The following is a 114,257-nucleotide window of genomic DNA, read 5'->3' as shown; positions in this document are numbered from 1 at the left end:
GAGCGTCGCGCCAAGGAGCAGGCCGCCGCCGCCGCCGCCCGCGAGAGCGCCCTGGTGGTCAGCTCGCTGGCTGAGGGCCTGGAGCGTCTGGCCCAGGGCGACCTGACCTTCCGCGTCACCGCCAACTTCCCGGGCGAGTACGCCAAGCTGAAGGACGACTTCAACGGCGCCATCGCCCAGCTGCAGGACACCGTGAAGGTCATCACGGCCTCGACCGACGGCCTGCGCACCGGCGCCGACGAAATCGCCCACGCCTCCGACGACCTGTCGCGCCGCACCGAGCAGCAGGCCGCCAGCCTGGAAGAGACCGCCGCCGCCCTCGACGAGCTGACCGCAACCGTGCGCCGCACGGCCTCGGGCGCCCGCCAGGCCTCGGACGTCGTCTCCACCACCCGTGGCGAAGCGACGCATTCCGGCCAGGTCGTCCATCAGGCAGTGTCCGCGATGGGCGAAATCGAAAATTCCTCCAAGCAGATCAGCCAGATCATCGGCGTGATCGACGAGATCGCCTTCCAGACCAACCTCCTGGCGCTCAACGCCGGGGTGGAGGCCGCCCGGGCGGGCGAAGCGGGACGTGGTTTCGCGGTGGTCGCCCAGGAAGTCCGCGCGCTCGCCCAGCGCTCGGCCGAGGCCGCCAAGGAGATCAAGACCCTGATCTCGTCGTCGACCCAGCAGGTCTCGGCGGGCGTGTCGCTGGTCGGCCAGACCGGCGAGGCCCTGCAGCGGATCGTGGCGAAGGTCGGCGAGATCGACGCCCTGGTCACCGAGATCGCCGCCTCGGCGGCCGAGCAGGCGACCGGCCTCAACGAAGTCAACACCGCCGTCAACCAGATGGATCAGGTGACCCAACAGAACGCCGCCATGGTCGAGCAATCGACCGCCGCGACGCACTCGCTGAAGGGCGAGACCGCGGAGCTGGTGCGCCTGATCGGTCGCTTCCGTGTGGGCGAGGGTTCGGCCCAACGCTTTGAACGCCCGCGCGAAGCCGACGCCCATGTCGACTCGCCGGCCCGCAACCCCGTCGCCGAGCAACGCGCCCGGCTCGGCGCCTTCGCCCGGCCCGGCCGTGGTGGAGCCGCCGCAGCGGCCGCCCCGGTCAGCGACGGCTGGGAGGAGTTTTGATGACTGTGCTTTCGCTGCCCGAAACGCTTGATCTGAAGGCGTCGGGTCCCCTCAAGGCGGCGTTCCTGGAACGTCGCGGCGATGCGGTCGAGGTCGACGCCGGCAACGTCCGTCGCCTCGGCGGCCTGTGCCTGCAAGTGCTCCTGGCGGCCAAGACCGCCTGGGCGGCGGACGGCAAGTCCTTTTCTATCCGGGCCCCTTCGGAGGCCTTTGTCGAAACCACCCGTCTGTTCGGCGCCGAAGGGGCGCTTCTTTCGGCGGATATCCATGGAGTTCAATCGTGACGCGGACGGTCCTCACGGTCGATGATTCCCGAACGATGCGGGACATGCTGCGCATGGCCCTCGCCGGCGCCGGGTTCAACGTCGTCGAAGCGGTCGACGGCGAGCACGGGCTCGAAGTTCTTTCGGCCCATCGCCCCGACGTGATCATCACTGACATCAACATGCCCAAGCTGGACGGCTTCGGCTTCATCGAGGCGGTGCGGGTCGACGACGACTATCGCGCCATCCCGATCCTGGTGCTGACCACGGAAAGCGACCCGGCCAAGAAGGACCGCGCGCGCCGCGCCGGCGCCACGGGCTGGATCGTCAAGCCGTTCAACCCGGAAAAGCTGGTCGACGCCATCCGCCGCGTCGCGGCCTGACGTCGTTTCCCCCTGCCCGGGGGCACTGAAGACTCTCTCGTTTTAGGAACGTTGGAATGGACGAGTTAGAGGCCATCAAGGTCACCTTCTTCCAGGAATGCGAGGAACTGCTCGCCGACCTCGAAGGCGGGCTCCTGGCCATGCAGGACGGCAACGACGACGGCGACACCGTCAACGCCGTGTTCCGCGCCGTCCACTCGATCAAGGGCGGCGCCGGCGCCTTCGGCCTCGAGCCGCTGGTGCGCTTCGCCCACGTGTTCGAGACCCTGCTCGACGCCGTTCGTTCCAACGAGGTGCCTGCGACTCCGGACCTGGTGGTGACCCTGCTGCGCGCCTCGGACGTGCTGGCCGACCACGTCAGCTCGGCCCGCGGCCTGGGCGTCGTGGACGAGGCCGTCTCGGCGGCCATGGCCGCCGAGCTGAAGGCCTGCACCGACCCGAACGCCGCGCCGGCTCCCGTCGCCGCGCCTGTGGTCGAGGCGGTCGCCTTCGAAGCCGCGCCCGTCGCCGCCGCCCCGGCCGAAACGCTGATCGGGGCCGACGACGCCCTGGACGACGACGACCTCGGCTTCGACTTCCAGCCGATGACGATCACCATCGACGAGCAGGCGGCCGACGTCGCAGCCGCCGCGGGCAACGTCTGGACGGTGTCGATCCGTCCGAAGTCGGACCTCTACCGCAAGGCCAACGAGACCGCCCTGTTGCTGCGCGAACTGGCGCGCCTGGGCCCGATCGAGGCCACCCTGGACGCCAGCGCCATCCCGCCGCTGGACATGCTGGACGCCGAAGCCGCCTACGCCACCTGGACGGTGCGCCTGGAGACCGAGGAAGACGAGACCGCCATCCGCGAGGTCTTCGAATTCGTCGACGGCGACTGCGACCTGGAAATCACCCGCGGCGAGGGCCTGGCCCCCGACGCCGCCCTGGCCGCCCTGCTGGCCGGCGAGGCCCCGGCGCCCGTCGCCGCCCCGGCCGCGCCCGAGCCGGTGATCGTCGCCGAGGCTCCGGCCCCGGTGGTGATCGAGGCCGCCCCCGAACCCGTCGCGGTCGCGCCGGTGGTCGAAGCCGCTCCGGCTCCGGTCGCTGCGCCGGTCGCCCCGGCCGCTCCCGTCGCCGCCGCCCCCGCCGCCGCCAAGACCCAGCAGATCGACGTCCCGGGCCCGGGCCAGTCGGTGATCCGCGTCGATCCCGAGCGCATCGACCGCCTGATCGACCTGGTCGGCGAGCTGGTCATCAACCAGGCCATGCTGGCGCAGCGCGTCGGCGAATACGGCATCGCCCCCTCCTCCAACCTGGCCATGGGCCTCGACGAGCTGGAACAGCTGACGCGCGAGATCCAGGACAGCGTCATGGCCATCCGCGCCCAGCCGGTGAAGTCGGTGTTCCAGCGCATGCCGCGCCTGGTCCGCGAAGTCGCCAGCATGACGGGCAAGCAGGCCCGCCTGGTGATGGACGGCGAGAACACCGAGGTCGACAAGACGGTCATCGAGCGGCTGTCCGATCCGATCACCCACATGCTGCGCAACGCCATCGACCACGGGCTGGAAAGCCCCGAGGAGCGCAAGGCGGCCGGCAAGAACCCGGAAGGCGTCGTGAAGCTGGCCGCCCTGCACCGCAGCGGCCGGATCGTCATCGAGGTCTCCGACGACGGCAAGGGCATCAACCGCGAGCGCGTCCACTCGATCGCGATCAAGAAGGGCCTGATCTCGCCGGAGCTGCAGCTGACCGACGAGGAGATCGACAACCTGATCTTCCTCCCGGGCTTCTCGACCGCCGACAAGATCTCGGACGTCTCGGGCCGCGGCGTCGGCATGGACGTGGTCAAGCGCTCGGTGCAGGCCCTGGGCGGCCGCATCTCGATCACCTCGCGTCCGGGCCAGGGCTCGACCTTCACGCTGAGCCTGCCGCTGACCCTGGCCGTCCTCGACGGCATGGTGGTCGACGTCGCCGGCGAAACCCTGGTGGTGCCGCTGGCCGCCATCGTCGAGAGCCTGCGTCCCAAGCCCGAAGAAGTTCGCCCGCTGGGCCCGGTCGGCTCGGTGCTGGCCGTCCGCGACAGCTTCGTGCCGCTGATCGACGTCGGCCTGACGCTCGGTTACCGCGACAGCTCGCCGCCGCCGACCGAAGGCGTGGTGCTGCTGGTCGAGGGCGAGGACGGCTCGCGCGCCGCCCTGGTGGCCGACGCCATCCACGGCCAGCGCCAGGTGGTCATCAAGTCGCTGGAGCAGAACTACCAGCAGGTCGACGGCGTAGCCGCCGCGACGATCCTGGGCGACGGCCGCGTGGCCCTGATCCTCGACGTCGACGCGGTGATCAGCCTGCGTCGCCGCGAACCGCCCCGCCCCGCCGAACCCACCCTGATCGCCGCGGAATAAGCCGATGACCGAAGAAATCACCGTCACGGGCGAACGCCGCGAACTGATCTCGTTCCGCGTGGGCGAGCAGGAATACTGCGTGGACATCATGGCCGTCCGCGAGATCCGCGGCTGGAGCCCGGCCACGACGCTTCCGCAGTCGCCCGGCTACATGCGCGGCGTCATCAACCTGCGCGGCGCGGTGCTGCCGATCATGGACCTGGCCTGCCGTCTGGGCATGCCGGTGATCGAGCCGACCGTCCGCAGCGTGTTCATCGTGGTCAAGGCGGGCGACCGCATGATCGGCATGCTGGTCGACGCGGTGTCGGACATCCTGTCGATCACCGACGACCTCGTTCAGCCGACCCCGGACCTGGCCTGCGACGCCGTTCGCAGCTTCATCCGCGGCATCATTTCCATCGACGGCCGGATGATCAGCGAGATCTCGCTCGATCGCCTGCTGCCCGAGCGCGAGGCCCTGGCCGCCTGATGACCTTCGCTCCCTCCTCCACCGATCGGCGCGAGGCTCTGGTCGACGGCGAGTTCGCCTTCACCACCCAGGACTTCAAGCGTATCGCCGAGATCCTCTACGGCATGGCCGGCATCAGCCTGCCGGACACCAAGGCCACGCTGGTCTATTCGCGCCTGGCCAAGCGCCTGCGCGCCCTGGGCCTGCGCTCGTTCAAGGAATACTGCGCCTTCGTGACCAGCGAGCAGGGCCTCGACGAGAGCCAGGAGATGCTGCGGGCCCTGACGACCAACGTCACCCGCTTCTTCCGCGAGCCGCACCACTTCGACGACCTGCGCGCCAACATCCTGGAGCCGATCGCCGATCAGGTGCGCGCCGGCCGCCGCCTGCGTCTGTGGTCCGCCGCCAGTTCGTCGGGCCAGGAGCCTTACTCGATGGCCTTCACGGTGCTGTCTGTCTGGCCGAATGCGGCCGAACTGGACATCCGCATCCTGGGCACCGACATCGACACCAACGTCCTGGCCACCGGCCGGGCCGCCGTCTATGACGAGCACCTGCTGGAAGGCGTGTCGCAATCGATGCGCGGCCAGTTCTTCGAGCGTGATCCGAGCGACCGCCGCGCCTGGCGGGTCTGCGAGGCCGCACGCAGCCTCGTCGCCTTCCGCGAGCTGAACCTCAACGGCCCGTCGTGGCCGATGAAGGGTCCGTTCGACGCCATTTTCTGCCGGAATGTCGTGATCTATTTCGATGAACCGACCCAGGAGCGGGTCTGGAGCCGTTTTGCGCCGCTGCTGGCGCCGGGCGGCAAGCTCTATGTCGGCCACTCCGAACGCGTCGGCGCCAATGTGCGCGGCTTCGAGAGCTGCGGCCTGACCGCCTATCGCAAGACGGGGGTCTGAGCATGGCCAAGATTCGCACCCTCGTCGTCGACGACTCGGCGACAATGCGCGGCCTGATCACGGCCGCCCTCAACCGCGATCCCGAGATCGAGGTGGTCGGCGCCGCCGGCGACCCGTTCGAGGCCCGCGGCATGATCAAGGCCCTGAACCCCGACGTCGTGACCCTCGACATCGAGATGCCGAACATGAACGGCATCGAGTTCCTCGAGAAGATCATGCGCCTGCGGCCGATGCCGGTGGTCATGGTCTCCAGCCTGACCCAGGCCGGGGCCGAGATGACCCTGCGCGCGCTGGAACTGGGCGCGGTCGACTGCGTGGGCAAGCCCACCACCGCCACCGGCACCGCCGAGGCGCTGGCGGAAGTCGCCGAGAAGGTGAAGACCGCGGCCCGCGCCTCGGTCCGCACCAAGGCCGACGCTCCGGCGACTCCGGCCCGTCGCGGCGGCGCCTACCTGCCCTCGGGCGACGTGGTGGCCATCGGCTCGTCGACCGGCGGGGTGGAAGCCCTGCTGACGATCCTGTCGCAGTTCCCCGAGACCTGCCCGCCGACCGTCATCACCCAGCACATGCCCGCGACCTTCACCGCCAGCTTCGCCGCGCGCCTCGACCGCGCCAGCGGGGCCAAGGTGCAGGAAGCCGTCGACGGCGCGCCGCTGGAAGTCGGCAAGGTCTATGTCGCCCCCGGCGGCGCCACGCACCTGGAAGTCGTCCGCTCGGCCGGCCTGCGCTGTCGCCTGGTGGCCGGCGACCCGGTCAGCGGCCACCGTCCCTCGGTCGACGTGCTGTTCCGCTCGGTGGCCCAGGCCGTCGGCGACAAGGCCGTCGGCGCGATCCTGACCGGCATGGGCCGCGACGGCGCGCAGGGCCTGCTGCAGATGCGCCAGGCCGGCGCCCGCACGGTGGGCCAGGACGAAGCCAGCTGCGTCGTCTACGGCATGCCGCGCGCCGCCCAAGAAATCGGGGCCGTGGAGAAGCAGGTTTCCCTGTCCTCCATCGGCCAATCCATCCTCGATCTGGCCTCCGCGAGGCGATAGTCCCATGCCCCAAGCAAGCTCCATTTCCGTTCTCGTCGTCGATGATCAGCTGACCATGCGCGCGCTGATCCGCAACGCGCTGCAGCAGATCGGCTTCAAGGACATCCGCGAGGCGCCCGACGGCGAAGAGGCTCTGAAGAACCTGCTGGCCAAGCCGGCCAACCTGGTGATCTCGGACTTCAACATGCCGAAGATGGACGGCCTGGCCCTGTTGCGCGCCGTGCGCTCGCACCCGCCGATCCGCCAGACCGCCTTCGTCATGCTGACCGGCCGCGCCGACCGCGAGCTGGTGCAGCGCGCCGTGCAGTTCGGCGTCAACAACTACTGCGTCAAGCCGTTCACCGTGCAGGGCCTGCGCGACAAGATCGAGCAAGTGTTCGGACAGCTGACATGATCGGCCGGGATTATTCTCACGACGACGAGCTGCGCGCGACCAAGGTCCACGTGACCCAGGGCGAGAGCCATGTCTCGACCGATCCCAACGTGGTGATGACCACGGTGCTGGGCTCGTGCATCGCCGCCTGCATCCGCGACCCGCAGGCCGGCGTCGGCGGCATGAACCACTTCCTGCTGCCCGACGCCGGCGACGGCCGGGGCGGCAATGGCGGCGACGCAGTGCGCTACGGCGCCTATGCCATGGAACTGCTGATCAACGGCCTGCTGAAGAAAGGCGCCCGCCGCGAGCGGCTGGAAGCCAAGATCTTCGGCGGCGGCAAGCTGTTCGACAGCCTGTCGGACGTCGGCGCCAGCAACGCGGCCTTCGCCGAGCGTTTCCTGCGCGACGAAGGCATTCCGATCGTCTCGTCCAGCGTCGGCGGCGTCTCGGCCCGCCGGGTCGAATTCTGGCCGGTCACCGGCCGGGTGCGCCAGCGCCTCGTGGCCGTCGACAACGCGCCGCAGGAAGTGCGTCGTCCCGCCCCCATTCCCCAGCCCGCGTCCAACGCCGGCGACCTGGAGCTGTTCTAGTCCTCATGACCGCCCCGTCGACCGCCGCCGCCGATATCGTCGTCTCGCCGGATCACCAGCTTCCGGTGGGCGAGCTGTCGCGCCGGCTGGCGGCCGAACTGGCGGCCGCGGCGACGATCTGCCGCGAGTGCGAGCACGTGGCGGGCGAACTGGCCACCGGCGGCGCGGCGCTCGAGAACATCACCCGGCTTCAGGCCCTGGACGAGCTGAGCCAGCGCCTGCACGGCCTGTCGGATGTTCTGGCGCGCATCAGCCAGCACGCGTCCGGGGAATGGAGCCTGTCGGTCGACCCGCTGCTCGAAGGCCTGGGCCTGGCCGACCTCGTCGTGCGCCTGCGTTCCGACCAGGAGCATTCCGGCTGGGGCGCCGAGGCCGGCGAACTCGATTTCTTCTGAGGCTCCGATGCCCGAGCCGCTCAATCCATCGACGCGGATCAATCTCGAACGGGCCACCGTGCTGGTGCTCGACGACAATGGCGCGTCCCTGGACATCCTGTCGGGCGTCGTCTCCGGCTTCGGCGTGCGCACCCTGCACCGCGCGGAGTCGGTGAAGGACGCCCAGGCCCTGGTGAAGATCCACACCTTCGACCTGATCATCAGCGACGTGCAGATGCCCGAGGTCGACGGCTACGAGTTCATCCAGTGGCTGCGGCGCGAGGCGCCCGAGCAGAACCGCTATGTCCCGGTGATCCTGGTCACTGGCCACACCCGCATCTCGCAGGTGTTCAAGAACCGGGACGCGGGATCCAACTTCACCGTCGCCAAGCCGATCACGCCCAAGATTCTGTTGGAGCGGATCTTCTGGGTGGCGCGCGAGGAGCGAGCCTTCATCGAGTGCGATACGTACATCGGGCCCGATCGACGGTTCAAGCACGAGGGGCCGCCGCCGGGGACGGACGGCCGACGCAAGGACGACCTTCAGGGGGAGGTTGGGAATGCCCAGGAGCCCAACATGTCCCAAGAGGAAATCAACAATCTGATGAAGGTCGCGAAGGTGCAGATATGACCGTTCGCAAGTTCCGCCCCCCCAACCGCCTGGCCTCGATGATCAAGGACCGCGGCGGCATCCTGGCCAAGGACGCGCTCGCCGCCGCCGAGGCCAATGTCGAGACCCTGCGCGAGAGCTCGCTGGCGGCCCTGGACGCGGCGCTGGACGCCATCGAGGCCCGCTTCGGCCCCGCCGCCCCCGACCGTGCGAGCGAGGAGTTCGAGACCCTCTACACCATGACCCTGAAGGTCGTGGACGTGTCGGGCTTCGCGGCAGACGCCGGGGTCGACGAGGCGGCGGTGTCGCTGTGCGCCCTGGTCGACGCCTGCGCGGAAGCCCAGGCCTGGCGCTGGGACGCCGTCGACGTCCACCTGTCGGCCCTGCGCCTGCTGCGCAACGTCGGCGCCAGCCTGCCGGCGGAGCATCGCCGGGGCATGCTCGACGGCCTGCACAAGGTCGTTCAGCGCTGAATCCCGCACTTTCGTAGCGCCGGCGCCACGTTCGCGCCGGTCGTTACAACTGTTACCGGTCCCATCACTTGATGCGCCCTCCGGTGTTTGTTACGCGTTCGTTGCTACCGGTGTCAGAGAACTCCAACAAGGAGTGACACCGGTTTCCAGAATGACGGCCGAGAACGGTCGCGCGGGAAGGACGCGGGACTGTTTCGAAGCCACGGCGGGGTCTCTCCAAGGCCGCGCCGCAACGAAACGAACGGGAGGAGGAACAATGTCCTACGGACATGCTGCGCGCCTGCGCGCTCTGAAGATCAGCGTCTCGGCCGGCGCCGTCGCCATGGCCCTGGCGGCCGCGGGTTCGGCCATGGCCCAGGAAGCCCAGGCCACCACCGAGGACGACGCCGTCGAGGCCGTCGTGGTCACCGGCTTCCGCAACAGCCTGGCCAAGGCCCTCAACGTCAAGCGCGAGGAAGCCGGGGCCGTCGACTCGATCCTGGCCGAGGACATCGGCAAGTTCCCCGACCTCAACCTGTCGGAATCCATCCAGCGCATCCCGGGCGTCGCCCTGGCCCGCGACGGCGGCGAAGGCCGCCAGATCTCGGTGCGCGGCCTGGGCCCCCAGTTCACCCGCGTGCGCATCAACGGCATGGAAGCCCTGACCACGGCGGGCAGCGCCGACTCGTCGGGCGGCACCAACCGCGGCCGCTCGTTCGACTTCAACATCTTCGCCTCGGACCTGTTCAACTCGATCACGGTGCGCAAGACCGCCGAGGCGACGACGGAAGAAGGCTCGCTGGGCGCCACGGTCGACCTGCGCACCGCCCGTCCGTTCGACTACAACGGCTTTGCGATGTCGGCCTCGGCCCAGGCCGGCTTCAACGACCTGTCGGAGAAGACGACGCCGCGCGGCGCGTTCATGATCTCCAACACCTGGGCCGACGGTAAGCTCGGGGCCCTGTTCTCGATCGCCTACACCAAGCGCAAGACCGTCGAGGAAGGCCACAGCACCGTGCGCTGGGCCACCGGCAACGCCTTCTCGCCGGGCTTCGACGCCCTGCCCCAGACCAGCGGCGCCAACGCCGGCACGCCGGGCCTGGCCAACGGCTCGGCCTCGGCCGTGGCCAACAACGCCGCCCTGCACCCGCGCTTCCCGCGCGTCGACCGCTTCCAGAACGACCAGGAACGCCTGGGCGCCACCCTGGCCCTGCAGTTCCAGCCGTTCGAAGGCACGACGATCTCGTTCGACGCCCTCTATGCCGACCTGAAGGGCACGCGCGAGGAATCCTACCTCGAGGCCCCGTCCTTCAGCACCGGCGGCGCCTGCACGGCCGCCAACGCCGCCACCAGCTGCGGCATCGCCGACACCAACGTGGTCTCCTCGACCATCCAGGACGGCGTGATGGTCAAGGGCGTGTTCGACGACGTCGACCTGGCCGTCGAGAACCGCTTCGACAAGCTGCGCACCAAGTTCACGCAGTTCTCGCTGACCGGCGAACACCAGATCAACGACAAGTTCACGATCAACGGCTTCGTCGGCCACTCGGAGTCGGACCACACCAACCCGATCCAGACGACGCTGCGCTTCGACTACTTCAACGTCGACGGCTACGGCTACGACTACACCGACAGCCGCAATCCGAAGTTCAACTACGGCAACGCCGCCCTGACCGACCCGACCAAGTGGCGCCTGACCCAGATCCGCCTGCGCCCGCAGACGGCCCTGAACACCTATGACGCCGCCCAGGCCTGGGGCGTCTACAAGCTGAACGACACCTGGACCCTCAACGCCGGCCTGAACTTCAAGCAGTACGACTTCGAGACCACCGAGATGCGCCGGACGGTGGGCACGACCACCAACCAGGAAACGGTGATCCCCGCGGCCATCGCGGCCATGTCGCTGGCCAACTTCTCCACCCTGGCCACCCTGGGCGGCACGCAGACCATCATCCCGAGCATCGCCAAGGCCGTCTCGGCGCTCAGCCTCTACGACCAGACCGCCTATGGCGGCGCCTTCCGCCTGGGCTCCGAGCCCTCGCTGGGCAACAACCGCAGCGTCGCCGAAGAGAACCGCGGCGGCTACGCCCAGGCCGACTTCCGCACCGAAGTGGGCGACTGGGGCCTGCGCGGCAACTTCGGCGTCCGCTACGTGAAGACCAAGCAATACGCCACCGGCTACACCTATGTCGGCGGCGCGCCCGTCGCGATCTCGTCGGGTCGCGAGTACGACGACACCCTGCCGTCGATGAACCTGGTGCTGGAGCCGACCGACAGCTTCCTGATCCGCTTCGGCGCGGCCAAGGTGATGTCGCGTCCGGACCTGGGCAGCCTGACCCCGGGCTCGACGGTCAGCGTCTCGGGCACCGCCCGCAGCGTCACCGCCGGCAACCCGAACCTGGATCCGTTCCGCGCCAAGACCTTCGACCTGGCCTTCGAATGGTACTTCCAGAGCCAGGCCCTGCTGTCGCTGGCGCTGTTCCAGAAGGACATCGACAGCCTGGTGCAGACGGTCACCACCTCGACCACCTTCACCGGCAACCCGTTTGGCATCCCCGACAGCGTCGCCATCGCCGCCTGCGGCACGACGGTCGGCTGCAGCCCCTCGGCGCAATGGAACTTCTCGACGCCGGTCAACACCGACGGCGGCAAGGTCAAGGGCTTCGAGGTCAATTACCAGCAGCCGTTCAAGTTCCTGCCGGGCTTCCTGGCCAACACCGGCGTGCTGCTGAACTACACCTACGTGAAGTCGGACGTGAAGTACGTGAACTCGGCCGGCGCCGTCGTGGCCTCGACCGACCTCACGGGCCTGTCGCGCAACGGCTACAACGCCACGTTCTACTATGAAGACGCCAAGTGGAGCGCCCGCGTCTCGGCCTCGTACCGCGACCGCTACCTGACCCGCGTGCTGGGCCAGGAGAACACCACGGCCGCGCCGATCCCCTACGATGGCACCAACGAGACCTTCAACGTCGACGCCTCGGTGCAGTACACGCTGAACGACCAGTTCAAGATCACCCTGGAAGGCGTGAACCTGACCGACGAATACCAGGACCAGTTCACCGGCACCCAGAACATGCCGGTGGTCTACCACCACACGGGTCGCGAGATCCTGCTGGGCCTGCGCTACAAGTTCTGATCAGGACTTAAGAAGCGCCCCGCCTTCGGGGGGAGGCGGCGGAAAGGGCGTCGGCGAAAGCCGGCGCCCTTTTTTCGTTGGAACCTCCCCCTGTGGGGAGGCGATCGCGCCAGCGATCGGTGGGGGGCGAGTGCGAAATCGGCCGTCCCCTCGAAAGCTGAAAACGTCCCCGCTCCGGCCCTACGGGCCACCTCCCCCAGAGGGGGAGGATCTAGCGCGATCAGATGCTCCCCCTCCGGGGGAGCTGTCGCGGAGCGACTGAGGGGGCCTTCCCCTCAGTCCGGCCAGAGGTCCTGGATGTCGCCCTTGCGGTTGAGCATGTGGGTGGCGCGCTTGATCAGCATCAGCAGGCGCTCGCGGCGGCCTTCGCCGTCATAGGTCAGGGTGGTGCGGGCCAGGCCTTCCAGCATAAAGCGGGCAAGGTCGCGGCTGGCCTGGAAGCGCGGGCCGGCGCCGGCGTGCAGGATCTTCAGGAAGTGGTCGCCGGCCTGGGCGCGGTCGAACTCGGCCTGGGCGGGGGCCAGCAGGGCCTGGATGGCCGGGTCGGTGCGGCCGGCGGCCTCCAGCTCGGCGAAGGCCAGGAACGGCTCGCTCTGCAGGAGGTCCCAATAGCTGTCGATGGCGTGCTCGGTGACGTCGGCGCCGGCCGGGATGCTGTCGGCGGCGGCGCGGAACAGGGCCGAGCGGGCGGCCTGGACGTGGGCCACCCCGGCCTCGACCAGGGCCTCGCGGGTCGGGAAATGGTAGAGCATCGCCCCGCGCGTCAGGCCCGCGGCGTCGGCGATCACCGGGTTGGTGGCCGCGTGATAGCCGATCTCGGCGAACAGACGCATGGCGCAGTCGAGGATGCGCGCGCGCGTCTTCAGCGACTTCGGTGTGTCCTTGGCGAGGCGGGCGGCGTCCATCGGGGTCATCTAGTGCGGACGATGCTGCGCTGCAACAGTCGTTTTCCCAATCAATGCAAGGGATCGCGGCGGTTTCAAGTCGTCAGCTGAGCGCCTGCCACAACGGCGCCCGCTGATCGAAAGAAGAGCTTCCGTAACGGCGCCTGGCAAGGCCCCTCCCCGCCGTTCCGCGACTCGCCGCCGCAATCGGCGCCGAACCCGGACGGTTTCATTAAAGCGACATGCAATCAGCTTATCCGCCATCCTGTTTCTCGCTTGGGATGGCGGTCGTCGCGGGGGCGGCCCGCCGCAGCGCTGGGGAAGCCTTCATGGCCGCCGACACCGAGATCCGCCGCTATCGCAGCATCTTCATCAGCGACATCCATCTGGGCACGCGCGGCTGCCAGGCCGAGCTGCTGCTGGATTTCATCCGCCACGTGGAATGCGACAAGCTTTACCTCGTCGGCGACATCGTCGACGGCTGGAAGCTGCGCAGCGGCTGGTACTGGCCCCAGAGCCACAACGACGTGGTGCAGAAGATCCTGCGCCTGGCCCGCAAGGGGGTCGAGGTGATCTACGTCCCCGGCAACCACGACGACCGCGTGCGCGACTTCTGCGGCACCCACTTCGGCGGCGTGGTCGTGGCCCGCGACGTGATCCACGAGGCCGCCGACGGCAAGCGCTACCTGGTGGTCCACGGCGACGAGTTCGACGGCGTCGTGCAGCACGCCAAGTGGCTCGCCTTCCTGGGGGATTGGTCCTATAGAACCATCCTCATGCTGAACACCTTGCTCAACCGCGCGCGGCGTAGGATGGGGTTCGGCTACTGGAGTCTCTCGGCCTATCTGAAGGTCAAGGTGAAGAACGCATTGCAGTTCATCGAGAACTTCGAAGCCGCCGTCGCCGACGAAGCCCGTCGCCGCGGCGTCGACGGCGTCATCTGCGGCCATATCCACAAGGCCGAGATGCGGGAGATCGACGGTATTCTTTACGTCAACGACGGTGACTGGGTTGAAAGCTGCACCGCTCTGGTGGAGCATATGGACGGCCAGCTCGAAATCCTCGAATGGTCCAAGATGAGGTCCTGGTCGGTGATCGACCGGGCCCGGGCGCTCGCCGTCGAGCCCCCGTTGCCGGAGCCTGCCGCCGCCTGATGCGGATACTTCTCGCCACCGACGCATGGGAACCGCAGGTCAACGGCGTGGTTCGGACCCTCACCAAGGTGATGGCCGAGCTTCGCGCCATGGGCCATGAGGTGGACGTGGTCAGCCCTGACCAGTTCCCGACCTTCCCGCTGCCCACCTATCCCGAGATCAAGCTCGCGATCGGCGCCTACGAGCCGGTGCAGGAGCGCTTCAAGTCGTTCGAGCCCGAGGCGATCCACATCGCCACCGAGGGCCCCATCGGCCTGGCCGCGCGCCGCATCTGCCTGGAATGGAAGCTGCCGTTCACGACCAGCTACCACACGCGCTTCCCCGAGTACGTCTCGGCCCGCCTGCCGCTGCCGCTGGCCGCCGGCTACACCTACATGCGCTGGTTCCACAAGCCGTCGGGCCGCCTGATGGTGGCCACGCCGACCATGCGCGACGAGCTGGTGCGCCACGGTTTCCGCAACATCTCGCCTTGGTCGCGCGGCGTCGACACCGACGTCTTCAAGCCGCGCCAGCCGGACGAGCCGGACCTGTTCGAGGGCCTGGCCCGACCGATCTTCCTCAATGTCGGCCGCGTGGCCGTCGAGAAGAACATCGAGGCCTTCGCCAGCCTCGACCTGCCGGGCACCAAGGTCGTCATCGGCGACGGTCCCCAGCGCGAGGAGCTGGCCGAGAAATATCCCGAGGTGAAGTTCCTGGGCGCCAAGTTCGGCGACGAGCTGGCCCGCCATTTCGCCTGCGCCGACGTCTTCTGCTTCCCGTCCCTGACCGACACCTTCGGCCTGGTGATCCTGGAGGCCATGGCCGCCGGCGTGCCGGTGGCGGCGTTCTCGGCCCCCGGCCCCATCGACATCATCCCGGGCTCGGGCGCCGGCGTGCTGGCCCCCGGCCAGACCGACGGCCTGCGCGAGGCCTGCTTGGCGTGCCTGGACATCGACCACGCCGCGGTGCGCAAGTTCGCCGAGGGCTTCTCGTGGCGCGCCTGCGCCGAGGAGTTCTTCAAGAATCTCCAGCCCTACCCCGAACCGGAAAAGACCCGCTTCTGGCGCCGGCTTCGGCGCCTGGCGCGGATCCGCCGCAAGACCGCGGCCTAGGGCCAAGACCCTCCCCCTTCGGGGGGAGGGTCCAAAAGCCCCCTACTCCCGCCACCTCAGAATCAGCTGACCGCCGCGGACCTCGTAGGAGTCCAGGGTGTTGAGGAAACTCATGCCCAGCAGCGAGGCGCTCATCGGGGCCTGGTTGACGTCCATCGGGAAACGGTCGCGGCGGATCGGGCCGATCTCGAGGCGCTCGGCGGTCCACTGGGCGCCGTAGCCCAGGCCATTGGCGGTCTCGCTGGTCTGGTCGAAGCGCAACGACGCCATGTCGACGCCGATCCGCTGGGCGTCGGCGGGGCTCAGCACGGTGTTGGTGGCGCCGGTGTCGACCAGGAACAGAACCCGCTGGCCATTGACCTGGCCGACGATGACGAAGGCCCCGCTGGCGTCCTGGGCCACGCGCAGCTCGCGCTCGCCCGTGGCCACCGGCTCGCCGATGTTCAGGGCCATGCGCAGGCGCTGGGGCGCCTCGGACAGTTCGGCCCGATAGAGATAGCCGACCGCCAGCACCAGCACGATCCCGGCCCAGATCGCCGCATAGCCCAGGCCGTGCAGCGCCTGGCGGCGGGTCGCCCGCAACAGGCCGGTCGACAGGGCCGCGGCCAGCAGGCCGCCCCAGGCGAGGTAGAACCAGTCGTTGGTCTCGCGCAGCGCCCAGGGCGAGGCGCGCAGCAGCAGGCCCAGCACCGCCAGGCCCGCCGAGACCACGACGAACCAGACCAACCAGCGCCGCCATGAGGCGCGCGGCGGCGGCGCCTCCTGCGGCTCGGGCGGCGGCTCGCCGCCCCAGGGCCCCGGATGGCTCATGCCGGGCCCCGCGTCAGCCCTCGTCGCCCTCGCGGCCCTTGCCGGCCTTGAGGATGACCTTGTCGATGCGCGAGCCGTCCATGTCGACGATCTCGACGTCGAAGGCGCCCAGGTGCAGGATCTCGCCCTCGGCCGGGATGCGGCCCAGGCGATCGAGGATCAGGCCGGCGACGGTGTGGTAGCCGCCTTCCGCTTCGAAGTTCTCGCCCAGGGCGTCGTTGAGCTCCTGGATGTCGAGGCGGGCGTCGACCAGCCAGCTGCCGTCCTCGCGGCGCAGGATGCGGCGCTCGCCTTCGTCGTGGTCCTCGGGGAAGTCGCCGGCGATCATTTCCAGCAGGTCGATCGGGGTGATGACGCCCTGCACCGAGCCGAACTCGTCGACCACCAGGGCCACGTGCAGCGAGGTCTGCTTGAAGACGGCCATGGCGCGCAGCAGCGACATGGTCTCGGGGATGGCGATCGGCTGCTGGATGTGGGCGCGCAGGTCCAGCGGCTCGCCGCCGAGGCAGGCGTCCAGCAGGTCCTTCTTCAGCACCACGCCGATCTCGCCGTCGAGGTCGCCTTCCATGGCCACGACGATGCGCGAATAGGGGCACTCGCGCACTTCGGCCAGGACGGCCTCGGGCTCGTCCGACAGCGAGATCCAGTAGAGGTCGCGGCGCGGGGTCATGGCCACGCGGACCGGACGGTCGCCCAGGCGCAGCACCTCCTGGATCATCGAGCGCTCTTCAGGCTCGATGAGGCCGGCGTCGGCGCCTTCGGCCAGGACGGTCTCGACCTCTTCGGAGGTGATGCCGCTGTTGCGCTCGTCGCGCACGCCCATCAGCTTGAGGATGGCGGCGGTCGACACCGTCAGCAGGGTCACGAACGGGCGCAGCACGGTGGCCACCAGGGCCAGGAACGGCGCCATGGCGCGGGCGATGGTGTCGGGGAAGATCAGGGCCAGGCGCTTGGGCACCAGCTCGCCGAGGATCACCGACACATAGGTCAGGCCGACGACGACGATGGTGGTGGCGATGATTTCCGAATGCGGGCCGATCACCGGCTGCGGCTCGAGCCACTTGTCCAGCGCGCCGGCGATGGTGGCCTGGCCGTAGGCGCCGGCCAGGATGCCGATCAGGGTGATACCCACCTGCACGGCCGACAGGAATCGGGTCGGGTGCTCGGCCAGGGAGAGGGCGATCTTGGCCCCGCGGTCTCCCCTGTCGGCCTGGCTCTGTAGTCTGGCCCGCCGCGCGGAGACCACCGCGAGTTCGGACATGGCGAAGACCCCGTTCAACAGAACGAGGAACAGAACGACGGCGAGCGCGAGGAGTATCATTGTCCCTAGGGGCAAGTGACGCGGCGCCGGACGGCTGCCACGGCCCAGACTTTCATTACGCGGCGCGGGCGGACCGGAGGGCACTATACAAAAGAAAACGCCGCGGCCCATAGGACCGCGACGCAATCTTCGGTCGCGAGGCGAAAACCGCCCCGAAATGCGCCCTTTTTTACGAGGCCGGACGGGCCATCGCGGTCTTCTTGGCCACCACGTCCTTCTGGGCCTGATGCTGACCGGGCGGCAGCGGGATCAGGCCGCGGCCCTGCAGGTAGCCGCCGCGACCGGTGGCCGCGTCGGAGGTGAACTCCTTGAGGAAGTCCTCCAGGCCCGGGGTGACGCCGATGTTGCTCTTCTTGACGTAGATGAACAGCGAGCGCGACAGCGGATAGGAACCGTCGGCGATGGTCTGGGCCGAGGGCCGCACGCCGTTGATCGAGGCGCCCTTGATCTTGTCCATGTTCTCTTCGAGGTAGGACCAGCCGAACACGCCCAGCGAGCCGGGGGTCTTGGTCAGGGTGCCGACCACGGCGTTGTCGTTCTCGCCGGCGTCGACCCAGCCGTCGCCCCGCAGCGGGTCGACCTTGGCCTTGAACAGCTTTTCGTTGTCCGAGCGGATCGCTTCGATCGACGGGAACTTGCGGGCTCCGGCCTCGATGGCCAGCTCGACGAAGGCGTCGCGGGTGCCCGAGGTCGGGGGCGGGCCGTAGACCAGGATCTTGTTGCCCGGCAGGCCGCCGCCGACGTCGTCCCAGCTGTTGGTGGTGTTCTTCACCCACTGGCCGCCCTTGTAGACGTTGGCGGCCAGGCCCAGGAACAGCTGCTCGGTCTTGAAGTTGTAGTCGGCGCCGTCCTTGTCGGTGGCGACCACGATGCCGTCGAAGCCGATCTTGATCTGGATGATGTCCTTCACGCCCTTGGCGGCGCACTGGTCGAACTCGCTGCGCTTCATCGGGCGCGAGGCGTTGGCGATGTCGGGGAAGCCCTCGCCAGCACCGCCGCAGAACAGCTTGATGCCGCCGCCAGTGCCCAGGCTCTCGACCTTCGGGGCCTTCTTGCCGGACTTCTTGGCGAAGTTCTCGGCGGTGCGGGTGGCGAACGGGAACACGGTCGAGGAGCCGGCGGCCCAGACATAGTCGCGGGCGGCATGGGCGGGGACGGCGGCCAGGCCCGACAGGGCGAGCGCGGCGGCCGCGCAGGACAGAAGCTTCTTCATCGTGGATTTCCTGGACAGGAAGGGTTGGCCAGGCGGCCGCGCCGCCCGGCGGAACGGGGCGGTCCTAGAAGTCCAGCTGCGCGCGCAGCTGGAACTGCTTGATGCTGTAGTCCTGGTTGGCGCCGAAGTTGTCGACGTCGCCGTCGGTGTAGTTGGCCTGGAAGCGGACGTATGACGTCGGATAGTAGTTCACGCCCAGCGTCACGGCCTTGTATTCGCCGGCCTGCGAGGCGGCCGGCTTGGTCTTCAGGGTCTCGTAGGCCTCGGTGGTGTCGGCGATGTCGTAGCGCAGGGCCAGCTCGACCCCGCCCCAGCCGCCGGCGGTCACCGGGTTGAGGATCTTGGGCCGTTTGAACTCGCCGGCCATGGCGTCGTAGTTGCGCATCTCGCCGGTCGGCCAGAAGGTCACGTAGGCGTAGCCGACCTTGATCTTCGGGTCGCCGCCGACGGCCGCGCCGCCCAGGCGGGTGACGTCGATCGAGGCGTACTCGCCCTGCACCGAGAACGGCCCGTGCACGTAGGCGCCTTCGAAGGCCAGGGTCTTGTCGCGATTGCCGATGCCGCCCGAGGTGTAGAAGGTGGCGTTGCTGTAGGCGGTGTTGGTGCGACCGCTGTAGACGAAGGCGCCCTCGTCGCCGCGGTTGCGATAGCGGTAGGACAGCGCTAGGTGCAGCTTGTCGAGGTCGCCGTTGACCGGCGCCCAGTGGGCGCGGGTGGTCAGGGTGATCCGCTCCTTGGAGTCTGCGTTGGCGTTGGCCAGGTCGGCGGTGTTGATCGGCGCGCCCTGCACCGCCCCCGTCAGGCTGTAGTTCAGGCCCTGGTACTTCGCCACCACGCCCAGCAGGTAGGAGTCGACGCCGAAATCGCCGTACGGACCGCGGTCCATGAAGGTGATGAAGCGGGTCGAGGTCAGGTTCTCGAGGCCGGCGGCCTTGATGTTGCCGAACATCAGCGAGACCGGCTCATTGGGCTTGTACTCGATGAGCACGTCGTCCCAGGCCCAGGCGCCGCCGTTCACGGCGCCGCCTTCGGCCTTGTAGGCGAAGTAGTTGTTCAGTTTGCCCTCGATGCCGAGGAAGACCTGCCGGCCCCGCACGTTGCGGGTGTCGAAGTCGCCGCCCGGGCCGTCGCGCTCGACGTCCTGGAACACGGCGTCCAGCAGGATCCGACCACGGACCTTGAAGGCCACGTCGTCATTGGAGAATTGCGGAGAACCGCTCCATTTCACGCCCAGGTCCTGGGCCTGGGCGGCGGCGGCGAGACCCAGGGCGAGCGAAAAGCCCAGCGCCGAGCGGGAAAGCAAAGAGGCACTGACACTCATTACGAGACACCCCCCTTTTAGGTTTGCGCCTGTTTTCCACGGCCCATGACGGGCGGGATAACGACGTTCTGGGGCTTTAACGGGGGCTCGTGACGGTTCGGATACCGATTTACGACAAGTCGGCGACAACTGTTTTTGCGTTCGCTGAACAGTGATTTTTCCATGACAGAGGCGCTGGCGGCGACGCGTCGGGAGATCCGCCCACAGACGAACAGCCCCGCCCGAAAGGCGCCGCCGCCCGAACCGCAAAAGCAGAAGGGCGGCCCATCGCTGGACCGCCCTTCGCCATTTTCGAAGCCTTGCTCCGGCGCCGGACAACCCGGAACCGGAAGATCCGGGCCTAGTACTTCACGCGCAGTTCCAGCCCGTAGGTGCGGGGCGGGTTGAAGTTGGCGTAGTCGCCGATCGTGCCGCGGTTGGCGGCCGAGATGCGGTAGATGTGCTCTTCGTTGAGCAGGTTGCGCGACCACAGCGACAGGCTGGCCGAGGCGGCGCCGTCAGCCATGCTGATGTCTGCCAGGGTCAGGTTGCCGTTGACGATGAAGCTGCTGTCGGTCTTGGCCGCCACGTATTCGGTCCGCGAACCGGTCGCCGAGGTGTCGGCGAATTCGGTCTGGAACGAGTACTGGGCGTCGGCGTAGTTGGCGTCCAGGTGGGCGCGGAAGGTCATCGAACCGACCGGCTTCTTGTAGTCGATATAGGCCGAGGCGGCGTTCGGCGGCGTGTAGACCACGTTGACCGGGAACGGCGTGCCCTGCGGGACAACCGAGTTGCCGGTGAACGGGAACGGCGCGTCCGGCACCTTCACGTCGGTGTAGGCGTACGAGAAGCCCACCACGATGTCGTCGGTGACCTTGGCCGTGATGTCGGCCTCGAAACCCCGGATCTTCGAGGTGCCCGGCGCATTGCGGGTTTCCTCGGTGTGCGCGCCCTGGGTCGGGCTGCCGGGGGTGGTGTCGACGCTGTCGAAGTCGATCTGAGTGCCGGTGCGGTCCATGGCGTAGGCGGCCAGGTTCACGCGCAGACGGTTCTCGAGCAGGTCCATCTTGGCGCCGACTTCGTAGGACTTGACCTTTTCCGGGTCGAAGGCCTGGAAGTTCTGCGAACGGGCGTTGGCCCCGCCGGCGCGGTAGCCGGTCGAGAACTTGGCGTAGAGGTTGATGTTCTCGGCGGCGTCATAGGCCACGTTGATCATCGGGTCGAAGCGACCCTTGTCATAGTCGAACTTGAAGTTCGTGGCCTTGCCGTTGACGACGTAGAGCGTGCCCTCGCGGCTGTCCTTGGTGTAGCGGCCGCCGAGCGTCAGGTGCAGGGCGTCCATCGACGGCGGGGTGTAGGTGCCCTGGCCGTAGACCGCGTAGCTCTCGGCGTCGGCTTCCGAGGCGCGGGTGATGAAGCGGGTGCCGCGCTGCCAGCCGGCCGTGCCCGCCGCGTTCTTCGAGGTGCCGTAGGCCGAGCGGATCGTGTAGGCGGTGCCGTCGGCGTTCCACTGGTTGGTGAACGGCGTGGCGGCCGATTCCTTCACGTGTTCCTTGAAGTAGTAGAGACCGCCGACATAGGTGAAGTTGTCACCGAAGTCGCCGACCAGCTGGAACTCCTGGCTGAACTGGCGCTGATAGAGGTCCGACAGGCTGTAGCGGCCGAAGTTGGCGTTCGGCGCGAAGACGTTGCGCGACGCGATGCCCGAGTTGTCCCACTGGTTGGTGGCCACGGCGCGGGCGGCGGTGATCGAGCGCAGCTCGAGGTTCGGCGCGAAGCGGTACTTCAGGTTGGCCATCAGGCCGCCGGTCTCGTCGACGCTGGGCTGCTGGATGGTGCCGATGTCCGAGACCGACTGGCGGTCGGTGTGAACCTTGATCAGCGGCGAGAGCGGGTTGATCGTGCCCGCCGGGGCGCTGGCGGCGGTCAGCAGCTCGGCCTGGGTGCGCACCCGCTTGCCGTAGGGGTTGTAGCTGACCAGCTGGCTGAAGAACGGGGTGTTCTCGTCCTTGGCGTAGTCGAAGGCGACCAGGGCGCTGAACTTGTCGTTCGGCTGGTACAGGCCGCTGATGCGGCCGCCCTTGCGGTCGTACTGGTTCCAGCCGGCCTGGCCTTCCAGCGGGTTCTTGGTGGTCGGATCCTGGTGTTGAAGCAGGGCGTCGACCTTGACCGACAGGTTGGCGAACTCCTGGAAGTCCTGGTGCAGTTCGGCGGTGTAGGCGCCGTAGTTGCCGACGCCGGCGGTGATGCGGCCCCCGAACTCGCCCGTCGGGGCCTTGGTGACGATGCTGAGGGCGCCGCCTTCGGTGTTGCGGCCAAACAGCGTGCCTTGCGGGCCGCGCAGGACCTCGATGCGCTCCAGGTCGAGCAGGGCGGCGTTCAGGCCCTGCTGGCGGCCCAGATACACGCCGTCGATATAGACGCCGACGCCCTGGTCGCGGGCGGTCTGGTTGGCGTCGAACGGCACGATGCCGCGGATGCCGATGGTCAGGGCCGACTGGCGGGCTTCGAAGGTGGCGACGCGCAGCGACGGGATAGCGCCGTCCTGCAGGCTGATCAGGCTTTCGGCGTGGCGGTCGGCCATGGCCGTCGCGCTCAGCACCGAGATGGCGATCGGCGTGTTTTGCAGATTGGTTTCACGCTTGGTGGCGGTGACGACGACGTTGTCCAGCGCGGTGGCGTCATCGGCAGGCGCGGCGGGCGCGACATCGGCGGCGTACGCAACTTGCGCCGTGGCGAGCATGAGGGCGGCGATGGCCGCGCCTTCGAAATACTTACGCATGAATGTGTACCCCTTCTTGGTGGGGCGGGGGATAAAACGCCAGCGATGACGCTTCGGCGACATCAATATGTATGTTTCAAGACGTGATAAATTTGCGCCACAGCCGACATCCGGCGCCGCTCCCGCGCATAAAACGCAGATAACAACGTTCGTTTTTGGCGCCGTAAGTCAAAATTGAAACTATTGGTTTTGCGACAAGATTTCAGCGTGGGCCGCAAGGCGCCTTCACCGACTTAGAAATCCCGGCATGAACAGCGATATACATAATCGCATCCGCAACCATGCTTGCGAGTTCTGTAGCATGGATCGAGCTTGGCCTTTCCGCGCCAGGCGAGAGCGCGGCCGGACACCGGACCGTCCTGGCGCGACACAAAACCGTCGCTGAAAATTTGAACCCGACGCCGCCGGCGAACGCCAGAAACCGCGACCTACAGCAGCCGCGAGCGGATCGCCTGGGACAGCAGGTCGATCATCGACACCGCCACAACGATGACCAGGACGATGCAGCCGGTCTGGTCGAACTGGAAGGCGTTGATCGAGTCGATGAGGATCTGGCCGATGCCGCCGGCGCCGATCAGCCCCAGCACCGTGGCGGCGCGGGCGCTGCTTTCGAAGCGATAGAGGGCGTAGCTGGTCCACAGCGGGGCCACCTGCGGGATCACGCCCCAGATGATCTCCTGCAGCTTGACCGCGCCGGTGGCGCGCACGCCCTCGACCGGCCCCTTGTCGATCGACTCCACGGCCTCGGCGAACAGCTTGGCCAGCACGCCGCCGGTGTTGAACATGATGGCCATGACGCCGGCGAAGGGGCCCAGGCCCACGGCGGTGATGAAGATCAGCGCCACCACCAGGTCGGGGATCGAACGGATCAGGTCGAGCAGGCGGCGCACCGGCTGCTGGATCCACCAGGGCGTGATGTTGCGCGCGCCGAGGATGCCCAGCGGCACCGCCACGAGCACGGCCAGCGCCGTGCCCCACAGCGCCATCTGGATCGTCTCCCACATCTTGGCGACGAACAGCGACCAGTCCACCGCCATGAAGGCGTCCAGATCGGTGAAGGCCGAGAAGAAGCCGCGCGCGAAGTCGCGCATGCGCTCCGACCCCGCGAATAGCTCGGGGAACTTGTCGATCTCGGCCGGCTTGAAGCTGACCACCAGCAGGACGGCCACGCCGCCCCACAGCAGCAGGTCGAAGCCGATGGCCGAAGCCGAGCGCTTCGGCGGGGCCGGGATCGGGGTCTCGCTCATCGTCAGTTGGCGGGCAGGCCGGCCTTGGCCTCGGCGGCCAGGCGTTCGGCGCGCACGCCGTCGAGCTTCTTCTGGGCGTCGGCGATCTTGGCCGCGTCGCCGCCTTCCTTGGCCAGGCCGAAGTTCTCCAGCGCCTCCATCTCGCGGACGGTCAGCAGGTGGCTGTCATCGGCCGGCTTGAAGCCGCCGATCGACAGGCGCTCGAGATTGGCGCGCTGCCTGGCGGCCTCGGGGGTGTCGCCCTGGGCGTAGGTCAGGAAGAACTGGCGCAGCTTTTCCTTCACGACCGGATCGAGATCCTTGCGCCAGATGATCGGATCCTCGGGCAGGGTCGGCGACTCCCAGATCACCTTGACCCTGTCGGCCTGGCCGTCCTTGCGGGCCGCGTTCAGGCGCAGGCTGGTGGAGTTGTTGGTGGCGGCGTCCAGCTTGCCGTTGGCCACGGCGAACAGGTTGGCCTGGTGGTTGCCGGTCAGCACGGTCTTGAAGCAGGTCTCGGGCTTCTTGCCGGCCGGGATGAACAGGTAGGTCATCGGCGCCAGGGTGCCCGAGGTCGACTTCTTGTCGCCGATGCCGAAGTTCAGCGACTTGTCGCACTTGAGCAAGCCTTCGAGGGTCAGCTTGCTGTCCTTCGGCACGATCACGACCGACTTGTAGCCGTCGACGCCCGAGGGGTCGAAGGTGCGGGCGAAGACCTCGCCGTTCGAGCGGCGCACCGCCTCCAGGCCCGACTGGTTGGAGAACCAGCCCAGGTCCGTCTGCTTGGCGCCCATGGCCACGATCAGCGACGAGTAGTTGGACGAGAAGAACGGCTTCACCTTCAGGCCGGTCTGCTTTTCCATGTCCTCCAGGATGGGCTTCCAGTAGCTCTCCATGTTCTGGGCGGACTCGGTGGACAGGATCGAGAAGGTCACCGTGTCCTTCGACGCGGGGGCCTCGGACGGGCCCGAGCAGGCGGCGAGCGCCAGGCCGGAAAGCATCAGGCCGGCGATCAGGCTGCGGCGGATCATTGCGGGGCTCCTTCCCAGAACACGTCCTCGAATTCCGGGCCGTAGATTTCGATGAGCTTGTCACGGTCCAGCGCGTCGGCGGGGCCGTCATAGACCTTCTGCCCCGCCTTCAGGGCCACGACCCGGTCGCAGTAGCGCAGGGCGTAGTCCACCTGGTGCAGGGTGACGATGACGGTCAGGCCGTCGCTGGCGTTCAGGTCGCGGAGGATCTCCATGACCTTGCGCGCCGACACCGGGTCGAGCGAGGCGACCGGTTCGTCGGCGAGGATGATCTTGGCCTTCTGGACCAGGGCGCGGGCGATGGCGCCGCGCTGCTGCTGGCCGCCCGAAAGCGTGTTGGCGCGCTGGCCGGCGTAGTCGGAGATGCCGACGCGGTGCAGGGCAGCCATGGCCGCCTCGCGGGTCTCTTTCGGCCAGGCGCCGAAGAGGCCGCGCACCAGCGGGATGCGGCCCAGCGACCCCAGCGCCACGTTGCTGAACAGCGACAGGCGGCCGACGAGGTTGAACTGCTGGGCGATGAAGCCGATGCGGATGCGCGCCTTGCGCACCTGGTCGGAAACGCGACCCCTGGCCTGGACGGGACCGCCGAAGGCGCTGATCGCGCCATTACCGTCGTCGATGGTCTGCAGGCCGTCGATCGAGCGCAGCAGGGTCGACTTGCCCGAGCCCGAAGGACCGATGAGCGCGATCATCTCGCCCCGCGCCACGTCGAGCGAAACAGCGTTCAGGGCCTTCCGCGACCCGAAGGTCTTGGATACGGCGCGGATCGAGAGAACAGGGTCCGACGTCATGGTCGGGACGAATCCTTAACGTGGTTTCCGGCGCGGGCAAATCCGTTCCCTGGTTTGCGGCGCACGCGCAACGGATTTGTGACGGCCGGTGGATCAATTCGCCTCGCCCGCCACGATCAAAAGGGACTTTACATCCTTCGCCTATGCCCCTATCTCGCACGGCTCCGGCGGACCCGAAGTCCTCTAAAGCGCTGCTAACGCCGGCCTGGGTTTAACTTCCAACAGGGGGTTACGTGCATTGTCCACGTACCACACGCCCCTGGACCTGGTCCGTGAGCGGTCACCGGAACGTCCTGTCGCACTCGTGCGACCGGACGCGGTGTCGGTAGCGGCGCGCTGGTTCCAGTCTGAATTCAAAGGCGACGTTTTCTACGCGGTGAAGGCCAATCCTTCGCCGTGGGTGATCCGCGAGCTGGTCGACGCCGGCGTGCGGTCGTTCGACGTCGCGTCCGTGGCCGAGATCGAGCTCGTGGCCGAGCACGCTCCTGGCTCGCGCATGGCCTTCATGCACCCGGTCAAGAGCCGGCGCGCCATCTCGGCCGCCTATTTCGACCACGGGGTTCGCACCTTCTCGTTCGACACGCACGAGGAGCTGGCCAAGATCATCGACAGCACCGGCCAGGCCAAGGACCTGAACCTGATCGTCCGCATGGGCGTGCAGGCCGAAGGCGCGGCCTATTCGCTGTCGGGCAAGTTCGGCGTCGATCTGCACAACGCCCCGTCCCTGCTGCTGGCGGCCCGCCGCTCGACGCAGGACCTGATGGGCGTGTCGTTCCACGTCGGCAGCCAGTGCATGCGCCCCACCGCCTACCAGGCGGCGATGGCCCAGGCCTCGCGGGCGCTGGTTCGCGCCGGCGTGCTGGCCGACGTCGTCGACGTCGGCGGCGGCTTCCCGTCGATCTATCCGGGCATGGTCCCGCCGGACCTGTCGGAATATCTGGCGGCCATCGACCGCGGCTTCGCCGAGATGATGGTCCACGAGACCACGCAGCTGTGGTGCGAGCCGGGCCGCGCCCTGTGCGCCGAGGCCTCGTCGCTGCTGGTCAAGGTCGAGCTGAAGAAAGGCGACGCGCTCTATCTGAACGACGGGTCGTACGGCTCGCTGTTCGACGCGGCGCACATGAAGTGGCCCTTCCCGGTGAAGCTGTACCGCAAGAACGGCGAAGTGGTTGAAGAGGGCCTCAAGCCCTTCCGCTTCTACGGCCCGACCTGCGACAGCGTCGACCACATGCCCGGCCCGTTCTGGCTGCCGGAAAGCGTGGACGAAGGCGACTACATCGAGATCGGCATGCTGGGCGCCTATGGCGTGGCGATGTCGACCCGCTTCAACGGCTTTGGCGAGACCGACACCGTCGAGGTGCAGGACGCGCCGATGGCTTCGATGTACGGCCTGGCCAAGCGCTCGATCCCGATGGTCCGCACCGAGGCCGAGGAACGCAAGGTCGTGCGCTTCTCTCGTCCGAAGGGCGCCGCCGGCAAGCGCAAGCGTCGTCGCTAAACGGACGTGTTTCGTCAGTAGACCGTTTCTGAGTTAAACCGCGCGCCGCGCCCGATGTTAGACAACGTCGGGTGCGGTTCGCATTTGCAGCCTCCGTCGGTCGCTCCGTCCCGGCGAAGGCTTCGTTCCAACGACGGGCGTCCAAAGTCAGGGAAACCGAAGCGATGAACGCTCCCGTTCCGAACACCAAGGCCGAGCTGCTCCAGACCGTGGTCGAGCACGTCGACATCAAGTCGTACGACGCCCGTCCGATCATCGACTCGATGCGCAAGATGTCGTTCAGCTCGCGCGACACCGCCCGCGCCGCCGACATCTTCAACATGGCCCTGGCCGACAAGGGCTGCTCGACCTGGCTGATCCTGGCCGGTTCGACCTCGGCCGGCGGCTGCATGCACGTCTACCGCGACATGGTGAAGAACGGCATGATCGACGCCGTGGTCGCCACCGGCGCCAGCATCGTCGACATGGACTTCTTCGAAGCCCTGGGCTTCAAGCACTATCAGGCCGCCGGCCCGGTCGACGACAACGTCCTGCGCGACAACTACATCGACCGCATCTACGACACCTATATCGACGAAGAAGAACTGCAGGCCTGCGACCACACGATCCTCGAGATCTGCAATCGCCTGGAGCCGCGCGGCTATTCCTCGCGCGAGTTCATCTGGGAGATGGGCAAGTGGCTGTCGGAAGGCAACGCCAAGAAGGAAGGCAGCCTGATCCAGACCGCCTACGAAGAAGGCGTGCCGATCTTCTGCCCGGCCTTCGTCGACAGCTCGGCCGGTTTCGGCCTGGTCAAGCACCAGAAGGAAAAGATCGCCGAGAAGGCGCCCTACCTGATGATCGACGCCGTGGCCGACTTCCGTGAACTGACGGACGTCAAGATCGCGGCCGGCACCACCGGCCTGTTCATGGTCGGCGGCGGCGTGCCCAAGAACTTCGCCCAGGACACCGTCGTCTGCGCCGAGATCCTCGGCGTCGAGGCCGACATGCACAAGTACGCCATCCAGATCACGGTGGCCGACGTGCGCGACGGCGCCTGCTCGTCGTCGACCCTCAAGGAAGCCGCCTCGTGGGGCAAGGTCTCGACCACCTACGAACAGATGGTCTTCGCCGAAGCCACCACCGTGGTGCCGCTGATCGCCAGCGACGCCTACCACCGCAAGGCCTGGGAAGGCCGCGAGAAGCCGCGCTGGAACAAGCTGTTCGGCAAGTAGGCTTGATCGGCGAAGGCCAAGATTGCAGGGTCCCGGGAAGCAGTTTCCGGGACCCTTTTTCTATGCGCCTGCCCACCGTCGCCGTCGCCGCGCTCGCCCTGGCGAGCTGCTCCGCCCTGCCCGGCGACGACGACGATCGCTACCTGCACCCGCGCGCCTTCGACGCCCGCGACCACCTGCCCCCGCCGCCTAAGGAGGGGACAGCCGCCGAGCGGCGCGACCGCGAGATCTTCCGCGCCACCCGCCCGCTGAAGGACGGTCCCCGCTGGTCGCTGGCCCAGGCCGACGCCGACAAGAGCCGGATCCTCGAAGGCTATGCCTGCGCCCTGGGGGCCAGCATCACGCCGCAGACCAATCCGAAGCTCCTGGCGATGATGGAGAAGATGCGCGGCGACGTGCGCGCCGCCGTGGCCGGCCCCAAGTTCAAGCACCTTCGTCCCCGCCCCTACCTGTTCGAGGACGCGCCGATCTGCCTGCCCAAGACGGTGGGCCTGGCGGTGTCGCCCGACTATCCCTCCGGCCACTCGACCTGGGGCTGGACCGTGGGCCTGCTGCTGGCCGAGGCCGCCCCCGACCGCGCCCCGGCGATCCTGGCCAGGGCGCAAGGGTTCGGCGAGAGCCGGGTGGTCTGCGGCGTGCACAACATGAGCTCGGTCGAGGCCGGCCGCCGCAACGCCCGCAACCTGCACAAGGCGCTGAAGAGCTCGCGCGCCTTCAAGGCCGACCTGGCGGCGGTGCGGGCCGAAATGACCGCGGTGCGCCAGACCGCACCGGCGCCCGACAAGCTGCGGTGCGAGGCCGAGACCGCCCTGGTGGCCAAGCCGCTGCTGTAGCTTGCGCGGGACCGTCCGGCCCTCTACCTGTGGCCCATGGCCCACATTGCGTGCGATCACGACCACCACCACCACGGCGTCGCCGGGGATGCGCTCACCGCCGAACTGGCGGCGGCCGAGACCCGCTGCGCAGCGGCCGAACAGCGCCTGACCGCCCCGCGTCGCCGGGTGCTGGAACTGCTGCTGCAAGCCGGCCAGCCTGTGAAGGCCTACGACCTGATCTCGACCTTCGCCGTCGATGGGCCGCCGGCCAAGCCGCCGACCGTCTATCGCGCGCTGGAGTTCCTCGAGAAGCAGGGCTTCGCCCACCGCATCGAGAGCCTCAACGCCTATGTCGCCTGCCGGCGCGAGGCCGACGGCCACGCCGCCGCGTTCCTGATCTGCGACTGCTGCGGCGCCACTCGCGAGTTCGAGCCGGCGGCCACCGCCGATATCATCGCCGCGGGCCAGGCGGCCGGCTACGCCCTGACCGGCGTGACCATCGAGGCCCACGGTCGCTGCGCCGACTGCAAGGAGTAGGCGCGGGCGCCTGCGCGATTGCGGTGGCGCGGAGAAGCCGTCTAGGCTGGCTTCGACAGAGGGCTCGCCCTCGTCCTTCGACAAGCTCAGGATGAGGGCTATTGCCGGCCGCGCAGTAGAAATCCTCTTCCTGAGCCTGTCGAAGGACGAGGATTTCGGCCCCGCCATTCCAGGGATCGACCATGACCAACGCCCCAGCCTCTCTTGGCCAGGAGACTTGGCCCGGCGTCGAGATCTGGCGGGGCGGGGTCAACACCTGGGACTGCGACGAGATGGGGCACATGAACGTGCGCTTCTACGTCGTCCGGGCGATGGAGGGGCTTGTGGGCCTGGCGGCCGAAATGGGCCTGCCCCACGCTTTCGCCCCGCACGCCAACGCCACCCTGGTGGTCCGCGAGCACCACATCCGGTTCCTCAAGGAAGCCCATGCCGGCGCGCCGCTGCACATGCTGGGCGGAGTGATCGAGATCGGCGACAGCGAGGCGAAACTCCTGCAATTGCTGGTCCATTCTGCCACCGGCGAGCTGGCCGCCACCTTCCAGACCACGGTGGCCCACGTGACGCCCCGCGAGGGCGAGGCCTTCCCCTGGCCGACGATCGTCCGTGAACGGGCCAAGGGCCTGATGGTCGAGATCCCCGAGCGCGCCCAGGCCCGCAGCGTCGACCTGTCGCCGGCCGTCCCGCAGGCCAGCCTGGACCGCGCCGAGGCGCTGGGCCTCACGCGTATCAGCCTGGGCGCCCTGGGCGCGGGCGAAAGCGACGCCTTTGGGCGCATGCGGGCGGAACAGTTCATCGGCCGGGTCTCCGACGGCATCGGCGCCTTCATCGCCCCCTTGCGCGACATCGTGGCCGAAGCGGCCGACCCCGCGCCCGGCCGGGTCGGCGGGGCCGTGCTGGAATACCGGATCGTCTACCTGGCCTGGCCGCGCCTGGGCGATCGGCTGGAGGTGCGCTCGGGCCTGATCGGCAGCGAGGGCCGGGTCATGCGCTGCGCCCACTGGCTGCTGAACCCCGATACTGGACAGGCGTGGGGAACCTCGACCGTCAGCGCCATCACCTTCGACCTCGACGCCCGCAAGGCCGTGGCCATCAGCCCGGCGGCGGCGACGAAGCTGGCGGAACGGTCGGTGGAGGGCCTGGGGCTGTAGCAGACCCCGCATATTGACTCAGTCAACACGCGAGAATATTGACTCCGTCAACATCGGAGTCGCCATGACCAGCCAGCACGACCACGACGTCGCCACCCTGCGGGCCTTCAACCGGACCTATACGCGCCGGCTGGGCCTGCTGGACGCCAACTATGACAGCAGCCCCTTCACGCTGAGCGAAGCCCGCGTGCTGTACGAACTGGCGACGCGCGTCGACCCCGTGGCCGCCGAGATCGTCCGCGCCCTGGGCCTGGACCCGGCCCAGGTCAGCCGCACGCTCAAGCGCTTCACCGAGCGCGGCCTGGTCACGACGCGCGAGAGCCCGGCCCACGGCCGCCACCAGCTGCTGTCGCTGACCAATGAGGGTCGAGCGGCGTACGCTGCCCTGGAGACCAACACCAAGGCCAGCGTCGGCGTCCTGATAGAGCGCCTGCACCCGCTGCGCCGGACCCGGCTGCTGGACGCCGCTCGCGACATCAATGCGGTGTTCAAAGACGACGTCCCGCCCGCCGCGACGCTGCGCGGCCTGGAGCCCGGCGATCTTGGCATGGTCGCCGCCCGCCAGGGCGTGATCTACGCCGCCGAGTACGGCTGGGGTCGCGACCACGAGGCCCTGGTGGCCGAGATCGTCGCGGGTTTCCACCGCAATTTCGATCCGACCCGGGACGACGCCTGGATCGCCCAGGCCGACGGCCGGATGGTCGGCTCGATCTTCCTCGTCCAGGGCGAGACGCCCGGCGCGGCCAAGCTGCGGCTGCTCTATGTGGAACCCGACGCGCGCGGCATGGGCGTGGGCCAGATGCTGGTCGAGGCCTGCGTCGCCCGCGCTCGGGCCCTGGGCTACCAGCGGCTGGACCTGTGGACCGTCACGGTCCTGAGCGCCGCGCGGAAACTTTATCAGCGGGCGGGCTTCCAGGTGATCGAGGAGACGCCCTGCCGGCGGTTCGGCCAGGACCTGGTCGACCAGATCTGGTCGCTGGACTTAAGCGCGTAACCGTCCCCCTCCGCGTCATCCCGGCCGGAGCGCGTGGGGCGGAGAGCCGGGACCCAGGGGCCGTTCGCAACCGCTGGGGGGAGGGTGAACCTCGGCATCGCGCCCACCCGCCTGGGTCCCGGGTCTGCGGTCCGCTGCGCGGACCTCCGCCCGGGATGACGAACTGATTTGCAGGCGCGGAAACGCCAACGGCCACGCTCAAACGCACGTTCGTCTTTTTTGATACTTTTGTCAAAAATGAAAGCCAGAGCCCAGATACACCAAGACCCGCTGCGGGGGATAAACGCAGCGGGTCTGGCTATTTCTCGATCATTCGATCTAGGCGGGCGTTTCCTCCCCGAAACGCCGAAGAGAGGGGGTTCTCTGTGGACCCGTTTCTCTCTTGCCCAGTCAGAAAACGGCAAAACCGAGATCGTGTCAACGGCAACGATCTAGATTCCATAAGGGGTTCGACGTTTTTTTGACATCAGCCCCGTAGTTTGGACGCTTTAGTCAAACTAAGCACCGTTCGGTTCAGTAATTTTTGACATACTTGTCAAATATCGGCCGTTCAACCGCCCCTTGAGCGCCTCCAGCACCGCCGAGCGGGATTCGAACACGTAGTCTGGACGCGACACTGTGACCGGTTCGACGCCTGCCTGGGCCAGGGCCGCGGCGGCGGCGAACAGGTCGCCGGTCGCCAGCAGGGCGCCGTTGGCCCGGCGCGAGCCTCCGGCCTCGACGAACGGAGCGACGGCGGCCTGGCCGGCGGCGTCCTGCTCGGCGGGCCAGACCAGAGTAGCCAGGGTGCGGGCGCGGCCCTTGGCCTCGACCACCGACAGCAGGCGCGCCAGGCTGTCGAGCTGCCCCTCGGTCCACGGCGTGACCAGCGAGGCGGTCAGCTGGGCCTGGCTCTTCAGGATCACGCCGTCGGACAGCACCTTCAGCCCGTTGGCGGCCAGGGTGGCGCCGGTGGTGGTGATATCGACCACCAGCTCGGCCGCACCGGCGGCCGGAGCCCCCTCGGTGGCGCCGCTGCTCTCGACGATGCGGTAGTCGGCGACGCCGTGGCGAGCGAAGAAGGCCCGCGTCTGGGTGACGTACTTGGTGGCCACCCGCAGGCGACGGCCGGTCTTGGCCAGATGCAGGTGCCCGACCTCGTCGATGTCGGCCATGGTGTCGACGTCGAGCCAACTCTTGGGCGCGGTCACCACCAGGTCGGCGCGGCCAAAGCCCAGGGCGCGCAGCAGCATCACCCGGCTGTCCATGTCGTCGCCGCGCTCGCGCAGCAGGTCTTCACCAGTAACGCCCAGGTGCAGGTCGCCGCTGTCGAGGCCGGCGGCGATGTCGCCCGCCGACAGCAGGCGCACCGAGACGCCGGGCAGGCCCGACAGCTCGGCCGAATAGCCGCGCGCGCCGCCGGTCATCTCGACCCGGAAGCCGCATTCGGCCAGCCAGGCCTCGACCTGTTCCTTCAGGCGGCCCTTGGAGGGAATGGCGAAGATCATCGGGGTGTCGGTGGTCATTCGCCGCCTCCGGCATAGGCGCGGGCCGGGCGCACCATGCAGCCGACGGCCCCGGTTTTCGTTTCGGCCCCGAGCCGCGCGGGCAGGCCGTCGTAGCGGCCGCCGGCGGCGACCGGGCGTTCCTCGCCGAGGGCGGCGCTGCGCACCTCGAACAGGTAGCCGTCGTAATAGCCGAAGGCCCGCCCGAAGGCGGCGTTCAGACGGATGCGGTCGATCGGCACGCCGCCGGCGACCATGCCGGCCAGGCGCTTGCGCCAACCCTCGATGGCCGCATCGAGAGGGCTGCGGTTAGGACCGGCCAGGGCGGCGATGGCGTCCAGCGCGGCGTCCGGCGCATCGCTGACCGCCAGGAAGGCGCGGACCTTGTCGGCTTGCTGCGGCGACAGGCGGCCGGCCTTCACGACCTCGGCCTTCTCGACCAGGCGATGGGCGATCTCGGCGGGACGGCGACCGCCGACCGGCTCGATGCCGGCCAGGGACCACAGCTCTTGCAAGACCGCGGCGGCCTCGGCTTCCGGCAGGCCGGCCAGCAGGGCGGCGATGCGGCTGCGCTCGGTCGCGGCGACCGGGGCGCCCTCGCCCTCGAGCTCGGCCTTCAGCTGGCGCGGACGCGAGAAGGTGCGCTTCAGCCGCGCGCCCAGCGGCGGGGTCAGGTCCAGGCTGTCGACGAAGGCGGCGAACAAACCAACGTCGCCCAGCAGCAGGGTCAGGTCGTCGCGACCGCCGGCCGCGGCGCCGGCCCAGGCCAGGGCGGCGATCTCCGCGTCGGCGGCCACCGGATCGGCGGCCTCCAAGGCCTCGACGCCGATCTGCAGGAACTCTTCGGCCCGGTCGCTGCCGCGCGGGGCCACGCGGAAGGCCTTGCCTTCATAGAGATAGCGGCCCGCCTCGACGCCCGACGACAGGTGCTGGCGCGCCACGGCGACGGTGAAGTCCGGGCGCAGGCAGGCCTCGTCGCCGCCGTCGCCGGAGACGACGAACAGCCGCGAGCGCATGGCCTCGCCAGCGAGGTCCAGCAGCAGGCCCAGGGGCTGCAACACCGGGGCGTCGGTCGGGACAGCCCCGGCCGACAGGAACGGAGCGCGGATGGCGTCGAGCGCCTCCGCCGGGATGGAACGCTCTAGCCTCAACGGATCAGCCCCCGATGATCTTACGGACGGCGGCGATCAGATCGCCCCGCGGAATGGTCTGCTGGCCGGGACGCTCGGCCTTCCAGGCGGCGTTGTCGGCGACGCCCGAGGCCAGCTCGCGGCCCAAATCGAGGTCCTTGATCGTCACCGTGCCGGCGGCGATCTCGTCGCCGCCCAGCATGATGGCGGCCGGCGACAGGCGGCGGTCGGCGTACTTCATCTGCGGACGCATGCCCGAGGTCCCCAGATAGACCTCGGCCGGGATGCCCGCCGCGCGCAGTTGGCCGGCGACGGCGAAATATTCGCCCATGTGCGCCTGGTCGAAATTGATGATCACGACGGGACCGCGCGCGGCCGAAGCCGGCTCTCGGCCGGCCGCCCGCAGGGCCGCCGCCAGGCGCGAAACGCCGAACGAGAAGCCCGTGGCCGGCACCGGCTGGCCGGTGAAGCGGGCCACCAGGTCGTCATAGCGACCGCCGCCGCCGATCGAGCCGAAGGTGACCTTGTTTCCCTTCTCGTCGGTGGTGCTGAGCAGCAGCTCGGCCTCGAACACCGCGCCGGTGTAGTATTCCAGGCCGCGCACGATCGACGGGTCGATGATCGCCTGGTCGTCGGCGACGCCCAGGCTGGTCAGGGCCGCGTCGATCTTGGCCAGCTCTTCCAGGCCCTCGTCGCCCTCGGCCGAGCCGGCGACGACCTTGGCGATATTGTTCAGCGTCGCGCTGCGACCGCCGACACCGGCCTGGACGAAGTCGAGCACGGAATCGATGGCCTTGCCGGCCAGGCCCGCGCCCTTGGTGAAGTCGCCGCTGTCGTCCAGGCGACCTTCGCCCAGCAGCAGGCGCACGCCGTCGACGCCCAGGCGGTCCAGCTTGTCGACCGCGCGCAGCACGGCCAGCTTCTGGCCTTCGCTGGTCGCGCCGGCCTGGGTGAGCAGGCCGTTGAGGAGCTTGCGGTTGTTGATCTTCAGCACCGCCGCGCCGCGCGGCAGGCCCGCGGCCTCCAGCCCCTCGACGGCCATGGCGATGATCTCGGCGTCGGCCTCCGGGCGGGCCGAGCCGACGGTGTCGGCGTCGCACTGGATGAACTGGCGGAAACGGCCGGGGCCGGGTTTCTCGTTGCGCCACACCGGACCGAAGGCGTAGCGGCGGAACGGCTTGGGCAGGGTTTCCCAGTTCTGGGCGGCGAAGCGAGCCAGCGGCGCGGTCAGGTCGTAGCGCAGGGCCATCCACTGGTCGTCGTCGTCCTGCAAGGCGAAGACGCCTTCATTGGGACGGTCGCTGTCGGGCAGGAACTTGCCCAGGGCGTCGGCATATTCGAAGGCCCCGGTGTCCAGCGCCTCGAAGCCGTAGCGTTCGTAGACGGCCGAGACCGCCTCGAGGATCGACTTCTCGGCGCGCAGGTCGCGGGCGCGCTTGTCGGCGAAGCCGCGCGGGGCGCGGGCTTCGGGGCGGAAGTCTTCGGTCTTGGGTGCGGTTTCGTCGGTCATCGTCGGTCCTTAGAGATCTCTAGGCTTCGACGGATGGCGCTTGCGCTTAAGCCCCATCCGCTAGGCGGGGCTCTGGCTGGGTCGCTCGGCTTTTAGAGCGTGCGGACCCGGCCGATCCCGCGAGGCGAGGTCGGATGGTGGTGGCAGCCATGGTGGTGCGGCGTGCGGGTCATCGGGGCGGCGTATAGCGCAGGCGCGGGCACGGCGCCACCCACAACCCGCATCGACTTGACAGCAGACAGCGGTCAAGCCACATCTCCCGCCAACAACAAATTGGCCTGACCAATATGAGGGAGAGGTCCATGCGACGTTCGTTGACGCTTCTGGGCGCCGCCAGCCTGCTGGCACTGGCCGCCGGCCCGGCTCTTACCGCCGAGTTCCCGTTCAACGCCGGCTGGCGCATGGCCACCGGCGACCTGGCGGGCGCCGAAGCCCTCGCCTTCGACGACGCCGCCTGGAAGCCGGTCACCCTGCCGCGCGCCTTCAACGAGGACGAGGCCTTCTCGCGCGACATCCACGAGCATTCGACGGGCATCACCTGGTACCGCAAGCGCTTCGTGCTGCCGGCCGATCAGGGCCCGGCCGTGGGCGGCCGCGCCATCCTCGACTTCGAGGGCGTGCGCCAGGCCGGCGACGTCTATGTCAACGGCGTGCGGGCCGGCGGCCACGAGAACGGAGCCACCGCCTTCGGGGTGGATGCGACCAAGCTTCTGAAGCCCGCCCCGTTCATCAACGTCATCGCCGTGCGGGTCGACAACGACTGGAAGTACAAGGAGCGCGCCACCGGCAGCGGCTTCCAGTGGAACAACAACAACTTCAATGTGAACTACGGCGGCATCCACCGCGCGGTGCGGCTGCGCCTGACCGGCGACCTGCATCAGACCTTGCCGCTCTATACGAGCCTGGGCACCACCGGCGTCTATGTCTGGGCCGACCAGTTCGACATCAAGGGCCGCAAGGCCACGATCCACGCCGAAAGCCAGGTTAGGAACGACGGCGCGAAAGCCCGTACCTTCGCCTATCGCGTCACGCTGAAGGATGTCGACGGCAAGCCGGCCGGCCAGTTCACCGCCCCGGCCGTGACCATCGCGCCCGGCGAGACCAAGACGGTTTCGGCCAGCCAGCGGCTGTCGGACCTGCACTTCTGGAGCTGGGGCTACGGCTATCTCTATGCGGTGACGACCGAACTGGTGGAGGACGGCAAGGTCGTCGACAGCGCCCTGACCCGCACCGGCTTCCGCAAGACCGAGTTCAGGAACGGGACCGTCTTCCTCAACGACCGCGCCATCCAGGTGCACGGCTACGCCCAACGCACCAGCAACGAGTGGCCGGCCCTGGGGACCAACATCCCGCCGTGGATCAGCGACTTCTCCAACGGCCTGATGGTGGAAAGCGGCGGCAACCTGGTGCGCTGGATGCACATCGCCCCGGCCCGCCAAGACGTCGAGAGCGCCGACCGTGTGGGCCTGATGCAGGCCATGCCGGCCGGCGACGCCGAGAGCGACGTCTCCGGCCGTCGCTGGGACCAGCGGGTCGAGGCCATGGCCGACGCCATCGTCGCCTTCCGCAACAACCCGTCGATCATCTTCTACGAGGGCGGCAACGAGAACATCAGCGAGGCGCACATGGCCGAACTGAAAGCCGTGCGCGACCGGCTGGACCCGCACGGCGGCCGCGCCATCGGCTCGCGCGAGATGCTCGACAGCAAGGTCGCCGAATACGGCGGCGAGATGCTCTACATCAACAAGAGCGCCGGCAAGCCGATGTGGGCGATGGAGTATTCCCGCGACGAGTCCGCGCGGAAGTTCCAGGACGCATTCACCGCCCCGTTCCACGCCGACAGCCCCAGCTACAACCGCAACCAGGACAGCATGGTCGTCGAGACCGTGCAGCGCTGGAACGACTACTGGGTCGAGCGCCCGGGCGGCGGCGACCGCGTCAGCGCCGGCGGCGTCAACATCATCTTCTCCGACAGCAACACCCACTTCCGCGGCGACAACAACTATCGCCGCAGCGGCGAGGTGGACGCCATGCGCATCAAGAAGGAGGGCTTCTTCGCCCACCAGGTGATGTGGGACGGCTGGGTCGACGTCGAAAAGCCCCGCTCGCACATCGTCGGCCACTGGAACTACGCCGCCGGCACGGCGAAGGACGTGCTGGTGGTCTCCAGCGCCGACAGCGTCGAGCTGGTCCTGAACGGCAAGTCGCTGGGCAAGGGCGCAAAGTCGGACGGCTTCCTCTTCACCTTCAAGGACGTCGCCTACGCCCCCGGAACCCTGACGGCCATCGCCCGCGACGCCAAGGGCAAGGAGGTCGCCCGCGACGAACGGGTCACGACGGGTCCGGCGGTCGCCCTGAAGCTGACCCCGCGCACCGGCCCCGGCGGCTGGAAGGCCGACGCGGCCGATATCGCCCTGGTGGACGTCGAGGCGGTGGATGCGGCCGGCCGGCGCGTGCCGACGGCGCTGGATATGGTCAGCTTCGACGTGGCCGGTCCGGCCGAATGGCGCGGCGGCATCGCCCAGGGCGACTCCAGAAGCGAGACCAAACCGACCGACACCCCGGTCTCGGCCTCGGGCGAACCGGTGACCAAGGGCCCGGCCGGCGTTGACGCGGTCACCCAGTACGCGGGCTCCAACCGCAAGGACGACAACTACATCCTGGCCAAGACCCTGCCGGTCGAGGGCGGGATCAACCGCGTGGCGCTGCGCTCGACCCTGGCGGCCGGCAAGGTGACCATCGTGGCGAAAGCCGAGGGCCTGAAGCCCGCGACCCTGACCCTGGACGCCGAGGCCGCCCCTGCCGAGGCGCCGCTGCTCCCCGTCAGCCTAGCGCGCGGCCCCACGCCCTCGACCCCGGCCTTCAAGATCCGGCGCGACGCCATCAAGGCCGTGGAGATCACCGCCGGCTCGAACGCCGACAAGGTTTCCGCCAGCGTCGACGACGACGAGGCCACCCACTGGGCCAGCGATGGCCAGCTGGAGAACGCCTGGATCGAGTACCGCCTGCCCAAGGCCCAACAGGTCGACGAGATCTCGCTGAAGCTGATCGGCTGGCGCATCCGCTCCTATCCGCTGCGGATCACCATGGACGGCAAGGTGGTGTACGAGGGCGAGGCGCCAAAAAACCTGGGCTACGTGACCCTGCCGCTGAAGGCCGCCAAGGGCTCGCGCCTGCGCATCGCCCTGACCGGGGCCACGGCCGACCGCGACGCCTTCGGCAAGATTGTCGAAGTCACCGGCGCCAAGGGCGGCTTCGACACCGGCGCCGAGAAGGTCAAGACCGGCGGCGCGCTGAGCATCGTCGAGGCGGAGTTCTACAAGAAGCGGTAGTGCCCGCGCCTCAGGTCAGGACGAAGACGCCGTGGCGCCGCGCCGCGGCCGCCGCCGTCTCGCGGACGGCTTCCGACGCCGGCAGGATGGCGTCCGTTCGATTCCATCCGCCGATCACGCGCACCGGCGTCGCCACGAAATAGATGTCCATGCTCCTGCGCTCGCGCAGGCTGTCCCGAATGATCCGGGACAGCCGGCCGCTCGAAGCAGGCATGAACCGAAAGCCGCGACGTTCGCCTTGCCAGACGTAGGCGCCTTCGCGCGCGAGCTCGGCGTAGTATGCCTCCAAGCCCCGCTCACCTTCCAGGTAATCGGCCAGCGCGCCATGATGCACCGCGCCGGGGAAGTTCACGAATAGCGCCGCGACGTACTCCTCCTGGGACAGCCGATGATCGAAGGCGGAAACCCAGAACGGCAGATCGCCCCACTCGTGGAGCGGCGGCGGCTCCTTCGGCGGCTGGCCGGGCAGGCTGTCGTCGACATGGATCTTCTTGGCCATCAGCGAGGCGAGTTCGGGCGTCATGCATACTCCGGCGGCGCGCCTGCCGGACACAGCGCCGCCAAGTCGCAATGACCCATATTTCGCGGGGATATTCCGGGGCGAGAGATTAAATCAAGACGCTTTACGCAACATCCAACATGAACACCCCGTAATGATGTCGTATATTTAATCCACCTTTCAGGCGTTTAATTTGAGAACGCCGGTCTAGCGCGGCAAGACCTTCCCCGGGATTGAGGGGAAAGTTGATGTCGAAGACCGTCTTGTTCGCCACCGCGGCCGCAGCCCTGCTCGCCGCCGGCGCGGCCCATGCCGCAGACAGCGCCCAGGCCGCCCAGGCGCCGGTTCCGACCGGCCCGGTCAGCGAGGCGCCGCTGGACGACGCGACCCAGAAGGGCGTGCTGATCTTCGTGCCGGACTTCTTCACCAGCCTGCGCCCCAACACCGCGCTGGACATGGTAGGCCGCCTGCCCGGCTTCGTGCTCAACGACGGCGCCGGCACCCGCGGCTTCGAGGGCGCGGTCGGCAATGTGCTGATCAACAACAACCGCCCCGCCTCCAAGGCCGAGACCGGCTCGAACGTGCTCTCGCGCACCCCCGCCGCCCAGGTCGAGCGCATCGAGCTGATCCGCGGCGGCGCGCCGGGCATCGACATGCAGGGCTATGGCGTCGTCGCCAACGTGGTCCTGAAAAAGGGCGCTGTCCGCCAGTCGATCCTGACCCTGAACAGCCAGATCTTCGACGGCGGCCACGACGTCTGGGGCGGCTCCTATCAGTTCACCGCCCGCGACGGCGACAAGAGCTGGGGCGTCACCCTGTCGGACGGCACCAGCAGCAGCGACTCCAACGGCGTGGGCCGCTCGGTGCGTCGCGACGGCGCGGGCAATGTGCTGCGCGACGAGGCCTTCGTGAACGACGGCTACGGCGGCGGCCGCTCGATCCGCGGCAACTACGCCGGGCCCTTCGCCGGCGGCAAGATCGACGCCACCGCCCGCTACGGCGTCAACGACTGGCAGGACTGGCAGGAACTGACCTCGGCCACCTCCAAGCGCCGCACCGCCTATGAAGAAGACAGCCGCTCGGGCGAGCTTGGCCTGACCTACACCCGCCCCCTGGCCCCGCGCTGGAACCTCGAGACCCGGGTGATGCACGAGTTCGAAAAGTTCGACAGCGAGGCCACCAGCGACGCCACGCTCAGCGGCGTGGTCAACCCGCAGGAGCTGTTCGGGGCCGAGGGCGACTCTTCGGAATCCATCCTGCGCGCCACCATCCGCCACGAGCGCAAGCCGGGCCTGACCTTCGAGTTCGGCGGCGAGGTGGCCTACAACATGCTCGACGTGAAGCAGGCCTATTCGGTGGGCGGAACGGCCGTTCCCCTGCCCTCGGCCTCGGTCAAGGTCGAGGAGACGCGCGGCGAGGCCTTCCTGAAGACCACCTGGCGCGTGAACCCCAAGCTGACCCTGGAAGGCGGGGTGCGCCTGGAGAGCTCGACCATCAGCCAGTCGGGCGACGCCGACCAGGAAAAGAGCTTCTTCTACGCCAAGCCCCGCTTCCAGGCGACCTGGACGCCCAAGGCTGACCACCAGCTGCGCTTCCGCTTCGAGCGCGAGCTGGGCCAGCTCGATTTCGGCGACTTCGCCGCCTCGGCCGAGTTCGGCGACGGCACGGTCTATGGCGGCAATGTCGACCTGGAGCCCGAGCAGCGCTGGATCAGCGAACTGACCTACGAGCGCCGCTTCTGGGGCGAGGGCGTGGTGTCGATCGGCTGGCGCCACGACGAGATCATCGGCGTCATCGACCGCCTGCCCCTGCCCGGCGGCCTGTCGGCGACCGGCAACATCGGCGACGGCACGCTGGACAAGCTGTCGCTGAACATCGTCGTGCCCACCGACAAGCTGGGCGTGAAGGGCGGCCGCCTGACCTTCAAGAACGACTGGAACGAGACCCACGTCACCGATCCGACCGACCATAAGGACCGGCCGATCTCGCAGGTGCGCCCGACCCAGGCCAATATCGGCTTCTCGCAGGACCTGATGCGCGGCCAGGTGCAATGGGGGATCAACTGGCTGCCGCTGCTGGGCCAGGGCACCTACGACCCCGACCAGACCAACAAGTGGCGCGGCGCGGCCTATTACGAGGCCTTCGCCGAATACAAGCCGACCAACACCCTGGCCATCCGCGTCCAGCTGAACGTCTGGGACGACTTCGTCGTCACCCGCACGGTCTATGCCGATCGCGTCACCCGGCCGGTGCGCTACCAGGAGGTCCGCGACATCGATCCGCGGACGTTCGTCAGCCTGCGGGTGCGCAAGACGTTCTAAGAACGAGACCCTCCCCCAAGGGGAGGTGGCCCGGAGGGACGGAGGGGGAAGTTCCTTCAGAGTTCGAAGAAGCCGCCGGAGGGAGCAATCGCATCTCCCTCCGCCGGCTTCGCCGACACCTCCCTTCAGGGGGAGGGTTTTTACTTCTTCAACCGCTCGATCAGCGCGCTGGTCGACGGATCGTGCTCACCGACCGCGCCGGCTTCCAGTTCCGGCAGAATGCGGCCGGCCATCACCTTGCCCAGCTCCACGCCCCACTGGTCGAAACTGTTGATCCCCCAGATCACGCCCTCGACGAAGGTCTTGTGCTCATAGAGGGCGATCAGGGCGCCGAAGGTCTGCGGCGTCAGGCGATCTAGCAGAACCAGGGTCGAGGGGCGGTTGCCGGCGAAGGTGCGTTGGGGGGCAAGCGTGGCGATCTCGGCTTCCGAGACACCCTTGGCGGTCAGCTCGGCGACCACGTCCTCGGTGCCGCGGCCGACCATGAAGGCCTCGGCCTGGGCCAGCAGGTTCGACAGCAGCTTCTCGTGCATGCCGGCCGGGCCTTCATCCGACCTGGCCAGGCCGATCAGCTCCATCGGGGTGATGTCGGTCCCCTGGTGCATGCACTGGAAATAGGCGTGCTGGACGTTGGTGCCCTCGTCGCCGAACACCACCGTGGCCGTGCCGCGCTGGGCGGGCTTGCCGTCCGGGCCGACCGACTTGCCGTTGCTCTCCATCTCCAGCTGCTGGAGGAACGAGGCCAGGCGGCGCAGGCGGTGCGAGTACGGAACGACCGAGCGGGCGCGGCGATCAAGACCATTGCGGTTGAAGATCTGGGCCAGGGCGACCAGCACCGGGGCGTTCTTTTCCAGCGGCGCGGTGGCGAAGTGGGCGTCCATCTCGGCCGCGCCGTCCAGGAAGCCCTGGAACACGTCCCAGCCGGCGGCGACGGCCACCGACAGGCTGACCGCCGACCACAGCGAATAGCGGCCGCCGACCCAGTCCCAGAAGCCGAACACCCGCTCGTCCGCCACCCCGAAGGCCGAGGTCTTGTCCAGCGCGGTGGACACGGCGGCCAGGTGGGCGTTGGCGCCCTCCTCGCCCAGGGCCGCGACCAGCCAGGCGCGGGCGGCGGCGGCGTTGGACATGGTCTCCTGGGTGGTGAAGGTCTTGGAGACCACCACGACCAGGGTTTCCTCCGGATCGAGATCGGCCGTGGTCAGCAGGAACTCGGCGCCGTCGACATTGGCCACAAAGCGCAAGTCGATTTCCGGCTTCACCGGACGCAGGGCGTCCCACAGCAGGCGGGGGCCAAGGTCGCTGCCGCCGATGCCGATGTGCAGGATCGCCTTGAACGGCTTGCCGGTGGCGCCCTTGATCGCGCCCGAGCGGACGGCCTCGGCGAAGGCCTTCATCCGCTCACGGACGGCCTCGACCTCGGCCATCACCGGCACGCCCTGCGCCTTGATGTCGGCGTCGGCCTTGGCGCGCAGCGCCACGTGCAGCACGGCGCGGCCTTCTGAGCTGTTGATCGCCTCGCCGCCCAGCATGCGGGCGCGGGCGGCCTCGACGCCGGCGGCGTGGGCCAGATCGAGCGCGGCTTCCAGGCCGGGCTCGTCCCAAGCCTGCTTGGAGAGGTCCAGGTGCAGGCCGGCGACGTCGAGGGTCAGGGTTTCGAGACGCTGGGGCTCGGTGTCGAAGAACTCGACGATGCGCTTCTCCCCGGCGGCCTTGGCGGCGGTTTCCAGGCGGATCCAGGCGGCGTCGAGATCGGACAAGGTCGTCTCCATGTCTTGTTGGGCGCGTGGCGGCCGCCGAAACCGGCGTCCACTTTCGGCTGCCACGCTTGTGGTAAAACGGCGTTTACGAGGGCGGGCTTACCAAAGGTCAGTCTCGGCGTCATGAAGACCAATGACGTTTTTCGACCGGAGTAGCCGATGTCCTGCGACGCGATCGCTTTTTCCGCCATGCTGTGGCTGGCGTCGACTGGTTTGGCGGCGCCGGTGAACCAGGCCCCGGCCGTGGTTCAACAGGGCCAGGCCCCGCCGTCGGTGGCCGGCGAGCCGCTGTTCATCGACATCGTCAAGCGCGCCGGCGCCCTGAAGACCCGCGTCGAAGGCTATCGCGAGGCCCTGCCCAAGGATCCCGCCGCCCCGGCCCTGGTCCTGCCGGGCTTTGCCGCCTTCAAGGCCGAGATCGAGGCGCTGTCGGCGCTGGACATGAAGGGCCACGTCACCCTGAAGGAGCGCGGCGCGGTCGACGACCTCAAATGTATCCTGCGCGGCATCAGCCAGGACCTGCCGGAAAAGCTGACGGCCATGGCCGAGGCCAAGACCGTCAAGACCCAGGACCAGGCCCTACGCGACATGGTCTATCTGCTGAACGACAACGTCGAGGTCATCACCGCCCCGCCGCAGCCGGCGGCGTAGCTCCCCTCTCCCCATGGGAGAGGTTTCCGGTTTAAGCGTCCTTGTATTTCACCGCGCAGCCGTAGGGCTGGCTGGCGGGGACCGCCACCTTGCGGCCGGCCTTGAGGTCGGAAAGCGCGGCGGCGACGTAGTTCTTGGCCGTGGCGATGTCCTCGACCTTGTTGGACGGCTTGTCGTCGATGGCGCCCTGGTAGACCAGCTGGCCGGCCGGATCGATGACGTACATGTGCGGGGTGGTCTTGGCCTTGTAGGCCGTGGCGACCACGCCCTCGGGGTCGAGCAGCAGGGTGGTCGGCTTGGCGCCCTTGGCGCTCATCCAGGTCCTGGCCTGGGCGCCGTCGGCGAAATAGCCCTGCTTGCCGGGGGCCGAGGAGGCGACGCTGAGCCAGACCACGCCGTCGGCGGTGGCGGCCTGCTGAAGGCCCTGCATGTTGCCCGAATAGTGCTTCTTCACATAGGGGCAGCCCTCGTTGACCCATTCGAGCACGACGGTCTTGCCCTTGAACTCGGCCAGCGAGCGGGTCTTGCCGTCGATGTCCCTGGCGGTGAAGGCCGGCGCGGCCGCGGCGAGGGCCAGGCTGGGCGCGAGCACGACCAGCGGGGCGCTGGCGATCAGGCGACGGGTGATCATGGGAACCTCCGAAAGCGGGATGGCCGGTGTTGCGAGACACTCTCACGGATCGCCCTGCGGTGGAACAGCGCACGCGGCGCGCAATCCTTTGTCTTGCGGCCGAAAGCTTGGCCATGAAGGCTTGATCCGCCGCATTTCGGCCGCCAGAAGACGGCATCGCTTCGCCGTTTTCCTCCCGCCCCGCACGATCATGACGCTTCGCTCCAAGCTTTCGCTCGCCCCATTCGTCGCTATGGGCATCGCCCTGGGCCTGGCCGTCGCCGGCTGCACGACGACCAAAGAGACGACCGTCTTCGTGCCGGTGGTGGCCCCGACCCCGCCCAGTTCGCTGACCCCGCAGCCGGTGATGCTGTTCAACCAGTCCAAGGAGGGGCGCAAGCTCTTCACCCTGGAGGCGGAGTTCCCCTATTGCGACGTCGAGACCGGCAAGGTGATCGTCGTGCCGCGCTGGTACGTCACCGACTTCGCCAGCGTGCCGTGGTACGGCCAGGGTTTCGTCGACCCGCAGGGCCCGACGGCCCGCGCCGCCATCGTCCACGACTGGCTCTACGCCATCGGCGAGAAGGACAAGCGGGCCGAGGCCGACGCCATCTTCCTGCGCGCCATGCTGAAGTACGGGGTCAAGCCCTTCCAGGCCAACATCGCCTACCAGGCCGTGAAGACCGGCGGCGAGAAGGGCTATGGCCTGCCGGGCGACTGGCGGTTCATCGATCCGCGCCGCCAAAGCATCGCCCAGCCGCCGCCCTTCGCCAGGCCGAGGACCGGCGCGGTCAGGATCATGCCGCGCTGCCAGGGCTTCGAGGCCCTGATCCAGACCGGCTGGCGGGCCTATCCCCTGCCCAAGCCCGTCGTCGTCGCCCCGCCGCCGGTGACCACCACCCGCACGCCGATGGACGGGGTCAAGGAACGCCTGCCCTGGGGCGGCAAGAAGAAGTGATACGGCCCTCGCGGCGAACCGCGAGGGCCTGATCCGCTATTTCGGTGACAGGACCGTCCAGGTGCCGTCGCTGCCGTTGTTGTTCAGCAGGCTGTTGCTGTTCGAGAAGATCTGGCCGCCCGAGACTTCGTGGAACCCCGTGGTGTTGCCCACGACGGTCGAACCGGCGACCGTGATCAACGCCTGCGGCGAACCATTCGACGCTGCGCCGTAATTGTTGTTCGACATGATCGACTGGTTGACCGCCAGGATCGACGAGCCGCCGCCGGCGGTGTCGAACGCGGCGGCGCCGGCCACCACGTTGTTCGACATCTCGCTGCGTCCCACCGAAACGACGGCGTTGCCCGAACTGGCGCTGGCGTCCGACCGCACGCCGGCCTGGTTGTTGTTCATGAAGCTGTTGGAGATCGAGGCGACCGCCGTGGCCGAACCGGTCGGGGCCACGTGGACGCCGATGCCGACATTGTCCGAAATCGTCGAGTTGTCGATCGCCAGCTTCGCGACACCCGAACTCGGCGCGAAGAAGACGCCGGGTCCGCCCTGGGCGCGGACGATCACGCTGTCGAGGGTCAGGGAGCCGCCGGCGATGAACCGCACGCCATAGGTCCCGGTCTTGGACCCCATGATCTCGATGCCGCGGATATAGACCGCGTCGTTGACGCCGGCGTTGACGATGATGCCGCTGGTGCCGCTGTTGGTGATCCCCGCGGTGCCTTCAGGGGCGATGATCGCGATCGCCTTGGTGATCGTCACCGAGCCGTACCCGCCCGGATCCAGCACGTTGATCTGGCCGCCAGCGGCGGTCTTGCTGATGGCGCCGGCGAAAGTCTTGCATGGCGCGGTTCGAGAGCATGGATTGGCGTCGTCTCCGACACCCGAGACCCAGGTCCGGGTCGCTTGCGCCGCGGCCAGTTGCGGCATAGCTCCGATGGCGACAGCCATCACGACGAAATTCAAAAGCGATTTCATTTGTCTCTGCCTCATGTTTTCACGGACAGCGGACGCTCGAGCTACTTCGCTTTGAGTTGGTTAACCTATTTCAACTTGTAGTTAAAGGCGTCAAAATCGGCATCGTAGATTTTGTTGACGATCTCGATGGTCTCGGGCGGCAAGGCCGGCCGTTTCCGCTCGGAATTCTCCACGTGGTGACCGAAGGGGTCGGCGATCCCCGTGGCCTGGCGCACGATCTCCATGTCGGCGGCGAGGGTCTCGAACCGCGCGACGAAATCGAGCTCCTCGTCGAGAATGTTGCCGTAGACGGACCCTGGCCGATGCCGCGGCGAAAGCAGCTGCGCACGGTCGAAGAAGCGATGGTCGTGCTCGAGCACCACCGCCTCGCCGAACCGGGCGTGGTAGGTCGAGAAGTCGACCTGGCCGTCCTCCCCCTGCACCAGCCCGAAGTGCTCGGCGTACTTGAGGCACGAGATGACGCGGTCGTAGGGGTTCCGGACGATCGAGAACTTGAAGTAGTCGTCCCAGAACTCGGCATAGGCGGCCTTGGCCTGGCTGGCGAGCAGATGCTTGCTGCCAGCGTCTATCGTCCACCAGTCCCCCCCGGAGATCCAGGTCTCGATGCTGGTTCCGGCGCATCGCGGGATGTGTACGAAGATGCAGCGATACTGGTGGGATATCATCGAGGCCTCTAGGCTAGCCGGCGCCAGCCGCCCCCTTTTCCCCAAACCGCGTGCATACGCAACAGCAGACGTCCCTCACTCGAGGACGGCGGGCGGCCTCAGCCCCTGGCCGCCTTTTCCACCGCCTCGATCACCAGGCCCTCGGTCAAGAGCTGGGGCAGGATGACCGGCGCGCTGGCGCCCTTGGGATAGACGAGATAGAGCGGCACGCCCGCGCGGCCGTGCTCAGCCAGCGCCGCGGCGATGGTCGCGTCGCGCTTGGTCCAGTCGGCCTTCAGGAGGACGGCGTTCTGGGCCTTGAAGGCGTCGGCCAGGCGCGGCCCGGCCAGGGCCGTCTTCTCGTTGACCTTGCAGGTCACGCACCAGTCGGCGGTGAAGTCGACCATCACCACCTTGCCCTCGGCCTGGAGGGCGGCGACGCGCTCGGGGCTCCAGGGTTCGGCGACGAGGCCGGGGCCGGCCGCCTGCGTGACTTGCGGACCAGCGGCGGGGACCGGGGCCTTCAGGGCGCCGATGGTCAGAAGAACGCCGCCGGCCAGGCCCACGAGGGCGAAGCCGAAGGCGACCAGCGGGGTCTTGCCGGCGAACCGGCGCGTCTCGCCCAGGCCGTAGGCCCAGGCGGCGAAGGCCACGAGGACCGCCGCCGCCAACAGCAGGGCCAGGGCGACGCCGCCGGCCTGCTGGCTGAACACCCAGACCAGCCATGCGGCCGCGCCGTACATCGGAAAGGCCAGGGCGTGCTTGAGCACGTCCATCCAGGCGCCGGGCCTAGGCAGCTTCTTCAGCAGGCCCGGCGCGAAGGCCAGGATCACGAACGGCGCGGCGAAGCCGATCGCCAGGGCCAGGAACACCAGCAGGGCGAAGGCCGGCGGCTGAGTCAGGGCGAAGCCGAGCGCGCCAGCCATGAACGGCGCGGTGCAGGGGGCGGCAACGATCACCGCCAGGGCGCCGGTCAGGAAGGCGCCGGCCATGCCAGAGCCGGCCGAGACCCCGCCCGCCGCGCCCTGGACGGCCGCGCCGACCTCGAACACGCCCGACAGGTTCAGCGCCACCAGCAGCATCAGCAGCGACAGCACGGCGACCACCGCCGGTGATTGCAGCTGGAAGCCCCAGCCGACGGCCTCGCCGCCGGCGCGCACGGCGATCAGCAGGCCGGCGAGCGCCAGGAAGGTGGCCACGACGCCGACCAGGAACGCCAGGCCCTGGGCGCGGGTCTTGCCAGCGTCATGGGCGTGGGCGGCCAGGCTGGCGGCCTTCATCGACAGCACCGGGAAGACGCACGGCATCAGGTTGAGGATCAGGCCGCCGAGAAAGGCGAACAGCAGGGCCACCGGCAGGCCGCCGACGCCCGCAACGTCAGCAGCGCCGCCGCCGGCCGCTTGCGAGCCGCCGGTCGAACCGGCGCCGGCCGCGGGAAGCGAGCCTAGCCCTACAGACCCCGCAGGGGTCTCGCCGGCGGTGGCGGTGATCTCGTAGGAGCCGCCCTTCAGCGCCAGCACGCCCGACAGCTCGGTCGGCGCCTCGGTCGCTTCGGGACCGAAGTCGAAGCCGGCGGTCAGCGACAGGGTCAGGCCCTCGGCCCCGCGCTCGATCGCCTGGGGCGCGGCGTGGTCGATGGCCTTGCCCGAATAGGGGAAGAAATAAGCCTCGGCGAAGTCGGCGCCCTTCAGGGCCGCGCCGGTGACCGACAGCTTGATGGTCTCGCCGTCCTTCTTCCAGGTGGCCTTCAGGCCGGCGGGCTTGGGGGCGGCGGCCAGCACCTTCCCGACCGTCTCGCCCCATTTGGGATCGGGCTTGGCCGGGCCGGCGACGACCGGCAGCGGCAGGGTCACCACCGCGTCCTCGGGCACGCAGATCTCCTCGCAGACCAGGAAGGCGGCCGCCGCCTGCAGGGTCACGGTCTGGCCCGGCTTGGCCGAGGCCGGCACGGTGATCGGCACGGGCAGCAGCACTTCGCCGCTATAGGCGTAGTCCCGCAGCGGCCCCACGCGCACGCGCTCGGGCGTCGGCCAGACGATGCCGCCGGCGGTCCAGCCCGTGGGCAGGGTCCAGACGATCTTGGTCGCGTCGCCGGCGTCGCCGGGATTGCGCCAATAGGTGTGCCAGTGCGGCTGGATCTTCTGGCGCAGGGCCACGAACACGGTCGAGCCGGGCACGGCGGCGGCTTCCTGCGAAACCAGCTCCACCTCGATATGCCCGGTCTTGACGACCTCGGCGCGCGCCGGCGAAGCGGCGGCGAGAAGGGCCAGCGGGGCCAGGACGGCGGCGAACAACCTGCGCAACAGCATCGGCGACCTTGCAAAGAAACTTCGCGATGACACATGGCCCGTGCGCGCGCTCTCGACAACCTTCAAGGCGCCGTGGTCAGGTCGCTCGTCCGCTTCGACGGGCGCTTCGACAGGAGAACACGCGTGCCGGCTTCCTTCGACGACATCCAGATCGGTCAGGTGGTGACCCTGGGCGCGACGGTGGTGGACGAGAAGGCGCTGGACGTCTTCATCGCCGCCTTTCAGCCCGGCTGGGACCCGTCGATGGGCGCGCCCGACGCCATGGTCTTCGCGATCTGGACCCGCCTCGACAGCGAGGCCAGCGCCGACTGGCCCCAGACCAAGCGCGTGGGCGTCGACGCCCTGCGCTGGCTGCGCAACCCGCCGGCCGGCGAGCTGCTGCGCGGCCGAATGACCGTGATGGGCAAGGACCCGGTCGGCGAGGGCAAGGGCATCGTCATCGCCCAGCAGGACCTGCTCGACGAGGCAGGGCGGCTGGTCTTCTCGTGCCTGACGCGGAGCATCTTCGCCCGCTGAGGCGGCCTTCGCCCCCACAAGTAGGAGCGTACCCATGATCAAGACGCTGATCGCCGGCGGACTGGCCCTTGCCTTGACCTGCGCCGCCCCCGCCCTGGCCCAGGACGACGAGATCGATCCCAAGGCCGTGGACCTGGCCAAGCTGATCGCCTGCGAGACCTATGACGTGCCGACCTACAACACGGTCGCCTTCTGGCTCGCGGGGACCGAGGGGGCCGACGCCCGCAAGCACTTCGGCCTGACCGAGGTGAAGTCGCCCAACTTCATGCTCAAGCAGTATCGCCTGGCCCGGCCGATCGCGGTGTTTGGACGGACGACCAGCCTGATCGCCTTCAACAGTTCGGGACCGATGGCGGTGCTCGACGAAGCCGACCCGCATCCGCTGGCCAAGCAGCTCAAGATCGAGCCGGCGATCGATGTCCCGGCCAAGTTCATGGGCGAGCGGATGATCACCGAGAAGACCGAGTCCGCCGACGGCCTGACCACGCAGACGCGCATCACGCTGAACGTCTCGACCGTGACCACGCACCCGGGCAAGACATTGGCCGGGTGCAGCTACAAGATCGAGGTGATGTAAGGCCTCAGGCCGCCGTCGGGGTCGCGGTCTCGCGGGCCAGCAGCACGTGCACGGCGTCGGCCGAGCGGGCCTGGCGCAGCTGCTCGCGCAGTTCGGGCTGGCGCAGCATGCGCGAGACGCGGGCCAGGGCCCGCAGGTGCTGGGTGTTGGCCTCAGGCGGGGCGAACAGGGCCAGGAACAGGTCGACCGGCTTGTCGTCCAGCGCGTCGAAGGCGACGGGGGTCTCCAGGCGCACGAACACCGCCCGCACGCGATCCAGGCCCGGCACGCGGGCGTGCGGCAGGGCGACGCCCTGGCCGACGCCGGTCGAACCGGCCGCCTCGCGCTCGATCAGGCCGTCGAGGGCGATGTCGGAATCGAAGCCGAGCACGCGGCCGGCAAAATCGGCGATGACGCCGAGAACCTGGCGCTTGTCCTTGGCGCTGACGCGCAGGGTCACCGCCCCGTGGTCCAGAAGATCGCCGATAGTCATGGACTTCAACTAGCTCGCTCTATACCGGCCGCCGAAAGCTCGGCCGCCGCGGTCCCGAAACGCGCCGGGACCGCTTAGGCTCCAGCTAGCTCAAGGTCGAGCCGTTTCCGTTCAGCGGCTTGGTGCGCTCGGGGTCGATCCAGCCGATATTTCCGTCCGGCCGGCGGTAGACCACCGACAATCCGCCGTGGGCGGCGTTCCTAAACACGATTGCCTGGGACTCGGTCAAGTCCAGTTCCATGACAGCCATGGAAACGGTCATCGTCTTCAGCGAGGCCTGGGTCTCGGCGATCACCATGGCCGACGGGGCGCCGGCGGGGTGGTCCTCCTCGATCGACCAGTCCTCGTCCTCGTGCTCGTCCTCGGGGGCTCGCAGCACGTAGAAGGCCGCGTTCTCGGCCTGCTTGGCGGTGGCCGCCTCGGTATGGCTCTTGAGACGGCGCTTGTAGCGCCTTATGCGCGTCTCGATCTTGGCCAGGGCCTGGTCGAACGCCATGTGGGCGTCGCCGCCAGAGCCGTGGCTCATGAGCTGCTGGCCCGAAGCCAGCTTTACCGAACAATCGACACGGAAGGCGTAGCCCTCCTTGCTGATCACGACGTCGGCGTCACCGCCTCGGTCGAAATACTTGCCGATGCTCAGGGCGATTTCGTCGGCGACTCGCGCTCGCAGAGCCTCACCAACGTCGACATGCTTGCCGGATATTTGGACTTGCATGCCCTATCAACGCGCCGGTCCGGGGGCGGTGTCAAGCGGGAGGAAAACGGCCTCAGAAGAGTCCCGAAAAGACCCCGATCAGCCTCTTGACGGCGGCGGTCACGACACCAGCGCTGAGGAACAGGAGGGCGGCGCTGGCGGTCGCCATCAGGTAGCCGAGCAGGGCCAGCAGGCCGTCGCGCTGCAGCAGGGCCAGGGCCAGGACGGCCACGGTCGCGCCAGGGGCCAGGTTTCCAAGGGGAATCGGCAGCACCAGCACCAGGGCCAGCAGCGTGCAGATCACCCCGATGAAGCGCTCGCCGCCGGCCGCGAACATGAAGCCGAGCCTGGGCCGCGTCACCACCTCCAGGCGGCGCAGAACCGGCGTGATGCGCCGGAAAAGGCCCCTTAGGTCGTCGCGCTTAAGGGGTTTTTCCAGCACCCCGCGCGGCAGCCATGGCGCATTGGCGCCCCAGGCGATCTGCGGCGCCAGCAGGAGAATCGGCAAGGACAGCAGGGTCGAGGAGCCGGGCGGCAGCGGCAGGCAGTTGAGCAGGCCGAACACCAGCAGCGTGGCCCCGAAGGCGCGGCTGTCGAAGGCCTCGAGCATCTGGGCGACGGTCAGCACCGGCCGCGGGTCCTCGCCGAACCCCTCGATCACGTCTGACAGCTTCTCGTCGCTCATTCCCGGCCCTGTTTCGCAAGGCAGGTATAACGCAGGACGCGCGCAAATCGCTTGCGCGAAAACGTCGCTATTCGGCGCAGCGCGGGAGGGGCTACACGCTTTCCTTGATCAGGCGGCGACGTTCGACCGACGAGGGAATGCGCATGGCCTCGCGGTACTTGGCCACCGTGCGGCGGGCGATGTCGACGCCGGCCGCCTTCAGGATCTCGACGATGCGGTCGTCGGAGTGGACGTCGGCCTCGGTCTTCTCGGCGTCGACCAGGCCCTTGATCTTGTGGCGGACGCTGGCGGCCGAATGGGCCTCGCCGCCTTCCGACGACTGGATGGCCGAGGTGAAGAAGAACTTCAGCTCGAACACACCGCGCGGGGTGGCCACGTACTTGTTGGAGGTGACCCGGCTGACCGTGCTCTCGTGCATGCCGATGGCGTCGGCGACGGTCTTGAGGTTCAGCGGCCGCAGGTGCTCGACGCCGTAGGCCAGGAAGCCGTCCTGCTGGCGCACGATCTCGCTGGCCACCTTGAGGATGGTCTTGGCGCGCTGGTCGAGGCTTTTGACCAGCCAGTTGGCGGTGGCGAAGCTGTCGGAGACGAAGGTCTTTTCCTGGTCGCTGCGCGCGCCCTTGGAGACGCGGGCGTGGTAGCGCTGGTCGACCAGCACGCGCGGCAGGGTGTCGGTGTTCAGCTCCACGTGCCACATGCCGCCCAGGCCTTCGCGCACGTGGACGTCGGGCACCAGGGTCTGGGGCGGATCGCTGTGGAAGGCCGCGCCTGGACGCGGCGTCAGGCCGCGGACCTCGGCGATCATCTCGCGCAGGTCCTCGTCGTCGACGCCGCAGATCCTGCGCAGGGCGGCCAGGTCGCGGCGCGCCAGGAGGTCGAGGTTGTCGAGCAGGGCGGCGATGGCCGGGTCGTAGCGGTTGACGTCGCGCAGTTGCAGTTCCAGGCACTCGCGCACGTCCCGGGCGGCCACGCCGCAGGGCTCGAAGCCCTGGACGACCTTCAGCACGCGCTCGACGCGGTCGAACCCGCAGCCGAGCCGCTCGGCGATCTCCCAGAGATCGGCGCGCAGGTAGCCGGCGGCGTCGACGGCGTCGATCAGGATGGCGGCGATGGCCTCGTCGGACGGCGACAGGCCGGCCAGCAACAGTTGGGCGTTCAGATGTTCGGAGAGCGTCTCGGGACGGTTCAGGGCGCCTTCGAAATTGTCGTCGCCCTCGAAGCTGCCGCCGCCGCCGGCGCGCGACCAGTCGATCTGGCCGCCGGCGTGCTCGGCGCCGAAACCCTCGCCGTCGCCGGTGGCGCGCTCGCCGGGCGAGACGTCGTCGCCGGGCGTGTCCATCTCGCGATTGGCCGAGGCGTCCGAGACGCTTTCCATGCCCAGGTTCTCGACGGCGCGCTCGGCCTCGCCCTCGCGTTCGACCTCGCGGTCGCTGTCGTCGCGCTGCAGCAGCGGGTTACGTTCGAGCTCGGCCTCGACAAAGGCTTCCAGCTCGATGTTCGACAGCTGCAGAAGCTTGATCGCCTGCTGCAGTTGCGGAGTGATGACAAGGCCCTGGCCCTGCCGGATATCGAGTCTGGGGCTGAGCGCCAACGCGCCCTCCTGGCAAATCGAACGGAAGTTACGATCGCCATTGAAAGGCCGGTCTGGTTAACGGGGCGCGAACGCCTGCAAATATCGGGCCGGTGCGACCATCCGTCCGCGAAAAAAGAAAAAGGCCTTGTGGGACAAGGCCTTTTTCGAGCTCGACGCGGTCAGGCGCCGCGCCGCAATCTGGTCCGAACCGTTTAAGCGCGGTCGGCGAAGCTGTCGCCCAGGTAAACCCGGCGCACTTCGGGGTTGTCGACGATCTCCTTCGGAGACCCTTCGAACAGCACCTCGCCGGCGGCGATGATCGAGGCCCGATCGACCATGTCCAGCGTCTCGCGGACGTTGTGGTCGGTGATCAGGATGCCGATGCCGCGGTTCTTGAGGTAGTTCACGACCTCGCGGATGTCGGAGATGGCCAGTGGGTCGATGCCGGCGAACGGCTCGTCGAGCAGCATGAACGACGGCTCGCTGGCCAGGGCGCGGGCAATTTCCACGCGGCGGCGCTCACCGCCCGACAGGGCCACGGCCGGCGACTTGCGGATGTGGGTGATCCGCAGCTCTTCCAGGATGTTGGTCACCGTCTCGCGCGCCACGCGCTGGTTCTTCTGGCGCATCTCGACCACGGCCATGACGTTCTGCTCGACCGTCATGCCGCGGAAGATCGAGGCTTCCTGCGGCAGGTAGCCGACGCCCAGGCGGGCGCGCTGGAACATCGGCTGGGCCGTGATGTCCTCGCCGTCGAGATAGATCGAGCCGTAGTCGGCGGCGATCAGGCCCGTGACCATGTAGAAGGTGGTGGTCTTGCCGGCGCCGTTGGGGCCCAGGAGACCGACCACCTCGCCGCGCTTGAGGCGCAGCGAGACGTTCTTGACGACCGGCCGGTCGCCGAAGGTCTTGCCGACGCCGTCGACATAGAGACCGTCCTCGGTCGAGGCGCCGCCCAGGGAGTTGAACTGCATCACGGCTCTCAGGGCTTGGGCTTGTTGGCGTCGTCCGCGGTGCTGGGATAGACCACGGCGCGCACGCGGTTCTTCTTGCCCGCGCCCTTGGTGGTCGATTCCATCCGCACGTCGTTGGTCTTGGTGTTGACCACCATGCGGTCGCCGCGGGCGACGTCCTGGCCCTGGATGGCGATGACGTTGCCGGTCACGACGATGGTGTTGGAGGCGTAGTCGTAGGTCGCCCGGTCGCCGCGCACGGTCTGCTTGGGCGTGACGTAGAACACCTCGCCCTCGGCCTCGACCCGGTCAACGTTGCCGCAACCGTTGCCGTCGCCGCTCTTGGCCTTCTTCTGATTGTAGAGGGTCATCTTGGCGGCGCGCAGGCGCGAAGTCTCCTGCAGCACCTCGACGGCGCCGCGGAAGATCGTCTTGCACTGGCTGGAGATGGTCTCCTGCTCGTCGGCCGAGATGTCGACCGGCGCGCTGGAGCTGTTCTGCGCCAGGGCCGGAGCGGCCGAAAGCCCGCCAAGCAGGCTCGCGGCGATAGCGGCCGCCATTGCTCGTTTCATCGACCTCGCCCTCATCTGTCGCATCGTCCTCTAGTTCCCGTCGCCGTCGACGCGGTCCAGGCGCGTTTTCACGCCGCCTCGGAAAACGATGCGGTCGCCCTTGTCATATACGGAATAAGCGTTGGATTTCACCTGTCCTGTGGGGCCTTCGCCCTGCAACAGGGTTTCGCCGGTGATCACGCCGGTCTTGGTGTCGACGAAAGCCTCGTCCGACGCGAAGCGATAGCCGCCCCCGTCGTCCATGCGCACGTCGCCGCGCAGCACCAGCTTGAGGGTGTCTTCGCGATAGACGCCGTTCTTCGAGGTGACCCGCGTCGGCTTGGGCTCGTCGGTGCCCAGCGTCAGGGTCGGATCGTCCAGCAGCACGCGCTTGAGGTCGGCGTCGTCGCGAACCGCCGAGCGGGCGGTGATCAGGAAGGCCCGGCCTTCGCTGGACTGGCCGTAGAAGCGCGGGTTGAGCATGCGGATCTGGGCCTGGGGCCTTTCCGGCGCGCGCTCGGCGGCGGTCACCGTGCGCCAGATCACCTGCCCCACGGACGCGCCGACCAGGGCGAGGATGGCGACCGGCAGCAGCAGGCGCGCGCCGCGCACCAGGCGCGAACGACGGCGCCAGCGCCGCAGATCGCGCTTGAAGCCCCCCCTCATCGCCACGTCCACCACGGCTCGTCTCCCTTAAGCGTGCGCGAAGATGTCGACGTCTTCCCAGCCGGCCAGGTCGAGCGCGGCGCGGTGGGGCAGATAGTCGAAGGCGGCCTGGGCCAGGGCCATGCGGCCCTCGCGCACCAGCATGGCGTTCAAACGCTCGCGCAGGCCATGCAGATGCAGCACGTCCGAGGCGGCGTAGGCCACCTGCTCGGGGCTCAGCGAATCAGCGCCCCAGTCGGAGCTCTGCTGGGCCTTGGACAGCTCCACGCCCATCAGCTCGCGCGTCACGTCCTTGAGGCCGTGGCGGTCGGTATAGGTGCGGGCGAGCTTGGAGGCGATCTTCGTGCAGTACACAGGCGCGGTCATGACGCCCAGATGCAGCAGGAACATGGCGATGTCGAAGCGGCCGAAGTGGAAAAGCTTCAGCACGGCCGGATCGGCCAGCAGCTTCTTCAGGTTCGGCGCGTGATAGGTCGAGCGGTCCAGGCGCACCACGTGGGCGTCGCCGTCGCCGGACGACAGCTGCACGACGCAAAGCGGATCGCGCCCGAGGCGCAGGCCCATGGTTTCCGAATCGATGGCGATCGCGGTCGCCCCGGCGAACACGCCGTCGGGCAGATCGCCTTCATGAACAAAGCTGGCCAAGTGTCTTTCGTCTCCACGCGTCGGCGTCGTCGCGACCGGCGCCGCTCCGACGTCTTATAGTGGAGCGTCGGCGATGCACGCCAGATGAACGGAGTATCTATTGTAAGGAAAGCTTGGCGCCACCGCCTCGTCGCATGCTTGCGAGAGGGGTGGTGCCCAGGAGAGGACTCGAACCTCCACGACCTTTCGGTCACTGGCACCTGAAGCCAGCGCGTCTACCAATTCCGCCACCTGGGCCCGCGGCGCAACCCGTTGGGCCGCTGCGAGGGCCGGACGTTTATGCAATGGTTCTGGCGGCGTCAATCGCATTTCTCACTTTTCTTGCGAACATCCCCAGGCTCGTCTAATCCCCCCATCATCGCAGCGACTGAGGAATGGAAGATGCAGGGTCTGGTCACGGTGTTTGGCGGCTCGGGCTTCGTTGGAAGCCAGGTGGTGCGCGCCCTCGCCAAGTCGGGCTATCGCGTACGCGTGGCCGTGCGTCAGCCCAATCTGGCCTATCGCATGCGCATGCTGGGCGATGTCGGCCAGATCGAGGTGATCCAGGCCAATGTCCGCAACGCGCCCTCGGTGGCCCGCGCGCTCGAAGGCGCCGAAGCGGCCGTCAACCTGGTGGGCGTGCTGTGGGAAAGCGGTCGCCAGCAGTTCCAGAGCCTGCACGCCATGGGCGCCAAGACCGTGGCCGAGCAGGCCGCCGCCGCGGGCGTAAAGCGCCTGGTGCAGGTCTCGGCCATCGGCGCGAACGCCGATTCGGCCGCCAAGTACGCCCGCACCAAGGCCGAGGGCGAAGCCGCCGTCCGCGCCGCCTTCCCGACCGCCACCATCGTGCGCCCGTCGGTGGTGTTCGGCCAGGACGACAAGTTCTTCAACAAGTTCGGCCAGATGGCCGCCAGCGCCCCGGCCCTGCCGCTGGTCGGCGGCGGCGCCACCAAGTTCCAGCCGGTGTTCGTCGGAGACGTGGCCGCGGCCATCGCCAAGATCATCGCCACCCCGGGCGCGCAGGGCCAGACCTACGAACTGGGCGGCCCGGCCGTCTATTCGTTCAAGGAACTGCTCGAGCTCGTCCTGACCGAGACCGGCCGCGCCCGCGCCCTGGCGCCCCTGCCCTGGCCGATCGCCGGCCTGGTGGGCAAGCTGGGCGACATCCAGGCCTCGATCCTGCCGCTGGCCCCGCCGCTGACCACCGACCAGGTCGCCCTGCTGAAGGCCGGCGACAATGTCGTCGCGCCGGGCGCCAAGGGCCTGTCGGACCTCGGGATCGTCCCGACCGCCGTCGAGGCCGTCGTGCCCTCCTACCTCTACCGCTACCGCAAGGGCGGCCAGTACGCCCCGACCCCGGCCGGCGCGTTCTGATCCGATGGCGTCGCGACGGACCTGGATCCTCCTGTCCGTCGCGACCGCCGTCCTCGCGCTCCCCGCCTTGTGGGTCGCGCACTCCAGCCAGGTAAGCCGCGCCCAGGCGTCCGCGCTGAGCGCCGCAGGCTACGGTGAGTTCACCACGCGCGGGACCCGGGCCTCGCCCTGCCGCCCCGGCGAGACGGCCGGCACCTTCCTGGCCCAGGGCCGCCACCGCCCCGAGGCTCGCGGCTATCTCTGCACCCCGCTCCTTGGCGCTACGCGCATCCGCCTGGACCCATCGGCCCCGATCGACTGGGACTGAGCCGCCAGACAAAGAAAAACCCCGCGCCGGTCGCCCGGCGCGGGGTTTTCTCTGGCTGGAGCCCGCGCCTCAGCGCGGGATGTACAGCAGCGCCAGGCCGACGACGCCGACGGCGATGCGCCAGTAGGCGAACGGCGCAAAACCGTGGCGGGTGATGAAGTTCAGCACCGTCTTGACCACGAACACCCCCGAGATCAGCGCCGCCACGAAGCCCAGGCCGATCATGCCCATGTCCTTGGTGCTGAGCTGGTCGATGTTCTTGTAGAGGTCGTAGGCGAAGGCGCCGGCCATGGTCGGCATCGCCAGGAAGAAGCTGAACTCGGCGGCCGAGCGCTTGTCGCACTTCAGGAGCAGGGCGCCGGCGATGGTCGCCCCCGAGCGCGAGACGCCGGGCACCAGGGCCAGGCACTGGAAGAGGCCGATGATGAAGGCCGTCTTCAGCGGATAGTCGGCCACGTCGGTGTGCTTGGGCTCGAACTTCATCCGATCCAGGCCCAGCAGGATGAAACCGCCGACGATCAGGGTGGTGCAGACCAGGGTCGGGCTCTCGTAAAGCACGGTCTTGATGAAGTCGTGGGCCAGCACGCCGACGAACACCGCCGGCAGGAAGGCCAGCAGGATGCCGATCACGAACCGGCGCGAGCCCGGATTGGTCGGCAGGGTGGTCAGCAGCCCCCACAACCGCCCGAAATAGACGCTGACGATCGCCAGGATCGCGCCCAGCTGGATCAACACCTGGAAGGTGTTGCCCGGGCTGTGGAAGCCCAGGAAGTGGCCGACCAGCAGCAGGTGCCCGGTCGACGAGACGGGAATGAACTCGGTCAGGCCCTCGATCAGGCCCAGCACGATCGCGATCAGCCAATCCGGCATGTCATTCCCTTGTGTAACAGGCCCTTACGAGCGGAAACGGGCGTGCGCCCGACACGGTAAAGAAAGAGTTTATCCAAAAAGTGGACTAATTTAGGGCATATCTGCGAGTCGATCGCAATGACCATGGCGGCATCACGGATATATTCGTCCAATAATTTTACCACCGCATTCTTATTGCCCTGAAGAGTCCGTATGAGGCCCTCGCAAGCAAATTTTTCCCCGGTAACGGGGTCGAGGGAAGGCGCATGGCCGAGCGCATGTTGAAATTCACGACCGTCGCGCGTCGCACGCCTGAAAAGCGGGCGGCCGAAGAGCGTAACGGCGACTTTCACGAGATCTACGCCGACTTCATCGACGCGAAAGCCAACGAGCAGGCCTCGCGCTGCTCGCAATGCGGCGTGCCCTACTGCCAGACCCACTGCCCGCTGCACAACAACATCCCCGACTGGCTGCGGATGACCGCCGAAGGCCGGCTGGAGGAAGCCTACGCCCTGTCGCAGGCCACCAACTCGATGCCGGAAGTCTGCGGCCGCATCTGCCCGCAGGACCGCCTCTGCGAAGGCAACTGCGTCATAGAGCAGTCGGGTCACGGCACCGTGACGATCGGCTCGGTCGAACGCTACCTGACCGACAAGGCCTGGGAGATGGGCTGGGTGAAGCCGCTCGTCGCCGGCCCCGACCGCGGCCAGTCGGTGGGCGTCGTCGGCGCCGGCCCGGCCGGCCTGGCCGCCGCCGAGAAGCTGCGCGAGCAGGGCTACGCCGTCACCGTCTACGACCGCCACGATCGCGCCGGCGGCCTGCTGATCTACGGCATCCCCGGCTTCAAGCTGGAGAAGGACGTCGTCGAGCGCCGCACCCAGCGCCTGGCCGACGGCGGCGTCACGTTCAAGCTCGGCTTCGAGGTCGGCAAGGACGCCACCCTGGAAGAGCTGCGCGCCCAGCACGACGCGGTGCTGATCGCCGTCGGCGTCTACGCCGCCCGCGACCTGACCGTGCCCGGCGGCGGCGACAAGGGCGTGGTGCCCGCGCTCGACTACCTGATCGCCTCCAACAAGAAGACCCTAGGCGACGACGTCCCGGCCTATGACAGCGGCGAACTGAACGCCCAGGGCAAGGACGTGGTCGTGGTCGGCGGCGGCGACACCGCCATGGACTGCGTGCGCACGGCCATCCGCCAGGGCGCGACCTCGGTCACCTGCCTCTATCGCCGCGACAAGGCCAACATGCCCGGCTCGCTGCGCGAAGTGGCCAACGCCGAGGAAGAAGGCGTCACCTTCGAATGGCTGGCCGCCCCGCGCGCCCTGTCGGGCGACGCCAACGCCGTCACCGGCGTGAAGGCCATCCGCATGCGCCTGGGCGCCCCGGACGCCTCGGGCCGCCGCAGCCCCGAGGAGATCCCCGGCGGCGACTTCGACCGTCCGGCCCAGCTGGTGGTCAAGGCCCTGGGCTTCGAGCCCGAGAACCTGCCGCAGGCCTGGTCGGCTCCCGAGCTGAAGACCACCCGCTGGGGCACGGTCAAGGCCGACGTCCGCAACCAGATGACCAATCTCGACGGCGTGTTCGCCGCCGGCGACATCGTCCGCGGCGCCTCGCTGGTGGTGTGGGCGATCAAGGACGGCCGCGACGCCGCCGACGCCATGCACCGCTACCTGAAGGCCAAGGCCGGCGCTCCCGCGCTGATCGCGGCGGAATAAGAGAAGAGAGATCAGACCCATGAGCCAGATCGACCTCTATCTGAAGAACCGCCAGGCCCTGATCGACGGCCACGCCTACGATCCGACCACCGAGCGCGACGCCTGCGGCGTCGGCCTGGTCTGCGCCATCGACGGCCAGCCGCGCCGCGAAGTCGTCGAGCTGGCGATCAAGGCTCTGAAGGCCCTGTGGCACCGCGGCGCGGTTGACGCCGACGGCAAGACCGGCGACGGCGCCGGCGTGCTCGTCTCGGTCCCGCAAGACTTCTTCATCGACCAGGTGCGCCGCACCGGCCACGCCCTGCGCCAGGGCCCGATCGCCGTCGGCCAGATCTTCCTGCCGCGCACCGACCTGGGCGCCCAGGAGACCTGCCGCACGATCGTCGAGGCCGAAGCCCTGCGCTTTGGCTTCTACATCTACGGCTGGCGCCAGGTGCCCGTCGACACCTCGGTGATCGGCGAGAAGGCCAACGCCACGCGTCCGGAAATCGAGCAGATCATGCTGGCCGGTCCGGCCGGCCTGGAGGGCGAGGCGCTGGAACGCGCCCTGTTCCTGTGCCGCAAGCGCATCGAAAAGCGCGTGCACGCCCAGAACATCAGCGACTTCTACATCTGCTCGTTCTCGGCCCGCTCGCTGATCTACAAGGGCATGTTCCTGGCCGAGTCGATCGACGAGTTCTATCCGGACCTGAAGGACGAGCGCTTCGCCGCCGCCGTGGCGATCTTCCACCAGCGCTACTCGACCAACACCTTCCCGCAGTGGCGCCTGGCCCAGCCCTTCCGGATGCTCGCCCACAACGGCGAGATCAACACGATCAAGGGCAACATCAACTGGATGAAGTCCCACGAGATCAAGATGGCGGCCGACGCCTTCGGTGAGTTCGGGGACGACGTGAAGCCGGTGATCCAGCCGGGCGGTTCGGACAGCGCAAGCCTGGACAACACCTTCGAGGTGCTGGTCCGCGCCGGCCGCGACGCGCCGATGGCCAAGGCCCTCCTCGTGCCGGAAGCCAGCAACCCCAACATGAGCGACGAGCACAAGGCGCTCTATTCCTACTGCAACGCCGTGATGGAGCCGTGGGACGGTCCGGCCGCCCTGTGCGCCACCGACGGCCGCTGGGTCGTGGCCGGCAAGGACCGCTCGGGCCTACGCCCGCTGCGCGTGGCCTATACCGACGACGGCCTGGTCATCATGGGCTCGGAAGCCGGCATGTGCGGCGTCGAGGAAAGCCGCATCACCCGCAAGCTGGCCATCGCGCCGGGCCGGATGATCGCCATCGACCTGGGCGAGGGCAAGCTCTACGGCGAAGACGAGATCGTCGACGAACTGGCCGGCCGCCACCCCTACACCGAGTGGCTGGGCAACATGGTCGATCTCGAAAAGGAGATCGCGCCCGGTCCCGAGCCCCGCAGCTACGGCCGCGAGGAACTGACCCGCCGCCAGGCCGCCGCCGGCTACAGCCTCGAAGACCTCGAGATGATCCTCGCCCCGATGGTCGAGGACGGCAAGGAAGCCGTCGGCTCGATGGGCGACGACACGCCGCTGGCGGTGCTGTCGGAGAAGTACCGCCCGCTGTCGCACTATTTCCGCCAGAACTTCAGCCAGGTGACCAACCCGCCGATCGACCCCCTGCGGGAGACCGGCGTCATGAGCCTGAAGACCCGCTTCAAGAACCTGGGCAACATCCTGGCCCAGGACGCGGCGCAGGCGGACGTCTACGTGCTGGAAAGCCCCGTGCTGACCACCGGCATGTACATCCGCATCCGCGAACTGCTGGGCGAGAAGAACGTCGCGGTCATCGACTGCACCATGCCGCTGCCGGCCGCCGAGGCCCGCGCCGGCGACGCCCTGCGCGCCAACCTCGACCGCATCCGCGCCGAGGCCGAGGACGCGGTGCTGCGCGGCTGCGGCGCCATCGTCCTGACCGACGAGGCCAGCGACGAAGGCCGCGTCGGCCTGCCGATGATCCTGGCCACCGGCGGCGTGCACGCCCACCTCGTGGCCAAGGGCCTGCGCTCCTACGTCTCGCTGGTCGTCCGCTCGGCCGAGTGCCTGGACACGCACTATTTCGCGGTGCTGGTCGGCGTCGGCGCCACGGCGGTCAACGCCTACCTGGCGCAGGAGAGCTTCCAGGACCGCCTGGAGCGGGGCCTGGCCGGCGACAAGTCGCTGCGCGACGTGTGCCTGAACTTCAAGGGCGCCATCGAGGGCGGCCTGCTGAAGATCATCTCCAAGATGGGCATCAGCGTCATCAGCTCGTACCGCGGCGGCTACAACTTCGAAGCCGTCGGCCTGTCGCGCGCCCTGGCCGCCGAGTTCTTCCCCGGCATGCCCTCGCGCATCTCGGGCATCGGCCTGGCCGGTATCGAGACCAAGACCGTCGAACTGCACCGCAAGGCCTGGGAGCTGTCGGCGGTGACCCTGCCGGTCGGCGGCCTCTACAAGTCGCGTCGCTCGGGCGAGGCCCACGCCTTCGAAGCCCGGCTCATGCACACCCTGCAGAGCGCCTGCGACACCGGCGACTACGAGCTCTATCGCCGCTGGTCCTCGGGCCTGCGCACGCAGAAGCCGATCCAGCTGCGCGACCTGCTCGACTGGCGCTCGGACCGCAACCCGATCTCGACCGACGACGTCGAGAGCGTCAACGAGATCCGCAAGCGCTTCGTCACGCCGGGCATGAGCCTGGGCGCCCTGTCGCCCGAGGCCCACGGCGCGCTGAACATCGCCATGAACCGCATCGGCGCCCGCTCAGTCTCGGGCGAAGGCGGCGAGGACAGCGCGCGTTACAAGCCGCTGCCGAACGGCGACAACCCCAACAGCGCCATCAAGCAGGTCGCTTCGGGCCGCTTCGGCGTCACCGCCGAGTACCTGAACCAGTGCGTCGAGCTGGAGATCAAGGTCGCCCAGGGCGCCAAGCCCGGTGAAGGCGGTCAACTTCCTGGCTTTAAAGTCACGGAGATGATTGCACGTCTGCGTCACTCGACGCCGGGCGTGATGCTGATCAGCCCGCCGCCGCACCACGACATCTATTCGATCGAGGACCTGGCCCAGCTCATCTACGACCTGAAGCAGATCAATCCGATCGCCCGGGTCACGGTGAAGCTGGTCGCGGCCACCGGCATCGGCGCCATCGCCGCCGGTGTCGCCAAGGCCAAGGCCGACGTGATCCTGGTCGCCGGCGGCGTCGGCGGCACGGGCGCCTCGCCCCAGACCTCGGTGAAGTACGCCGGCGGTCCGTGGGAGATGGGCCTGTCGGAAGCCAACCAGGTGCTGACGCTGAACAACCTGCGCCACTCGGTGGTCCTGCGGGCCGACGGCGGCATGCGCACGGGTCGCGACGTGGTCATCGCCGCGATGATGGGCGCCGAGGAGTTCGGCATCGGCACCGCCTCGCTGGTGGCGATGGGTTGCATCATGGTGCGCCAGTGCCACTCCAACACCTGCCCCGTGGGCGTCTGCACCCAGGACGAGGCGCTGCGCGCCAAGTTCACCGGCACGCCGGACAAGGTCGTCAACCTCTTCACCTTCGTGGCCGAGGAAGTGCGCGAGATCCTGGCGGGCCTGGGCTTCAAGTCCTTGCAGGAAATCGTCGGCCGCACCGACCTGCTGGCGCAGGTTTCGCGCGGCGGCGAGCACCTCGACGACCTCGACCTGAACCCGCTGCTGGTTCGCGCCGATCCGGGCTCGAACAAGCCGTACAACACGGTGGTGGGCCGCAACGCGGTGCCGGATACGCTGGACGCCCAGATCGTCCGCGACGCCGCCCCGCTGCTGGAGCGCGGCGAGAAGATGCAGCTGACCTACACGGTCCGCAGTACGGCGCGCACCATCGGCACCCGCACCTCGAGCCACATCGTCCGCAAGTTCGGCATGAAGGGCCTGCCGGCCGGTCACCTGACCGTCCAGCTCAAGGGTTCGGCCGGCCAGAGCCTGGGCGCCTTCGCGGTGCAGGGCCTGCGCATCGAGCTGACCGGCGAGGCCAACGACTATGTCGGCAAGGGCCTGTCGGGCGCGACGATCACCATCAAGCCGCCGCGCGGCCTGGCGGCGCCGGAGACCAACACCCTGATCGGCAACACCGTGCTGTTCGGGGCCACCTCGGGCCGCCTGTTCGCGGCCGGCCAGGCCGGCGAGCGCTTCGCCGTCCGCAACTCGGGCGCCACCACGGTGGTCGAGGGCTGCGGGACCAACGGCTGCGAATACATGACCGGCGGCCAGGTGGTGATCCTGGGCCCGACGGGCGGCAACTTCGGCGCGGGCATGACCGGGGGCATGGCCTTCGTGCTCGACCAGCACGACCGCTTCTCGGCCAACTACAATCCCGAGAGCATCGTCGTACAGCGCCTGGCCTCGCCCTACTGGGAAGGCGTGCTGCGCTCGCTGATCGCCGAGCACGCCCGCGAGACGGACTCGGCCTTCGCCGAGAGCCTGCTGCGCGACTGGGACCGCGTCCGAGACCTCTTCTGGCAGGTCTGCCCGAAGGAGATGATCAGCCGCCTGCCCCAGCCGCTGGCGGCCGAGGAAGCGGTTCACGAGCGGGCCTAAGGGCCCGCCGGCAACGAGATCCGTCGCCTTCTTCCGGGGCGACGGCCGCGCGGCGCGCCTCCCAGCCCGCCGCACGACGAGGGGAGCGCTCCGGCCCGAGCGCTCCCCTTTGTTGTTTCAGGACGCTTGCCCGTTACGTCGCGGAGATGCTGATCCGCCGCCGTCGATTTCCAGCGTCGGGGATGTTCCCGTGAGATTCGAGACCAAGACTGCCGCCGCCCTGTCGCGGCGCTGACTGATGATCAGCCACGCCGAACTCGAGGCCGGCCTGAAGCCCTCGGGCGGCCTGGGGACCTACCTGCTCGAACAGCTGGAGCGCGTGGTCTCGACGCCAAAGATCAGCCTGGGCGAGACCTACATCCTCGGCGACAGCCCGCTGGTGACGCTGACGGCGTTGCAGTCGTCGTTCGAGCCCGACAGCGCGTCGAGCGCCTATGTGGTGCGCCCCACGCCGCGCGTGATCGCGCGGGCCCAGTACGAGGCCAATCCGAACGGCCGGCCGATGCGGGTCTACACCAGCATCGACACCCGCCTGACCTTCGCCGACATGTTCGCCAAGTTCGCCGCGGCGGGGTGGTAGGACGGCAGCTCCGTGCGTGGCCCCCGCCCTTCGACAAGCTCAGGGTGAGGACCATGGACAGGCCAGGCAGCAGAAAAACCTCATCCTGAGCTTGTCGAAGGACGAGGTTTTCGCCCCAACGCAGCCCTACCCCTCCGGCCCCACATAGCGCGCCCTCGGACGGATCAGCCGGCCCGTCTTTCCCTGCTCCAGGGCATGGGCCAGCCAGCCCGCCGTCCGCCCGACCGCGAACAGGGCGAAGGGGGCGTCGTCGGGCAGCTTCAGGGTCCGCGCCAGGGCGACCAGGGCGAAGTCGATATTGGCCGCCTGGCCGGTGGCGGCGACCACCGCCGCGTGCAGGGCGGCCATGTCCGGCGCGGGATCGAAAGCCGCCAACAAGGCCGCCGCGCGCGGATCGCCGTCGGGATAGAGCGGATGGCCAAAGCCCGGCAGCGGCGCGCCCTGGTCCAGGCGGACCGCGACGGCCGCCTCGGCCCCTTCCCGCCTGGCTTCGCGGGCCAGGGCCTCGACCCGGGCGGCCATGCCGCCGTGCAGCGGTCCCGACAGGGCAGAAAGGCCGGCCAGGGCCGACGCCGCCAGCGACGCCCCGGTCGAGGCCGCCACCCTTGCTGCAAAGGTCGAGGCGTTGAGCTCGTGGTCGGCCAGCAGGACGAGCGCGCGGCGCACCAGGTCGCCGCCGAGCGCGTCGAGGCCCCAGGCGGCGGCCAAGCGCTGGTGGATCAGCCCCTCGCCCGTCCGGCCGGCCCCGGCGTCGGCGACCAGGTCGAGCAGGCCCGCCGCCTCCTGGGCCAGCATCAGGGGCGCGCGCCCCCGGGCGGGGCGATCCTCGCCCGCCCGGGCGGCCAGATCGGCGAACAGCCGGGCGCGGATGGTCGGCGCGGCGCTCGGCGCATGGGTGGCGACGGCGGCCTCGGCCGCATCGTCGCGCAGCAGCCGGCCGACGGCCTCGAAGCTTTCGGCGCCCGCCAGCTCCACGGCGTCGTGGCCGCGATAGAGGAGCCGGCCGCCACGCACGGTGGTGATGGCCGAGGCCAGGACCGGCTCGCCCCAGGCGATGGCCGCGGCGGCGACGTCGGCGGCCTTGCGGCCCCTGGCTTTGCGCTTGGCCAGAGCCGCCACATCGGAGGCGCGATAGAGGCTGCGGCGGGGATCGTCCGGATGGGCGTGGGCCTCGATCCGGCCCCGGCTGACATAGGCGTAAAGCGTCTGGGCCCGCACGCCGAGCCGCGCCATCGCCTGGTCCGCATCGAGCCAATCGTCCGCCATGGATATTGATTATATTGATCAAGATTGACGATCAAGCCGTCGAAGCGATCATCACCGGCGAAAGGAGACCTCAGTCATGGTCCAAGTTTCCGCCGGCCTCGAAGGCGTGATCGCCGCCGCCACCGTGCTCTCCGACGTCGACGGCCAGGCCGGCCGCCTGACCATCCGCGGCTGGGCGGTGGAAGAGCTGGCCGGCCGCGCCCGCTTCGAGGACGCCGTCCACCTGCTGCTGGACGGTTTCTTCGACGACCTGCCGGCCGACCTGGCCCCGGCCCTGGGCCAGGCGCGCGTCCGGGCCTTCGCCGAGGTCGCCGCGCTGGACGGCGCCCTGGCCGCCCGCGAGCCTTATGACGCCATGCGCGCCCTCCTGGCCCGCCTGCCCGACGGCGACAGCCTGCGCGACGCCCTCACGCTGATCGCCGCGCCGGCCGTGTTCACCGCCGCCGCCTTACGCCGTCGCCAGGGGCAGGAGGCCATCGCCCCCGATCCCGCCCTGTCCCACGCCGCCGATTTCCTGCGGATGATCCGGGGGACGACGTCCACCGAGGGCGAGGCGCGAGCGCTGGACGCCTATCTGGTCACGGTCTGCGACCACGGCCTCAACGCCTCGACCTTCGCCGCGCGGGTGGCGGCCTCGACGCGGGCGGGCCTGGCCTCGGCGGTGCTGGCGGGGTTGTCGACGCTGAAGGGCCCTCTGCACGGCGGCGCGCCGGGACCGGTGATCGACACGCTCGACGCCATCGGCGCGGCTGACAACGCCGTCCCCTGGCTGGAGGCCGCGCTCGACGCCGGCGAGCGGCTGATGGGCTTCGGCCACCGCATCTATCGCGTTCGCGATCCGCGCGCCGACGCCCTGAAGGCGGCCCTGTCGCGGCTGTCGAAGAGCGCCGGCGCCCTGCCCGGCCGCCTCGCTCTCGCCGAGGCCGTGGAGCGCGCGGCCCTCGATATCCTGCGCCGTCGCAAGCCCGACCGGCCGCTGGAGACCAATGTCGAGTTCTACACCGCTCTCCTGCTGGAGGCGCTGGGCCTGCCGCCCCAGGCCTTCACCTGCGTGTTCGCGGCGGGGCGGACGGCCGGCTGGATCGCCCACGCCCGCGAGCAGCAGGCCAGCGGCAAGCTCATTCGTCCGCAGTCGGTCTATGTCGGGCCCCGCCCCAGGGCGGCGGCCTGACGGCCGCTGCTTCCCCGTTGCGCAAGATTGTTGCGAAAGACACACATGAGAGTGAAAGCACATATCGAAGTTCGCCGAACTTGACACATTTTTGACCGCCGATTCACCTTCAGCGCGAGCGAATCCGTAGTTCAACCTTGACCATACGGGTATCGCAGCAAGAGGGACGGCATGAACCGCATCGGCCAAGGACTCCTTTCGCTCTTTCTGACCACCGTCGCGGCCGCGCCGTTGGCGGCCCACGCGCAGACCCCCGCGGACACCGACGTCGAGGGCGTCGTGGTCACCGGCTCGCGCATCCGCGTCAGCCCGCTCGACAAGACCCAGACCGTCTTCCAGATCGACCAGGAAGCGATCGCCAAGACCGGCCTGACCTCGATCGTCGACGTGCTGCAGCGCGTGCCGGCCGCCGGCGGCGGCCTCAATTCCAAGTTCAACAACTCCGGCAACTTCGGCAATCCGCCCGACGGCGGCGGCGTGGGCGCCGGCTCGGCCGAGATCGACCTGCGCTACCTGGGCTCGCGCCGGGCCCTGGTGCTGGTCGACGGCCAGCGATGGGTCAGCGGGGCCTCGGCCTCGGGCGTGCCGGGGGCCGTGGATCTCAACACCATCCCCAGCGCCATGATCCGCAATGTCGAGATCCTGCAGGAAGGCGCCTCTCCGATCTATGGCTCGGACGCCATCGCCGGGGTCATCAACATCATCACCCGCGACCGCCAGCAGGGCCTGGAGCTGTCGGCGCAGGTAGGCGGCTACGGCGAGGGCGACGGCTCCTCGCAGGACTACAACGTCTCGTGGGGGGCCTCTGAGGGCAAGACCAGCATCGTCGTCGGCGGCGGCTACTTCAAGCAGAAGAGCGTGCTGTCGGCCGATCGCGACATCTCGCTATATCCCAGCCCCTACGGGACCTCGTGCCTGTCGGGCGGCTGCTCGTCGGGCACGCCGCTGGGCCGGTTCATCGTCAGCGACCCCAACACCGGCCGCGACATGGACCTGACCCTGAAGGCGGCCCTGGCCGCCGGGGTGCGACCCACCTACACGCCGCTGGATCCGACCGGCGCGGGCAGCAGCTTCCGCAACTTCGCCGGCGACGCCGACCGCTTCAACTTCCAGCCCTACAACTACATCGTCACCCCGTCGGAACGGGTCAGCCTGTTCGGCGCGGTGACCCACGACTTCACCGACAGCATCAAGCTGAAGGTGCGCGGCAGCTACGTGCAGCGCAAATCGGCCAACCAGGCAGCCCCGATCCCGCTGTTCGTCGGTCCCGACGCCGGCAACGGCAACCTGCTCGACACCATCTCGATCGACGCCACCAACCCCTACAACCCGTTCGGCTTCACCCTGACCAGCGGCACCTACGCCTTCGTCGGGCGGCGGATGATCGAGGCCGGGCCGCGCCACTACGCCCAGACCGTCGACACCTGGAACGTCAACGCCACCCTGTCGGGCGACTGGGCCGTGGGCTCGCGCCGCTGGTACTGGGACGTCGGCTACACCGCCTCGCGCAACCACGCCGAACAGAGCTTCACCGGCAACATCAACGCCCAGCGCGTACAGCAGGCCCTGGGCCCGATCTCGGGCTGCACCGGCTCGTGCGTGCCGCTGAACATCTTCGGCGGCGTCGGCTCGATCACCCCGGCGATGCTGGACTTCATCGGTTTCACCCAGCAGGACGTCTCGCAGCAGGAACTGCACGACTTCACCGCCAACCTGACCGGCGACCTCTTCGAACTGCCGGCCGGCCCGCTGGCCTTCGCCGCCGGCTACGAGCACCGGCAGACCAAGGGCTACTTCCAGCCCGACGCCATCGTCGCCGCCGGCCTGTCGTCGGACATTCCCGCCCAGCCGGCCAGGGGCGAGATCAAGGTCGACGAGGCCTATCTGGAACTGCGCGCCCCGCTGCTGGCCGACCTGCCGCTGATCCACCGGCTGGAGATCTCAGGCGCCGGGCGCTGGTTCGACTATTCCACCTCGGGCTCTGACTCGATCTACAAGGCCGGCCTCAACTGGCGGCCGACCGAAGACGTGCTGGTGCGCGCCTCCTGGGGCCAGGGCTTCCGGGCCCCGTCGATCGGCGAGCTCTACGGCGCGGCCTCGCGCTTCGACCAGGAGATCACCGATCCCTGCTCGGACATGCTGGGCCTGTCGGGCGGAACCCCGGCCAGCGCCACCGTCCGCGCCAACTGCATCGCCGCCGGCGTGCCGGCCAGCGGCGCCTACGTGCAGCTCAATCCGCAACTGTCGGTGATCACCAGCGGCAATGACACGCTCAAGCCCGAGACCAGCGAGAGCAAGAACTTCAGCGTCGTCTGGGAGCCCAAGGCGCTGAAGGAGGCCAGCTGGGCCAGCGGCGGCTCGATCGAGCTGGCCTATTCCGACATCGAGCTGGACTCGGCGATCCAGGCGCTGTCGGGGGAAAGCCTGCTGTCGCGCTGCGCCGAACTGGCCGACGCCCTGGCCTGCTCGACCATCATCCGCACGGCCTCGGGCCAGGTGGCGGCGATCACCAACCCGCTGATCAACATCGGCGGCATCCAGACCCGGGCCATCGACCTGAACCTGCTGTGGACCTCGCCCGACTACAGCTTCGGGCGCCTGGCGGTGCGGTCGTACTCGACCTTCCTGCTGGAGTTCACCGAGATCGTGCCGACGGCCACCGGCTTCACCGAGATCCCGCGCGAAGGGACCGAGCGCGGCAGTCCCGACCAGGCCTATCCGAAGACCAAGTCGACCTTCACCGTCGACTGGGACTGGAAGAACTGGGGCGCCAGCGCCTCGGCCCGCTACCTGTCGTCGATCAAGGAAACGCAGGCCGCCGACGCCAAGCTGGCCTCGCGCACCTATGTCGACGCCCAACTGCGCTGGAAGCCCGACTTCCTGGGCGAGACCACCGCGGTGGCCTTCGGGGTCAACAACCTGTTCGACAAGGACCCGCCGGGCTGCATCAGCTGCGGCCTCAACAACTTCGACCCCAACGCCTATGACGCGCCGGGGCGCTACTTCTACTTCCGCCTGACCTACCGGCAGTAGACGCGTCCGGCGGCGAAGGCGAAACCGCCATCTCGCCGCCGGACCACGCCGCTAGAGCGCGTTGGGCGTGCAAACCGCGTGCGCCTGACCCGCCCCGCGCGCTCTAAGCGTCTGAAACCATGGCCTGCTGATCAGGTCTGGATGTTCCGTGCAGGCTTGGCAGGCTCTAGTGGCGAGCATATCCGAACCACTCGAACTGCGATGCGTAGACCTCATTGGCCTGAGCCAGGGTGTCGGCGTCGTAGTAGTCGAGGTACGGCTCGTCACGGAGCCGGCTTTCGCCCTTGTAGCGCCCCAGGCGCTCAGGCTCGAACGGCACGCCGGTCGCCTCGCACACCGCCTCGAGATCCTCCAGCAGGGCCTCGTAGCGGATGACCATGTCGACCACAGGCCGGCCCTGGATCTCGTAGACGGCCCGGTCGTCGACGATGTGGCAGACCGTCATCCAGCGCGCGAACCTTGCGCGAACCTCGTCGAAAGAGACTGAGGCCAGGGCCTGGCGTTCTTCCGGGCCGATCAGCATCCAGAACGCCGAAACCAGCCGGTCATAAGGGTTCCGCACGCAACAGAACTTGAGATACGCGTCCCAGGCTTCACCCAGCCGCGCCTGCACCTCGGCGGCGGGCATGTGATTGTACCAGGAATCGACGATCCGCGAGCCGCGCTGGCCGATCACCCCGGCCGACGTCTCCACGGTGGGGCGGAGGTGCGCCTCTTCGTATGCGTGGCCTTCGGGCAGGCAGGCAGGCTCGAAATAGATCTCCACCGAGGTGCCTGCCGTCTTCTTGGTCTTCAGATAGATGAACCTGCGACGATGACTCACGAGCATTGAACCGAACTCACTCTTACTGCACACCGACACGCCCACCGGGCGGCGCCGTCTTGCCTCTATAGACTGTGCGCCTTGACCACGCCCAGATGCCCCGCCATCCGCCCTCTGGGCGAAGGCGCCGAGCCCCGGCTATAAGGGCGGAGCATGACCGCGCCCGCCGCCTCCGCCGCCGAGCATCAGGCTCTCACCCGCAAGATCACCACGCTGTCGGTGGGGACGGCCGCCATCCTGATCGTCATCAAGGGCGCGGCATGGATCGCCAGCGGCTCGCTGGCCATGCTGGCCTCGTTGGCGGACTCGGGGCTGGACCTGGTGGCGTCGCTGATCACCTTCTTCGCCGTGCGCTACGCGGCCGAGCCGCCGGACGCCGAGCACCGCTTTGGCCACGGCAAGGCCGAGGCCTTCTCCAGCCTGATCCAGGCGGGTCTGGTGTTCGCCTCGGCCGCGCTGATCGGGCGCGAGGCGATCGACGGCCTGCTGCATCCCAAACCGGTCGAGCACGGCATCTGGGGCGTCGGCGTGATGGTCGTCTCGATCGCCCTGACCCTCGCCCTGATCCGCGCCCAGGCCGCGGTGATGGCCAGGACCCGCTCGGTGGCGGTGGCCGGCGACCATGCCCACTACGCCGCCGACCTGGCCTCCAACGCCGTCACCCTGATCGGCCTTGCCGCCGTCGCCCTGCTGGGCTGGACCTGGGTGGACGCCGCCGCCGGTCTCGTGGTCGCCGCCTGGCTGCTGTGGGGCGCGGTCGGGGTGCTGCGCCAGGCCGCCGACCAGTTGATGGACCACGAACTGCCGGTCGAGGAGCGCGAGCAGATCCTGGCCCTGCTGGTCGATGACGCCCGCGTCGGCGGGGTGCACCAGCTGCGCACCCGCGCGGCCGGCCCGCACATCCACGTCCAGGGTCACATGGACCTCGCCGCCGGCCAGAGCCTGGCGGAGGCCCACGCGATCATGACCGCCGCCGAGGCCCGGGTGAAGGCGGCCTTCCCGACGGCCGACGTGCTGCTGCACCCCGATCCGAGGCACTGATCCCCCCCTCTGGGGGAGGTGTCGGCGCAGCCGACGGAGAGGGGTGTGGCTGATGAGAAGGCCACCACTTCGGAAGCTGAAAACGCCCCCCCTCCGGCCCTTCGGGCCACCTCCCCCAAAAGGGGGAGGATCTTCGCCGCCCTCTTGCTCTCCGGCCGCGATGCGCCCAATTAGCGGCCTTCCCCTGACCGACGAGCCCTCTTCCATGGACGACACCCTGGCCCGCCTGCCCGACGCCTTTTCCGGCAAGACCGTGCTGGTGCTGGGCGACGTCATGCTCGACCGGTTCGTCTATGGCGCGGTCGACCGCATCTCGCCCGAGGCACCGGTGGCGGTGATCGCCATCGAGCGCGAGACCACGATGCTGGGCGGGGCCGGCAATGTGGCCCGCAACGTCGCGGCCCTGGGCGGCAAGGCGGTGCTGGCCGGGCTGATCGGCGACGACGACGCCGGCCGCGCCGTGGCCGCCCTGGTCGCGCGCGAGCCGGGCCTGGACAGCGCCCTGGCCGTCGATCCCGCCCGCCGCACCACCGAAAAGACCCGCTATGTCGCCGCCTCGCACCAGATGCTGCGCGCCGACCGCGAGGATCGCCATCCGGCCGACACGGCCCTGGTGCTGGAAACCTTCGAGAAGGCCCTGGCCGCCGCCGACGTCGTAGTGCTGTCCGACTACGCCAAGGGAGTGCTGACGCCGGAGGTCCTGGCGGCCGCCATCGCCGCCGCCCGCGCCGTCGGCAAGCCAGTGATCGTCGACCCCAAGAGCCGCGACCTTGCCCGCTACGACGGCGCGACGGTGATCAAGCCCAACCGGCGCGAGGCCGCCGAGGCCACCGGCGTGGCCGGCGCCGGCGACGAAGCCGCCGAGGCCGCCGGCGAGGCGATCCTGGCCGCCGCCCCCAACCTTTCCGCCGCCCTGGTCACCCGCGGCGCGGCCGGCATGACCCTGTCGCAGCGCGGCGCGGCCCACGTGCACCTGCCGGCAAGCGCCCTGGAAGTGTTCGACGTCTCGGGCGCGGGCGACACCGTGGCCGCCACCCTGGCCCTGTCGCTGGCCGCCGGCGCCGACCTGGCCGCCGCCGCGCGCCTGGCCAACGCCGCCGCCGGCCTGGTCGTGGCCAAGCTGGGCACCGACGTGGTCACCGCCGGCGAACTGAAGGCGGTGCTGGCCGGCGCCCACGGCGATCCCGGCCAGGAAAAGATCGCCGCCCGCGAGCGGATGCTCGAGATCGTCGCCGGCTGGCGGGCGCGCGGCCTGAAGGTCGGCTTCACCAACGGCTGCTTCGACCTGCTGCATCCCGGCCACGTCTCGCTGCTGGCCCAGGCGAAGGCCGCCTGCGACCGCCTGGTGCTGGGCCTCAACACCGACGCCTCGGTCCAGCGCCTGAAGGGCCCGACCCGGCCGGTGCAGAAGGAGGACGCCCGCGCCGCCGTGCTGGCCTCGCTGTCGGCTGTCGACCTGGTCACCCTGTTCGACGAGGACACCCCCTTGGAGCTGATCACCGCCATCAAGCCCGACGTGCTGGTCAAGGGCGCCGACTACACGGTCGAGACCGTGGTCGGCTCGGACGTGGTGCTGGCCAACGGCGGCCGGGTGGTGCTGGCCGACCTGAAGGCGGGCCAGAGCACGACGGCGCTGATCGCGCGGGCGAATACGCCTTGAGGAACCTCCCCCTATGGGGGAGGCGATCGCGTAGCGATCGGAGGGGGCGTATCTGCGAAACCTGCCAAGGACGTGGAAGCTGAAAGCTTCCCCCCACCGGCCTTCGGCCGCCTCCCCCACAGGGGGAGGTTCCAAAAACGCCCATTCGGGCGAATAGTCCTTGCCCGGCAATATCTTGTTAAGCAAAGCGGCGCATCGATCAGACGATGCAGCCTGAACGCATGTGGGCATGAGCGTCGAACGCACTCTTCACCATTTCCCGTTGGACCCGGCCTCGCGCCAGGTACGCCTCGCGCTGGGCGAAAAGCGGGTGGCGTTCTCCGAGGTCCAGGTGCGCTATTGGGAGTCGCCGCCGGAGTTCACGGCCCTGAACCCGTCGGGCCTGACGCCGGTGCTGGTCGAGACCCGCCACCAGCGTACCTCCGTCGTCTGTGAAAGCCGCGCCATCCTCGAGCACATCGAGGAGCAGGAGCCCGAGCCCGCCCTGCTGGGCCGCGAGGCCGGCGAGCGCGCCGAGGCGCGGCGCCTGATGCAGTGGTTCGACCGCAAGTTCGACAACGAGGTCAACGGCTTGCTCCTGCACGAGAAAATGGAGAAGCGCCTGCTGCGGATGGGCGCGCCGGATCTGGGCGCCCTGCGCCAGGGCCGCGACGCCCTGCGCAATCACATGGGCTACATGGAAAGCCTGCTGCAACAGCGCGACTGGCTGGCCGGACGCCGCATGAGCCTGGGCGACTTCGCCGGCGCCGCGCACCTTTCCGTCATCGACTATTTCGGCGACGTGCCGTGGAAGGACTTCCCCGCTGTCCGCACTTGGTACATGAAGCTGAAATCGAGGCCGTGCTTCAGGCCCATCCTGGCCGACCGCTGGCCCGGCCTCGCGCCGGCCGCGCACTATGACGACCTCGACTTCTGACCTGACGCCCCAAGATCGCCTTCTGGCTATTCGGGACGAAATCCGCCGCGAGGCCCTCGCGCTGGGCTTCGACGCCTGCGGCTTCGCCTCGGCCGCCGACGCCTGGCCCAACGGCGAATGGCTGCGCCAGTTCGTGGCCGAGGGCCTGCACGGCGCCATGGGCTGGATGGAGGAGACGCTCGAACGGCGCAGCCACCCCACCGCCATGTGGACCGACGCCAGGAGCGCGGTGGTGCTGGGCGTCAACTACGGCCCCGACATCGATCCGCTGACCCAGCTGGAGCAACGCGATCGCGCGGCCATCAGCGTCTACGCCCAGGGCGACGACTATCACGACGTGGTCAAGAAGCGCCTCAAGCAGCTGGCCGGCTGGATGCACCGCCGCTGGGGCAATGAGGTGAAGGTGTTCGTCGACACCGCGCCCCTGATGGAAAAGCCGCTGGCCCAGCGCGCGGGCCTGGGCTGGCAGGGCAAGCACACCAACCTCGTCTCGCGCCAGTTCGGCTCGTGGCTGTTCCTGGGCAGCGTGCTGACGACGCTGGACCTGCCGGCCGACACGGCCGAGCACGACCGCTGCGGCTCGTGCCGGGCATGCCTGGACATCTGCCCGACGAACGCCTTCCCCGCGCCGCACCGACTGGATGCGCGGCGCTGCATCTCGTACCTGACCATCGAGCTTGCCGGCCCGATCCCGGACGAGTTCAGAGCCCTGCTGGGCAATCGCATCTACGGCTGCGACGACTGCCTGGCCGCCTGCCCGTGGAACAAGTTCGCCAGCCTTTCGGCCGAGGCCAAGTTCCACGCCCGCGAGACCCTGAAGACCCCGTCATTGGCGGAGTTGGCCGGGCTCGACGATCCGTCGTTCCGGGCGCTGTTCAGCAAGAGCCCGATCAAGCGCATCGGCCGCGACCGCTTCGTGCGCAACGTGCTCTACGCCATCGGCAACAGCGGCGATCGCGGGCTGATGGCCGTGGTCGAGCCGCTGCGCGGCGATCCCGACGACACCGTGCGCGACGCGGCCGACTGGGCGGCGTCGCGGCTGGCTCAAGCTTCGTAGGCGTAGGGGCTGACGAGGTCGGCCAGCAAGGGCGCGGCGGCGTCGCGGGCGTTGGCCGACAGCGCCTCGCGCGGGAGCGTCCAGTCGATGCCGATGGCCGGGTCGTCGAACCGCAGCGCGCCCTCGGCCTGGGGCGCATAGTAGCCCGTGACCTTGTAGAGCACCTCGCACTCGTCGGTCAGGGTGCAGTAGCCGTGGGCGAAGCCCTCGGGGACCAGCAATTGCCGGGCGTTGTCGGCCGACAGTTCCGCCCCCACCCACTGGCCGTAGGTCGGCGAGCCCACGCGGATGTCGACCGCCACGTCGAAGATCGCGCCCCGCGCGCAACGCAGCAGCTTGGCCTGGCCGTGCGGCGGCGCCTGGAAATGCAGGCCGCGGACAATGCCGCGCGTGGTCGAGCGCACGTGGTTGTCCTGAACGAACACGCCGCCCTTGAAGCCGGCCTCGTCCAGCGCCGACTGGCGGAAGGTCTCGGAGAACCAGCCGCGCTCGTCGCCATGGCGCACCGGCGCGATCAGCAGGACGTCGGGAATGACCAGGGGGGTGATCTGCATCACGCGGCGTCCTTGTTGTTCAGCGCATCGTCGACCAGTGCCGCGACGGCCGGCAGCGAAAGCCGCGCGGCGATCGCCCGTCGGGCGCGCTCGCCCAGCGCCAGGCGCTCGACCGGATCGTCGATCAGCCGCGCCAGGGCGCGAGCGGCGAAATCGAGGTCAGGATCGGCCCACTGCCCGTCGGCGTAGACCCCCTGGGCGTCCTCGACGGCGACCAGCCTGACCGGCGTCAGGACGGCGCTTTCCGCGTCCATGAAGTCGAGATTGCCCGACCATCCGGTGGCGACCACCGCCTTGCCGGCGGCCATGGCCTCGGCCGGGAACAGGCCAAATCCCTCGGCGCGATGCAACGACAGCAGGATGTCGCAGCTGGCGACCAGGCAGTCCTTGTCTCCCGCGCTCATCGGATCGACGAGCAGGCGCACGTCATCGGCGTCTCCGATCGCCTGGCGCAGCGACGCCAGGGCCTCGGGCGCGGCCTCGGAGCCGACCGTCTTGAACACCAGGACGGCGGGCGTCGGCGTCAGGGCCCGCGCCCGGCGGAACGCCTCCAGCGCGCCAAGCGGGTTCTTGCGGGCGATCGACGAGCGGAAATCGAAGGCGCACAGCACCACCACCGCCTCCGGCGGCAGGCCGAAGCGCGCCCGGTCAGGCGCCTGCGGGTCGACCTCGACCGTCAGCGGCGCGACCCTGACCTTCACGCGCGGCGGCGCGTCGCGGCGTATCGCCTCGGCCCCGAACTCCGACAGCGCCCACACCTCGTCGACATAGCGAAAGGCCGGCTTCCAGGCCTTGGGGATGCGCGGCAACTCCCAGGCCCAGCAGCCGATCGTGCGACGGCCGGCGAAGGGCTCGCCCCGGGTCTGGGAGATCAGGTGGATCAGTTCGACCGGATTGACCTGGACGATGATCACGCCCGCCCCTGCGGCCGGGATCTCCGGATCTCCCTCGCCCAGCCGGCGCGCATGCCCAAGACGTTCGGATACGTCCCAGGCCACGACCTGCCGCCCCGTGAGCCGAACCGCGCGCGTCAGCCCGCGCACCGCCTCGCCCAGGCCCAGAACCGCGCCCTGAAACCCCGCGACGATCACCGGCGCGTCGGCCGGCGCGACGCGCACGGGCCGGCGCTTCCAGCCATGGAACAGGTAGGCGCGCACATAGGGCAGGCGTAGGGAAACCGCATGGGCCGCCCCGGGCAGGGCGCGCCAGACAAGACGCTTGAGCTGCTTGATCACCTTCGCCTTACCTTTGCGGGGCCCCCTGTGTTAGCGAGTGTCACGCCGCGTTCAACCAAGCATTTGGGCATGCCGATCGTTTCTCCCGCTTTCAGCGTCATCATCGTCGCCTATCAGAGCGGCCCCACCCTGGCCCGCTGCCTGGCGGGCCTGGCGGCCCAGACCTTTGGCGATTTCGAGGTGCTGTTGGTCGACAACGCCTCGACCGACGGCGCGCCGCAAGCGGCCGCAAAGGCTGACCCGTCGATCCGGCTGATCGAGCCCGGCGCCAACACCGGCTTCGCGGCCGGCAACAACCTGGCGGTGCGGGAGGCCAAGGGGCGCTGGCTGGTGCTGCTGAACCCCGACGCCTATCCGCATGCCGACTGGCTGGAGAAGCTGGCGGCGGCCGCCGAGCGCAATCCGGACGTGAGGAGCTTCGCCTCGCTGCAACTGGTGGCCGACGAACCCGACCTGATGGACGGCGCCGGCGACGTCATGACCTCGGCCGGCATTCCCTTCCGCGGCGGCTATCGCCGCAAGGCGTCGGCCAAGGTCTTCGAGGGCGAGGTGTTCTCGGCCTGCGGCGCGGCGATGATGCTGGACCGCGAGCTGTTCCTGCGGCTGGGCGGCTTCGACGAGCGGTTCTTCTGCTACTGCGAGGACGTCGACCTGGGCTATCGCCTGCGGCTCGACGGCGAACCGACCCTGCTGGCGCCCGACGCCAAGGTCGAGCACGTCGGCTCGGCGACCCTGGGCGTGCGCTCGGACTTCGCCCTGTTCCACGGCACCCGCAACCGGGTGTGGACCTTCCTGAAGAACACGCCCGGGCCGATGCTGTGGTGGAGCGCGCCGCTGCATTTCGCGGTCACCGGCGGCCTCTTCCTGCTGCACCTGCGCCGACGCGACGCCGGTCCGGTGTGGAAGGGTTTCAAGGCCGCCTTCGTGAAGGCCGACCTTGATCCGATCCTGGCCTCGCGGCGCGAGATCCAGGCCGCTCGCAAGGCGCCGACGATCGACATCCTGCGGGCCATGGCGTTGGACCCGGTGGCCTTCTTCGGCCGCCGGATCGTCATCAGGCAGTGGCGAGGTCGTCGATCAGGCGCCGCATGAACTGGGCGCCGCGCTCCATCTGGGCGACCTCGACATATTCGTCGGGCTGGTGGGCCTGGTCGATCGAGCCGGGACCGCAGATGACCGTGGAGAAGCCCGCCCCCTGGAACTGCCCGGCCTCGGCGGCGTAGGGCGCCACGCGGGCGGGACCGTTGTCGCCGGCCATGCGGCGGGCGAAGGCCTCGGCGACGCCGTTCGGTTCGGGCGCGAAGGACGGGGTGAGCGAACGCACCTCGACCTTGACCCCGCCTTCCGGCGCCTTGGCCTTGACCTCGGCGTCCAGCGTCGCGGCCAGGGCGAAGAAGTCGGCGAGGATCCCTTCCGGATCCAGGCCCGGCGGCGTGCGCAGGTCGAAGACGAACAGGCACTGACGGGCCAGGATGTTGACCGCCGTGCCGCCGTTGACCTGGCCGATGGTCAGGGTCGCGCCCTTGGGCAGGAACGGCGAGGCCGGGTCTGCCTCGCGCTCCAGTCGCTCGGACAGTTCGACCAGATGGGTCATCAGCTTCACGGCGACCATGTTGGCCGAGACGCCCAGGTGGGTCAGGCTGGAATGGGCCTCGCGCCCGGTCACCGTCACCCAATAGCTGGCTATGCCCTTGTGAGCCTGGACGGCGACCATGTCGGTGGGCTCGCCGACCACCACCAGGGCGGGCTTGGGCACATCGCGGGCGATGACCTCGATCATGTCGGGCGCGCCCAGGCAGCCGACTTCCTCGTCATAGGAAAAGGCCAGGTGGACGGGCCGCTTGAGGTCGCTGGCCACGAGGTCCGGCGCGGCGGCCAGGGCCAGGGCCAGGAATCCCTTCATGTCGCAGGTTCCCCGGCCATAGAGGCGGCCGTCCCGTTCGGTCAGGATCCAGGGATCGCTCGACCACGGCTGGCCGTCGACCGGCACCACGTCGGTATGGCCCGACAGCACGACCCCGCCCTCGACGGCCGGGCCGATGCTGGCCATCAGGTTGCTCTTGGTCCCGTCGGCGTTGGGCACGCGCCGCGAGGCCACGCCCAGGTTCGAGAGATAGGCCTCGACCCATTCGACCAGGGCCAGGTTCGAGCCGCGCGAGGTGGTGTCGAACGAGACCAGCTTGGCCAGGATGTCGACCGCGCGGGCGGAAAGCGCTTCGGGAGAGGAAACCATCCGGCGAGCCTAGAGCGCGCCGCCCCGGCCCGCCAAGCCCGGGCGGCGAGCATCGGGCAGGATCGTGCCGGGACCTGAGAAAAGCTCATCCCGCGCGCAAGAAACGTGCTGCGCCACGGCTTTTCTTCATTCGAGCCAAGCTTTAGAGGAGACAGACCATGATCCTGACCCTCTCCTGCCCCGACCAGCCCGGCATCGTCGCCAAGGTCTCGACCTTCCTGTTCGAGCGGGGCTGCAACATCCTCGACGCCCAGCAGTTCGACGACCAGGAGACCGGCGACTTCTTCATGCGCGTTGTCTTCGATCCGGACGGCGCCGACCGCGACGCGCTGCGGAGCGAGTTCGAGGCCCTGGCCAAGGGCTTCTCGATGCGCTGGACCCTGCGCGACCCGGCGCAGCGCTATCGCGTCATGATCCTGGCCAGCAAGTTCGACCACTGCCTGGCCGACCTCGTCTATCGCTGGCGCATCGGCGAACTGCCGATGGACGTCACCGCCGTCGTCGCCAACCATCCGGCCGAAACCTACACCCACGTCGACCTGTCGGGCCTGCCCTTCCATCACCTGCCGGTGACCAAGGAGACCAAGTTCGAGCAGGAGGCCGCACTCTGGAAGCTGATCCAGGAGACGCAGACCGACATCGTCGTGCTGGCCCGCTACATGCAGGTGCTGTCCGACGGCCTGGCGGCCAAGCTGAAGGGCCGGTGCATCAACATCCACCACTCGTTCCTGCCGGGCTTCAAGGGCGCCAAGCCCTACCACCAGGCCCACGCCCGCGGCGTGAAGGTGATCGGCGCCTCGGCCCACTACGTGACCGGCGACCTCGATGAAGGCCCGATCATCGAGCAGGACGTCGAGCGCATCAGCCACCGCGACACGCCCGAGGACCTGGTCCGCAAGGGCCGCGACATCGAGCGCCGCGTCCTGGCCCGCGCCCTGCGCTGGCGCCTGGAGGACCGGGTGCTGCTGAACGGCCGCAAGACGGTGGTGTTCACCGACTAGGCGCGACCGCCGCGAGAAACGAAAAAGGGGCGGCCCGAGAGCCGCCCCTTCTGCTTCTAGAAGTCCACCTGGACCGAAACCCACAGACGGCGGGGCTCCTGGTTGTTGGTGTATTCGGGCGCGTAGGCCACCGGCGTGCCGTAGGGCAGCTGGCGGACGAAGTCCTTGTTGAACAGGTTGTAGATCGTGGCGTTCAGCGTCACGGCTTCCGTCGCCTTGAACGAGCCGCCCAGGTGGAACAGGCTGTAGGCCTTGTAGTCGCCCAGGGCGACGCGGGCCGGGCCCTCGCCGCGATAGCGCTCGCTGCGGTACTCGCCGCGCACCCAGGCGTTCACCCGGTCGGTCACCCGCCAGCGCAGGTTGCCGTTGACCATGTGCTCGGGCGTGTCGGTCAGCTTGCGGCCGGCCTCGGCCCCGCTCTTCTGCTCGCTGTCGGTGAAGGTGTAGTTCAGGCCCAGCGTCCAGTCGTCGGCGAAGCGCCAGCGGGCGGCGGCCTCGATCCCTTGCGTCACCGCCTCATCGATGTTGATGCTCTGGCCGAAGGTGGCGGCGTTGGGGAAGAAGCCGACGTCGGTGCAGCCGGCCGGACGACCCGTGCCGGCGTTGTATTGCGCCTGGGTCAGGCCGAAGGCGCAGTTGGTCACCGGCGGGCCCGAGGCGATCTTGTCCTCGAACTTGTTGTGGAAGACCGTGACGTTGGCGGTGAAGCCGTCCTGGTTGTCGTAATAGGCGCCGGCCTCGGTGCTGGTGCTGGTTTCCGGCTGCAGGCCCGGCGAGCCCAGCAGCGGCAGGCGGCCCTGCTGGCCGAAGCCGTTGATGCCGGGGGCCAGCTGCTCCAGGCGCGGGGTCTTGAAGCCCTGGCTCACGCCGCCCTTGAAGGTCCAGTTCTGGTTGGCGTTCCAGACAAGGTAGGCCCGCGGGCTGAAGTGGCCGCCGAACACGCTGTGGTCGTCGTGGCGGGCGCCCAGGGTCAGGGCCAGGCCCTCGGTGAAGCGCCACTCGTCCTCGGCGAACACGGCCCACTGCTCGTGCACGAACGGCTGCGGCGCGACGCCGTCCTTCATCTCGGCGTCCCAGTACTGGCCGCCGATCGTGAAGGTGTGGTTCTTCCAGCGCGAATGGAGTTTGGTGTCGAAGATGGTGTTGGTGGACTCCAGGTCGCGCGCGCCGCCGGCCCCGGCCACGCCGTTGGGGATGATCCGGCCGATGGTCTCGGTCTTGGCCTGCGAGAGGTTGCTCTCGACCTGACCGAACGGCAGGCGCCAGTTGTGGGCCAAGGCGATCTGGCGGCGGTTGAACTCCAGGGCGTTGGCGTAGCCGCCGGCCGTGGTGTTGGTGCCCATCTGGCCCTGCGAGTTGTCGTACCACTGGGTCGACTCGTCGATGTCGAGCCACAGGTCGTGGTCGGCGTGCGGCGTCAGGGTCAGGCGCGCGCCGATGGTGCGCAGTTCGCTCTTGGTGGCGCTGCGGCCAAAACCGGTGATCGGCGCGTCGACGCCGCCCACGTTCTCGAAGGTCAGCTTCGAGGCTTCGCGGTTCTGGAAGCTGCCGCGAACGGCCAGGCCCAGCAGGTCACGGATAATCGGGCCGTTGGCGTAGAGGTTGCCGCCATAGAGATTGCCGAATTCGTCGTCGCCTTGCAGCGTGCCGTCGAGGCTGGCCGTGCCGCTCCACCTGGTCCCGACCTTGCGGGTGATGATGTTGACGACGCCGCCCATGGCGTCCGAGCCGTAGAGGGTCGAGACCGGGCCGCGGACCACCTCGATGCGCTCGATGGCGGCCACCGGCGGCAGGAAGCTGGTCGAGGTCTCGCCGAAGCCGTTGGGCGTGACGCTGCCGGCGGTGTTCTGGCGGCGGCCGTCGATCAGGATCAGCGTGTAGTCGCTGCCCATGCCGCGGATGTTGATGTTGAGGCCGCCGGTCTTGCCGACGGCCGAACCGACGTCGACGCCTTCGACATTGGTCAGCACCTCGGCCAGGCTCGCCGCGCGCATCTCCTGCAGTTCCTCGCGCGGCACGACGGTGACGCTGGCCGGGGCGTTGACCAGCTTCTGCTCGAAGCCGGCGGCGGTGACGACCACGCCGTCCAGGTCGGCCGCGTCCGGCGCGGGTTCGGCGGCCAGGGCCGCGCCCGACAGGGCCATGGCCGCTGCGGACCCCATCAGAACGGAAGCAAACGAAACGCGCGACATCCCCAACTCCAGCCAAGCTTCTTGCGAGTGATTGTCGCTATCAGCCAGGCGATCCGGGGAGCCAAGCGCTTTGACCGCGCCGCAACGATTTGAAACCGGCGAGCAACATGGGCGCAAGGATCGCGCCCATGTTCAGCTCACGGATCAGCTCTTGGGAGGCTGAAGCTTGCTGCGCAGCACGTCGATCAGCTCGATCTTGAAGACCAGCGTGCTGCCGGGCGGGATGTCGGCTCCCGCCTGGTTGTCGCCATAGGCGAGGTCGGCGGGCACATAGAGCATCCACTCGTCGCCCGGACGCATCAGCTGCATGGCCTCGATCCAGCCGGGGATCAGGCCGCGCAGCGGGAACGAGGCGGGCACGCCGCGCTCGTACGAGCTGTCGAACACGAATCCGTCGAGGCGCTTGCCCTCGTAGTGCACCTTGACCTCGTCGATCGGACGCGGGTGCAGGCCGGTCGCCGGGCCCGAACGGATCACCTTGTATTGCAGGCCGCTGGGCAGGGTGACGACGCCCGGCTCCTTGGCGTTCTTGGCCAGGAAATCGGCGCCGGCGGTCTTGGCGGCCGACATCGCCGCCTGCCGCGCGGCCAGGTCTTCCTTGGAAGGACCGCACGCCGCCAGCGAAACGCTGGCCAGGGCGGCGAGAAGCAGGAACCGAGCGCGCATGAAAATGTTTCCGATGGCCAAATCCGCGTCCTGAGCTAGCAGGCCTGGCGCGAACATCAATCATTCCGTGCTTGGAACGCATTCCCGACACCGTTGTCACGCAACGGTGGTGGCGCGCTCGGGGGGCGCGCTCTAGAACTCTGTCCATCCGAGACACAGACACGAGGTGCTCATGAAACCCGTCCGCAAGGCCGTCCTTCCCGTCGCCGGCTTGGGCACCCGCGTTCTGCCCGGGACGAAGTCGACGCCGAAGGAGCTTCTCAACGTCGTGGACCGGCCGATCCTGTCCTATATCGTCGAGGAAGGCCGCGCCGCCGGCATCGAGCACTTCGTCTTCGTCACGGGGCGGAGCAAGGGCGCGATCGAGGACTATTTCGACCACCAGGTCGAACTTGAGATGCAGCTTGAGGCCAAGGGCAAGCTCGAGATCCTCAAGCAACTGCGCGACGAACTGCCCAAGCCGGGCGAGATGAGTTTCGTGCGCCAGATGGCCCCGCTGGGCCTGGGCCACGCGGTGTGGTGCGCCCGCGACATCATCGGCGACGAGCCGTTCGCCGTGCTGCTGCCCGACGTCATCGTCGACGCGCCCAAGTCGGCGCTCAGCCAGCTCATCGAGGTCTATGACCAGGTCGGCGGCGGCAACATCATCGGCGTCGAGGAAGTGCCCGAGAGCGAGACCCACAAGTACGGCGTGGTCGCGCCCAGCAAGGTCGAGGGGCGCCTGGCCACCATGAGCGGCATGGTCGAGAAGCCGCCCAAGGGCACGGCTCCGTCGAACTGGGCCATCGCCGGCCGCTACATCCTGCAACCCGAGATCTTCGACCTGCTGGCCAGCCAGGAGAAGGGCGCCGGCAACGAGATCCAGCTGACCGACTCCATGGCCAAGCTGATGCAGGACCAGGCCTTCCACGCCTATGTCTACGAAGGCGACACCCACGACTGCGGCGACAAGATCGGCCTCCTGAAGGCCAATGTCGCCCTGGCCCTGAAGCGGCCGGACCTGGGCGAGGCGGCCCGCGCGGCGATCTCGTCGCTGCTGTAGACGGCGGCGCGAGAACCCCGCCCTTCGACAAACTCAGGGTGAGGTTCTCGACTGCACGGCCTGCGATCTGGTCCTCATCCTGAGCCCGTCGAAGGACGAAGACCACGCACCGCAAACGAAAAGGGCCCCTCTCCGGCTGGAGAGGGGCCCTTCTTCATTCAGGCACCAGCCGACTACACCGTACGCGGCGGGTAGCCGTGCTCACGCAGGGCGTCGATGACTTCCTGGGTGTGCTGGGCGTCGCGGGTCTCGATGGTGATGTCGAACTCCGCGCCCTTGGCCGGCACGTCCAGCGCAAGGCGGTTGTGGTTCACCTCGATGATGTTGGCGCCCATGGTCCCGATCACGTGCGAGACGGTCGACAGCAGGCCCGGGCGGTCGTCGCCGACGATGCGCAGGGACACCAGGCGCTGGGCGCGCACCAGCTCGCGGGTCAGCACCGAGGCCAGCAGGCGGGTGTCGATGTTACCGCCGCAAAGGATCAGCCCGCACTTCTTGCCGCGGAAGCGCTCGGGATAGGCCAGCAGGGCGGCCAGCGAGGCCGCGCCCGCGCCCTCGGCGATGGTCTTCTCGACGTTGCAGTACAGCGAGACGGCCTGCTCCAGGTGCGGCTCTTCCAGCAGCAGCACGTCGTCGATCAGCGGCCGGGCCACGGCGTAGGTCAGCTCTCCGACCTGCTTGACCGCCACGCCCTCGGCAATGGTCTGGCCGCCGCAGTGGGCCTGGACGCCGCGCATCTTGGCGGTGAAGGAGGGGTACATGGCCGGCTCGCAGCCGACGATGCGGATGTCGGGCTTCACGGCCTTGGCGGCCGTGGCCACGCCGCTGATCAGGCCGCCGCCGCCGATCGGCACCGGCATGATCTCAAGATCGGGCGCGTCCTCCAGCATCTCCAGGGCGATCGTGCCCTGGCCGGCCATGATGTCGTAGTCGTCGAACGGATGGACGAAGGTCAGGCCCTGCTCGTCGCGCAGCTTGCGGGCGTGGGCGTTGGCGTCGTCATAGGTCTCGCCCTCGATGACCACGGTCGCGCCGAAGTCGCGGGTGTGCTGCACCTTCACGAAGGGCGTGGTCTTGGGCATGACGATGGTGGCCGGCACGCCGAGGCGAGCGGCGTGATAGGCCAGACCCTGGGCGTGGTTGCCGGCGCTGGCGGCGATGACGCCCCGGGCCTTCTCGGCGTCCGACAGCAGCAGCAGCTTGTTGAGCGCACCGCGCTCCTTGTAGGCGGCCGTGAACTGCAGGTTCTCGAACTTCACCCACACTTCGGCGCCGGTAATCTTCGACAGCGTCCGCGAATAGCGGCAGGGCGTGCGCTCGATATGGCCGGCGAGGCGGGCCGCGGCGGCGCGGATGGCGGTGATGTCGAGGGTCATGTGCAGGCCCGTACTCCCTGGCGCTCTAGGTCCGCAAGCCTTTGTCGTGACGGCGTCGCCGCCGCCACGCACCAGGCTCAGCCGGCGTGATAGGCTTCCAGCACCTCGTCGGGCGTGCCCAGCGCCCGGATCTGGCCGTTGTCGAGCCACATGCACTTGTTGCAGAACTGCCGAAGCAGACCTTCGGAGTGGGTCGCCAGCATCATGGTCTTGGACGTGTGGACGAAGCCGGTCATGCGTTCGTAGGCGCGCTCGGCGAAGTGGGTGTCGCCCACGCCGAACACTTCGTCGACGATCAGGATGTCGCGCTTGAAGTGCGTGATCATCGCAAACAGGATGCGAAGCTTCATGCCCGACGAATAGGTGTCGAACGGCAGGTGGTAGAAGGCGCCGATGTCGGCGAAGGTCTGGACGTCCTCGTCGAAGGCTTGGATCTCGGCCTTGTTCAGGCCGGCCAGCTTCCCGGTGAAGTGGACGTTCTCCTTGGCGCTGCGTTCACCGTTGATGCCGATGCCCAGGTCGATCAGGGTGCCGATGCTGCCTTGCACTTCCAGGCGGCCGCCCGACGGCTTGAGATAGCCGGCGGCCGTGCGCAGCAGGGTGGACTTGCCCGAGCCGTTGCGGCCGATGACCCCCATGCGGTCGCCCTCGCTCAGCGAGAACGAGATGCGCTTGAGGCCCTGCACCAGCACGGGTCCAGCGCCCTGCTTCTTCATGAAGCGCTGGGCGCCCGAACGGGCCAGGGAGTAGAACAAGGACATCTCGCGCCCCGATGCGTACACCGGGAACGTGACCTCCAGGCCGTGTGCGTGGATACCGATCGTCAAGACTACTACCTCGGCTTATTCGACTGACCAGGACGGCCGGCTCAGTCGATCGTTTGTGCGTACCACCAGAGCCATTCCCATTCGGTCGGATCCGTCAGGACGGGCTCGGGCAAATATCTCAGTTCGGGCGTCGACAGCGGCCGTCGCGGCACGATGCCGATGTCCGTTTCGGCCACCCACCGCTCAACCTGCGGCGTACGGCCATCTCGGAAATTATGGCGGCTTCTTTGCGGCACGAAGAACGCCTTGGGCTGGTGCGCCTCAAGGCCTTCGACAATGCTCTCGAGCTTGAGCCGCACGGCGTCCACGCCGCCCATGTAGGTCAGATGCCAGCCGCCGCGGGTGATGTAGGCCGTATCCGCACGCATGGCGCCGTCGGTCCACAGGAACGCCGCGCGGTCGCCGTCGCCGCGCCGGCAGGCGGTCGCGTCCAGCGTATCCAGCTGGCCGACCCGGCAGAGCACCGAACCCAGCCAGAGAGGCGAATTGACGTAGGCGTGGGGAAGCCCGTTGATGAAGTGCTTGCGATAGACCTGGACCAGGACGGCGAACGGCTTGCTCCGAAGCGCGGCGACGGCCACAGGGATCGCCGCGGGATCGGGGATCTCGTCGACATCCGAGATGATCACGGTGTCGTCCTTGCCCGCGCCGATCATGTCGAGGCCGCGGGTGATGGCGTTGCGCTGGAAGTTCTCCAGAACCCAGCGGTCGGCCTCGTGGCGCGGGTTCACGCGCGGCCAGTCGCACAGCTTGACGTAGCAGATGCGCTCGCGCGGAACCGGCAGCTGGTCGAGATAGTCTTCCAGCACGAAGCCCTTGCGCACGCCCGAATGGGTCACGCCCATCTCGACGACGACGAACCTGTCGACCACGTGCGCGAGCGTGGCCATCCGAAGCTTCAGCAGGCCGAACTCGTTGTAGAAAGTGCAGGCGTCGATGATCACGACCGCGGCCTCACGAGCAGGCCGACGATCTTGTACCCCGGCCAGGCATCATGGTCGCTTTCGCGGCTGGTCTTGGCGACCAACTCGACCTCGAAGCCGTCGGCGTGCAGCGCCAGCACGTCCTCCCGCGACGGCAGCACGAAACCAAGCTCGCTGTGATAGTCGTGGCGCCCCTCGGTGGAGAGGCGCAGCACGCAGATCACCGCGCCCTCAGGCCCCACCAGGTTGGCGAAGCTGCGCAGCACGCCCAACGGATCGGCGATCTCGTTGATCATGGTGTCCATCACCACGGTGTCCGCGCCGCCGATGCGACCGGAACGGGCGATATCGACCATTCGGCCCTCGGCGCTCCGCCAGCGTTTGGGCAGCAGGGACTTCAGCGACAGCGCCGGCGTGGCCGCGTAGTCGACGACCTCGGCGCCGGTCTCGCGCAGGGCCGTGAGCATCAGCGGGTTGGCGCGCGCGAACAACAGGATCTTGCGACGCGGACGCGGCAGGCAAGACAGGGCCTGGCCGACGAAATAGCTGTCCCAGAGTTCGTGTCCCTGAAACGGATAGTTCGTCTCCTCGGCCACCGCGGACGGCGCGGCGAGCAGGATCTCGTCGTGCATCCGGATCGCGGCGTTGAAGAAGGCCCGCTCGTCGTGCACCGTTTCCGGAAGCCTGTTCATCCCGCTACCCTCGAGGCGCGATCGATCCTGCCTGCCTGCGTTTCACTCACAGGGAGACCGAGATCCGCCAGTAGGAGCGGCTGAACACCAGGGCGCCGAGCACGAAGACCAGCACCGCCGCGCCGCCGCCGGCGATCCAGTTCAGCGTCGTGGGGAAATCGCCCAGGAGCGGACCGCGGACGATCTGGAGCAGGTGGTAGGCCGGGTTGGCGACCAGGACCGGGTTGGTGGCGCCGTTCAGGGCGCCCTTGTCCCAGTAGACCGGGGTCAGGATGGTCAGCACCGAGGTCAGCGCCTGGGTGGCCGGGCCCAGGTCACGGAAGCGCACGCCCAACGGACCGAGCAGCAGCATCACGCCAACGGCGAAGAGCACGGTGAGGAACAGGCCGACGATCGACAGCAGCATGTGGACATGCAGCGGCAGCTTGGCCAGCACCCAGAACAGCAGGATCGCCGGAAGCTGGTGGAGCATGATCACCAGCATGTTGAGCACGCTGCGGATCACGTACGAGGCCAGCGGATAGCTGCTTCCCAGGATCCAGGTCTTGTAGCGGAGGAAGACGTTGGGGCCGTCGGCCAGCGCGCCCAGGATCGGCGTGAAGAAGGTCAGGCCCAGGCCGACATAGACCACGTATTCCAGGAAGGGGCGCTTGAACACCGCGCCGAGCAGGAAGCCGATGCCCAGCATCATGGCCAGGTGGGCCAGGGCCAGCCACCACGGCCCCAGGATGGTGCGCTTGTACTTGGCCGTGACATCGTCCCAGGCCATCACGAAGATGGCTCGGATATCGCGCGGCGTCGCGAGCAAATCCTCGAAACCATTGCGGAAACGAATATAGGGGCCGGCGCCGATCATCAAACCTCCAGCAGGACGCATCGCGCGCCTGTAAGCCTTAACGCCGGAAAGCACGGCCGGCGAGAACTCAAACCCGTTTCGCGCCTACATGCAGCAGGGTCAGATCGAACGGACGTGGCGAAGTAGCAACCTCTGATGCACTTTCCAAGGGCTGCCAACTGGTAATCTGGAAACCATCCAATAAAGCGCGGAGACGTTCTTCTCCGTACACACGGAACCCCGCGCCGGCGTCGAACTGGAACTCGCCGGCATGCGAGAAGGCCACCGAAATCGCGATATGCGCATCATGGGCGAGGACCTCGCGGAGGCGCGCCATGAGGGCGAAATCGTCGGGAATGTTCTCGAAGATGCGGAAGGCGAACGCCGCGTCGAACAGCCGTTCGGTCGGGCTGGGCAACGCCGGGGCATAGGTCAGGCGCTCGGGAAAGGTCGCCATGACCTCGGCCCAGTTTCGACGCGCCTCGGGGTCGAACCGATCGCCCGGCAGGACGTCCGCCACGGTGAAACCGCCGTAGTAGGCCGACGCGAACAGGCTGAAGAAGCTTTCCGGCGCGGCCAGCTCGATCGCCGCCCGGCCAAGATCGACCGGTATGGCCGCCAGCGCGCGCTCGTACTCCCATCGCCGGTCGTACTCGGGCGTCACGCCGTGGAAGAACCCGGCGGGCCGAGCGTCATAGACGCGGCCTTGGGTCAACGCGTTCACGATCGACGCGTACTCGGCGAGGAAGTTGCCTTGCGGATAGGTAGCGTGGACCATGACGGCGACGTTCTTGAGCCTAGGCGCCGACGACTTGCCGGTCGAAGAATTCGATGTAGCCGGCGGCGTCGAAGCAGCGGTCCCAATAGACCGACTCCCGCGCCTTGGCCTGAGCGGCGGTCAGCTTCAGCGGCGGCGAGGCCAGCACCTTGACGATGGCGTCCCGGAACGCGTCCGGCGTGTCGGCGACCAGCACGCCCGGCGCGTTGGCGAACCGCTCGAAGCCACGCATGGCGATCGAGGTCGCCACGACCCAGCGCCCGGAGGCCAGCGCCTCGGCGGTTTTGAGGTTGCTGCCGCCGCCGAACTGGATCGGCAGGATCACCGCATGGGACCCGCGCTTGAGCGCCTCCAGCTCGCCGTCCGAGACGTCGGCGAAGAACTGGCAGCGCCGGCTGTTGGCATGGATCTGGGCCTGATAGACGCCGTTGCCGAAAATGCCGTGGGAGACCCCGCCGCAGATCGCCACGCTCTTCTCGGGCGGGAAGAAGAACAGTCCGTTCTTCAGCAACAGATGCAGGAAGCCCTCGATATTGGGCGGATAGGCGCTGCCCACGAACAGGAGATACTTGCGCCCCTCGTAGATGTCGCAGGCCCGCTCGTCCTCGGCCGTCGGCGTCACCGGGCGCGAGACCCCGTTGGGAACGACGAACACCGGCACGTCGGGCGCCGCGGCGCGATAGTGCTCGGCGTCAGATTCCGAGACCGCGACTATGGCGGCCGAAGCGCACGAAAGCTCGCGCTCGAGCGCGGTGATCGCTTCGGCGACCTCGCGGGCCTTGGCCTCGGGCGCGCCGGCCTTGACCAGCATCTTGTATTTCAGCGGAGCCTCCCAGTTCTGGGAGGAATAGATCACCGGCGTTTCCGGCGCGACGCCCTCGGCGCGCAACCGCTTGACCAGCGGCCACAGGAACGGCTGCTCGAGCTGGATGAAGTCCGGCGCGAGGCGTTCCACCAGGCGGGCGAAATGGGCGTAGGCCTCGGGCGAGGTGGCGGCGAACTCGCCAGCCTGCAGGTCGCCGACCAGCGGCAGGCCGCGCCACGCCGTGCCCACATAGCGCAGCGGCAGATCATCGGGGCCGACCGCCGCGCCGGAATAATGGTCGGGATCATAGACCGACGCATTGACAAACTCCCAGCCGCCGGCGGCCAGGCGCTGGGAGAAGGCGTGGATGCGCCGCTGCCCGCCATGGATCGGTCGCACGACGGGATAGGTCGAAAGGCTGAGAACCCGCGGCATGCTACAGATCCTTCAGCCGGGCGAAGAACAGGTCGGCGGCGGCGTCCCAGGTGACTGGCTTGTGGGTCTTGGCCACCCGTCGCTCCAGGGCCGTGCGGGCGGTCTTGTCGTTGAACATTCGAACGATGGCGTCCGACCAGCCCAGGGTGTCGAGCGGGTCGATATATTCGACCAGGTCGCCACCGACCTCCTCGAGCGAGCCGGACCGGCTGGAGAGGCAGGCCTTGCCGTGCCCAAGCATCTCGGCCAGGGGCAGGCCGTAGCCTTCGTAGAACGACGGGAAGAGGCCCAGGGCGGCATGCTTGTAGAGCAGGTCGAGTTCGGCGTCCGAAATGTTCGAAAGCCGCACGATGGTTTCCTGCGCCACCGGATTGGCGTCCATCTCCTGGATCAGGTCGCCGACCGCCCAGCCGCTGCGCCCGACGAACACCAGGCGGTCCCTGGCCGGGTCCAGGCGGCCCTCGTCCATGGCGCGCGTCCAGGCCTGGTAGAGCGTGCGATGGTTCTTGCGCGGCTCGATCGTCGAGACGAAAAGCGCATAGCGCTTGCCTTCCAGCTCGGGCGGGAGCTCCGCAGGCGGCTCGGCCTCGCCGGAACCGGGCTTGGCGGAGACCACGTCGCAACCCAGGGGGAAGGCGTCCGAACGAGGCGCGGGAATGCCGAACTGCTCGCAATAGCGCATCATGTCCCGGCGGGTGGACTCGGAGATGCACATGCAGGCGTCGGCGACCCAGAACAGCTCGCCGAAATAGTCCTTCAACAGGTTCACGTACGACGGCACGACGAACTGCGGCATCATCTGCGGGATCAGGTCATAGACGATCGCCGCGTAGGAGAAGCCATGAACCTTCTTCAGTTCGTAGATCGTCCGAAGATCCTTGTACTCCCAGTCCAGACCGCCGGAGATGATCCGCGTGTCGGCGTCGAGCGCGACTTTCCCGATGACCACCTCGGCCAGCGGGACGATGGTCGACTTCGGCTTGGGCGCCGATCGCGCCTCGGCCTCGTAGCGCCGGACCTCGGCGATCTCGCTCAGGGAAAAGCGGCGGCCGCGCACGCGCTGCACCGCCTGATAGAGCCTGGGGTGCCGCAGCACCGCCTCGCGCGCCCGGAAACGCCAGCTCTCGGGCGGCGCGGGCAGCTCTTCGGCGGGCAGGTCGAACGACACCGTGATTTCGCCCGCCAGGATCGGGGCGACCGCCTTGGGATCGATCTGCTTGAAGCACCGCTCCGCGCGATCGTACACGCAGAAGCCCATGTCGGCCGACAAGGCGGCCCGGCGGGCGAGTTCGCGCTCGACGCGCACGATGCCAACGGCGTGCCCGGACCAGCGGGCGGACGTCGAAAGATCGAAATAGCTGGTCAAAGACAACGCCCCGGAGTGAACCGCCGCATTCAGCTCGGCGTCTTGACCAGGCCGGGCCTCGAAAGGGCCGCGGCCTGGTCTGAACCGAACGCCTCTTTAGAAGGAGGCGCCGGCCTTGTTACGTCGCATGTCCGCCTCGACCATGATGCGGCACAGCTCCTCGAGCGAGGTCTTCGGCTCCCAGCCGAGCGCGGCCTTGGCCTTGGCCGGGTCGCCCAGCAGCAGCTCGACTTCCGAAGGACGGAAGAAGCGCGGGTTGATCTTGATCAGGGTCTTGCCCGTCTTGGCGTCCAGGCCGACTTCGTCGACGCCCTCGCCCTTCCATTCGATGGCGATGTCGAGCGCCTTGAAGGTCATCTCGACGAAGCTGCGGACGGTTTCGGTGCGGTTGGTCGCCAGCACGAAGGTGTCGGGCGTGTCATGCTGGAGCATGAGGCGCATGCCTTCGCAGTATTCGGCCGCGTAGCCCCAGTCGCGCTTGGCGTCCAGGTTGCCAAGTTCCAGCACGTCGGCCTTGCCCAGGACCATCTGGGCGGCGGTGTTGGTAATCTTGCGCGTCACGAACTCTTGGCCGCGCAGCGGGGACTCGTGGTTGAACAGGATGCCGCTGCAGGCGAACATGTCGTAGGATTCACGGTAGTTGACCGTGAGCCAGTGGGCGAACAGCTTGGCGGCCGCGTACGGGCTGCGCGGATAGAACGGGGTGTCCTCGTTCTGCGGCACGGCCTGCACCAGACCAAAGATCTCCGAGCTCGAGGCTTGGTAGAACCGGATCTTGGAGTTCACCATCCGAATGGCTTCGAGCAGGTTCAGCGGACCCACGCCGGTCATCTGGGCAGTGGCGACCGGTTGTTCGAACGAAACGCCGACGAAGCTCTGGGCGGCGAGGTTGTAGACCTCTTCGGGCTGGTACTTCTCGATCAGGCGGAAGGCCGAGCCAATATCGAGCAGATCGTACTCGACCAGTTCGAGATTTTCGTGCCCCAGAGCGCCGACTTCGGACAACCGCCAGAAATTGACCGAGCTGCCACGACGGTACGTACCGTAGACTTTATAGCCACGCTCGAGGAGGTTAGACGCCAAATAGGCCCCGTCCTGGCCGGTAATGCCAGTGACCAATGCCGTCTTCATAAGAGACCCCCGCGATTCGAAATGGAGCAATGCTGGCTGCGCGTACAATAGCCCAAGCCGGAATCCAAGCGATTATGCCTTCAAGTTGCAACCGCCCGCATATGCCGGAGAACGCCCCAGGGATATGAGGGCCGCATGCGCCGCCTCGCCTGCCCGGCAATTTATCGATGCGCGCCCCGTCGGGATAAGCTAGGAGCGAACGCAAGGGGTCGCCCCGAACTCGCGGGCGAGGCCGGCGGCGTCCGTCGCGAGACGTTTCATCGTGAGCGGAGACGCGGCGCCGCCCCTGGCGGGGGCCTGGCGCGCTTCGCTATGTCAGCAGCTGGGTTGGATGCGTGGGTAAGCCGGAAGATCAACGGGTGCTCGTCACCGGAGCAGGCGGCTTCGTGGGGCGAGCGCTGCTGGGCCAATTGCAGCGCACCTGGCCGTCGGCCGCCTTCCTGGCCACGGCGCGCAGGGATGGCGAGGCCGCCGCCCTGGGCCCGCGCGTACGGACCGCCTGCGTCGACCTGTGCATGGGCCAGGCCGTGGATCCCGTCATCGAGGCGTTTCGCCCGACCACGGTCATTCACCTGGCGGCGCAGTCGAGCGTCCATCTGGCCGCCTCGGCCCAGCTCGACATGTGGCGCGGCAACTTCCTGGCCACCTACAACCTGATCGAAAGCCTGCACCGTCACGCCCCGGACGCGCTCTTCGTGTTCGCCAGCAGCGGCGAATGCTACGGCCGCACCTTCCTGGACCACGACCAGGTCACCGAGGACGCCCCCCTCCAGCCGACCAACGCCTACGGCCGCTCGAAGTCGGCCTCCGAATACATGATCCGGGACGTCCACAAGGGCCCCCACCTGATCCTGCGGATGTTCAACCAGATCGGGCCCGGCCAGGACGAGCGGTTCGTCACCTCCTCGTTCGCCGCCCAGCTGGCGCGCATCGAGCGCGGCGAGGCGCCGCCCACGATCAAGGTCGGCGACCTGTCGGCCGAGCGCGACTTCTGCGACATCGCCGACATGGTGCGCGCGGCGAACCTGCTGCTGAGCGACGCCGACGCGCTGGACCCGGCCTCGACCTTCAATATCTGCTCAGGCCAGACCCGATCGATCCGCTCGGTGCTCGACACGATGCTCGGCCTGACCTCCGTCGACGTGTCGGTCGAGGTGGACGCTGAACGCCTGCGGCCCTCGGCCATCGCCCGGGCGGGCGGCTCGAACGCGGCCATCCACGCGGCCTGCGGCTGGTGCCCGGAGATGGCGTTCGAAGACACGCTGCAACGCCTGCTCGACTACTGGCGCACGCGCCTGGCGGCCTGAAAACAGGCGCCGGCGCCCGTCGATTGCGTCCTTCCGCCACGTTGGTCCAAGCCGAATCTGCGGCGACCGTAAAAAACGATCGCACAGAACGAATAATTTCCAATTCGTTGGATATGCGTCACTCCTGATACGCGCCGCGTTCCAGGTGGGGCTTGGCATTGGCGTGCGTATCTCGACGGAAGATCGGCGAACAGGCGGAGGCGCTGGATGGCGACCATCAACGGCACGGCGGGTGACGACAATCTGGTCGGCACCGGAGGCGACGACATCCTCAACGGCGGCGGCGGCAACGACACCCTTTCGGGGCTGGGCGGCGCGGACGAGCTGAACGGCGGGGCCGGGGAAGACACCGTCAGCTATGCGACCGCCGGATCGCGCGTCGAGGTCTATCTGGAGGGCACGCCCAGCCAGAACGTCGGCGACGCCCATGGCGACAAGTTCACCTCGATCGAGAACATCATCGGTTCGAACTTCGACGACGGCCTCTATGGGGGCGCGGGCGACAACAAGCTCTACGGCCTGGGCGGCGGGGACACCCTCTACGGCGGCGCCGGCACCAACTGGCTCTATGGCGGCACGGGCGACGACAACCTGGTCGGCGGCGTGGGCGTGGACCACTTCGACGGCGGGGCCGACGACGACATCGCCAGCTACCAGCTGGCCAACGCGGGCCTGATCGCGTCGCTCGCCGACGCCAGCATCAACACCGGCTGGGCCGCCGGCGACACCTACGACGCCAGCGTCGAGAACCTGACCGGCACCAACTACAACGACACGCTCTACGGCGACGCCGACGCCAACCAGCTGTGGGGCCTGGCCGGCGACGACCGGCTGTTCGGCGGCGACGGCTATGACGTGATCATCGGCGACGCCGGGGCCGACTACATGGACGGCGGCGCGGGCGGCAACTATCTCGACTACGAGACCTCGCCTACGGGGCTGACGGTCTCGCTGAAGGATCCGTCGATCAACACCGGCCACGCCGCCGGCGACACTTATGTCAATTTCCGCGACCTGGCCGGCTCGTTCTTCGGCGGCGACCGGCTGTACGGCGACGACAACGGCAACAACATCCTGGGCCTGACCGGCGACGACTTCCTCTACGGCGAAGGCGGCGACGACATCCTGTCGGGCATGGGCGGCGCCGACTTCATGGACGGCGGCGCGGGCTTCGACTGGGTGTCCTACGCCAAGGTGACGGTGGCCGACGCCCTGGCCGTGACCGTCGACCTCAGCGACCCCACCCGCAACACCGGCGACGCCGCGGGCGACACCTACGCCAACATCGAGGGCATCATCGGCAGCGCGTTCGGCGACAGCCTGACCGGGTCGGCGAGCGGCACGGTGATCCAGGCGGGCGACGGCGATGACCGCATCTACGGCCTGGGCGGCTACGACACCCTGCTCGGCCAGAACGGCAACGACCTGATCGAGGGCGGCGGCGGCGGCGACAGCCTCGACGGCGGGGCCGGCTCGGACACGGCCGGCTTCCGCCGCGCGACGGCCGGCGTCTATGTCGACTTCGCCAACCTGTCCCACAACACCGGCGACGCGGCCGGCGACCTCTACTATTCGATCGAGAACCTGGCCGGTTCGGACTTCGCCGACGTGCTGCGCGGCGACGCCGGCGCCAACGTGATCACCGGCTACGAAGGCCAGGACACCCTGTACGGCGGCGCTGGCGCGGACACCTTCGGCTTCAACCGCAGCGGCGGGGCGGTCGACGCCATCCTCGACTTCGTGGCCGGCCAGGACAAGATCGCCCTGGACCGCGCGGGCTTCGGCCTGGGCGCCTCGGGCTCGCTGGCCACGGCCGGCGTGGCGTTCGTGGTTGGCGCCAGCGCCACAACCACCGCTCCGACCATTCTCTACAACGCCGCCACCGGCGCGATCTCGTGGGACGCCGACGGCTCCGGCGCCGGTGCGGCGGTCCAGTTCGCCCGCATCGGCGCCTCGACCCTGCGGGTGGCCGAGAGCAATCCGATGACCGCCCGGTCGATCGGCAACGGCGCGCCGACCACCCACACCACCGGCTGGAAGGTCGCCGCCACCGGCGACTTCAACCACGACGGCACCGACGACGCCCTGTGGCTGAACACCAACACCGGCGAGACCGATCTCTGGATCATCAACGGCATGGAGTGGCGCCGTTCGACCACGCCGGGCAGCCACGGCGCCGGCTGGGACGTGGCCGGTGCGGCTGACTACAACGGCGACGGCGTCGACGACATCCTGTGGTGGAACGCCTCGACCAACACCGCCGACATCTGGTTCCTCAGCAACGGCGCCTGGGCCGGCTCCATCAATCCGGGCAGCCACGGCGCCGGCTGGACGATCGCCGGAACCGCCGACTTCAACAACGACGGCCGCGCCGACATCCTGTGGCGCAACACGTCCACCGGCCAGCTGGACGGCTGGCTGCTGAACAACGGCGGCTTCTCGACCGGCTTCACGCCGGGCGACAACAAGGGCACGGACTGGAAAGTCGTCGGCATGGGCGACTTCAACGGCGACAAGAACGCCGACATCCTGTGGCGCAACACGGCCACGGGCCAGGTCGAGGCCTGGCTGATGGTCAACGGCGTCAAGACCGGCAGCTTCGTGCCGGGCGCGTACAGCACCGCGTGGGAAGTCCAGGGCATCGCCGACTTCAACAATGACGGCGTCAGCGACGTGCTGTGGCGGAATCCGACGACCGGCCAGGTCGACGGCTGGCTGCTCAAGAACGGCGCCTGGGCCGGCTCGTTCTCGCCGGGCAACTACAACACCAGCTGGGAGGTCGCCGGCCTGGGCGACTACAACGGCGACGGCAACGCCGACGTGCTGTGGCGCAACGCCAGCAGCGGCCAGATCGACGCCTGGCGCCTGCGCAGCGGCAACTGGACGGGCTCTTCCGACCCGCGCACGCACGGCTCGGACTGGGCGCTGGCGGCCACCGGCGACTTCAACGCCGACGGCACCCAGGACCTGATCTGGCGCAACAACTACACGGGCGCGGTCGACGGCTGGTACATGCGCAACGGCGCCCAGTCGGGCAGCTTCAACACGGGCGGCCATGGCGCGTTCGAAGTGGCGGCCGTGGGCGACTTCAACGGCGACGGCACCGACGACCTGATCTGGCGCAGCCCCGAGAACGGCTCGCTCGACGGCTGGTACATCAAGGCCGGCGGCTATGCGGGCGCCTTCGCCCCGGCCTCGCCGGGCGCGGACTGGACGCTGTTCGGCGCCGGCGACTTCAACGCCGACGGCACTGACGACCTGCTCTGGCGCAACGCCAAGACGGGCGTCACCCAGGCGAGCCTGATCTCGAACGGCCAGCAGGTCGGCTCGTACACCCTGGGCGCCTACAACCTCGACTGGAAGGTCCAGGGCGTCGGCGACTTCAACGGCGACGGCACGGCGGACGTCCTGTGGCGCAACCCCCAGACCGGCCAGGTCGACCTGTGGCTGCTCAAGAACGGCGCCTGGGCCGGCTCGTACTCGCCGGGCTTCTACAACACCGACTGGCAGTTCGCCGGCATCGGCGACTTCAACGGCGACGGCACCGACGACATCCTGTGGCGCCAGCAGTTCAGCGGCCAGATGGACATCTGGACCCTGCGCGACGGCAACTGGGCGGGCTCGTTCGATCCGGGCGCCATGCCGGCAGGCTGGACCGTGGCCTCGGTCGGCGACTTCAACCACGACGGCGTCGACGACATCATGTGGCTGAACGCAACCACCGGCGAAGTGAAGGAATGGATTGTCACCCCGCCGAACACGGCGCCTTCGGCCGGCGACTTCATCATCGTCTGACGCCGATGTGACACGCGGGAAACCCAGCTGCGGAATTCGCAACTTTCCGCAGCATTGGCCTTGCAACGCCCGCCACAACAGGCTTCAACCGAAAGGTTGGCGCTTGTTGTGGCGGTTAACGTGCAAGTTGATGTGATTTCTTACCAAACCCAGAGCCCCGAGCTCGACGTCGTGGTCCCCTCCGAAGTCGCGCGTCTAGGCTCTCCTCTCCTGGAAATCGCCCAGACCCAGGGCGCCGACACAGTCCCGGGCAACACGTCGACGACGTTCACCTTGAGCAGCGTCACCTTCGGCTGGATCAACTCGGCGAACGACACCGACTGGTATCGCCTGCAGGTCGAGGCGGGGCGGACCTACACGATCGCGCTCTCCAGCTACACGATGAGCGGCAATGCGGCGGGGACCTCGCTGCCCGACCCATACCTGCGCATCTACGATAGCAGCGGCCTGCTGATCGGCGAGAACGACGACTCGCTGACCTCGCTCGACTCCCGCTACAGCTACACGGCGACCAGCTCGGGCTACATCTACGTCTCGGCGGGCTCCGCCGACGGGCGCCCAGGCAGCTACTCGCTGTTGGCGGTCAGCGCCGCGACCCCGACCGACAACATTCCCGACACCACATCCACCACCTCGGTGCTCACGGTCGGCGGCAGCGTCAGCAGCCAGATCGACTACGCCAGCGACACCGACTGGCATCGCATTTCGCTGAACGGCGGCCAGGGCTATGTGTTCACGCTGAACGCGGCGTCGTCGGGCGGTCTTGGCGACCCCTTCATCGAGATCCGCGACGCCAGCGGTAAGATCGTCGCCTCCAACGACGACGGCCCGAACGGCCTGAATTCCGAGGTCCGCTTCACCCCGACGACGGCCGGCGTCTACTACGTCACCGCCCGGGCCTTCTCGGACGAGACCGGCCGCTACACCCTGACGGCCCAGCAGATCGGCCCGCAGGACCCCGTCGACACCATCGACTGGGGCACGAAGCTCAACACGTCTGAGGTCCGGATCTATTTCGCCACGGGCGGCCAGACCTTCGGCGAGTATTCCGCCGATCGCGCCTGGACGAGCGACGAGATCCGGTCGGTGATGAACGTCACCGCCGCGATTTCGGCGGTGGCCAACATCCGGTTCACCGTCGTCACCGAGCGCAGCCAGGCCACGATGGTCATGGTGCTGGATTCCGGCCTGGACGACGACGTCGTCGGCATGATGACGACGCCGCCCTCGTCGCCGGCGATCGGCGTCTTCTCGCCGAGCGTGGCCAGCTGGACCCCCGACAGCCTCAACATTGGCGGCATCGCCTACAGCACCATCCTGCATGAGATCGGCCATGGCCTGGGCCTGGCGCACCCGCACGACACCGGCGGCTCGTCGGAAGTCATGGAAGGCGTCCTGTCCGAGTTCGGCTCCTACGGTTCGTCCGGGCTGAACCAGGGCGTCTACACGATCATGTCGTACAACGACGGCTGGCCCTCGGGCCCGGCCGGCCAGTTCGTCTCCTACGGCTACGGCGGCCAGGCCGGGCCGATGGCGCTCGACATCGCGGCCTTGCAGGCCAAGTACGGCGCCGTCGCGGCCAACACCGGCAACACCGTCTATTCCCTTCCCGTTCTGGACATCACCGGGACGGCCTACTACCGGGCGATCTGGGACACCGGCGGCGTGGACACGATATCGGCGTCCAGCGCGCTCGACCCAGCCGTCATCGACCTGCGCCCCGCGACCCTGCTCAACGCGCCGGGCGGCGGCGGCTTCGTCTCCTACGTGGGCAAGGTGAACGGCGGCCTGACGATCGCCGCCGGCGTGTGGATCGAGAACGCCATCGGCGGCTTCGGCGCCGACATCCTGATCGGCAACGAGCTGAACAACGTCCTCAAGGGCAACGCCCAGAGCGACACCTATACCGGCGGCCTGGGCTCGGACACCTTCGTGCTGCAGACCGGCAGCAGGGATTTCATCACCGACTTCGTGGTCAATGTCGACAAGATCGGCCTCGACCGCGGCGATTTCGGGACCCTGACCGGAACGACCCTCGCCGATTCCGGTATCACCTTCCAGCTCGGCTCGGCCGCCACCGTCGCCGGCCGCACGCTCTTCTACGACACCTCGAACCGCACGCTCTATTGGGACGCCGACGGCTCGGGCGCGGGCGCCGCCGTGGCCATCGCCCAGCTGGGCCGCGCCAGCATGACCACGGTGTCGTCACCGGCGACGCTGTCGATCGGCAGCATACGCCCGATCTCCTACGGCTCGGAGTGGAGCACCGCCGGCTCGGCGGACCTCAACGGCGACGGCCTGCAGGACGTGATCTGGCGCAACGGCAAGAGCCTGTACGAGGCCTGGACCATCGACGGGTTCCAGGCGTTCGACTCCATGGCCCCGGCCGACATGACCGGGCGCGCCATCGCGGGCCTGGGCGACTTCAACGGCGACGGCAAGGACGACATCCTCTTCCGCGACACGGCCACCGGCGCGATGGAGATCCGGACGCTGAACGGCTCCACGCTGACGTCCCTGGCCTCGCCGGGGACCCGGAGCACCGACTGGGCCGTGGCCGCGGTCGCCGATTTCAACGAGGACGGCAACGCCGACATCCTGTGGCGCAACACCGCCACCGGCCAGCTGTCCGGCTGGATGATGCGCAACGGCGCCTTCACGGGCGACTTCACCCCGGGCGACAACAAGGGCTCGGACTGGAATGTCGTCGGCGCGGGCGACTTCAACGGCGACGGCGACGCCGACATCCTGTGGCGCAACACGACCACCGGCCAGGTCGAGGCCTGGCTGATGAGCGGCGGCGTCAAGACCGGAAGCTTCGTGCCGGGCGCCTACAGCACCGCCTGGAACGTGGCCGGCATCGCCGACTTCAACAACGACGGCGTCAGCGACGTGCTGTGGCGAAATCCGACGACCGGCCAGGTCGACGGCTGGCTGCTGAAGAACGGCGCCTGGGCGGGCTCGTTCTCCCCGGGCTTCTATGACACCACCTGGCAGGTCGCCGGCCTGGGCGACTACGACGGCGACGGCAACGCCGACGTGCTGTGGCGCAACGCCACCACGGGCCAGACCGACGCCTGGCGCCTGCGCAGCGGTAACTGGACGGGCTCCTACGACCCGGCCCGCGCCCTGTCGGACTGGAAACCGGCCCTATCCGGCGACTTCAATGGCGACGGCTCCATCGACGTGCTGTGGGACTACAAGTTCAGCAACGCCTACACCGGCTGGCTGATGAGCGACGGACGCAACGCCGGGGCCTTCAATCTGGCCGTCTCCGGCGCCAGCAGCGTGGTCGCTGTAGGCGACTTCAACAGCGACGGGGTCGACGACATCGTCTGGAGGACGGACGCCGGCGGTTACGTCGCCAGCTTTATCAAGGACGGCGTGCCCAACCAGGGCAGCATGACCATCATCGCGCCCGGTTCGGAATGGACCCTTTTCGGCGCGGCCGACTTCAACGCCGATGGCGGCGACGACTTCCTGTGGCGCAACAGCCAGACGGGCGTCACCCAGGCCATCCTGATGAAGAACGGCGTCCAGACCGGCGCCTACACCCTGGGCTCCTACAACCTCGAATGGGGCGTGCAGGGGATCGGCGACCTCAACGGCGACGGCACCGCCGACATCTTCTGGCGCAACCCGCAGACCGGCCAGGTCGACCTGTGGCTGCTCAAGAACGGCGCCTGGGCCGGTTCGTACTCGCCGGGCTTCTACAATACCGACTGGCAGTTCGCCGGCATCGGCGACTTCAACGGCGACGGCACCGACGACATCCTGTGGCGCCAGCAGTTCACGGGCCAGATGGACATCTGGACCATTCGCGACGGCAACTGGGCGGGCTCGTTCGACCCCGGCTCGATGGCCGCCGGCTGGACGGTGGCCACGGTCGGCGATTTCAACCATGACGGCGTCGACGACGTCATGTGGCTGAACGCCGCCACTGGCGAGGTGAAGGAGTGGATCATCAACCCGCCCAACAGCCCGCCTTCGGCCGGCGACTTCATCATCGTCTGAGCCTGACCTGGAGCCAACTTCGGCACGCCGCGACGCAGCCATCGTCGCCGGCGTGCGTTGAAGCTCAATGCACTGGTCATCGCAGTTCAATCGCCTTCGTTCGTCGCATCCGCACTGGTGGGTGATCCTGGTCATCGCGGCGTGCCTGCTGGTCGCCGCGATCTGGGCGGCCAATTATGGCCGGCGGGCCCAGGACATCTCCGAGTCCGGCCTGACGCCGCCCAGCCCGGCGATCGGCGCGGCCTCGTCACCGTCGCGCTGAGCGATCCAAGATACCTGAGCGATCCAAGATAACGGCTCGCGAAAGCACTAGGGCGCGCTAGTTTGCCGCGAGTGACGAGTCGGCCAACGGAGGACGCCATGAGAATTCGGACGATCTTTGTCGGAGCCGCGTTCGGCTTCATCGTCTCCGGCTGCGAGCAACCGGCCAGCGTGCCGCTCTCGAACGACAGCCTGCCGCCTCCGCCGGCGTGGAGCGCGTCCATGATCGGCAAGCCCATCCGGGAGCGTTTCACCGTCGGCGAGACGTGCAACGGCTATATCGACGTCGCCCGGGTCCGCTACGAAGGCGCAAGGCCCGGCGTGGGCTTCGAAGGCTGGGGCTGGGACGGCGTGGCCAAGAAGCGCGGCGAGCACATCCTGCTGACCGACGAGGCCGGGCGCATCGTGGGTGCGGGCGAAGGCGGGCGGCCGCGTCCAGATGTTCCGCAGAACATGCCGGCGGTCCCGGCGCCGGACACCGGCTGGTCGGCCGCCAGCCCATTGCTCAAGGGCAAGATCCAGGCCTGGGTCCTGCAGGACGGCGACAAGACCGCCTGCCGGCTCGCCGCCTTCGAGTTCTGAGGCCTGCGGCCGGGCGAGACGCCACGGCCGCCTGGGCCTGAGGGCCAGGTTTGGATGATCCCATCCAAACCTGGCGCCCTCTCAAGCGCTGGGCGAGGCGGCGGAAAGCTCGTCGAAGGCCGCCTTGACGACGTCGTAACCCGGCGCCGCGCTGTGTCCCGGCAGATCGAACCAGAAGGCCAGGTCGTCGAGGCGCTCCAGCGCCTTGGGGTCGCTGATCGTGTGCAGCAACTGCATCAGCGGCTTGCTCATGCCCTGGAAATGCAGCGAGAAGAACCGCGTCTCCCCTCCTACGTCGCGCGGGCAGTAGGGCAGTCCATCCCGGAAGTTGATGATCTTGTGGTGATGACGGGTCTTGTAGCCCACCATGTCACGCACGCAGTTGTCGAAGCCGAGATAGTGGCCAAAGTCCTTGAAGTTGACGACCTGGTCCGGGTACTGGCTGCCAATCTCGTAGAACAGGTACATGTCCGACATCTGCGCGACGCCGTGATAGAGGTACTTTTCTGAAATGGCGCGAATCTTTTCTTCCGACTCGTAACAACTATCGACGAAATCGATGTAGAACGAGATCTCCTCGTGGCTGCGGAAGTAGTTGATCCACGGCACGTTGAACAGTTTTTTGCCGCCGATCAGGTGCTTGGCGTAGTCCAAGCCCGGGAAAACCAGAACGTCAGAGTCAACATAGTAGATTTCCCCACCGATCTGGCGGGCCAGTTCGCGCAGCGCATACCAGCGCTGGAAGCAGAACAGCTCGTAGTCGTAACTGTTCGAGCCGATGTGGATATAGCGCTCGGCAAACCGGCTGGCGTCGGTGAAATAGTCGGCGATGTTGTAGAATTCGCAATCGACCGCGGCGCCCACCTCCTCGTCTCCAAGGACGATCGTGCGGTAGCCGCACGCCTGTGCCTGGGCGACGCAGTACTTCAGGAACGGCGGGAAGCCGCGCTGGATGAAGACGATGGTTGGTTCGCTCATCAGGGTCGGACTCGTCATGACAAGGGTGAAGATAAAACCGACGCCTAGGCGGCGCCTTCGGCTCGGGAAGCGTCCAGCTTTCCTTCGATGATCGCGAAAGCGCCGTCCAGCCCGAACGAAACCGACGGGCCATCGATCTGCAGGTCGGTGACGTAACCCTCGACGAAACTCACGGTGGCGCCCGCCGGCGCCGTGAGGCTCACCCGGCCGGCATATCCTGCGCCCTCGTTCAGCACGCGCCGGCCCAGCGGAGACCCGATCTCGCACCCATTGTAGACGAAGATCCGCCAATCGCCGTTTTCCTTGCGGAACATGCGAACAAAGGCGCTCAAGGGGCGAACCAGGTCGAAGTCAGCCCAGCAGTTTGCGGGCGTCTCGGCGTAGGCGGCCTTCAGGGCGTCGATCTCGGCGCGCGTCACCTTCATGTTGGCGGCGGCGTCGTCGCGCTGGAGCACCCGCACGCCTTGTGCACGGGCCTGCTCCACTCACGCCGCCGCCGACGGCGAAAGCTCGAGCGGAGCGATCAGAAGCCGCATCTCCGGCAAGCTCTCCAGACATCTGCTGGTCGGGGCGATGCAGAAGTTGAGCCCCGCCAGCGAGGCCAGCATCGCCGAGCCGCGGAGCGCCACCAGGTCCTGGCTCTCGCAGATCCGCTCGCTGTCGGACAGGCAGAAGACGTCCGGCGCGAAGAGGAAGTCGGCGTCGTCGTAGTGCGGCGCCACCGCCCGGACCTCGTCCCGCAGACGGGTGATGAGCGGCGCATAGCTGACGTCGAAGCGCCCCGTCACCGAAAGCGGGAAGTAGAAGTGCAGCGACTCCCCCATGGCCAGGATCGGCGCGACCTCGTGAATGAGCTGAGGCAGGGGCTTGACCAGCTTGCGCCCGCCGCCTTCCGGCTCGACGAACAGGGGAACCACGACTTCGCGTTCAGCGTCCTTGGCCGACGTGACAGCGGTCTCCAGCCAGCAGTCGAGGGCGGCGAAGAAGGGCGGCAGGTCGCTCGTGATCAGGTCCAGGCCCGCCGGCCTCACCGCCGGATGGCGGAAGGTGAAGGCCAGGTTGACCGAACTGGCCGGAGCCCGCGGCGCCAGGAAGGCAGCCAGCTTGGCCAGGTACTGCTCGTAGGTGACCACGGTCAGGCGGCGATGCTGCTCCGCCGTCATGGCCGGCAGCGGATCCTCGCCCAGCTCCGGAAACACCTCGCGGGCCGCCTCGCCCCGATAGCCCCCCAGGCTCTCCCCGACCGTCCAGTAGTCGCCGTCGAAGAAGAAGCCGGTCGGCTCATAGGTCGAGATCAGCTCCTCGAGCACGGGCTTCAGCCAGGTTTCCCAATAGGGCGAGGTGTGATCGACGCGATACGAGCCCGTTCCATCGAGCGCGAACCGCTGCCAGTAGGGCTCGGCCTGGAGCAACAGGTCGTTGCGCAAGGTGCTGACATAGATGGCGAACTGGGCGTTGGTCTCGGCGGCGAGAGACTTCCACAGCCCCAGCAGGTCCATGGGCATGCCGGGGGGCGCGGCGTTGAGCGCCGACGGATACTGCGCCCAGCCGTCATGGCCGTAGGCGAAGGCCGTCAGGCGCGCCGGCGCGATCTCCCGCAGGAAGCCGCGGATAGCCTCGACGTCGAGTTCCGCCAGGGCGTAGTTCTCGATGGCCACCGGCAGGTGGTTGTCGATCAGGATGTTGATCTTCATGGAGCCTCTGGCGCCTGGAGCGGGAACTGCAGGTGACGACCAGAGGTCAAGGTCGCCCGCGCCACCTGGTCGCGGACCAGGCGCAGGGCCTCCGCGACAACGCCCGAGGCGGGCAAGGCGCGTCCGTGCAGAAGAACTGGCAGGCGCTGCTCGTCGAACAGTTCGGCGTCTATCTCGATGTCCGGCCACCCCCTGGCGATGCCGCCGCCGCTGGCGCGAAGGGCCGTCCGTGCTTCGGCCGCGATCAGCACCAGCGCGCCGTCGCGCACCAGCAGTCCGCAAGGACGACCGCCCGCCGTGACCGCCCGAGGCGTGCTCGCCGCGCCGACGAACACATCGAGCGCCGTGCGCGAAGCCGGATCACCCATCTCCATCCAGTCTTCCGCGCTCGCGGAGGCCAGCAGCGTCCAGGGCGTGTCGACGGCGCGCCCGATCAGCGTCGTGCCGCCCCAGCCCAGCGCCTCCTCGGCCCAGAAGCCCGGCCGCACCAACGCCAGTTCCCAGAAATTACCCTTGCCGCCGCCGGGCAGGGGGACGTCGAACAGTTCGCGGTATCCGAACGCGGCTAGCAGGCTCTCGTCGATCGCAAAGCCAAAGGCCGCGAGGGATCCCGTGGTCGGCGCCACGATCGCCGCCTGGATGCGCGGATCGCCCCGCAGGCGTTCGCCCAGGGCCTGGTCGAACCGTATCGGCCCGAGGACGCAACTCTCGAACCGGGCCAGCACGTCCGCAGGCGCGTTCGCCGGCAGCAGGTTCATGGTCACGCCATTGGCCTGGAAACCGGCGATCACGCCGCGCAACGTGGTCCAGAAATGCGAGTGCGGCGCAAAATACCGGCCGACGAGGCTGAACTCGATCGGCGCCGCCAACAGCGCGGCCTGGGCCTGACCATGGTCGCCTTCCGGATCCATCAGGCACTCGCCCAAGGAGGGCGCCGCGCCGGCCGGGTCGCGCCACAGGCGGCCCGCCAGCCGGCCGGGCAAGGCGGAGCAGTCCTTCTCGAAGACGTCGACGATCACGCGCGACATCGCCAGGACGTCCTGCCGAAGATTGAAGTCGATCAGGACCGTCCGGCTCTTGGCGAAGCGGAAGGCCAGCTCGACCTCGTCGCCCGTGACGACCTCGGCCGGCACCACGAAGCCGTAAGCCTCATCATGCCAGCGGTCTGACCCCGATATCTTGCCCAAGGTCGTCAGGTGGACGTCACCGGCCCATACCTCGATCTCGGTCCGGCACAGGGCGTTCACGGCGACCCACATCGCCGCGCCAGCAACCGACGGCAGGCGCAGCGTCGCCCCGTCGAAGCCCCAGCGGAAGGCCTTGTTGTGGAACCAATGCTGGAACGGCAGGTGCCCTTCCCGATAGGACCACTGCCCCCCGATGACGCCCGCGTCCGCCGCCGCGCCGACCTCGACCTCGTAGCGGTAACGCGGCTCGCCCAGGCCCAGCGGAATGGCCACCGCCTCGACGGCGACAGCCGCATCGCACAGGTACGGCGCGCCGGGAACGAGGACCAGGGTCGCGTCGCGTGGCAGGCTGACCACGATCTCGGGATGCCGATAGCTGTGATCGCTCTGGCTGATGACGCCCAGGACCTCGCCCGTGCCCTCGGAGACCACCATCCATTCGAGGTTCAGGCGGTGCGAAATCCGCTCGTTGTAGGGCAACTGGCTGGTGAAATGCCGCGTGGCCATGGTGAAGCGGATCAGCGCCGAGCCGACGCACTCGCTCTCGATCACCAGACGCAGAGAATCCGCGAGAACCGTTCCGACCGGAACATTCGAACTATCCAAAACGACCGATGGTTCAACCATGACTGCACCATAGAGCGACCCGTTTACGCCCGCGAGCACGATCGCGGATCATGGCTTTGCGGCGATAACTCACGCCATCAAGCCCGTAAGCCTCTCCGCGGGTACGCAGACGATGTTCTGGTAGCCGTACTCGAGCGGCCCGCGCAGGACATGAGGCGTCTCGCGCTCCAACCCGGGCTCGAACAGCACGTAGTCGCGGTCCTGGATCCAGCCCAGGATCTCGCAGCTGTTGGGCACGCCGGCGTCCACGAGATGAGGATAGTCGCCGACCTCGATGGTGACGATCGGCCGATAGGCCGCCAGCACCGCCTCAGCGCCGCGAAGCACATTCAGCTCGGCGCTTTCGGCGTCGATCTTGATGACGTCCGGGCCACGCTCGGCCTCGGCGAAATAGCTGTCCAGGCGTAGGGCCGGCACTTCGACCAACACCGGCGCCGGCGTGTCCATGTCGTCCGGCGCGCGGATCGAGGTATAGGAATTGAACGCCGACCACGACACGTCGAAGGTGTTGAACGAGAGCGTCTCGTCGGCGTCCCACACCGCCGCGGCGTTGACCGTCGAAGTCTCGAACGGACCCAGGTTGCGCCGCAGGCGCTCGGCGGTGTCAGGCGTGGGCTCGAAGGAGATCACCGCCCCCTCGGGACCGACAAGCGTCGCCGCCCAGAGCGAGAAGAAGCCATAGTGGGCGCCGATGTCGACGAAGACCGCCCCTGGGCGCAGCAAGCGCGAGAAAGCGGCGACCAGGTCGTCCTCGAAAGATCCATAGACGTACAGGCTGCGCGAGACCTCCTCGCGCAGGTCGACTTCCATCGGCGCGCCGAAGATCGTCTGGATGCGCGCAACCGGGTCCTTCCCCTCCGCCAGCACCTCGTCGACATGCTCCAGCCGCAGACGAAACGCCTCTGGCATGGCCTCCCTGGAGCCAGCCCGCACGCCTTTGATGTAGCTCAGGTGCGGAATAACGCTGTGGGGCACGCAGGAACCTTGCAACGACGGAAAGAAAGAGAAGCCGCGACTATGTGCGATAAGGCGTCAGGAAAAAAGCTCGGGCCGCCGCTGCCTCAGCGCATAGACGAGCACAGCTGTCTTCATGTCGACCTTGTCGCCCTGGGCGACGAGCATCCATAGGGCGTCGAGATCCATCTCGAAGACCTCGATCTCCTCGCCCTCTTCTTCCAGCCCCCCGCCGACGCCAACGCGATCCGAGGCGCGATACTCGGCCAGGTAAAGCGTGATGCGCTCCGACGAGATGGCCGGCATGCTCCAGAACTCCGCAACGCGATCGAGAGCGCCCAGGCGCAACCCGGCCTCCTCGAGCGCCTCCTGGCGCGCGGTGTCCTGCGGGTCGTCGCCCTCCATCTTGCCGGCGGGAACCTCGACGACATCTTCCAGGCCCGCGAGGAGCACCGGCGCTCGCGCCATGCGCACAAGGGTCGCGCAACGCCGGACCGGGTCGAACGGCAGCACGCCGACGCTGAGGCCGTGGTGTTCGACATGGCGCGGGACGACCGCGCCCGACGCCAGGCGCATGCCGACGAGACTCATCGACGACCAGCCCTCGTAGAGGGGCTTCACATCGACGACGCGTTCGTCCATCGCTCGAGCGCCCTAGTGGAACGAGATCGAGCTGACGGCGACGCTCAACCGCCGCGCTTCGCCCGGCAGCTTGCAGGTCTGCTCGGCGAACAGGGCGATCTCGGTCAGGGCGCCCAGACCGACTTCCGGCAAGGCGATCGTGTGCTCGATCGACTCCGAGCCCACCTCGATCGCATCGGCGAAAGCGCCGTTGACCACGATCGCCAGACGCTGCGGGTGCGGCAACGGCGGAGCGTGGCAGCGGATGGTCAGGCTGCGCGCCGCGGCCAGGTCGCCGACCGCCGAGAAGTTCAGGGTCGCATAAGGGCCGTCGACCCACACGAAGCCGGGCTCGTCGTGCGACCAGCCCTTGGCCAGGTACTGGCGGGCGCCGGCCGAGCCGAAGGCTATGGTGCTCTCGCGCAGCGCCGGCATCAGGGCCGGGCCGTCGTCGATGACGCCGCCCTTGCCGCTGGCGACCGTTTCCATCTTCGGCGCCAGGGACTTCAGCAGATGGATGTTGCGACGCAGGAAGCGCCGGTAGGCGCCAAAGCCCGCCGTGTAGGCGCGAGAAATCTCGGTGTCGAGGAAGTCGGCGGGAAGGTCGCCGACGTCGGGTTCGGGGCAGCCGTCGATCCAGTCCAGCATCTGGTCGATCTGCCGAAGCCAGATCGGACGCCCCTCGGCGATGCACTGGCGAGCGGCTTCGCCCATCTCGGCCACCTTCTGGGTGCTGAGAACCAGTTCGTGGGTGCCGTGCAGGGAGTAGAGCACCCCGCTGGACCAGTTGGCGATGTATTCGTTGTGGGTGCTGGCGTCGTGGGCGATCACGGCCATGCCCTGCGCCATGGCTTCGAGGAAGCCCATGCCGATGCCTTCGCTGAGGCGGGGCGCGAAATAGATGTTCGCCCGCGCCATCAGTTCGGAGAGCTCGGAACGGTTCTCGAACCAGGTCGACGTCGTCACCTCGGTGTCGCCGAACAGGGTCTTCACGTTCGGCCCGGGGGGCAGGGGCAGGTCGCGGGCCTGATGGATATGCATGCGGTCGAGCTGCGATCCGACCAGCTTGGCGATGAAGCTGGCGTCGACGCCGCTGTCGGGGCGACGTTCCCAGAAGAAGCCGGAGAGCTCGCGGTACTTCCGGGCGCTGACATAGGCCTCGGGCTCGGGGAAGTACTTGACCAGCAGCGACTGACCGCCGGCGCGCTGGATCTTCACGTGCAGGTGGCGCGAGAACGAGACAAACCGGGCCTGTTGCGAGAACTGCCAATGCAGCTCGGGCATGTGCTCGGAACCGTCGAACATCGGGACCACGACCGTGGGAATGCCGCGAGCGATGAAGATCGGCGCCAGGAAGTCGAGCTGGAGGACGACCACGACGTCGCATTCCGCGCGCGTGAAGCTCAGGTTCGACGCCGCCAAGTTCTCCGGATCGACCGCGACCGTGGTGACCGAGAACCGGGTGCTCAGCGCCTCGACCAGAAACTGGGTCGAGCGGGTCTTCAGGTGGAAGTGGTGCCCGACGTACACCAACCGCTTCTTGGCGATCTTCTTGTTCATGTTCGGTCTCACAGGCTGAGCCAGTGGGCGTAGGCCGCGTTGATATCCAGGAAGAACCGGGCGCGGGCCTGATCGATGCGGCCCTGCATCCTGTCACGCGGCATCGCGGCCATCTTGCGGATGGCGTCGGGGATGTCCCGGATCGTGTCGACGACCTCTCCAAGCCCGTAATACTCGACCTGGCGAGAGAAAGCCGTGCCGCGCAGCGTCAGGCACAGACGCCCTGCGCCGGCCGCTTCCATCATCACGGCCGAGCCGCGCATGCGGTACACGTCCTGGGCGTAGGGCAGCAGGACGATGTCGCAGGCCCGGTAGAGATCGTGCATCAACTCCGAGGAGATCACCGGCTCCAGCAGGGTCACGCCCGACGTTGCGTAGAGCTGGGAGGTATAGCTGTCCCAGGCTTCGCTGCCCTTGACCGGCAGGGTCTGGGTGGTCAGCAGCACCTTGCGCCGCGACGGATTGGCATGCACGCCCTGCATGATCTCGAGCAGGTGGTGGAAGCCCTTGTCCAGGCGCGCCGAGCCCGCGCACAGCACGTTGAAATCGTCGGTTTCCGGCAGCGGCAGGCGCTCCGACGTCTCCGGATAGGGCGTCAGATAGGTGATCAGGCCGGTCTGCTCGTTGACATAGTCCGCATAGGCGGGGGTCTCGGCCGAAAGATAAAGGCGCACGCCCGCGGCGCTGGCCGCGCGGATGCGACGGCAAAGCTCGCCCATCGGGTCATCGTAGAAGGGCGTCGCCGCCTCAAGCACGCCGATCAGGCGGATGAAGATCTTGGGGCGCTGCGCCGCCGGCCGGGCCGCGCAGGCGTTGAGGAAGCCGACGATGCCGTAGAAGTCGGCGCCGGGCATGAAGATGGTGTCCTCGGACGCGATCTCGTGGCGGC

Annotated in this window: 97 protein-coding genes, 1 tRNA gene and 1 pseudogene (2 of these 99 cut by a window edge); 46 read left to right on the top strand and 53 right to left on the bottom strand. The window is 68.3% G+C overall.

Translation table 11 applies throughout. The features are described from left to right. The 13 genes from SGCZBJ_RS25170 to SGCZBJ_RS25110 form a co-directional block, all read left to right on the top strand. Positions 1-1,122, top strand: the 3' portion of a protein-coding gene (locus tag SGCZBJ_RS25170) for a methyl-accepting chemotaxis protein (protein WP_101720635.1). It extends 846 nt beyond the left edge of the window; the window shows 1,122 of its 1,968 coding nt (coding positions 847-1,968); the start codon falls outside the window, past its left edge; the stop codon is at positions 1,120-1,122. Then, positions 1,122-1,406: an STAS domain-containing protein gene (locus SGCZBJ_RS25165; protein ID WP_420808196.1), complete on the top strand. Its 285-nt coding sequence runs from the start codon at positions 1,122-1,124 to the stop codon at positions 1,404-1,406. The genes SGCZBJ_RS25170 and SGCZBJ_RS25165 overlap by 1 nt, the downstream gene beginning before the upstream one ends. After that, positions 1,403-1,768: a response regulator gene (locus tag SGCZBJ_RS25160; RefSeq protein WP_058347355.1), complete on the top strand. Its 366-nt coding sequence runs from the start codon at positions 1,403-1,405 to the stop codon at positions 1,766-1,768. The genes SGCZBJ_RS25165 and SGCZBJ_RS25160 overlap by 4 nt, the downstream gene beginning before the upstream one ends. A 56-nt stretch (positions 1,769-1,824) precedes the next feature. Next, positions 1,825-4,143, top strand: a complete 2,319-nt coding sequence (locus SGCZBJ_RS25155) for a chemotaxis protein CheA (protein WP_101720633.1) — start codon at positions 1,825-1,827, stop codon at positions 4,141-4,143. A 4-nt stretch (positions 4,144-4,147) separates the two neighbouring features. Next, positions 4,148-4,612 (top strand): chemotaxis protein CheW, encoded by a 465-nt coding sequence (locus tag SGCZBJ_RS25150; protein WP_101720632.1) that lies wholly within the window; start codon positions 4,148-4,150, stop codon positions 4,610-4,612. Next, complete coding sequence (locus SGCZBJ_RS25145; RefSeq protein WP_101720631.1) at positions 4,612-5,490, top strand: CheR family methyltransferase; 879 nt, start codon at positions 4,612-4,614, stop codon at positions 5,488-5,490. Before SGCZBJ_RS25150 ends, SGCZBJ_RS25145 begins: the two co-directional genes overlap by 1 nt. Positions 5,491-5,492: 2 nt before the next feature. After that, positions 5,493-6,524 (top strand): protein-glutamate methylesterase/protein-glutamine glutaminase, encoded by a 1,032-nt coding sequence (locus SGCZBJ_RS25140; protein ID WP_101720630.1) that lies wholly within the window; start codon positions 5,493-5,495, stop codon positions 6,522-6,524. 4 nt (positions 6,525-6,528) lie between these two features. Further along, complete coding sequence (locus SGCZBJ_RS25135; RefSeq protein ID WP_058347350.1) at positions 6,529-6,918, top strand: response regulator; 390 nt, start codon at positions 6,529-6,531, stop codon at positions 6,916-6,918. Continuing rightward, positions 6,915-7,490: a chemotaxis protein CheD gene (locus SGCZBJ_RS25130; protein WP_101720629.1), complete on the top strand. Its 576-nt coding sequence runs from the start codon at positions 6,915-6,917 to the stop codon at positions 7,488-7,490. Before SGCZBJ_RS25135 ends, SGCZBJ_RS25130 begins: the two co-directional genes overlap by 4 nt. 5 nt (positions 7,491-7,495) lie before the next feature. Further along, a complete protein-coding gene (locus tag SGCZBJ_RS25125) occupies positions 7,496-7,885 on the top strand; it encodes a chemotaxis protein CheU (RefSeq protein WP_101720628.1) in 390 nt (129 codons plus the stop codon). A 7-nt stretch (positions 7,886-7,892) separates the two neighbouring features. Then, on the top strand, positions 7,893-8,495 hold the full coding sequence (locus tag SGCZBJ_RS25120) for a response regulator (protein WP_101720627.1): 603 nt from the start codon (positions 7,893-7,895) through the stop codon (positions 8,493-8,495). After that, positions 8,492-8,947 carry a chemotaxis protein CheE gene (locus SGCZBJ_RS25115; protein ID WP_101720626.1) on the top strand — a complete coding sequence of 152 codons (456 nt, stop codon included), beginning with the start codon at positions 8,492-8,494 and terminating at the stop codon, positions 8,945-8,947. Before SGCZBJ_RS25120 ends, SGCZBJ_RS25115 begins: the two co-directional genes overlap by 4 nt. A 256-nt stretch (positions 8,948-9,203) precedes the next feature. Then, positions 9,204-12,065: a TonB-dependent receptor gene (locus SGCZBJ_RS25110; RefSeq protein WP_101720625.1), complete on the top strand. Its 2,862-nt coding sequence runs from the start codon at positions 9,204-9,206 to the stop codon at positions 12,063-12,065. A 275-nt stretch (positions 12,066-12,340) separates the two neighbouring features. Here SGCZBJ_RS25110 and SGCZBJ_RS25100 read toward each other — a convergent pair whose 3' ends face one another. Beyond that, complete coding sequence (locus tag SGCZBJ_RS25100; protein WP_101720668.1) at positions 12,341-12,970, bottom strand: TetR/AcrR family transcriptional regulator; 630 nt, start codon at positions 12,968-12,970, stop codon at positions 12,341-12,343. 308 nt (positions 12,971-13,278) lie between these two features. On the opposite strand from SGCZBJ_RS25100, the gene SGCZBJ_RS25095 reads away from it, so the two are divergent. Further along, complete coding sequence (locus tag SGCZBJ_RS25095; RefSeq protein ID WP_101720624.1) at positions 13,279-14,103, top strand: UDP-2,3-diacylglucosamine diphosphatase; 825 nt, start codon at positions 13,279-13,281, stop codon at positions 14,101-14,103. After that, positions 14,103-15,194: a glycosyltransferase family 4 protein gene (locus SGCZBJ_RS25090; RefSeq protein WP_101720623.1), complete on the top strand. Its 1,092-nt coding sequence runs from the start codon at positions 14,103-14,105 to the stop codon at positions 15,192-15,194. Before SGCZBJ_RS25095 ends, SGCZBJ_RS25090 begins: the two co-directional genes overlap by 1 nt. 42 nt (positions 15,195-15,236) lie before the next feature. On the opposite strand, the gene SGCZBJ_RS25085 is transcribed toward SGCZBJ_RS25090, so the two are convergent. The 8 genes from SGCZBJ_RS25085 to phnC form a co-directional block, all read right to left on the bottom strand. Continuing rightward, complete coding sequence (locus tag SGCZBJ_RS25085) at positions 15,237-16,004, bottom strand: retropepsin-like aspartic protease family protein (RefSeq protein WP_101720622.1); 768 nt, start codon at positions 16,002-16,004, stop codon at positions 15,237-15,239. A gap of 13 nt (positions 16,005-16,017) precedes the next feature. Further along, complete coding sequence (locus tag SGCZBJ_RS25080; protein ID WP_101720621.1) at positions 16,018-17,325, bottom strand: hemolysin family protein; 1,308 nt, start codon at positions 17,323-17,325, stop codon at positions 16,018-16,020. 169 nt (positions 17,326-17,494) lie between these two features. Next, positions 17,495-18,538, bottom strand: a complete 1,044-nt coding sequence (locus tag SGCZBJ_RS25075) for a substrate-binding domain-containing protein (RefSeq protein WP_101720620.1) — start codon at positions 18,536-18,538, stop codon at positions 17,495-17,497. Positions 18,539-18,602: 64 nt separating this feature from the next. Next, complete coding sequence (locus SGCZBJ_RS25070) at positions 18,603-19,859, bottom strand: OprO/OprP family phosphate-selective porin (protein WP_101720619.1); 1,257 nt, start codon at positions 19,857-19,859, stop codon at positions 18,603-18,605. 340 nt (positions 19,860-20,199) lie between these two features. Next, complete coding sequence (locus tag SGCZBJ_RS25065) at positions 20,200-22,620, bottom strand: TonB-dependent receptor (RefSeq protein WP_101720618.1); 2,421 nt, start codon at positions 22,618-22,620, stop codon at positions 20,200-20,202. Between the two features lie 428 nt (positions 22,621-23,048). Next, positions 23,049-23,867 (bottom strand): phosphonate ABC transporter, permease protein PhnE, encoded by an 819-nt coding sequence (gene phnE / locus SGCZBJ_RS25060; RefSeq protein WP_101720617.1) that lies wholly within the window; start codon positions 23,865-23,867, stop codon positions 23,049-23,051. Between the two features lie 2 nt (positions 23,868-23,869). Continuing rightward, the gene (gene phnD, locus SGCZBJ_RS25055) at positions 23,870-24,877 is read right to left on the bottom strand and encodes a phosphate/phosphite/phosphonate ABC transporter substrate-binding protein (protein ID WP_101720616.1); all 1,008 of its coding nucleotides are present in this window, start codon (positions 24,875-24,877) and stop codon (positions 23,870-23,872) included. Continuing rightward, positions 24,874-25,668 carry a phosphonate ABC transporter ATP-binding protein gene (phnC, locus tag SGCZBJ_RS25050; protein WP_101720615.1) on the bottom strand — a complete coding sequence of 265 codons (795 nt, stop codon included), beginning with the start codon at positions 25,666-25,668 and terminating at the stop codon, positions 24,874-24,876. Before phnC ends, phnD begins: the two co-directional genes overlap by 4 nt. A 238-nt stretch (positions 25,669-25,906) precedes the next feature. On the opposite strand from phnC, the gene SGCZBJ_RS25045 reads away from it, so the two are divergent. The 4 genes from SGCZBJ_RS25045 to SGCZBJ_RS25030 all read left to right on the top strand — a co-directional run bounded on the left by SGCZBJ_RS25045 (position 25,907) and on the right by SGCZBJ_RS25030 (position 29,732). Then, positions 25,907-27,166, top strand: a complete 1,260-nt coding sequence (locus tag SGCZBJ_RS25045) for a type III PLP-dependent enzyme (protein ID WP_101720614.1) — start codon at positions 25,907-25,909, stop codon at positions 27,164-27,166. A gap of 164 nt (positions 27,167-27,330) precedes the next feature. Then, positions 27,331-28,380 (top strand): 1,9-bis(guanidino)-5-aza-nonane synthase, encoded by a 1,050-nt coding sequence (locus SGCZBJ_RS25040; protein WP_101720613.1) that lies wholly within the window; start codon positions 27,331-27,333, stop codon positions 28,378-28,380. A 62-nt stretch (positions 28,381-28,442) separates the two neighbouring features. Next, positions 28,443-29,213, top strand: coding sequence for an acid phosphatase (locus tag SGCZBJ_RS25035; protein ID WP_101720612.1), 771 nt, complete (start codon positions 28,443-28,445; stop codon positions 29,211-29,213). Positions 29,214-29,249: 36 nt separating this feature from the next. Further along, positions 29,250-29,732: a Fur family transcriptional regulator gene (locus tag SGCZBJ_RS25030; RefSeq protein ID WP_101720611.1), complete on the top strand. Its 483-nt coding sequence runs from the start codon at positions 29,250-29,252 to the stop codon at positions 29,730-29,732. A gap of 58 nt (positions 29,733-29,790) precedes the next feature. On the opposite strand, the pseudogene SGCZBJ_RS26310 reads toward SGCZBJ_RS25030, so the two are convergent. Beyond that, positions 29,791-29,916, bottom strand: a pseudogene (locus SGCZBJ_RS26310) (hypothetical protein); the annotation flags it as partial. Here SGCZBJ_RS26310 and SGCZBJ_RS25020 point away from each other — a divergent pair. Continuing rightward, a complete protein-coding gene (locus SGCZBJ_RS25020; protein WP_101720609.1) occupies positions 29,915-30,880 on the top strand; it encodes a thioesterase family protein in 966 nt (321 codons plus the stop codon). The pseudogene SGCZBJ_RS26310 and the gene SGCZBJ_RS25020 sit on opposite strands and share 2 nt — an antisense overlap. A gap of 64 nt (positions 30,881-30,944) precedes the next feature. Continuing rightward, positions 30,945-31,874: a bifunctional helix-turn-helix transcriptional regulator/GNAT family N-acetyltransferase gene (locus tag SGCZBJ_RS25015; RefSeq protein ID WP_101720608.1), complete on the top strand. Its 930-nt coding sequence runs from the start codon at positions 30,945-30,947 to the stop codon at positions 31,872-31,874. A gap of 497 nt (positions 31,875-32,371) precedes the next feature. Here the strand turns inward: SGCZBJ_RS25015 and hisG are convergent, their stop codons facing one another. Genes hisG through hisS form a run of 3 tightly spaced genes read right to left on the bottom strand, consistent with a single transcriptional unit; the run spans position 32,372 to position 35,998 of the window. Then, the gene (hisG, locus tag SGCZBJ_RS25010) at positions 32,372-33,379 is read right to left on the bottom strand and encodes an ATP phosphoribosyltransferase (protein WP_101720607.1); all 1,008 of its coding nucleotides are present in this window, start codon (positions 33,377-33,379) and stop codon (positions 32,372-32,374) included. Next, the gene (locus SGCZBJ_RS25005) at positions 33,376-34,509 is read right to left on the bottom strand and encodes an ATP phosphoribosyltransferase regulatory subunit (protein WP_101720606.1); all 1,134 of its coding nucleotides are present in this window, start codon (positions 34,507-34,509) and stop codon (positions 33,376-33,378) included. The genes hisG and SGCZBJ_RS25005 overlap by 4 nt, the downstream gene beginning before the upstream one ends. Positions 34,510-34,513: 4 nt before the next feature. Further along, on the bottom strand, positions 34,514-35,998 hold the full coding sequence (gene hisS, locus SGCZBJ_RS25000) for a histidine--tRNA ligase (protein WP_101720605.1): 1,485 nt from the start codon (positions 35,996-35,998) through the stop codon (positions 34,514-34,516). Between the two features lie 302 nt (positions 35,999-36,300). Between hisS and SGCZBJ_RS24995 the strand changes: the two genes are divergently transcribed. Beyond that, entirely contained in the window at positions 36,301-39,330 is a 3,030-nt protein-coding gene (locus tag SGCZBJ_RS24995; RefSeq protein WP_101720604.1) for a DUF4982 domain-containing protein, read from the top strand. A gap of 10 nt (positions 39,331-39,340) precedes the next feature. On the opposite strand, the gene SGCZBJ_RS24990 is transcribed toward SGCZBJ_RS24995, so the two are convergent. Then, on the bottom strand, positions 39,341-39,853 hold the full coding sequence (locus SGCZBJ_RS24990) for a hypothetical protein (RefSeq protein WP_101720603.1): 513 nt from the start codon (positions 39,851-39,853) through the stop codon (positions 39,341-39,343). Positions 39,854-40,077: 224 nt separating this feature from the next. Here SGCZBJ_RS24990 and SGCZBJ_RS24985 point away from each other — a divergent pair, with 224 nt between their 5' ends. Beyond that, positions 40,078-42,150 (top strand): TonB-dependent receptor plug domain-containing protein, encoded by a 2,073-nt coding sequence (locus SGCZBJ_RS24985; RefSeq protein ID WP_101720602.1) that lies wholly within the window; start codon positions 40,078-40,080, stop codon positions 42,148-42,150. Between the two features lie 140 nt (positions 42,151-42,290). Here SGCZBJ_RS24985 and pgi read toward each other — a convergent pair whose 3' ends face one another. Beyond that, complete coding sequence (pgi, locus tag SGCZBJ_RS24980) at positions 42,291-43,910, bottom strand: glucose-6-phosphate isomerase (protein ID WP_101720667.1); 1,620 nt, start codon at positions 43,908-43,910, stop codon at positions 42,291-42,293. Positions 43,911-44,069: 159 nt separating this feature from the next. Here pgi and SGCZBJ_RS24975 point away from each other — a divergent pair, with 159 nt between their 5' ends. Beyond that, a complete protein-coding gene (locus SGCZBJ_RS24975) occupies positions 44,070-44,561 on the top strand; it encodes a hypothetical protein (protein ID WP_101720601.1) in 492 nt (163 codons plus the stop codon). Positions 44,562-44,592: 31 nt separating this feature from the next. Here SGCZBJ_RS24975 and SGCZBJ_RS24970 read toward each other — a convergent pair whose 3' ends face one another. Then, positions 44,593-45,192, bottom strand: a complete 600-nt coding sequence (locus SGCZBJ_RS24970) for a redoxin domain-containing protein (RefSeq protein WP_101720600.1) — start codon at positions 45,190-45,192, stop codon at positions 44,593-44,595. Positions 45,193-45,424: 232 nt separating this feature from the next. Between SGCZBJ_RS24970 and SGCZBJ_RS24965 the strand changes: the two genes are divergently transcribed. Beyond that, positions 45,425-46,129 (top strand): DUF1353 domain-containing protein, encoded by a 705-nt coding sequence (locus SGCZBJ_RS24965; RefSeq protein WP_165799437.1) that lies wholly within the window; start codon positions 45,425-45,427, stop codon positions 46,127-46,129. Between the two features lie 36 nt (positions 46,130-46,165). Here SGCZBJ_RS24965 and SGCZBJ_RS24960 read toward each other — a convergent pair whose 3' ends face one another. From SGCZBJ_RS24960 to SGCZBJ_RS24950, 3 genes are all read right to left on the bottom strand, one after another. Beyond that, entirely contained in the window at positions 46,166-47,071 is a 906-nt protein-coding gene (locus tag SGCZBJ_RS24960) for a right-handed parallel beta-helix repeat-containing protein (protein ID WP_133149327.1), read from the bottom strand. A gap of 92 nt (positions 47,072-47,163) precedes the next feature. Further along, complete coding sequence (locus tag SGCZBJ_RS24955; RefSeq protein WP_101720598.1) at positions 47,164-47,763, bottom strand: sulfotransferase family 2 domain-containing protein; 600 nt, start codon at positions 47,761-47,763, stop codon at positions 47,164-47,166. A 98-nt stretch (positions 47,764-47,861) separates the two neighbouring features. Beyond that, entirely contained in the window at positions 47,862-50,051 is a 2,190-nt protein-coding gene (locus SGCZBJ_RS24950; protein WP_101720597.1) for a protein-disulfide reductase DsbD family protein, read from the bottom strand. A 123-nt stretch (positions 50,052-50,174) separates the two neighbouring features. Here SGCZBJ_RS24950 and SGCZBJ_RS24945 point away from each other — a divergent pair, with 123 nt between their 5' ends. Both SGCZBJ_RS24945 and SGCZBJ_RS24940 read left to right on the top strand, forming a co-directional pair. Continuing rightward, positions 50,175-50,567: a hotdog family protein gene (locus SGCZBJ_RS24945; protein ID WP_101720596.1), complete on the top strand. Its 393-nt coding sequence runs from the start codon at positions 50,175-50,177 to the stop codon at positions 50,565-50,567. 34 nt (positions 50,568-50,601) lie between these two features. After that, a complete protein-coding gene (locus tag SGCZBJ_RS24940) occupies positions 50,602-51,144 on the top strand; it encodes a hypothetical protein (RefSeq protein ID WP_101720595.1) in 543 nt (180 codons plus the stop codon). A 4-nt stretch (positions 51,145-51,148) separates the two neighbouring features. Here the strand turns inward: SGCZBJ_RS24940 and ptsN are convergent, their stop codons facing one another. The 9 genes from ptsN to SGCZBJ_RS24895 form a co-directional block, all read right to left on the bottom strand. Then, positions 51,149-51,616, bottom strand: a complete 468-nt coding sequence (ptsN, locus tag SGCZBJ_RS24935; protein ID WP_101720594.1) for a PTS IIA-like nitrogen regulatory protein PtsN — start codon at positions 51,614-51,616, stop codon at positions 51,149-51,151. Positions 51,617-51,701: 85 nt separating this feature from the next. Beyond that, a complete protein-coding gene (gene hpf / locus SGCZBJ_RS24930) occupies positions 51,702-52,331 on the bottom strand; it encodes a ribosome hibernation-promoting factor, HPF/YfiA family (RefSeq protein WP_101720593.1) in 630 nt (209 codons plus the stop codon). A 52-nt stretch (positions 52,332-52,383) separates the two neighbouring features. After that, the gene (locus tag SGCZBJ_RS24925; protein WP_101720592.1) at positions 52,384-52,995 is read right to left on the bottom strand and encodes an exopolysaccharide biosynthesis protein; all 612 of its coding nucleotides are present in this window, start codon (positions 52,993-52,995) and stop codon (positions 52,384-52,386) included. Positions 52,996-53,086: 91 nt separating this feature from the next. Next, positions 53,087-54,586, bottom strand: a complete 1,500-nt coding sequence (gene rpoN / locus SGCZBJ_RS24920; protein WP_101720591.1) for an RNA polymerase factor sigma-54 — start codon at positions 54,584-54,586, stop codon at positions 53,087-53,089. A 194-nt stretch (positions 54,587-54,780) separates the two neighbouring features. Next, positions 54,781-55,542: an LPS export ABC transporter ATP-binding protein gene (gene lptB, locus SGCZBJ_RS24915; RefSeq protein WP_101720590.1), complete on the bottom strand. Its 762-nt coding sequence runs from the start codon at positions 55,540-55,542 to the stop codon at positions 54,781-54,783. An 8-nt stretch (positions 55,543-55,550) separates the two neighbouring features. Continuing rightward, positions 55,551-56,081, bottom strand: a complete 531-nt coding sequence (locus tag SGCZBJ_RS24910; RefSeq protein WP_338065474.1) for an LptA/OstA family protein — start codon at positions 56,079-56,081, stop codon at positions 55,551-55,553. 42 nt (positions 56,082-56,123) lie between these two features. After that, the gene (gene lptC, locus SGCZBJ_RS24905; protein ID WP_101720665.1) at positions 56,124-56,738 is read right to left on the bottom strand and encodes an LPS export ABC transporter periplasmic protein LptC; all 615 of its coding nucleotides are present in this window, start codon (positions 56,736-56,738) and stop codon (positions 56,124-56,126) included. 27 nt (positions 56,739-56,765) lie between these two features. Then, positions 56,766-57,383 (bottom strand): ribonuclease D, encoded by a 618-nt coding sequence (locus SGCZBJ_RS24900; RefSeq protein ID WP_101720588.1) that lies wholly within the window; start codon positions 57,381-57,383, stop codon positions 56,766-56,768. Positions 57,384-57,533: 150 nt separating this feature from the next. Next, positions 57,534-57,620: transfer RNA gene (locus SGCZBJ_RS24895), tRNA-Leu, on the bottom strand. Between the two features lie 144 nt (positions 57,621-57,764). On the opposite strand from SGCZBJ_RS24895, the gene SGCZBJ_RS24890 reads away from it, so the two are divergent. Both SGCZBJ_RS24890 and SGCZBJ_RS24885 read left to right on the top strand, forming a co-directional pair. Then, positions 57,765-58,736, top strand: coding sequence for a complex I NDUFA9 subunit family protein (locus SGCZBJ_RS24890; RefSeq protein ID WP_101720587.1), 972 nt, complete (start codon positions 57,765-57,767; stop codon positions 58,734-58,736). Between the two features lie 67 nt (positions 58,737-58,803). After that, positions 58,804-59,043 (top strand): hypothetical protein, encoded by a 240-nt coding sequence (locus SGCZBJ_RS24885; RefSeq protein ID WP_133149326.1) that lies wholly within the window; start codon positions 58,804-58,806, stop codon positions 59,041-59,043. 69 nt (positions 59,044-59,112) lie between these two features. Here the strand turns inward: SGCZBJ_RS24885 and SGCZBJ_RS24880 are convergent, their stop codons facing one another. Further along, a complete protein-coding gene (locus SGCZBJ_RS24880) occupies positions 59,113-59,913 on the bottom strand; it encodes an undecaprenyl-diphosphate phosphatase (RefSeq protein WP_101720585.1) in 801 nt (266 codons plus the stop codon). Positions 59,914-60,158: 245 nt separating this feature from the next. Between SGCZBJ_RS24880 and SGCZBJ_RS24875 the strand changes: the two genes are divergently transcribed. The 3 genes from SGCZBJ_RS24875 (at position 60,159) to SGCZBJ_RS24865 (ending at position 66,730) form a co-directional block, all read left to right on the top strand. Beyond that, positions 60,159-61,607 (top strand): NAD(P)-dependent oxidoreductase, encoded by a 1,449-nt coding sequence (locus tag SGCZBJ_RS24875; RefSeq protein WP_101720584.1) that lies wholly within the window; start codon positions 60,159-60,161, stop codon positions 61,605-61,607. A gap of 19 nt (positions 61,608-61,626) precedes the next feature. Continuing rightward, complete coding sequence (gltB, locus tag SGCZBJ_RS24870) at positions 61,627-66,150, top strand: glutamate synthase large subunit (protein ID WP_101720583.1); 4,524 nt, start codon at positions 61,627-61,629, stop codon at positions 66,148-66,150. A gap of 238 nt (positions 66,151-66,388) precedes the next feature. Then, entirely contained in the window at positions 66,389-66,730 is a 342-nt protein-coding gene (locus SGCZBJ_RS24865) for a hypothetical protein (RefSeq protein WP_101720582.1), read from the top strand. A gap of 126 nt (positions 66,731-66,856) precedes the next feature. Here SGCZBJ_RS24865 and SGCZBJ_RS24860 read toward each other — a convergent pair whose 3' ends face one another. Next, positions 66,857-67,996, bottom strand: coding sequence for a citrate synthase family protein (locus tag SGCZBJ_RS24860; RefSeq protein ID WP_101720581.1), 1,140 nt, complete (start codon positions 67,994-67,996; stop codon positions 66,857-66,859). Between the two features lie 76 nt (positions 67,997-68,072). Between SGCZBJ_RS24860 and SGCZBJ_RS24855 the strand changes: the two genes are divergently transcribed. Beyond that, a complete protein-coding gene (locus SGCZBJ_RS24855; protein ID WP_101720580.1) occupies positions 68,073-69,167 on the top strand; it encodes a citrate synthase/methylcitrate synthase in 1,095 nt (364 codons plus the stop codon). 171 nt (positions 69,168-69,338) lie between these two features. After that, positions 69,339-72,200 carry a TonB-dependent receptor domain-containing protein gene (locus SGCZBJ_RS24850; RefSeq protein ID WP_101720579.1) on the top strand — a complete coding sequence of 954 codons (2,862 nt, stop codon included), beginning with the start codon at positions 69,339-69,341 and terminating at the stop codon, positions 72,198-72,200. Positions 72,201-72,366: 166 nt separating this feature from the next. Here SGCZBJ_RS24850 and SGCZBJ_RS24845 read toward each other — a convergent pair whose 3' ends face one another. Continuing rightward, positions 72,367-73,029 (bottom strand): sulfotransferase family 2 domain-containing protein, encoded by a 663-nt coding sequence (locus SGCZBJ_RS24845; RefSeq protein WP_101720578.1) that lies wholly within the window; start codon positions 73,027-73,029, stop codon positions 72,367-72,369. A gap of 147 nt (positions 73,030-73,176) precedes the next feature. On the opposite strand from SGCZBJ_RS24845, the gene SGCZBJ_RS24840 reads away from it, so the two are divergent. The 4 genes from SGCZBJ_RS24840 to queG all read left to right on the top strand — a co-directional run bounded on the left by SGCZBJ_RS24840 (position 73,177) and on the right by queG (position 77,697). Further along, positions 73,177-74,064 (top strand): cation diffusion facilitator family transporter, encoded by an 888-nt coding sequence (locus tag SGCZBJ_RS24840; RefSeq protein WP_101720577.1) that lies wholly within the window; start codon positions 73,177-73,179, stop codon positions 74,062-74,064. 205 nt (positions 74,065-74,269) lie between these two features. Beyond that, positions 74,270-75,724 (top strand): D-glycero-beta-D-manno-heptose-7-phosphate kinase, encoded by a 1,455-nt coding sequence (gene rfaE1, locus SGCZBJ_RS24835; protein WP_101720576.1) that lies wholly within the window; start codon positions 74,270-74,272, stop codon positions 75,722-75,724. A gap of 229 nt (positions 75,725-75,953) precedes the next feature. Continuing rightward, positions 75,954-76,640, top strand: coding sequence for an FtsZ-binding protein FzlA (fzlA, locus tag SGCZBJ_RS24830; RefSeq protein WP_101720575.1), 687 nt, complete (start codon positions 75,954-75,956; stop codon positions 76,638-76,640). Further along, the gene (gene queG, locus SGCZBJ_RS24825) at positions 76,621-77,697 is read left to right on the top strand and encodes a tRNA epoxyqueuosine(34) reductase QueG (RefSeq protein ID WP_101720574.1); all 1,077 of its coding nucleotides are present in this window, start codon (positions 76,621-76,623) and stop codon (positions 77,695-77,697) included. The genes fzlA and queG overlap by 20 nt, the downstream gene beginning before the upstream one ends. On the opposite strand, the gene rfbC is transcribed toward queG, so the two are convergent. Together rfbC and SGCZBJ_RS24815 are read right to left on the bottom strand one after the other, a co-directional pair. Beyond that, the gene (rfbC, locus tag SGCZBJ_RS24820; RefSeq protein ID WP_101720573.1) at positions 77,685-78,251 is read right to left on the bottom strand and encodes a dTDP-4-dehydrorhamnose 3,5-epimerase; all 567 of its coding nucleotides are present in this window, start codon (positions 78,249-78,251) and stop codon (positions 77,685-77,687) included. The genes queG and rfbC overlap by 13 nt on opposite strands. After that, a complete protein-coding gene (locus tag SGCZBJ_RS24815; RefSeq protein ID WP_101720572.1) occupies positions 78,251-79,486 on the bottom strand; it encodes a glycosyltransferase family 4 protein in 1,236 nt (411 codons plus the stop codon). The genes rfbC and SGCZBJ_RS24815 overlap by 1 nt, the downstream gene beginning before the upstream one ends. Positions 79,487-79,555: 69 nt before the next feature. Here SGCZBJ_RS24815 and SGCZBJ_RS24810 point away from each other — a divergent pair, with 69 nt between their 5' ends. Beyond that, positions 79,556-80,578, top strand: coding sequence for a glycosyltransferase family 2 protein (locus SGCZBJ_RS24810; protein ID WP_101720571.1), 1,023 nt, complete (start codon positions 79,556-79,558; stop codon positions 80,576-80,578). On the opposite strand, the gene argE is transcribed toward SGCZBJ_RS24810, so the two are convergent. Further along, a complete protein-coding gene (gene argE / locus SGCZBJ_RS24805; protein ID WP_101720570.1) occupies positions 80,541-81,719 on the bottom strand; it encodes an acetylornithine deacetylase in 1,179 nt (392 codons plus the stop codon). The two genes, SGCZBJ_RS24810 and argE, sit on opposite strands and share 38 nt — an antisense overlap. Before the next feature lie 158 nt (positions 81,720-81,877). On the opposite strand from argE, the gene purU reads away from it, so the two are divergent. Then, a complete protein-coding gene (purU, locus tag SGCZBJ_RS24800; protein ID WP_101720569.1) occupies positions 81,878-82,720 on the top strand; it encodes a formyltetrahydrofolate deformylase in 843 nt (280 codons plus the stop codon). A 56-nt stretch (positions 82,721-82,776) separates the two neighbouring features. On the opposite strand, the gene SGCZBJ_RS24795 is transcribed toward purU, so the two are convergent. Next, on the bottom strand, positions 82,777-84,912 hold the full coding sequence (locus SGCZBJ_RS24795) for a TonB-dependent receptor domain-containing protein (protein WP_101720568.1): 2,136 nt from the start codon (positions 84,910-84,912) through the stop codon (positions 82,777-82,779). 144 nt (positions 84,913-85,056) lie between these two features. Beyond that, complete coding sequence (locus SGCZBJ_RS24790; protein WP_101720567.1) at positions 85,057-85,578, bottom strand: FKBP-type peptidyl-prolyl cis-trans isomerase; 522 nt, start codon at positions 85,576-85,578, stop codon at positions 85,057-85,059. Positions 85,579-85,750: 172 nt separating this feature from the next. Between SGCZBJ_RS24790 and galU the strand changes: the two genes are divergently transcribed. Then, positions 85,751-86,620 (top strand): UTP--glucose-1-phosphate uridylyltransferase GalU, encoded by an 870-nt coding sequence (gene galU / locus SGCZBJ_RS24785; RefSeq protein WP_101720566.1) that lies wholly within the window; start codon positions 85,751-85,753, stop codon positions 86,618-86,620. A gap of 173 nt (positions 86,621-86,793) precedes the next feature. Here galU and SGCZBJ_RS24780 read toward each other — a convergent pair whose 3' ends face one another. The 9 genes from SGCZBJ_RS24780 to gmd form a co-directional block, all read right to left on the bottom strand. Beyond that, entirely contained in the window at positions 86,794-87,996 is a 1,203-nt protein-coding gene (locus SGCZBJ_RS24780; protein WP_101720565.1) for a threonine ammonia-lyase, read from the bottom strand. A 77-nt stretch (positions 87,997-88,073) separates the two neighbouring features. After that, positions 88,074-88,757 carry an ABC transporter ATP-binding protein gene (locus SGCZBJ_RS24775; protein WP_101720564.1) on the bottom strand — a complete coding sequence of 228 codons (684 nt, stop codon included), beginning with the start codon at positions 88,755-88,757 and terminating at the stop codon, positions 88,074-88,076. Positions 88,758-88,864: 107 nt separating this feature from the next. Beyond that, positions 88,865-89,767, bottom strand: coding sequence for a glycosyltransferase family 17 protein (locus tag SGCZBJ_RS24770; RefSeq protein ID WP_165799432.1), 903 nt, complete (start codon positions 89,765-89,767; stop codon positions 88,865-88,867). Then, positions 89,764-90,438 carry a hypothetical protein gene (locus SGCZBJ_RS24765; protein ID WP_101720562.1) on the bottom strand — a complete coding sequence of 225 codons (675 nt, stop codon included), beginning with the start codon at positions 90,436-90,438 and terminating at the stop codon, positions 89,764-89,766. The genes SGCZBJ_RS24770 and SGCZBJ_RS24765 overlap by 4 nt, the downstream gene beginning before the upstream one ends. A 46-nt stretch (positions 90,439-90,484) precedes the next feature. After that, entirely contained in the window at positions 90,485-91,294 is an 810-nt protein-coding gene (locus SGCZBJ_RS24760; protein WP_165799431.1) for an ABC transporter permease, read from the bottom strand. A 67-nt stretch (positions 91,295-91,361) separates the two neighbouring features. After that, complete coding sequence (locus SGCZBJ_RS24755) at positions 91,362-92,051, bottom strand: class I SAM-dependent methyltransferase (RefSeq protein ID WP_101720560.1); 690 nt, start codon at positions 92,049-92,051, stop codon at positions 91,362-91,364. A 19-nt stretch (positions 92,052-92,070) separates the two neighbouring features. Further along, on the bottom strand, positions 92,071-93,291 hold the full coding sequence (locus SGCZBJ_RS24750; RefSeq protein ID WP_101720559.1) for a glycosyltransferase: 1,221 nt from the start codon (positions 93,289-93,291) through the stop codon (positions 92,071-92,073). A gap of 1 nt (position 93,292) precedes the next feature. Beyond that, positions 93,293-94,657 carry a glycosyltransferase family 4 protein gene (locus tag SGCZBJ_RS24745; RefSeq protein ID WP_133149325.1) on the bottom strand — a complete coding sequence of 455 codons (1,365 nt, stop codon included), beginning with the start codon at positions 94,655-94,657 and terminating at the stop codon, positions 93,293-93,295. Between the two features lie 96 nt (positions 94,658-94,753). Then, positions 94,754-95,788 carry a GDP-mannose 4,6-dehydratase gene (gene gmd / locus SGCZBJ_RS24740; RefSeq protein ID WP_101720557.1) on the bottom strand — a complete coding sequence of 345 codons (1,035 nt, stop codon included), beginning with the start codon at positions 95,786-95,788 and terminating at the stop codon, positions 94,754-94,756. A gap of 335 nt (positions 95,789-96,123) precedes the next feature. Here gmd and SGCZBJ_RS24735 point away from each other — a divergent pair, with 335 nt between their 5' ends. From SGCZBJ_RS24735 to SGCZBJ_RS24715, 5 genes are all read left to right on the top strand, one after another. After that, positions 96,124-97,095, top strand: a complete 972-nt coding sequence (locus SGCZBJ_RS24735; RefSeq protein WP_101720556.1) for a GDP-mannose 4,6-dehydratase — start codon at positions 96,124-96,126, stop codon at positions 97,093-97,095. A gap of 207 nt (positions 97,096-97,302) precedes the next feature. Next, positions 97,303-100,890 carry an FG-GAP-like repeat-containing protein gene (locus SGCZBJ_RS24730; protein ID WP_101720555.1) on the top strand — a complete coding sequence of 1,196 codons (3,588 nt, stop codon included), beginning with the start codon at positions 97,303-97,305 and terminating at the stop codon, positions 100,888-100,890. Between the two features lie 132 nt (positions 100,891-101,022). Continuing rightward, positions 101,023-104,904 carry an FG-GAP-like repeat-containing protein gene (locus tag SGCZBJ_RS24725; RefSeq protein WP_133149324.1) on the top strand — a complete coding sequence of 1,294 codons (3,882 nt, stop codon included), beginning with the start codon at positions 101,023-101,025 and terminating at the stop codon, positions 104,902-104,904. 67 nt (positions 104,905-104,971) lie between these two features. Beyond that, positions 104,972-105,166, top strand: coding sequence for a hypothetical protein (locus SGCZBJ_RS24720; protein WP_101720553.1), 195 nt, complete (start codon positions 104,972-104,974; stop codon positions 105,164-105,166). A 98-nt stretch (positions 105,167-105,264) separates the two neighbouring features. Then, complete coding sequence (locus tag SGCZBJ_RS24715; protein ID WP_101720552.1) at positions 105,265-105,747, top strand: hypothetical protein; 483 nt, start codon at positions 105,265-105,267, stop codon at positions 105,745-105,747. A gap of 81 nt (positions 105,748-105,828) precedes the next feature. Here SGCZBJ_RS24715 and SGCZBJ_RS24710 read toward each other — a convergent pair whose 3' ends face one another. The 8 genes from SGCZBJ_RS24710 to SGCZBJ_RS24675 form a co-directional block, all read right to left on the bottom strand. Further along, complete coding sequence (locus SGCZBJ_RS24710) at positions 105,829-106,725, bottom strand: hypothetical protein (protein ID WP_101720551.1); 897 nt, start codon at positions 106,723-106,725, stop codon at positions 105,829-105,831. 44 nt (positions 106,726-106,769) lie between these two features. Next, positions 106,770-107,210: a hypothetical protein gene (locus tag SGCZBJ_RS24705; RefSeq protein WP_133149323.1), complete on the bottom strand. Its 441-nt coding sequence runs from the start codon at positions 107,208-107,210 to the stop codon at positions 106,770-106,772. Beyond that, positions 107,211-108,419 carry an alpha-amylase family protein gene (locus SGCZBJ_RS24700; RefSeq protein ID WP_101720549.1) on the bottom strand — a complete coding sequence of 403 codons (1,209 nt, stop codon included), beginning with the start codon at positions 108,417-108,419 and terminating at the stop codon, positions 107,211-107,213. It lies immediately after the preceding gene. Next, positions 108,416-110,272, bottom strand: coding sequence for a hypothetical protein (locus SGCZBJ_RS24695; protein WP_133149322.1), 1,857 nt, complete (start codon positions 110,270-110,272; stop codon positions 108,416-108,418). Before SGCZBJ_RS24695 ends, SGCZBJ_RS24700 begins: the two co-directional genes overlap by 4 nt. 30 nt (positions 110,273-110,302) lie before the next feature. After that, on the bottom strand, positions 110,303-111,142 hold the full coding sequence (locus tag SGCZBJ_RS24690) for an FkbM family methyltransferase (protein WP_101720547.1): 840 nt from the start codon (positions 111,140-111,142) through the stop codon (positions 110,303-110,305). 123 nt (positions 111,143-111,265) lie between these two features. After that, positions 111,266-111,829, bottom strand: coding sequence for an NUDIX domain-containing protein (locus SGCZBJ_RS24685; protein ID WP_101720546.1), 564 nt, complete (start codon positions 111,827-111,829; stop codon positions 111,266-111,268). A 12-nt stretch (positions 111,830-111,841) separates the two neighbouring features. Then, positions 111,842-113,368 (bottom strand): glycosyltransferase, encoded by a 1,527-nt coding sequence (locus SGCZBJ_RS24680; protein ID WP_101720545.1) that lies wholly within the window; start codon positions 113,366-113,368, stop codon positions 111,842-111,844. An 8-nt stretch (positions 113,369-113,376) separates the two neighbouring features. Next, a protein-coding gene (locus SGCZBJ_RS24675; protein WP_133149321.1) for a glycosyltransferase family 1 protein crosses the window boundary here: on the bottom strand, positions 113,377-114,257 show its 3' portion. It continues 334 nt past the right edge of the window; 881 of the gene's 1,215 nt are visible here — the last part of the coding sequence; its start codon lies off the right edge, out of view — the gene reads right to left on this strand; the stop codon is at positions 113,377-113,379.

Origin of the sequence: Caulobacter zeae (assembly GCF_002858925.1) — a bacterium.
GTDB lineage: Bacteria > Pseudomonadota > Alphaproteobacteria > Caulobacterales > Caulobacteraceae > Caulobacter > Caulobacter zeae.
Note: the sequence above shows the minus strand (reverse complement) of the source record. Positions and strands in the feature narration are given on the sequence as shown.

Excerpts from the sequence above, each read along its gene's own strand:
- SGCZBJ_RS25140 (WP_101720630.1), top strand. The coding sequence starts at position 5,493 with ATGGCCAAGATTCGCACCCTCGTCGTCGACGACTCGGCGACAATGCGC.
- queG (WP_101720574.1), top strand. The coding sequence starts at position 76,621 with ATGACGACCTCGACTTCTGACCTGACGCCCCAAGATCGCCTTCTGGCT.
- SGCZBJ_RS25135 (WP_058347350.1), top strand. The coding sequence starts at position 6,529 with ATGCCCCAAGCAAGCTCCATTTCCGTTCTCGTCGTCGATGATCAGCTG.
- SGCZBJ_RS24865 (WP_101720582.1), top strand. The coding sequence starts at position 66,389 with ATGATCAGCCACGCCGAACTCGAGGCCGGCCTGAAGCCCTCGGGCGGC.
- SGCZBJ_RS25020 (WP_101720609.1), top strand. The coding sequence starts at position 29,915 with ATGACCAACGCCCCAGCCTCTCTTGGCCAGGAGACTTGGCCCGGCGTC.
- SGCZBJ_RS24730 (WP_101720555.1), top strand. The coding sequence starts at position 97,303 with ATGGCGACCATCAACGGCACGGCGGGTGACGACAATCTGGTCGGCACC.
- SGCZBJ_RS24975 (WP_101720601.1), top strand. The coding sequence starts at position 44,070 with ATGTCCTGCGACGCGATCGCTTTTTCCGCCATGCTGTGGCTGGCGTCG.
- hpf (WP_101720593.1), bottom strand. The coding sequence starts at position 52,331 with ATGCAAGTCCAAATATCCGGCAAGCATGTCGACGTTGGTGAGGCTCTG.
- SGCZBJ_RS24910 (WP_338065474.1), bottom strand. The coding sequence starts at position 56,081 with ATGGCGGCCGCTATCGCCGCGAGCCTGCTTGGCGGGCTTTCGGCCGCT.
- SGCZBJ_RS24860 (WP_101720581.1), bottom strand. The coding sequence starts at position 67,996 with ATGGCGGACGATTGGCTCGATGCGGACCAGGCGATGGCGCGGCTCGGC.
- SGCZBJ_RS24750 (WP_101720559.1), bottom strand. The coding sequence starts at position 93,291 with ATGCCGCGGGTTCTCAGCCTTTCGACCTATCCCGTCGTGCGACCGATC.
- SGCZBJ_RS25070 (WP_101720619.1), bottom strand. The coding sequence starts at position 19,859 with ATGAGTGTCAGTGCCTCTTTGCTTTCCCGCTCGGCGCTGGGCTTTTCG.
- lptC (WP_101720665.1), bottom strand. The coding sequence starts at position 56,738 with ATGAGGGGGGGCTTCAAGCGCGATCTGCGGCGCTGGCGCCGTCGTTCG.
- SGCZBJ_RS24810 (WP_101720571.1), top strand. The coding sequence starts at position 79,556 with ATGCCGATCGTTTCTCCCGCTTTCAGCGTCATCATCGTCGCCTATCAG.
- SGCZBJ_RS24960 (WP_133149327.1), bottom strand. The coding sequence starts at position 47,071 with ATGGCTGTCGCCATCGGAGCTATGCCGCAACTGGCCGCGGCGCAAGCG.
- SGCZBJ_RS24970 (WP_101720600.1), bottom strand. The coding sequence starts at position 45,192 with ATGATCACCCGTCGCCTGATCGCCAGCGCCCCGCTGGTCGTGCTCGCG.
- SGCZBJ_RS24845 (WP_101720578.1), bottom strand. The coding sequence starts at position 73,029 with ATGCTCGTGAGTCATCGTCGCAGGTTCATCTATCTGAAGACCAAGAAG.
- SGCZBJ_RS24855 (WP_101720580.1), top strand. The coding sequence starts at position 68,073 with ATGGTCCAAGTTTCCGCCGGCCTCGAAGGCGTGATCGCCGCCGCCACC.
- SGCZBJ_RS25115 (WP_101720626.1), top strand. The coding sequence starts at position 8,492 with ATGACCGTTCGCAAGTTCCGCCCCCCCAACCGCCTGGCCTCGATGATC.
- SGCZBJ_RS24795 (WP_101720568.1), bottom strand. The coding sequence starts at position 84,912 with ATGTCGCGCGTTTCGTTTGCTTCCGTTCTGATGGGGTCCGCAGCGGCC.
- purU (WP_101720569.1), top strand. The coding sequence starts at position 81,878 with ATGATCCTGACCCTCTCCTGCCCCGACCAGCCCGGCATCGTCGCCAAG.
- galU (WP_101720566.1), top strand. The coding sequence starts at position 85,751 with ATGAAACCCGTCCGCAAGGCCGTCCTTCCCGTCGCCGGCTTGGGCACC.
- SGCZBJ_RS25035 (WP_101720612.1), top strand. The coding sequence starts at position 28,443 with ATGCGCCTGCCCACCGTCGCCGTCGCCGCGCTCGCCCTGGCGAGCTGC.
- SGCZBJ_RS24880 (WP_101720585.1), bottom strand. The coding sequence starts at position 59,913 with ATGCCGGATTGGCTGATCGCGATCGTGCTGGGCCTGATCGAGGGCCTG.
- SGCZBJ_RS25085 (WP_101720622.1), bottom strand. The coding sequence starts at position 16,004 with ATGAGCCATCCGGGGCCCTGGGGCGGCGAGCCGCCGCCCGAGCCGCAG.
- SGCZBJ_RS24840 (WP_101720577.1), top strand. The coding sequence starts at position 73,177 with ATGACCGCGCCCGCCGCCTCCGCCGCCGAGCATCAGGCTCTCACCCGC.
- SGCZBJ_RS25075 (WP_101720620.1), bottom strand. The coding sequence starts at position 18,538 with ATGAAGAAGCTTCTGTCCTGCGCGGCCGCCGCGCTCGCCCTGTCGGGC.
- SGCZBJ_RS25165 (WP_420808196.1), top strand. The coding sequence starts at position 1,122 with ATGACTGTGCTTTCGCTGCCCGAAACGCTTGATCTGAAGGCGTCGGGT.
- SGCZBJ_RS24760 (WP_165799431.1), bottom strand. The coding sequence starts at position 91,294 with ATGATCGGCGCCGGCCCCTATATTCGTTTCCGCAATGGTTTCGAGGAT.
- argE (WP_101720570.1), bottom strand. The coding sequence starts at position 81,719 with ATGGTTTCCTCTCCCGAAGCGCTTTCCGCCCGCGCGGTCGACATCCTG.
- SGCZBJ_RS24850 (WP_101720579.1), top strand. The coding sequence starts at position 69,339 with ATGAACCGCATCGGCCAAGGACTCCTTTCGCTCTTTCTGACCACCGTC.
- SGCZBJ_RS24755 (WP_101720560.1), bottom strand. The coding sequence starts at position 92,051 with ATGGTCCACGCTACCTATCCGCAAGGCAACTTCCTCGCCGAGTACGCG.
- SGCZBJ_RS25090 (WP_101720623.1), top strand. The coding sequence starts at position 14,103 with ATGCGGATACTTCTCGCCACCGACGCATGGGAACCGCAGGTCAACGGC.
- SGCZBJ_RS24955 (WP_101720598.1), bottom strand. The coding sequence starts at position 47,763 with ATGATATCCCACCAGTATCGCTGCATCTTCGTACACATCCCGCGATGC.
- SGCZBJ_RS24680 (WP_101720545.1), bottom strand. The coding sequence starts at position 113,368 with ATGAACAAGAAGATCGCCAAGAAGCGGTTGGTGTACGTCGGGCACCAC.
- rfaE1 (WP_101720576.1), top strand. The coding sequence starts at position 74,270 with ATGGACGACACCCTGGCCCGCCTGCCCGACGCCTTTTCCGGCAAGACC.
- ptsN (WP_101720594.1), bottom strand. The coding sequence starts at position 51,616 with ATGACTATCGGCGATCTTCTGGACCACGGGGCGGTGACCCTGCGCGTC.
- SGCZBJ_RS24875 (WP_101720584.1), top strand. The coding sequence starts at position 60,159 with ATGGCCGAGCGCATGTTGAAATTCACGACCGTCGCGCGTCGCACGCCT.
- SGCZBJ_RS24690 (WP_101720547.1), bottom strand. The coding sequence starts at position 111,142 with ATGCCAGAGGCGTTTCGTCTGCGGCTGGAGCATGTCGACGAGGTGCTG.
- lptB (WP_101720590.1), bottom strand. The coding sequence starts at position 55,542 with ATGCAGTTCAACTCCCTGGGCGGCGCCTCGACCGAGGACGGTCTCTAT.
- SGCZBJ_RS25110 (WP_101720625.1), top strand. The coding sequence starts at position 9,204 with ATGTCCTACGGACATGCTGCGCGCCTGCGCGCTCTGAAGATCAGCGTC.
- fzlA (WP_101720575.1), top strand. The coding sequence starts at position 75,954 with ATGAGCGTCGAACGCACTCTTCACCATTTCCCGTTGGACCCGGCCTCG.
- SGCZBJ_RS24715 (WP_101720552.1), top strand. The coding sequence starts at position 105,265 with ATGAGAATTCGGACGATCTTTGTCGGAGCCGCGTTCGGCTTCATCGTC.
- hisG (WP_101720607.1), bottom strand. The coding sequence starts at position 33,379 with ATGACCACCGACACCCCGATGATCTTCGCCATTCCCTCCAAGGGCCGC.
- SGCZBJ_RS25155 (WP_101720633.1), top strand. The coding sequence starts at position 1,825 with ATGGACGAGTTAGAGGCCATCAAGGTCACCTTCTTCCAGGAATGCGAG.
- SGCZBJ_RS24685 (WP_101720546.1), bottom strand. The coding sequence starts at position 111,829 with ATGGACGAACGCGTCGTCGATGTGAAGCCCCTCTACGAGGGCTGGTCG.
- SGCZBJ_RS25030 (WP_101720611.1), top strand. The coding sequence starts at position 29,250 with ATGGCCCACATTGCGTGCGATCACGACCACCACCACCACGGCGTCGCC.
- SGCZBJ_RS24780 (WP_101720565.1), bottom strand. The coding sequence starts at position 87,996 with ATGACCCTCGACATCACCGCCATCCGCGCCGCCGCGGCCCGCCTCGCC.
- SGCZBJ_RS25095 (WP_101720624.1), top strand. The coding sequence starts at position 13,279 with ATGGCCGCCGACACCGAGATCCGCCGCTATCGCAGCATCTTCATCAGC.
- SGCZBJ_RS24775 (WP_101720564.1), bottom strand. The coding sequence starts at position 88,757 with ATGTCCTTGTTCTACTCCCTGGCCCGTTCGGGCGCCCAGCGCTTCATG.
- SGCZBJ_RS24890 (WP_101720587.1), top strand. The coding sequence starts at position 57,765 with ATGCAGGGTCTGGTCACGGTGTTTGGCGGCTCGGGCTTCGTTGGAAGC.
- SGCZBJ_RS24790 (WP_101720567.1), bottom strand. The coding sequence starts at position 85,578 with ATGCGCGCTCGGTTCCTGCTTCTCGCCGCCCTGGCCAGCGTTTCGCTG.
- phnD (WP_101720616.1), bottom strand. The coding sequence starts at position 24,877 with ATGATCCGCCGCAGCCTGATCGCCGGCCTGATGCTTTCCGGCCTGGCG.
- SGCZBJ_RS24925 (WP_101720592.1), bottom strand. The coding sequence starts at position 52,995 with ATGAGCGACGAGAAGCTGTCAGACGTGATCGAGGGGTTCGGCGAGGAC.
- rfbC (WP_101720573.1), bottom strand. The coding sequence starts at position 78,251 with ATGCAGATCACCCCCCTGGTCATTCCCGACGTCCTGCTGATCGCGCCG.
- SGCZBJ_RS24985 (WP_101720602.1), top strand. The coding sequence starts at position 40,078 with ATGTCGAAGACCGTCTTGTTCGCCACCGCGGCCGCAGCCCTGCTCGCC.
- SGCZBJ_RS24990 (WP_101720603.1), bottom strand. The coding sequence starts at position 39,853 with ATGACGCCCGAACTCGCCTCGCTGATGGCCAAGAAGATCCATGTCGAC.
- SGCZBJ_RS24720 (WP_101720553.1), top strand. The coding sequence starts at position 104,972 with ATGCACTGGTCATCGCAGTTCAATCGCCTTCGTTCGTCGCATCCGCAC.
- SGCZBJ_RS24765 (WP_101720562.1), bottom strand. The coding sequence starts at position 90,438 with ATGAACAGGCTTCCGGAAACGGTGCACGACGAGCGGGCCTTCTTCAAC.
- SGCZBJ_RS24700 (WP_101720549.1), bottom strand. The coding sequence starts at position 108,419 with ATGAAGATCAACATCCTGATCGACAACCACCTGCCGGTGGCCATCGAG.
- hisS (WP_101720605.1), bottom strand. The coding sequence starts at position 35,998 with ATGACCGACGAAACCGCACCCAAGACCGAAGACTTCCGCCCCGAAGCC.
- SGCZBJ_RS24965 (WP_165799437.1), top strand. The coding sequence starts at position 45,425 with ATGGGCATCGCCCTGGGCCTGGCCGTCGCCGGCTGCACGACGACCAAA.
- SGCZBJ_RS25125 (WP_101720628.1), top strand. The coding sequence starts at position 7,496 with ATGACCGCCCCGTCGACCGCCGCCGCCGATATCGTCGTCTCGCCGGAT.
- SGCZBJ_RS25130 (WP_101720629.1), top strand. The coding sequence starts at position 6,915 with ATGATCGGCCGGGATTATTCTCACGACGACGAGCTGCGCGCGACCAAG.
- SGCZBJ_RS25080 (WP_101720621.1), bottom strand. The coding sequence starts at position 17,325 with ATGATACTCCTCGCGCTCGCCGTCGTTCTGTTCCTCGTTCTGTTGAAC.
- SGCZBJ_RS24950 (WP_101720597.1), bottom strand. The coding sequence starts at position 50,051 with ATGCTGTTGCGCAGGTTGTTCGCCGCCGTCCTGGCCCCGCTGGCCCTT.
- SGCZBJ_RS25065 (WP_101720618.1), bottom strand. The coding sequence starts at position 22,620 with ATGCGTAAGTATTTCGAAGGCGCGGCCATCGCCGCCCTCATGCTCGCC.
- SGCZBJ_RS24710 (WP_101720551.1), bottom strand. The coding sequence starts at position 106,725 with ATGAGCGAACCAACCATCGTCTTCATCCAGCGCGGCTTCCCGCCGTTC.
- SGCZBJ_RS24995 (WP_101720604.1), top strand. The coding sequence starts at position 36,301 with ATGCGACGTTCGTTGACGCTTCTGGGCGCCGCCAGCCTGCTGGCACTG.
- SGCZBJ_RS25040 (WP_101720613.1), top strand. The coding sequence starts at position 27,331 with ATGAACGCTCCCGTTCCGAACACCAAGGCCGAGCTGCTCCAGACCGTG.
- gltB (WP_101720583.1), top strand. The coding sequence starts at position 61,627 with ATGAGCCAGATCGACCTCTATCTGAAGAACCGCCAGGCCCTGATCGAC.
- SGCZBJ_RS25150 (WP_101720632.1), top strand. The coding sequence starts at position 4,148 with ATGACCGAAGAAATCACCGTCACGGGCGAACGCCGCGAACTGATCTCG.
- SGCZBJ_RS25145 (WP_101720631.1), top strand. The coding sequence starts at position 4,612 with ATGACCTTCGCTCCCTCCTCCACCGATCGGCGCGAGGCTCTGGTCGAC.
- SGCZBJ_RS25100 (WP_101720668.1), bottom strand. The coding sequence starts at position 12,970 with ATGGACGCCGCCCGCCTCGCCAAGGACACACCGAAGTCGCTGAAGACG.
- SGCZBJ_RS24940 (WP_101720595.1), top strand. The coding sequence starts at position 50,602 with ATGATCAAGACGCTGATCGCCGGCGGACTGGCCCTTGCCTTGACCTGC.
- phnC (WP_101720615.1), bottom strand. The coding sequence starts at position 25,668 with ATGACGTCGGACCCTGTTCTCTCGATCCGCGCCGTATCCAAGACCTTC.
- phnE (WP_101720617.1), bottom strand. The coding sequence starts at position 23,867 with ATGAGCGAGACCCCGATCCCGGCCCCGCCGAAGCGCTCGGCTTCGGCC.
- SGCZBJ_RS25015 (WP_101720608.1), top strand. The coding sequence starts at position 30,945 with ATGACCAGCCAGCACGACCACGACGTCGCCACCCTGCGGGCCTTCAAC.
- SGCZBJ_RS25120 (WP_101720627.1), top strand. The coding sequence starts at position 7,893 with ATGCCCGAGCCGCTCAATCCATCGACGCGGATCAATCTCGAACGGGCC.
- gmd (WP_101720557.1), bottom strand. The coding sequence starts at position 95,788 with ATGAAGACGGCATTGGTCACTGGCATTACCGGCCAGGACGGGGCCTAT.